The sequence below is a fragment of the Mesorhizobium sp. M7A.F.Ca.US.007.01.2.1 genome (genome assembly GCF_003998165.1).
Lineage (GTDB): Bacteria > Pseudomonadota > Alphaproteobacteria > Rhizobiales > Rhizobiaceae > Mesorhizobium > Mesorhizobium ciceri.
Window position 1 is genome coordinate 1 of sequence record NZ_RZQP01000004.1, and the last position, 81,915, is coordinate 81,915.

At 62.4% G+C, this 81,915-nt stretch carries 72 protein-coding genes; 36 read left to right on the forward strand and 36 right to left on the reverse strand.

Going from position 1 to position 81,915, the window contains the following annotated elements:
• The 6 genes from EN949_RS01205 to EN949_RS01230 form a co-directional block, all read right to left on the reverse strand.
• The coding region (locus EN949_RS01205) for a transporter substrate-binding domain-containing protein (RefSeq protein WP_127371617.1) at positions 1-399 on the reverse strand (399 nt) is incomplete at its 3' end.
• 71 nt (positions 400-470) lie between these two features.
• Positions 471-2,480: a DUF2817 domain-containing protein gene (locus EN949_RS37050; protein ID WP_127371618.1), complete on the reverse strand. Its 2,010-nt coding sequence runs from the start codon at positions 2,478-2,480 to the stop codon at positions 471-473.
• 22 nt (positions 2,481-2,502) lie between these two features.
• Entirely contained in the window at positions 2,503-4,029 is a 1,527-nt protein-coding gene (locus tag EN949_RS01215) for an FAD-binding oxidoreductase (RefSeq protein WP_127367296.1), read from the reverse strand.
• Positions 4,026-5,147, reverse strand: coding sequence for an aminotransferase class I/II-fold pyridoxal phosphate-dependent enzyme (locus EN949_RS01220; RefSeq protein ID WP_127367295.1), 1,122 nt, complete (start codon positions 5,145-5,147; stop codon positions 4,026-4,028). The genes EN949_RS01215 and EN949_RS01220 overlap by 4 nt, the downstream gene beginning before the upstream one ends.
• Before the next feature lie 42 nt (positions 5,148-5,189).
• A complete protein-coding gene (locus EN949_RS01225; protein WP_127371263.1) occupies positions 5,190-6,317 on the reverse strand; it encodes a 2Fe-2S iron-sulfur cluster-binding protein in 1,128 nt (375 codons plus the stop codon).
• Entirely contained in the window at positions 6,314-7,354 is a 1,041-nt protein-coding gene (locus EN949_RS01230) for an aromatic ring-hydroxylating dioxygenase subunit alpha (RefSeq protein WP_013530418.1), read from the reverse strand. The genes EN949_RS01225 and EN949_RS01230 overlap by 4 nt, the downstream gene beginning before the upstream one ends.
• Positions 7,355-7,494: 140 nt before the next feature.
• On the opposite strand from EN949_RS01230, the gene EN949_RS01235 reads away from it, so the two are divergent.
• The gene (locus tag EN949_RS01235; RefSeq protein WP_164747153.1) at positions 7,495-8,394 is read left to right on the forward strand and encodes a LysR substrate-binding domain-containing protein; all 900 of its coding nucleotides are present in this window, start codon (positions 7,495-7,497) and stop codon (positions 8,392-8,394) included.
• A gap of 397 nt (positions 8,395-8,791) precedes the next feature.
• Here the strand turns inward: EN949_RS01235 and EN949_RS01240 are convergent, their stop codons facing one another.
• Positions 8,792-10,189, reverse strand: coding sequence for a YcaO-like family protein (locus EN949_RS01240; RefSeq protein WP_127371106.1), 1,398 nt, complete (start codon positions 10,187-10,189; stop codon positions 8,792-8,794).
• 165 nt (positions 10,190-10,354) lie between these two features.
• Between EN949_RS01240 and EN949_RS01245 the strand changes: the two genes are divergently transcribed.
• Positions 10,355-12,265, forward strand: a complete 1,911-nt coding sequence (locus EN949_RS01245) for a hypothetical protein (protein WP_063168714.1) — start codon at positions 10,355-10,357, stop codon at positions 12,263-12,265.
• A 35-nt stretch (positions 12,266-12,300) separates the two neighbouring features.
• Here the strand turns inward: EN949_RS01245 and EN949_RS01250 are convergent, their stop codons facing one another.
• The 5 genes from EN949_RS01250 to EN949_RS01270 form a co-directional block, all read right to left on the reverse strand.
• Positions 12,301-12,702 carry a hypothetical protein gene (locus EN949_RS01250; RefSeq protein WP_013530422.1) on the reverse strand — a complete coding sequence of 134 codons (402 nt, stop codon included), beginning with the start codon at positions 12,700-12,702 and terminating at the stop codon, positions 12,301-12,303.
• A 54-nt stretch (positions 12,703-12,756) separates the two neighbouring features.
• A complete protein-coding gene (locus tag EN949_RS01255; RefSeq protein WP_063168713.1) occupies positions 12,757-14,424 on the reverse strand; it encodes a peroxidase family protein in 1,668 nt (555 codons plus the stop codon).
• Positions 14,425-14,560: 136 nt separating this feature from the next.
• On the reverse strand, positions 14,561-15,436 hold the full coding sequence (locus EN949_RS01260) for a DMT family transporter (RefSeq protein WP_164755109.1): 876 nt from the start codon (positions 15,434-15,436) through the stop codon (positions 14,561-14,563).
• 138 nt (positions 15,437-15,574) lie between these two features.
• Positions 15,575-16,273: a TIGR00730 family Rossman fold protein gene (locus EN949_RS01265; RefSeq protein ID WP_063172726.1), complete on the reverse strand. Its 699-nt coding sequence runs from the start codon at positions 16,271-16,273 to the stop codon at positions 15,575-15,577.
• A 38-nt stretch (positions 16,274-16,311) separates the two neighbouring features.
• On the reverse strand, positions 16,312-17,082 hold the full coding sequence (locus EN949_RS01270) for a hypothetical protein (protein WP_013530426.1): 771 nt from the start codon (positions 17,080-17,082) through the stop codon (positions 16,312-16,314).
• A gap of 824 nt (positions 17,083-17,906) precedes the next feature.
• Between EN949_RS01270 and EN949_RS01275 the strand changes: the two genes are divergently transcribed.
• A complete protein-coding gene (locus EN949_RS01275; protein ID WP_013530427.1) occupies positions 17,907-18,104 on the forward strand; it encodes a hypothetical protein in 198 nt (65 codons plus the stop codon).
• Positions 18,105-18,249: 145 nt separating this feature from the next.
• On the opposite strand, the gene EN949_RS01280 is transcribed toward EN949_RS01275, so the two are convergent.
• Positions 18,250-18,768, reverse strand: coding sequence for a ferritin-like domain-containing protein (locus EN949_RS01280; protein WP_013530428.1), 519 nt, complete (start codon positions 18,766-18,768; stop codon positions 18,250-18,252).
• Positions 18,769-19,210: 442 nt separating this feature from the next.
• Between EN949_RS01280 and EN949_RS01285 the strand changes: the two genes are divergently transcribed.
• Positions 19,211-20,773 carry a GMC family oxidoreductase N-terminal domain-containing protein gene (locus tag EN949_RS01285; protein ID WP_127365608.1) on the forward strand — a complete coding sequence of 521 codons (1,563 nt, stop codon included), beginning with the start codon at positions 19,211-19,213 and terminating at the stop codon, positions 20,771-20,773.
• Positions 20,774-20,838: 65 nt separating this feature from the next.
• On the opposite strand, the gene EN949_RS01290 is transcribed toward EN949_RS01285, so the two are convergent.
• From EN949_RS01290 to EN949_RS01325, 8 genes are all read right to left on the reverse strand, one after another.
• Positions 20,839-22,365 carry an aldehyde dehydrogenase family protein gene (locus tag EN949_RS01290; RefSeq protein ID WP_127365609.1) on the reverse strand — a complete coding sequence of 509 codons (1,527 nt, stop codon included), beginning with the start codon at positions 22,363-22,365 and terminating at the stop codon, positions 20,839-20,841.
• Positions 22,365-23,171, reverse strand: coding sequence for a creatininase family protein (locus EN949_RS01295; protein WP_127365610.1), 807 nt, complete (start codon positions 23,169-23,171; stop codon positions 22,365-22,367). Before EN949_RS01295 ends, EN949_RS01290 begins: the two co-directional genes overlap by 1 nt.
• Positions 23,168-24,142, reverse strand: a complete 975-nt coding sequence (locus EN949_RS01300; protein ID WP_127365611.1) for an ABC transporter permease — start codon at positions 24,140-24,142, stop codon at positions 23,168-23,170. The genes EN949_RS01295 and EN949_RS01300 overlap by 4 nt, the downstream gene beginning before the upstream one ends.
• A gap of 13 nt (positions 24,143-24,155) precedes the next feature.
• Positions 24,156-25,175, reverse strand: coding sequence for a Gfo/Idh/MocA family oxidoreductase (locus EN949_RS01305; RefSeq protein ID WP_127365612.1), 1,020 nt, complete (start codon positions 25,173-25,175; stop codon positions 24,156-24,158).
• Positions 25,176-25,185: 10 nt separating this feature from the next.
• Positions 25,186-27,729 (reverse strand): ATP-binding cassette domain-containing protein, encoded by a 2,544-nt coding sequence (locus EN949_RS01310; protein ID WP_063168708.1) that lies wholly within the window; start codon positions 27,727-27,729, stop codon positions 25,186-25,188.
• 116 nt (positions 27,730-27,845) lie between these two features.
• On the reverse strand, positions 27,846-28,865 hold the full coding sequence (locus EN949_RS01315; RefSeq protein WP_013530435.1) for a sugar ABC transporter substrate-binding protein: 1,020 nt from the start codon (positions 28,863-28,865) through the stop codon (positions 27,846-27,848).
• A 158-nt stretch (positions 28,866-29,023) separates the two neighbouring features.
• A complete protein-coding gene (locus tag EN949_RS01320) occupies positions 29,024-29,962 on the reverse strand; it encodes a threonine/serine dehydratase (protein WP_127371046.1) in 939 nt (312 codons plus the stop codon).
• On the reverse strand, positions 29,952-31,055 hold the full coding sequence (locus tag EN949_RS01325) for a succinylglutamate desuccinylase/aspartoacylase family protein (protein ID WP_244514328.1): 1,104 nt from the start codon (positions 31,053-31,055) through the stop codon (positions 29,952-29,954). Before EN949_RS01325 ends, EN949_RS01320 begins: the two co-directional genes overlap by 11 nt.
• A 95-nt stretch (positions 31,056-31,150) precedes the next feature.
• Between EN949_RS01325 and EN949_RS01330 the strand changes: the two genes are divergently transcribed.
• The 6 genes from EN949_RS01330 to EN949_RS01355 all read left to right on the forward strand — a co-directional run bounded on the left by EN949_RS01330 (position 31,151) and on the right by EN949_RS01355 (position 37,541).
• Positions 31,151-31,936, forward strand: coding sequence for an IclR family transcriptional regulator (locus EN949_RS01330; RefSeq protein WP_013530438.1), 786 nt, complete (start codon positions 31,151-31,153; stop codon positions 31,934-31,936).
• A gap of 130 nt (positions 31,937-32,066) precedes the next feature.
• Positions 32,067-32,816, forward strand: a complete 750-nt coding sequence (locus EN949_RS01335; protein ID WP_027160933.1) for a GntR family transcriptional regulator — start codon at positions 32,067-32,069, stop codon at positions 32,814-32,816.
• Positions 32,817-32,884: 68 nt separating this feature from the next.
• Positions 32,885-34,417 (forward strand): putative N-acetylmannosamine-6-phosphate 2-epimerase, encoded by a 1,533-nt coding sequence (locus EN949_RS01340; RefSeq protein WP_082826518.1) that lies wholly within the window; start codon positions 32,885-32,887, stop codon positions 34,415-34,417.
• Positions 34,418-34,499: 82 nt separating this feature from the next.
• The gene (locus tag EN949_RS01345; protein ID WP_244514326.1) at positions 34,500-35,795 is read left to right on the forward strand and encodes a sugar ABC transporter substrate-binding protein; all 1,296 of its coding nucleotides are present in this window, start codon (positions 34,500-34,502) and stop codon (positions 35,793-35,795) included.
• A gap of 55 nt (positions 35,796-35,850) precedes the next feature.
• Positions 35,851-36,717 carry a sugar ABC transporter permease gene (locus EN949_RS01350; RefSeq protein WP_013530442.1) on the forward strand — a complete coding sequence of 289 codons (867 nt, stop codon included), beginning with the start codon at positions 35,851-35,853 and terminating at the stop codon, positions 36,715-36,717.
• A 2-nt stretch (positions 36,718-36,719) separates the two neighbouring features.
• Complete coding sequence (locus tag EN949_RS01355; RefSeq protein ID WP_027160930.1) at positions 36,720-37,541, forward strand: carbohydrate ABC transporter permease; 822 nt, start codon at positions 36,720-36,722, stop codon at positions 37,539-37,541.
• On the opposite strand, the gene EN949_RS01360 is transcribed toward EN949_RS01355, so the two are convergent.
• Positions 37,538-37,849, reverse strand: coding sequence for a hypothetical protein (locus EN949_RS01360; protein WP_127224133.1), 312 nt, complete (start codon positions 37,847-37,849; stop codon positions 37,538-37,540). The two genes, EN949_RS01355 and EN949_RS01360, sit on opposite strands and share 4 nt — an antisense overlap.
• A 195-nt stretch (positions 37,850-38,044) precedes the next feature.
• On the opposite strand from EN949_RS01360, the gene EN949_RS01365 reads away from it, so the two are divergent.
• From EN949_RS01365 to EN949_RS01405, 9 genes are all read left to right on the forward strand, one after another.
• The gene (locus EN949_RS01365; protein ID WP_063168707.1) at positions 38,045-39,034 is read left to right on the forward strand and encodes an ABC transporter substrate-binding protein; all 990 of its coding nucleotides are present in this window, start codon (positions 38,045-38,047) and stop codon (positions 39,032-39,034) included.
• Between the two features lie 148 nt (positions 39,035-39,182).
• Entirely contained in the window at positions 39,183-40,049 is an 867-nt protein-coding gene (locus tag EN949_RS01370) for an ABC transporter permease (RefSeq protein ID WP_024503974.1), read from the forward strand.
• A gap of 13 nt (positions 40,050-40,062) precedes the next feature.
• Positions 40,063-40,866 (forward strand): ABC transporter ATP-binding protein, encoded by an 804-nt coding sequence (locus EN949_RS01375; RefSeq protein WP_013530446.1) that lies wholly within the window; start codon positions 40,063-40,065, stop codon positions 40,864-40,866.
• 95 nt (positions 40,867-40,961) lie between these two features.
• Positions 40,962-42,566, forward strand: coding sequence for a GMC family oxidoreductase N-terminal domain-containing protein (locus EN949_RS01380; protein WP_063168706.1), 1,605 nt, complete (start codon positions 40,962-40,964; stop codon positions 42,564-42,566).
• Positions 42,567-42,719: 153 nt separating this feature from the next.
• Positions 42,720-43,994 carry an NAD(P)/FAD-dependent oxidoreductase gene (locus tag EN949_RS01385; RefSeq protein ID WP_063168705.1) on the forward strand — a complete coding sequence of 425 codons (1,275 nt, stop codon included), beginning with the start codon at positions 42,720-42,722 and terminating at the stop codon, positions 43,992-43,994.
• Between the two features lie 56 nt (positions 43,995-44,050).
• Positions 44,051-44,467, forward strand: a complete 417-nt coding sequence (locus EN949_RS01390) for a RidA family protein (protein WP_063168704.1) — start codon at positions 44,051-44,053, stop codon at positions 44,465-44,467.
• Between the two features lie 5 nt (positions 44,468-44,472).
• Positions 44,473-45,147 (forward strand): DUF1028 domain-containing protein, encoded by a 675-nt coding sequence (locus EN949_RS01395; RefSeq protein WP_013530450.1) that lies wholly within the window; start codon positions 44,473-44,475, stop codon positions 45,145-45,147.
• 21 nt (positions 45,148-45,168) lie between these two features.
• Positions 45,169-46,659, forward strand: coding sequence for an aldehyde dehydrogenase (locus tag EN949_RS01400; protein WP_024503970.1), 1,491 nt, complete (start codon positions 45,169-45,171; stop codon positions 46,657-46,659).
• A gap of 151 nt (positions 46,660-46,810) precedes the next feature.
• Complete coding sequence (locus EN949_RS01405) at positions 46,811-47,767, forward strand: LysR family transcriptional regulator (RefSeq protein WP_063168703.1); 957 nt, start codon at positions 46,811-46,813, stop codon at positions 47,765-47,767.
• Positions 47,768-47,774: 7 nt separating this feature from the next.
• On the opposite strand, the gene argE is transcribed toward EN949_RS01405, so the two are convergent.
• Entirely contained in the window at positions 47,775-48,935 is a 1,161-nt protein-coding gene (argE, locus tag EN949_RS01410; RefSeq protein WP_063168702.1) for an acetylornithine deacetylase, read from the reverse strand.
• A 276-nt stretch (positions 48,936-49,211) separates the two neighbouring features.
• Here argE and EN949_RS01415 point away from each other — a divergent pair, with 276 nt between their 5' ends.
• Positions 49,212-51,281, forward strand: coding sequence for an NAD(P)-binding protein (locus EN949_RS01415; RefSeq protein WP_063168701.1), 2,070 nt, complete (start codon positions 49,212-49,214; stop codon positions 51,279-51,281).
• A gap of 120 nt (positions 51,282-51,401) precedes the next feature.
• Here the strand turns inward: EN949_RS01415 and EN949_RS01420 are convergent, their stop codons facing one another.
• On the reverse strand, positions 51,402-52,535 hold the full coding sequence (locus tag EN949_RS01420; protein ID WP_063168700.1) for a hypothetical protein: 1,134 nt from the start codon (positions 52,533-52,535) through the stop codon (positions 51,402-51,404).
• 148 nt (positions 52,536-52,683) lie between these two features.
• Positions 52,684-53,211, reverse strand: coding sequence for a hypothetical protein (locus EN949_RS01425; RefSeq protein ID WP_063168699.1), 528 nt, complete (start codon positions 53,209-53,211; stop codon positions 52,684-52,686).
• A 275-nt stretch (positions 53,212-53,486) separates the two neighbouring features.
• On the opposite strand from EN949_RS01425, the gene EN949_RS01430 reads away from it, so the two are divergent.
• From EN949_RS01430 to EN949_RS01470, 9 genes are all read left to right on the forward strand, one after another.
• Positions 53,487-54,089 carry an ANTAR domain-containing response regulator gene (locus tag EN949_RS01430; protein ID WP_013530455.1) on the forward strand — a complete coding sequence of 201 codons (603 nt, stop codon included), beginning with the start codon at positions 53,487-53,489 and terminating at the stop codon, positions 54,087-54,089.
• Positions 54,090-54,091: 2 nt separating this feature from the next.
• Positions 54,092-55,330, forward strand: a complete 1,239-nt coding sequence (locus EN949_RS01435) for a CmpA/NrtA family ABC transporter substrate-binding protein (RefSeq protein WP_064992545.1) — start codon at positions 54,092-54,094, stop codon at positions 55,328-55,330.
• A gap of 356 nt (positions 55,331-55,686) precedes the next feature.
• Entirely contained in the window at positions 55,687-57,003 is a 1,317-nt protein-coding gene (locus EN949_RS01440) for a CmpA/NrtA family ABC transporter substrate-binding protein (protein WP_013530457.1), read from the forward strand.
• Positions 57,004-57,039: 36 nt separating this feature from the next.
• Entirely contained in the window at positions 57,040-57,930 is an 891-nt protein-coding gene (ntrB, locus tag EN949_RS01445; protein WP_013530458.1) for a nitrate ABC transporter permease, read from the forward strand.
• An 11-nt stretch (positions 57,931-57,941) separates the two neighbouring features.
• Positions 57,942-58,739, forward strand: coding sequence for an ABC transporter ATP-binding protein (locus EN949_RS01450; protein ID WP_013530459.1), 798 nt, complete (start codon positions 57,942-57,944; stop codon positions 58,737-58,739).
• Between the two features lie 4 nt (positions 58,740-58,743).
• Entirely contained in the window at positions 58,744-61,194 is a 2,451-nt protein-coding gene (gene nirB, locus EN949_RS01455) for a nitrite reductase large subunit NirB (protein ID WP_024503965.1), read from the forward strand.
• Positions 61,195-61,199: 5 nt separating this feature from the next.
• Positions 61,200-61,529, forward strand: coding sequence for a nitrite reductase small subunit NirD (nirD, locus tag EN949_RS01460; RefSeq protein ID WP_063168698.1), 330 nt, complete (start codon positions 61,200-61,202; stop codon positions 61,527-61,529).
• Positions 61,530-61,533: 4 nt separating this feature from the next.
• Positions 61,534-64,395, forward strand: a complete 2,862-nt coding sequence (locus EN949_RS01465; RefSeq protein ID WP_063168697.1) for a nitrate reductase — start codon at positions 61,534-61,536, stop codon at positions 64,393-64,395.
• Positions 64,396-64,494: 99 nt separating this feature from the next.
• Complete coding sequence (locus EN949_RS01470) at positions 64,495-64,761, forward strand: BrnA antitoxin family protein (RefSeq protein ID WP_024503962.1); 267 nt, start codon at positions 64,495-64,497, stop codon at positions 64,759-64,761.
• A 17-nt stretch (positions 64,762-64,778) separates the two neighbouring features.
• Here EN949_RS01470 and EN949_RS01475 read toward each other — a convergent pair whose 3' ends face one another.
• From EN949_RS01475 to EN949_RS01515, 9 genes are all read right to left on the reverse strand, one after another.
• Positions 64,779-65,135, reverse strand: coding sequence for a cupin domain-containing protein (locus EN949_RS01475; RefSeq protein WP_013530464.1), 357 nt, complete (start codon positions 65,133-65,135; stop codon positions 64,779-64,781).
• 9 nt (positions 65,136-65,144) lie between these two features.
• A complete protein-coding gene (locus EN949_RS01480) occupies positions 65,145-66,527 on the reverse strand; it encodes an FAD-binding oxidoreductase (RefSeq protein WP_063168696.1) in 1,383 nt (460 codons plus the stop codon).
• Between the two features lie 28 nt (positions 66,528-66,555).
• Positions 66,556-67,665 (reverse strand): ABC transporter ATP-binding protein, encoded by a 1,110-nt coding sequence (locus EN949_RS01485; RefSeq protein ID WP_024503959.1) that lies wholly within the window; start codon positions 67,663-67,665, stop codon positions 66,556-66,558.
• Between the two features lies 1 nt (position 67,666).
• Positions 67,667-68,455 (reverse strand): ABC transporter permease, encoded by a 789-nt coding sequence (locus tag EN949_RS01490; RefSeq protein ID WP_027160917.1) that lies wholly within the window; start codon positions 68,453-68,455, stop codon positions 67,667-67,669.
• Positions 68,452-69,360: an ABC transporter permease gene (locus tag EN949_RS01495; protein WP_027160916.1), complete on the reverse strand. Its 909-nt coding sequence runs from the start codon at positions 69,358-69,360 to the stop codon at positions 68,452-68,454. The genes EN949_RS01490 and EN949_RS01495 overlap by 4 nt, the downstream gene beginning before the upstream one ends.
• A gap of 24 nt (positions 69,361-69,384) precedes the next feature.
• Positions 69,385-70,464, reverse strand: a complete 1,080-nt coding sequence (locus EN949_RS01500; protein WP_023809407.1) for an extracellular solute-binding protein — start codon at positions 70,462-70,464, stop codon at positions 69,385-69,387.
• Positions 70,465-70,467: 3 nt separating this feature from the next.
• Positions 70,468-71,160, reverse strand: a complete 693-nt coding sequence (locus EN949_RS01505) for an XRE family transcriptional regulator (protein WP_024503956.1) — start codon at positions 71,158-71,160, stop codon at positions 70,468-70,470.
• Positions 71,161-71,293: 133 nt separating this feature from the next.
• Positions 71,294-72,388 (reverse strand): ROK family transcriptional regulator, encoded by a 1,095-nt coding sequence (locus tag EN949_RS01510; RefSeq protein ID WP_013530471.1) that lies wholly within the window; start codon positions 72,386-72,388, stop codon positions 71,294-71,296.
• Between the two features lie 57 nt (positions 72,389-72,445).
• Entirely contained in the window at positions 72,446-73,096 is a 651-nt protein-coding gene (locus tag EN949_RS01515) for an SGNH/GDSL hydrolase family protein (protein WP_023809404.1), read from the reverse strand.
• A 320-nt stretch (positions 73,097-73,416) separates the two neighbouring features.
• Between EN949_RS01515 and EN949_RS01520 the strand changes: the two genes are divergently transcribed.
• From EN949_RS01520 to EN949_RS01540, 5 genes are all read left to right on the forward strand, one after another.
• Complete coding sequence (locus EN949_RS01520; RefSeq protein ID WP_013530473.1) at positions 73,417-74,496, forward strand: substrate-binding domain-containing protein; 1,080 nt, start codon at positions 73,417-73,419, stop codon at positions 74,494-74,496.
• Positions 74,497-74,577: 81 nt separating this feature from the next.
• On the forward strand, positions 74,578-76,089 hold the full coding sequence (locus EN949_RS01525) for a sugar ABC transporter ATP-binding protein (RefSeq protein ID WP_127365995.1): 1,512 nt from the start codon (positions 74,578-74,580) through the stop codon (positions 76,087-76,089).
• Between the two features lie 9 nt (positions 76,090-76,098).
• The gene (locus EN949_RS01530; RefSeq protein WP_013530475.1) at positions 76,099-77,061 is read left to right on the forward strand and encodes an ABC transporter permease; all 963 of its coding nucleotides are present in this window, start codon (positions 76,099-76,101) and stop codon (positions 77,059-77,061) included.
• 3 nt (positions 77,062-77,064) lie between these two features.
• Positions 77,065-78,018, forward strand: a complete 954-nt coding sequence (locus tag EN949_RS01535; RefSeq protein WP_013530476.1) for an ABC transporter permease — start codon at positions 77,065-77,067, stop codon at positions 78,016-78,018.
• Between the two features lie 90 nt (positions 78,019-78,108).
• Positions 78,109-78,792, forward strand: coding sequence for an SGNH/GDSL hydrolase family protein (locus tag EN949_RS01540; RefSeq protein ID WP_013530477.1), 684 nt, complete (start codon positions 78,109-78,111; stop codon positions 78,790-78,792).
• A 147-nt stretch (positions 78,793-78,939) separates the two neighbouring features.
• Here the strand turns inward: EN949_RS01540 and EN949_RS01545 are convergent, their stop codons facing one another.
• Together EN949_RS01545 and EN949_RS01550 are read right to left on the reverse strand one after the other, a co-directional pair.
• Complete coding sequence (locus EN949_RS01545) at positions 78,940-79,308, reverse strand: hypothetical protein (RefSeq protein ID WP_224620654.1); 369 nt, start codon at positions 79,306-79,308, stop codon at positions 78,940-78,942.
• A 105-nt stretch (positions 79,309-79,413) separates the two neighbouring features.
• Positions 79,414-80,517: a histidinol-phosphate transaminase gene (locus EN949_RS01550; RefSeq protein WP_127366971.1), complete on the reverse strand. Its 1,104-nt coding sequence runs from the start codon at positions 80,515-80,517 to the stop codon at positions 79,414-79,416.
• Positions 80,518-80,647: 130 nt separating this feature from the next.
• Here EN949_RS01550 and EN949_RS01555 point away from each other — a divergent pair, with 130 nt between their 5' ends.
• A complete protein-coding gene (locus EN949_RS01555; protein ID WP_127366972.1) occupies positions 80,648-81,421 on the forward strand; it encodes a glucose 1-dehydrogenase in 774 nt (257 codons plus the stop codon).
• A 207-nt stretch (positions 81,422-81,628) separates the two neighbouring features.
• Positions 81,629-81,915, forward strand: a 287-nt coding sequence (locus EN949_RS01565) for a histidinol dehydrogenase (protein WP_206534942.1), incomplete at its 3' end; no start/stop codon positions are given.

Here is an 81,915-nt window from a genome sequence, read left to right on the forward strand (position 1 = left end):
CTTCAGCAGCGTGTCGACGTCGGTGATCGCGGCCAGATCAGACCCCTTGGCCGCGACGAACATGTTGGCCAGTTCGGCATAGCCGACGCTGAAATTGATCTCCTTCTTGCGATCGGCGGTGATCGACATGCCCGAGATGATGACGTCGAAGCGCTTGGCCTTCAGCGCCGGGATCAACCCGTCGAACGCCTGCACGACAAAATGGCAGGTCACCGCGAGTTTGGTGCACAGCAACGCGCCAACATCGGCGTCGAAACCGGTGACGTTGCCACTGGCGTCGGACATGCTCCATGGCGGGTAGGCGCCTTCCGTTCCGATGGACAGCTCGCCTTCGGCCGCCAATGCGCTTCCCATGCTTCCCGCGAGACATGCGAGCAGCGTCAAGACTTTCAGTTTCATATCAGTTCCCCTTGTTGTTGGTCTTCATTGCCGTTGTCCGGTGCGAACCGGACGCTTCGAGAATGCTTCCCTCACAGTGTCCGAGCCAGGAATTGGCGCAGACGCTCCGAGCGCGGGTTGCCGAACAGCTCCGCGGGCGCACCCTCTTCCTCCACCTTTCCCTCGTGGAGAAACAGAACCTTGTGGGAGACCTCGCGCGCGAACTGCATCTCGTGCGTTACGAGGATCATGGTGTTGCCTTCCTCCGCCAGTTGACGGATCACGCGCAGCACCTCGCCGACCAACTCGGGATCGAGCGCCGATGTCGGTTCGTCGAAGAGGATGACTTTGGGACGCATCGCGAGCGTTCGGGCGATCGCGGCGCGTTGCTGCTGGCCGCCTGATAACTGGCCCGGATAATGAGCGTGCTTGTCGGCGAGCCCGACCTTCTTCAACAAGGCGTGCGCATGTTCGATGGCCTTCTCGCGGGGCTCCTTCAAGACGTGCCGGGGCGCTTCGATGATGTTCTCCGCCACCGTCATGTGCGGCCACAGATTGAAGTTCTGGAACACCATGCCGACGCGGGCGCGGATGCGTTCGACCTGCGCCATGTCGGCTGGCCCAAGACGGCCGCTCGACAGCGGCTTCATCTTGATCACCTCGCCATCGATGGCGACCTTGCCGCCATCCGGCTGCTCCAGAAGATTGATGCAACGCAGGAACGTGCTCTTGCCCGAGCCCGACGAGCCGATCATGGAAATGACCTCACCGGCATGGGCGGTGAGATTGACGCCCTTCAACACCAAAAGCGAGCCGAAGCTCTTGTGAAGCTCGTCGATCTGCACGGCCGGCGTGGTGATCGTTGCCTTGTCAGCGGGCGCCGGATCGGCCGCGACGGCAGGAAGGGTTGGCGGCGTCTGTTCGCTGCTGGTGTCCTGGGTTATCTCGACGGTTCGCAGGTCCGCCAGCGCACGATCGAAATAGCGCAGGCTGCTGGACAGGCAGGTGCGTTGCCAGTCTGGGTCATCCGGGATGAAGGCGCAACGCAGGGTGTCGCGGATCCGCTTGCCCAACGGCGAATCGAGCTTGCCGAACAGATGCAGCCAGTTGTCGGCCTGCACCGCTTCCATGACAGCCGGCCCATCCAACGTGCCGCATTCAACGACAAGCGGCAGCACGCGCGCGTTCGGCATTGCCTTGCGGACGGCATCGGAGACATAGCCGGTCGCCGTCGCCGCGATGCCGGTATCGGTCTTGGCGCCCTGGCCTGTCAGGACTGTCGCCAGCGCCGGCCCGAAGATGGATTTGCCCCAGGCAAGGCCGTCATGCTCGGAACTCGCCACAGAAAGCAGAGCCGGATAACCGTAAGGCCCGGCGCCGGTATGCAGGTCGAAGACGATGGCCTGGCGCGCCGCGCCGGCAAAGGTCTTCAGAATTTCGTTCAAGGTGCGGTTCGACCAGACCGGGCCGCCACCGCCGTAGAACATGCCGTCGGCGAACTCATACTGGCCGGCTTCGACGATCGCCGCCAGCCCGGCATGCCCAAGCCTTTTGCGCGCCACGGCGAGCTTCTCGTCGGCCGCTATGCGGTCCGGTCCCTCCCACTCGCGATACGCCATGGCGTCGTGCAGGCCGGCATAACCGTTGTTGACGGGAGCACTTGAAGACCAGTCGATGAAGTTGCGGTTGAGGTCGACATTGTCCTCGTTGACGCGCCGCGACCAAGCCGTACCCCAGGGATTGATGAGGTGGATGGCAAGGATGGCTGTGTCGCCGGGCAGGCGCCGCAGGTGCTTCTGGCCGAGCCAGGCGGTCTGGCAAGTCGAGCCGAACGGGCCCTCGACACCATGCGTACCGGAGATGAGCACGATCAGCTTGCGCGCATCGCGGCGGCCAAGCAGCGCCACATCCGTCGCCAGCGTCTCGCCATCCGGGCCGTTCAGCGGATGAACATATTCAGACAGTTCCGCGCCGGCCCGCTCGGCGGCTTCGCGAAATCTCCTGCGAAGGATGGCGAAATCACAGGCATAGGTTGGGGCTGGCTCATCATGGCGCACGGTCGATCCCACCGGATCGCTGGCAGCTGCGGTCAATCCGTTCATTCCCTGTCGTTCCACCGTGGGGCTATTCATCGTTGTGATCGCTCGTGTTCTGAGGTGGCAATCGGCGCTCATTGCCGGAAAGGAGCGGCCTGGAGGACCGGACAAACCAGGCGTCGGAGGGAAGCACCTTGTCGGGGTTCATGATCGACTGATCGTCCAGCGCTCGTTTCACCCGCTCCATCGCGGCGAGCTTCGTCGGGTCAATCGTCGCCAGCAACGAATGGATGCGCTTGGACCCAACACCGTGCTCGGCGGAAAAAGAACCGCCAATCTCCCGCAGTTGTTGGTACAGGACGCTCTCGGCAGCCTCCGCTACGTCAGGCGCCAGCGGACCCTGACGGTTGAGGATGATATGCAGGTTTCCATCGGCCAGGTGACCGAAGACATAGGGCGCCAGACCCGGTTCGATCGCTGCGAGCCGGGGCAGGATTCTGTCGAGATAGGCCGGAATTTCCGACAGAGGCACCGACACGTCGAAGGAAGGCGCTTGGGGATGGGCGCGATAGAGCACGCCGGTGTCTTCGCGCAACCGCCACAGGTCTTCCTCTTGCCGCCGCGAGCCGGCAATGATGCCGGTGGCTTCAGGATAGCGCTCCATCACTTCCGAATAGATACGCTCGAAATCTTCGCGCAGCGCCTCTTCGCGCGCGCCGCCAAGCGACAGCAGCAGGAACAGTGTCTGGTCGAGCGGCACGCTCGGTTCGGACCATTCATGCGCGGCTGCGGCCAGGCTGAAATACGAGGTCCACATCGCCTCCGCCGCGCGCAAAACTCCGGTATCCGATTCAAGCGCCAGATGAATGACTTGCAGCGCCGCTTCGACAGACGGCAGCCCGAAAAGCGCGGTGGCGGTGGCTCGGGGCGAAGGGTCGAGCTTGACGACCACGCGGGTCACGATGCCAAGCGTGCCCTCCGCACCGATGAAGAGATGCTTCAGATCGTAGCCGGCGGAATTCTTCACCACCCGCGTCAGATCGGAATAGACCGATCCGTCGGCCAGCACGGCCTCCAGGCCAAGGACGCGGTGGCGCATGACCCCGTTGCGAAAGGCCATCACGCCACCCGCATTCGTGGACACCATGCCGCCGATCGTCGCCGAACCGCGCGCGGCAAGATCGATACCGGGCTCCAGCCGGTGCTCAAATGCGGCAGACTGCAAAGCTTCGAGGGTAACACCGGCACCGACGACCGCCACGCGCTCGACCGGATCGAGCCGCTCGATCCGGTTCATGCGTGCCAGGGAAAGAACGATGTCGCCCGGCCGCGAGACACTTCCGCCGACCAGGCCGGTCCGCCCGCCCTGCGGCACGATCGGAATCTCATTTTGGCTGCAGATGCGCACCACCGCCGCGACCTCACCGGTCGATGAAGGCGCAACGACGATGCCGGCGGCGCAATCCGTCCCGTTCGAACCAAGGTCGATCGCCCGGGCATCATCACCGGTCCGCACATTCGAGGCGCCAACGACATGGCGGATCGCGTCGACAACCGACAACGGCACCGCTTGCTCGATCCAGTTCGTTTGCCTGGGAGACGCGTGGCCGCTCATCGCCCCGCCAATCCCTGAAGCGCCGTGATCAGCCGGTCGTTGTCGGCCGGCAAGCCGATGGTGGCGCGCAGATAGTGCTCGTAGCCGGTTTCGCGCCACGCCTTGACGATGATCCCCTGCTTCAGGAGACCGGCGGCAACGCTGGAGCTGTCGCCCTTGCAGTCGAAGAACAGGAAGTTTGTCTGCGACTGGGCAACCCGGAAACCAAGGCCCTTAAGTGCGGCGGCGGTGCGCACGCGCTCGGCTCTGACGCGGCCCGCCGACGCCTTCATCCAGCTTTCGTCGGCCAGTGCCGCAATAGCGGCGACCTGTGCTGCCGCATTGACGTTGAACGGCGTCTTGGCGGCCGCGATCACTCTTGCCAGTTCGAAGCCCGAACAAACGGCATAGCCAACGCGCAGCCCCGCCAGGCCATAAGCCTTCGAAAATGTGCGCAGCACGACATGGTCGATGCTGCTGTTGCGCAGGACCTCGATGCCGTCGGGCGCGCCGGGATCGGCGAATTCGAAATAGGCCTCGTCCAGGACAAGAAGCGTGCCGGGCCGCACGGCGCCGATCAGCCGTCGCAGGCCAGCGTGGTCGAGACCCGGCCCGACCGGATTCCACGGCGAGGATATGAAAACGATCCGTGGCCCAACGGCGATCGCCGCTTCGAGCGCGGCAAGATCGAACCCCATCTCGGGTATCATCGCAATCTTGACGACATCGGCACCGGCAGCCAGCGGCTCTATCTCATGCAGCCCGAAGCTCGGCACCGTGGTGACGACCGAGGCGCCCGGCACCAGGACGGCGCGCGAGATGGCGGCGATCATCTCCTCGGAACCATTGCCGGCAACGATCATGCCAGGATCGATCGCCAGTTTTTCGCCAAGCGCCGCCCGCAGCGCCGTGCAGGCCGGATCGGCATAGCGCCATGGCTCGAAGGATGAGGAGGCCAATGCGGCCATGACGGCGGGAGAACACCCATCCGGGTTCTCGTTGCTGGCCAGCCGGGCGACATCGTTGCGGCCACTCAGCGCCCGCGCCATCGAGATGTTCATGCCGGCATTGTAGGGCGGCAAGGCGGCGATATGCGGATTGAGCGGCAGGCTCGACGCTGGTTTGACCGACTGTTCCAAATCCCGACTTCCGTTTCCCCGCGCCCACGCGCGGCAATCTTGTCAAATATCGAGGACGACTGATCCGCGCGGCTTGGAGCAGCACAACAGCACTTCGCCGCTTCCAAGCTCGTCCAGCGGTTCCTCGAAATAGGCGATGTCGCCCGAGATCAGCCGCGACTTGCATGTGCCGCAGATGCCGGCCCGGCAGCTGAATTCCGGCAACAGACCTTGGTTCTCGGCGAAGTCGAGCAACGATACGGCCGAGCCATCCCAGACGGCCGTCAGGCCCGACTTCCGAAATTCCACGGTTGTCGCTTCCCCGGCCGGCTCGATCCTTGCCGGCTGCGCTGGAACCGCGGGAACTCGCACTGCATCGGGCTCAAGCACCGTCGCCGGGCCGAAGAATTCGTAGGCAATGCGATAGCTTGGCGCGCCAAGCTCGCGCAGCATGACGTAGATCGCCTGCATGAACGGCGGCGGGCCACAGAGGTAGAAATCATAGTCATCGATCGGCAGCAAATGCTGCAGCACGTCCCGCGAAATCATGCCTTCGCTATGGAAGCGCTGCTCGGCCTTGTCGCGCTCGGACGGGTGCCGGTAGCAGAAGTGTGCGGTCAGGCCGGGACGGGTCGAGACCAGGCCGGACACTTCATCGCGCAAGGCATGCACATCGCCGTTGTCGCAGGCGTGAATGAAGACGGCACGGCGGTCCGGCAACGAAGCCAACGCATGCAGCATCGACACCATCGGCGTCAGCCCGACGCCGCCGCTGAGCAGCACGACTGGACGGTTGCTGGCCTTGTCGAGCACGAAATCGCCGCGCGGCCCTTCCGCCTGAAGCACATCACCGACGTCGATACGGTCATGCAGGAAGCACGAGCTTATCCCATCGGGAAGCCCCGGCCCGGGTGCTGCCTCACGCTTCACGCTGATCCGATAGGAAGCGCTGTCTGGGGAACAGGAGATACTGTAGTTGCGCAGCACATATCCCCTTTCGCCGGCGGCCTCCCGCGCTACCGGAATCCGGAACACCAGGAACTGGCCCGGCTGGAAGTCGCGCCAGTCCTGTGGATCGACCGGCTCGATATGGAATGAAGTGATGAGGGCGCTTTCGCGCACCTTCGCGACCACTTTCAGGTCGCGAAATCCGCTTCTTGCGATGGTGTCGCGAGCGGTGAATGCATTCATTCGGCAGCTGCCAATTGCTGGCTCTCGCTGGCAATCAGCTTGGCCAGGTTCCGGCGAAAGCGCAGCGGTCCGACATCTATCTTCAGATCGAGATTGGGCGTGCGCTTGTTTGCCATGCCCTTGTGCACGGCATTGAGCACGGTGCGGTCCTCGTCGAAGGCGCCGCGCACAGAGGTGGCGAACTGGCGGGAAACCTCCAAATCGTCGGGGGCGAAATTGCGCATCTGGAACCAGTAATATTTCGTCTGGTTCTCATCGACCGGCGTCATGAAGTTGTAGCTGTCCATGAGGAACACGTCCTCGTGCAGCGGCTTGCCCTCGCCGCCCGTGCGGGCCGGCACGAAGATCGCCTTGATGATGGCGTTGGAGGGGTAGCGCACTTCGTAGTGCTGCTTGCGGTCGCAATTGCCTGAGAATTTGAGGAAAGGCGCATAGAAGGGCGCCGGCGCGGCATCGACCACCCAGCGCCACACGGTCACGCCGTCCGCGCCTACGGTGGTTTCGAGTGGCGCATCCTCCATCGCCTGAACGCCGCCGAAGGAGGACTGGTGGACCCAAGACACATGCGAGGGGTCGAGCAGGTTGTCGGTCATGTAGAGGTAGTTGCAATCGAGCGCCATGGACTCGCCGCGATTGACGCCCCATGCCGGATCGCCCCAGTGGTCGACCGCGAAAATCAGCGCGGGGTCGGCCTTTGCCGCTTCGCCCATCCATATCCACAGCAGCCCGTAACGTTCGGCGATCGGATAGGAACGAACGCATGCCACATGCGGTATCTTTTCAGCACCGGGCACGCGCGTACAGGTTCCGGTGCTGTCGAAGGTCAGCCCGTGATAGCCGCATTCGACAGTGTCGCCCTTGATGCGGCCCATGGACAGCGGCAGCTTGCGGTGGGGACAGGCATCCTCGAGCGCCGCCACCACGCCATCGGTCCGGCGGTAGAGGACAATATCCTCGCCAAGTATCCGGGTCGGCACCAGCCTGTCGGCGACCTCATGGTCCCATGCGGCAACGTACCAGCAGTTTCGAAGAAACATGGCGTCCTCCCGAGCTTGTGACGCCTAAACGAATATCTTGCGGGCCTGGGACGACATAGGGCTTGCATCTGCGTTCTATTTTAGAAAAACTAAATCAAGCTGCCCCCAGGATCGTTGCCCAGGTGAAGAAGACGCCCCCACTGCGTGCGATACAGGCCTTCGAGGCTTTCGGGAGGCGTGGCAGTGTGACGGCGGCCGCCAACGAACTCGGCGTCTCCGTCGGCGCGGTCAGCCAGCAGATCCGCAAGGCCGAAGACGCCCTGGAGGCGCGGCTTTTGGAACGGCGCGGCAGGAGTGTCGCCCTTACCGCGCTGGGCCGCGTTTACCACGCAGCGGTTGCCGTCGGCTTCGAACACATTCGCGACGCCCAGGATCTCATCGAACAGGCCCGGTCCGCGGACACTTTGACCATCTCCTGCCTGCCGTCGTTGGCCAGCAAATGGATCGGCCCGCAGCTCCTGGATTGGCAGGTCGACCACCCCGGCGCGACCGTGCGGCTGGTGGGCGCCGAGACGGAGCCAAGGCTGGGCGCCGAACAAGTTGACTTCCGTATTTCGTACGGCACGAAATATCGTGATTTCGAGCACTACACCGAACTGTTCACCGACTGGGTGGTGCCGGCCTGCTCGCCGACGCTGCTGGCGAAACATCCGGTCGGCAAGCCCGCCGATATTCTCGATCTGCCGCTTCTCAGCATCGAATGGGCCCGCGATCACCGCTCGCCGCCGACATGGGCGGAATGGGCCGCAAGCATCGGCGCGGTGCACCGCAGAACATCCGGCGAAGTGGCCTTTTCCCTGTCGAGCGCGGCGATCGATGCGGCGGCCAACGGAAGGGGCTTTGTGCTGGCGCAACTGTCGATGGCTGCCGACGATATCGCGTCGGGCAGGCTCGTCGCCCCGTTCGACAAGCGGATCAGGCTGCCGGAACCTTATTTTTTGGCTTGGGATCGGGCCATTCTTGAAAAGCCTTTTGGTCCTGAGCTGCGAGCCTGGATTGTTTCGATTTCCAAGCGACTGGGCGCAACCTTAGCAGGATAGTCGAACACCGATCTGGAGACATAAGTCTGCATCTGCCAAGTTCGCGCGCACCAGCGTCTTAAGAGATCCAGACATTGGTCGGCGGTGTGCGGTCCCACGGATTGCTTCAGTTTGCCCTAGATATCTCGACAAAAGTCTTTTTTCGCCCTTCTTGCACCGCTAGCCGTCGGGCGGCTTTGCGACCCAAAACAGCAGCGTTCGCGCCCTCAAGTCAACAGGGGTTCACTCAACTTCCCTGCTGTACGAGATCCCGGCGAACTCGGAGCCCCTGCTTGAGCAAATCCCGACGTACACGAAGTCCTGGCCCCGCCCACCATCGTAACGCCGGCTTCCTCATCAGCGTCCTGTAACCGGCGACGGGTCTCCAACGTGCCCGTGTCGTCATTGCCTGTAACAATTAGATCAAAAGTTTTCTGGCCTGCGAGAGGCGGCCTGCTGTTTTGCTCGAATCACTTGCGATGGAAGGTGCGGCGTTTCGGTGGCAGCCCCAGCGCGCTTTGAAATGGGATAATCCCTCGCAGATCGCCTTTGCAACGGGGATACCAATCTCGGATCGCGAAAGATCGGCGAACCAGACCTGCGAACCACAAACTTCGCCGATTTCATTCAGCAGGTCGGTGACGTTGCTTTCGCCAGCGCTTTCCAGGCCGTCGGCAGGCTTGCCGATGGCGAAACGAAAGTTGCGCACGTCAGCGAAACGCTTCCAGCGGGTCATCCGACAATCGTCATCGCTCATCGTTTTATTACGGGGCCGTTCTGCCCTTTCGGCATGGGCCTGCATTGCAGCTTCGGATTGTATCAATTCCAAAAACGCGGACCGGGCGGCAGCAACCATATCGAAGCTGCACCCGAAACCCACCGCCATATGCTCGCCACTGTCTTCGCAGCTGATCGCCGCCGTCACGATGGCCGTGCGGAAGGAAGAGATATCGAGAAGCCAGAGCCTGCGTCCCGTTTCTTGGCGATGCTGCTGGATGTGAGACGCCAAGCCTTGGTCATCAAGCCGCGCGATATCCAGCCGCTTTCTCAGGGAGCCTCGGTGCCACCATATCCCTGTGGCGTCTCGTTCGACGAGTTCAAGCAAGGCGCGGGTTCTTGCATCGGCCCGCGTTGTGCCAGCGGCGCAACCATTGGTGTCGACGTTCAAGCTGCAATCGCCATATGCGACGTCACCAAAGCGGCCATAGCAGAGAAACGCCGGACAAAGCGCGACCCTATCGTCATGGAAGCTGCGAACGGACGCCCATAGCTGGGGATTGTTCAGATGATCCGTTGAAGGGATACTGTCCCAGCCACGCCACACTCTGTTGAGCCGATCGCGATGTCGGATCTGTTCCAGCGAAAAGCCCAACACCTGAATCGCATCGATCCTCATTCCATCGCCTGGAGAGCCGATGCGTGCTGACGCCGTGACGTCTTCGGCTCTGCAGGCCCAGCTGGAAATCTCCGCGGCCTCTCCGAGGCAAGACAGCACGGCCGTGCCGGCATCAAAGCCTTTGCCACTTGCCGTGAATCGTTTCTCATTCCCTTCGAATGGAGCAATGTTGGACATAGCCAGGAATCCACCCGGAACATCGAACACTTCAACGCCAATGTCGTAGCGTGTCGCGAAGTGCAAAAGGGGCAGCCCATTCTCGGGCGCAGCGACAAGGGTCGCAGCCAGATTCTCCAAAACATCCAAATCATCTTCACTCGACTGGCGGTCCCAGGTCGGGTCGTCTTGGTTCACCGTCATCGGCCGGTCGTGATGCATCAGCAGAGCAAGCGTTGTCCAATGCGACCCGCGCAACAGCATGTTGGCTCTTTCAATATCTTGGCTTCTGCTGTTTACGTAGGGTAAGCGGTGGGCGCCCGTTGGCGACCGAGACGATAGCCGGCGGAGTTGACAATTTCCACAGACGGTCTGGCGATTAGGCTAATCGGCGGTTTCGAGCTTCGCAAGGGCTCGGAGACGTTCTCGTTGGGCAAGCGGAAGGCCTGCGCGATTCTCGCCTATCTGTTACTGAGCGGCAGGTCACGCGAGACGCGCGGGCGACTGGCGGCATTGCTTTGGAGCGAGCAGGACGAGGAGCATGCGCGCGGATCACTGCGCCAGTGCATAAAGGATCTCCGACGCCTGGCAAGCGAGACCAGGCTTAATTACCTCGCGGTCGACAAGCTCGTCCTGGGAATCGATCCGACTGCAATCCGTTCCGACATCGATGAGCTTGAACGTGCGCTCGACGACCGCAATTATGACGGTGCGCTGCTCCTGCTGGCCAAAGCCAGGGATGGACTTTGCGCCGGGTTGGACGATTGCGATCCTGTCTTCGACAACTGGCTGAGAATGCAGTCGACGATGATAACCGACAGGCTGGTGACACGGCTCGCAGCCTGGCTGGCGGCCGAGACAGACCCGAGACAGCGCAAATCCATCGCTGCGTGCATCCTGCAACTTGATCCGTTTTTCGACGATGCCGTGGTGGAGACCATTCGGAGGGTTTGTGAGGAAAGCGGTTATGCCCGCGCCCTAGCGTTCTTCGACCGCTACGCGGCCGAACTCAAAGCGGACATGGATCTGCGACCACCGGCAGAAATCCTCCACCTTCTAGAGGCGCTCAAGCCGGGCAACGACGGTGAAAAGCGGGCGGCTGACCCCGACCTTGCGCAAAGCGATCACGACAGCCGCATCCCAGGGAAGCCGACAATCGCCATCATCATTGCCAGGCGCGAAGCAGAGAACGAACACCTGCAATTTGCCTTGGCGACAGAGCTTCTGGCTTCGATTTCCCGATTTAGGCATTGGACAGCCGTGTCAACGGAGTTGCAAGCCGGTGAATTCTCACTGGATCAGATGCATCAGGCGGCAGGCGAACACGTGGATATCGGCGTCCTCATCCGTCTGATCGACACGGATGGACCAGCAGTGTTCCAAATTACCTGCTATGACTTCCTGCAAGAAGGAGAAGCCTTCGTTCTCACCGTTCCGTCGGATCCGTCTTCCTGGCGCTCGGCCTTCAATGAAGTTTGCGCACGCTTTTCCGCGCGCCTGCAGATTGCCTTGTCCAGTGCCAGGCTGCATCGCATATCGCAAGCTTCCCCGAACCATTTCTCGGCCTATGATTGCTGGCTGGACGGACAGCGGCTTTCGATCATGTGGCGAAAGGACACCGAAGAAGCTGCCATCGCCCGCTACGAGGAAGCCATCCGGCTTGATCCCGATCTGTCCTGCGCCTATTCCAGCCTCGCTGCGGTGCTCAACTCGCGTTGGATCGTCGTTCCGGGTGCATCGTCGATCGAGCAGGATCTAAAGCGCGCATTCGAACTGGCCAAGCGTTCGGTCCTGCTCGACCCATTCGACCACCGCAACCAGGTAAATCTGGCCTGGAGCCACCTTCTGGCGCGACGCTGGGAGCTGGCCGATTTTCACTTCAGCCTTGCACATGAGCAAAATGCCGGGAACCCCGCGACGTTGATCGCCTACGCGCTGGCCAGCTCCTTCATGGGTGATCATCAACGGGCATCGGAGCTTTCGAAGCGCAGTTTCGACCTCAATCCCATGCCCGACGCTCACTATCATGGCTACCAGGCGACCATTGCCTTTCTCGCCAATGATCTGGAGGGGTGCGTGGCCGCTGCGGTCAAGAGCGATCAACTGTTCGCCGACATCCACGGCTGGTCGGCGGCGGCACTTGCGTTGCTGAAACGCAACCGCGAGGCCGGGGATGAGTTCAGACGTTTTCTACGCAACCTAACGGCGGCGTGGCAAGGGCCGGGTAGGCTTGACCGCGCTGTCGCCGTGGAGTGGTTCAAGACCGCTTTTCCGATCCGGTTACCAGTCGATCAGGAGAAGCTGGCCCGTGGCATCGAATTGGCAGCCCAGTCGGGCTGACACGGCCGAACCGTTGCTCGCAATTGCGCCGGGTTTCACTTGCAGCGTGACATCACGTAGTCGCCGAGGCGCTTATGATATGCGCTCAAACGGTTTTTCTTTATTTGATCGGGCGGGCCGGCGTTCGGGTCGAGATTGTAGTGATCGGGAAATGTATAGTCCTCACCGGGTCCATCCGCCGGCGCAATGGTGGCGATCGTTTGCTCGACGTCGCCGGTGAAGGGAAAGGCGATGTTCACGATCAGGTCTTGGTCGAAGTATGGTTGGATGGTGATCTCCTCCCAGGTTTTGTCCCTGGGCGTCATGAACCCACGCAGCAGGTCCTTCATCGCCTCCTGATCTCCACTTCTGAAGATCGCTTGCTTGGCCGGATCCTTGATCAGGTCTCGGATGAATTCGCCAAGCGCCTCGAACTGCACATCTTTGAACTTCACCATGTCCACTTTCCCCGCTAAACCAGATTGAGCACTGTAGCGCTGCCGTTATCAGCGCTATTGAAAACCCTGACTGCCGAGCAGGCCGCCAAGCACTTCATCCGATACCTTCGCAGTATCATTGAGATCGAGCAGTCCTGCCAGCGTTTTTGGCTCTACGTCCGGAATGAGCCTGCGAGAGGTGATATCCGTATCGGCAGCCTTGAACAGTGCGGATGCGATCGTGGCGGCCACCACATAGGAGCCAACTGGGCCAAGATGGCTGCCGTCATTACCAAGAACGGACGCCTCCTGGATGATATAGTAGGAGAGAGGTGTTTGCCTCAGGAACTCCGGGTACCGTTGCAAAGCGGCCCGAAGTCGGCCGGCGTTGTAGACGTAACGTTTGGCGCAGGCGGCCGTGGGAAGCATGTCATTGCCCGTCAGGACCGGCACATCGATACTGTTGTCGCCCAGGGCGGTCTTCACCGCACCGGCCACGTCCTGCCCGGATGGCAAACCAAGGTCGTAACAGCGCCAGCAATCCATGAAGGCAACCGGCCGGACTGTGCCGTTCAATTCCGCACTCAGGCCGGCAATCGTCAGTTCTTTCGACAGGAATGGTCCTATGCGCCGGGCACTTTGAGCTTTCGACGGGGGGTCGGCTGAGGCAAACCGGTTCCAGTCGACAATCCAGTTCTCGGGTATTGGAATCTCCCCACCCGGGCGCAGGCTGGAAAAGGACAGCATTTTGCGCAGATTGGCTGGTTCTTCGACCGACCTGTCGTTCACGACATAGAACTGCCGGACCATGGCGTGGGCAAAGCGCGACGCACCGAAGGTGAATTCCAAAGGCAGCGCATTGAAAGTCTCAAGTGCCGAGACTCCGGCGCCAAGAAAATCGTCACTGGCGAAAAAATGGTCCCATATTTCCGGAGCCAGAACTTTTCTCAGATAGTCGTTGATGATCACAGTGCGGTAAACCGAGGTCAGATAGATCCTGGCACGCTTGTAAGCTTCTGCTGGGTCGGTGCCGATGCCAAGCAGCAGATCCACGATCCTGTTGTGGATGCCCATGAGTGTGCAGAGCAGTTGCGACAGGACAAGATTGTCGTCGTTTCGCGGATCCGCCACCAAGGGCCGATAAGGCGATCGCCGACCCTCGACACTGATAAACTTGCCCGAGAAGTCGATGCGCGGCAAATCACGGCCTTGCATGGTCTTACCGTCGACCGGAAGCATACTGCCTTTCATGCAAGGCAAGCCGATCGGAAAGCGGCAAGCCGACAGGTCCGCCCCATCCGCAACATCGTAGAGATGGGCGTCGACGATTGGCCCCCGCCCATAGAGCCCCGAAAGGTCAAGGCCTTGCGAGGACGCGTTCTTCAAATGATGGGTTTTGCCTGTCGGCTTGGGCAATCCGAATATTTGGCTGAAGACGATGTCATGGAACACGAATTGACCGAAATAGGTAAAGCCGGCTGGTGTAGGGCTGAGATCACTGCCTTCAAGTCCATCGGTCGGGCCGACCATTTCCGCCGTGATGTCCAGCAAGCCCGCCTTGGTGCGGTCGATGGCGCTCTCGTCTTCGGTTGCGTCAAACAAGGCGATCGGCATGTCCGCCAGGGACGGGAAGAGCCTGATGCCTCTCAAGGTCGGCTTGTCGTTGAGGCCGTCGTCTGAATTCTGGTTTGACCGGTTCGGTATGTTGGCGGCTTCGAAGGAGGACGTTTCGCCGTGGAGCATCGAAGTAGACCTCGTTTTCCAGAAGGATGAATGCGGCCAGGCGAGTAGCTTGGCATGAATCCGGGAGTAGAAACAGACTTGCCCGTCGGTGGTCTGAATGGCGCGGCCCCAGAGCAGAGCGACATTGCCGAGGCGATCATGACACTGACGGATCGAGCTTCGGGCCCGCCGAGACGGCGGTGAACAGCACACAGGACAGAATGACGCCCGCACCCAGAAGCCCGTCGGGCGAAAGCCGTTCACCAAGCAGAGCGGCAGCGGAAATGGCGGCGAACACACCCTCTCCGCTGCAAATCACCGCCGCATGGGACGAAGTGGTGTAGCGCTGTGCAGAAGTCTGCAGGCAAAAGCCGACAGCGGTCGAGAACACACCAAGCATGATGAGTTCTGGCCATGCTGCCATAATTGCCTGAAATGTCATTGTGCCCTGCAGGGCGAAAGGTAGCGTGGCAACGGCCGTGCCGATGAACTGTGCGGCCGCCGTCGCGAAGGGGTGGCCATGTGCCTGCACATGCCGCCCGAGTTCGACCGTCCATACTGCAAAACAGATTGCAGTCAGGACGGCGAAAGCGTCGCCGGCGGTTGCCGAACCATTGAAGCCGCCCGCCAGGAGAGCCGATCCCACGACCGTCAGAATTGCGACGAATAGGATCAGTGCACTTGGACGCTCCCTCATGATCAGCCACGCGGCGATCGGCGTGATAACAGTGGAAGCGCTGATAAGGAGGCTCGAGTTCGTCACCGTCGTGCTGACATAGGACAATTGCTGGACCACACAGCCGAGGGCAAAAAGCAGAACCACTCTCGCCACACTTGGAAACCAGCCGGTGTTGGTTTCGGGGTCGCGCTCCCGCACCGCGAATGGCAACGTCACCAGTCCGGCGATCACGCTGGTCAGGAAAACAACCGCCATGGGATCGAGGTGGGCCAGTATGGTCTTGTGGGACACATTGCCCACTCCCCAAATGAGCGCAGCAAGCATTAGCAAGGAATTTGCCTTGAATCTGGACATGATTGATCGCATCACCACAGCGGGCAATGGCTCCAACGGTTTGTGATCGGGTTTGAAAGCGATGATCGGGGCCGACGGACCCCGTCATCGTCGAGGTGGCTGGTGTTGCGCGGAAGAACGCGTCTTTTGGTTCGCGATCTATCCGGGGCCAGCACTCGATATATGTGATCTGCGCAAGACGGGGATGGTGGGCAGCAGGACGGGCTTTGGCGGTTCGTTCTGCTCGAAACTGACGCTGCGCTGAAGAAGCGGAAGGATGGCCTCCGGGGTTGCCGAAACCATTTGCGTGCATCGAGTTGACGAGTTCATGAAGCCAGCCTCGGACATGCTCTCGAAGACGCCGAGAAGTGGTGACCAGAAGCCTTTGAAATTCGCCAGGACCAGCGGCTTGCAGTGCCTTTCCAGCTTGCGAAGCGTCATGACCTCGGTCAGTTCCTCAACGGTTCCGATGCCGCCAGGCAAGGCTACAAATGCATCCGCGTAGTCAAACATGAGCTGTTTGCGGATACTCATGTCGGGAACTGAAATCGTCTGGCATCCCGATAATAGCATTCTCATCCGCTCGATCAGGAACTGCGGGGTGATCGCGATCACGGTTCCACCCCCTTCTGCTGCGGCAATAGCCACCTGGCCCATCAGGCCATCACAGCCACCGCCATAGACCAGGCGAATACCTGCTGCGGCTATCGTCTCGCCAAGGATGGTGGCGCAACGGGCGTGGTCGGGATCGTTGCCAAGCATGGCGCCGCCGAAAACGCAGATCGTGCCGATGCGTCGCTGCAAGGGATAGGAGCGGCCGATCTGTTCTGCGGAATTGTCGGATGATGATCCAAACATGGTGTCTCTCCAAATGAGGTTGGAATAGCGAAGCTTGATCAGCCGGCGGAATGATCGCGGGCTGCGCGAGGTTGGCTCGATCGGAACAGAAGCAGGTCAGCCCAGGACCAGAGCAGGTAACAAACGAGAAGGCTGGCGGGCGTAGACCAATGCTGTGGCTGTTCGACTTCGAATTTGAACAGCGATGCACAGAGTTCTGTCCCGGCGGCGATGAGGGCCGGCAGCCGGCTGAGAAGGACCATGACGCGAAACGGGTCGGGGCCGTATTCCGACAAGTTGAGGATCCGGACACCGGGTCGGTGGCAAGCACTGCCGAATTTTCCAACGGAATGAAGCAGGCCCGATGTCAACGCCAGCAACGGATGGCCAAGTTCAAACAGGGCCAGGCCAAGGCAACCGGCACCAACGCCGGACAGGAAATCACCCAGGCGGTTGAGATTTTCCCTAGGCTTGAGACGCCCGTTCCAGGCGCGATGGTAGATCTCGCCGCTGGCGAAGAAGATCGCCGTCGCCGAGGTCATTGCGATCGCAGCGAAATTGCCCGTCAAATAATGGCTGATGGCGGCCGGCGCGCCTGTCCAGAGGAGTTGGTTCAGATCGCCGGATACGAGAATCTGCGCCGTAATCCCCTGACAAAGACCAATGAGGTTGCCGACATTGTAGGCTCCCCCAGGGCCAGACATCCGTGCCGTTAACGCGCTGCGCCAAGCAAGGAGGCGCGGAGACCGAACCGTGAAGGATGAGGCTGTTTCGCGAGCTGAAATTTCGACTGGGGCTACACGCAGCGGCTTATTGATGTTGAGCGTCATGTCGGGTTCCTCCCTTATGACGCATGCTTTGCAGTGCTCCGCGTGATCTCAACGTGAATTGCGCTGGAATGGGTCCGTCCAGGCTAACAGGCAGATCGCATTGGCGGTTCCTGCAAGGTGACGGTTGATCTACTTCTCTCAATTGCCTCGGCCAGCCTTATCCCGCGGCGAGCTTCTGTGTCGGCGGGGCCTTGCAGCCCTGGCCGACGACATTGTCTAAGCGGATCGCCTGCCGAGCCTCCATTGACAGCCATCCGGATGCACGGGCCGCGAAGACCGGAAATCATCTCTCGACGATCATGCGAAGACACCGGGGAACGATGATCGTTATTTCACGCTGAATTACGCTGAGTTGCCCAACATCACAGCCGCAACGCCAGACTGACATCCGCAAAAGGCTGAGCGGTCGAACCTGAACCTCAACTGAATCCAAGGATGGAATTCGATCATGCTACGCAGCTTGACGAAAACATTCACCGCCATCTCGACAATCGCCGTTCTCATGGCACCTCTGATGACTCCCAATGCGGCCTACGCGAACAGCACCACCGTTCCGCGCAAATGCATAAACGGCGTGGCAAGGTGCGCATCTCGCTATCCAGCAAGCTTTCGAGACCACCCATTTCAATTCAGCGGGACAGTGCAACGCACCTTACTCCCGAGGTTGGCGCAACGCTCTCCGGGTCGGCATCCATCTCAAGCTCCTCGAACGCCCGGCTTGTCTGAGGGTCTTCACAAAATGTTACGTAAGGGAACGTTCGCGCCTGACTCTTCTTAGGCAATCGAGGCGGTTGTCGCCTCGTGCATTGTGAAGGAGAAGAAGAATGCCCAATCAAGGTGGTAGCCACGAACAGCATGTGAAGGCAGGCCAGCAGAGCCACAAGAATGCCGACAATAAAAACCGTCAGCAACAGCAGGCCGCTGGTGGTGGTCAACGGCAGCAGGGCGATGGATCCGGCATGCGTGGTGGAACCCACGAACAGCACGTGAAAGCTGGCGAACAAAGTCACAAAAACCGCTGATCGCGGGTGATTTCAGCAGACCCACCCCGAAGTATCGGGGTGGGTCTGATTGCATCTGAAAGAGGTGCTATCGACGACGCTGCGGTTAGGGTCGCGAAAGTCGCCCCGGCGACTTTGCCGGGGCGACTTCAGTCAGGACGCCCAGTCAGGCAGCTTGCTCCAGGGCGCGCTCATTGACACCGCCTTCGCCCAGCCCGGAAAGCGCTTCGTCCGTCGCGACCTCCTCTTTCAATGTCTCGTTGAGGAGCTTGACCACGTCGCTCTTGCCAAGCTGTTCAGCCCACGCGACCAACGTGCCGTAGCGCGCGATTTCATAATGTTCGACGGCCTGTGCCGCGCCGACCAGCCCAGCATCCAGGGCTGGGTCGCCCTTGTATTCGTCGAGAATTTCCGACCCTTCCTCAAGAATGCCGTCGATCGCCGGACAGGTTTTGCCGCGCGCCGGTTTGTCCATAAGTTCGAACACTTGCTCGAGCCGATCAACCTGGCCTTCGGTTTCCATGCGATGTTTTTCGAAGGCCGCAGCCACCTCCTCGGATTCGGCGCCCTTTGCCATCTTCGGCAAGGCCTTGAGTATCTTCTTTTCAGCGTAGTAGATGTCCTTCAGCCCATCGAGGAACAAAGCCTCCAGTCCCTTGGTCGTCGCTCTTTTTGCAGTCGCCATGATTTGTCTCCCTTGGATTGTCGTGAAAGCTCACCGGCGGTGTAGCCATGGACTAACTTTCCATGGAAGCAGTTGTTCCCTGGGGGCGACGTGGAAGGGCAGCGCGTCGAACACCGCTTTTATCGAGGGCCGATCGACATCAAAAGGCGATGGACGATGACGGTGTGAGAGCCGCCGGCAGGGGGGACGGAAAGCACCGGGGTTCGTCGCGCTGTATGGAGTAGATGGTGAAAAGAGATACTTCCGATGGGTTCATATACGAAATCATATTTACATATAAAACAAATCATGATGATCTTGCTGTCGTGCAACGGCGGCTAAGGTGGTCGGTTCCGGCGTCCGTCGCCGAGCCTGAATGCCAGCAGATGATCGTGCACAATGAAATCAAAGATGATGTCGCGGTCGAGTGAGCCGTGCATTGGTCGGATGTAGGGAGTGCGGCATGCCCTTTGATGTCATCGTTGTCGGAGCCGGCGCAGCCGGGGCTGTCCTTGCCGCCCGGCTCACCGAAGATGCGGCCACGAACGTGCTTTTGCTGGAAGCGGGGCCGGACTACCGGAGCGGCGAGCAACCTGCCGAGATGGCGAGTCCAAATCCCTTCAACCTGCTGCTTCCCGATCATTTTCAGCAACAATATATGTACCCCGACCTGATGGCTCGCCGCACCAAGCGGCAGGAGCATCGGGTCTACTGGCGCGGCAAGGGGCTTGGCGGTTCGACGGCCGTCAATGGGCAGATTGCCATTCGCGGCGTGCTCCATGCCTTCGACCGCTGGGAGGAAATCGGATGCAAGGGCTGGTCGGGAGCCGACGTGCTGCCCTTCTTCCGCCGGCTGGAGGATGACCCGATCGCGGCTAATTTTCACGGCAGCGATGGCCCGATTCCGATCTACCGCGCGCCTGTCGAAAGCTGGGGAAGCGTCGACAAGGCCATGCGCCAAAGCGCGATGGCCCTCGGCCATCCCTGGCATGACGATCTCAATGCTCCGGATGCCGAAGGGGCTTGCACCTATCCCATCAACAGTCGAGCCGGCAAGCGCGTGTCGGTCAATGACGGCTATCTGGAAGCTGCCCGCGACCGGCCGAACCTCACCATCATCGGGCAGGCGACAGTGGACAAGGTGCTTTTCGATGGCAAGAAAGCGATCGGCGTTTTGGCCATCGTGGCCGGTCAGGTTCGCAAATTCGAGGCGCCGCTGGTCATCGTCTCGGCCGGCGCCATCCACTCTCCAGTCATCCTGCAGCGCTCGGGCATCGGTCCGGCGGCTCTCTTGAATCGAAAGGACATCGAGGTGCTTGCCGACCTGCCGGTCGGCGAAGGTTTCTTCGACCATCCTTATTGCCGCATCGAACTGAAGCTGAAGCCGGAATTCAAGGCGACCGATGTCGACGCGCGGCATACCAACTGCTGTGTGCGGATGAGTTCCGGCGTGCCGGGTGCCGAGCGCGACGACATTCTCTACGTCGCCATGAACCATGGCGGTATCGGCGTGGAGTCCGACAGCGCCCAGTTCGGCGAGGCCATGGTCAATCTGATCCTGATGGAGGCCAAGAGCCGGGGCACCGTGCAGTTGCGTTCCGCCAATCCCTTCGACCAGCCGATCGTGGAAGAGAACATGCTGGACGATCCAATGGATATTCAGCGCATGCGTATCGCCTATCGCCACCTTGGCGAGATTGCCCGGCAGGCGCCGATCCAGGCGATCGCCGAGCGCGTCCTGCTGGGGGATTCCGATCTGCCTTTGTCATGGCTCGAAACGGCAAGCGACGAGGAGGTCGACAATTTCCTGCTGGCGCAGTCTTCCGATGCGCAGCATGGGATCGGCGGCTGTTGCATGGGGAGGCCCGGCGAGGCCGTGGTCGATCCGGAATGCCGGGTCTACGGTTTTGAAGGGCTGCGGGTTATCGATGCGTCGATCATGCCGCTCGATTGCCAGGCAAACACCAACCTGACCTCGATCATGATTGGCGAGAAAATGGCCGACAGCCTGCGCCGGTCCATCTGACAGCTTGCTGCCGAACGGCATACGGTCGCACGGGAGGCCCGCGCAAAAGGCGCGGGTCTTGAATGTCAGCGAGCGACGTCCACGGTAATCGTCTTCAGGTCGCACATTTCCATCAGCGTGTGCCGTCCCCCGGTGCGGCCGAGGCCGCTCTGCGTCCCAGCGGCGCCGCCGGCAGGAATATGCGGTTCCCAATAGCAGCTCATCTCATTGATGTTGACGATGCCGACCCTCAGGCTTTCAGCAAAGGCAAAGGCGTTCTTGATGGTGCTGGTGAAGACCGCGGCCGACAGGCCGTAAGGGCTGGACGCCGCAAGTTCCATCGCCTCCTCGTCGGTCTCGAAGGTCAGCACGGGTGCAACCGGCCCGAAGGATTCCTCGACGTTGAGCAGGCTTTCCCGGGTCAGTCCTGTGACGATCGACGGCTCGAAATAGAGATTGGTGGCAAAACCCGACGCCACATTGCCGCCGGTGACGATCTCGGCGCCACGAGCGCGGGCGTCCGCAATGTGGCTGAGCACCTTGTCGACGGCGACCGCATTGTTGATCGGCCCCATCGTCGTCGCGGGATCGAAAGGGTCGCCCATTTTCACCTTCGCGGCCGCTTTCACCAGACCTTCGATAAACCGGTCATGGATGGATTTATGCACCAGCACGCGTTCGGTGGCCGTGCAGATCTGCCCGGCATTGGCAAAGCAGCCGGCCCCCACCTGGGCGGCGGCCATGTCGATATCGGCATCGGCTAGCACGATGGTCGGGCCGTTGCCGCCCATTTCGAGCAGAAGCGGCTTGCCCGCGCCACGCCGGGCGATCGTCGCGCCGGTGGCGGAACTGCCGGTGAAGCCGATGGCATGGGTCCCCGGATGAACGACGGCCTCGTCGCCCACCTCCGCACCATCTCCCAGAACGAGATTGATGGCGCCGTCCGGCAAGCCCGCCTCGATGAAGCATTCGACAAGTGCCGTGGCAATCAGCGATGTCGTCGGCGCCGGCACCCAGACAACGGTGTTGCCCGTTGCGACGGCCGGTCCGAGATAGTAGAGGCAGGGCAGGGCGAGCGGGAAATTCCATGGCGTGATGATGGCAAAGATGCCCTTCGGCTGCAGGAAGCTGAAGGCGCGCTTGTTGGCATCGGCCAGGGGAAACGCCGCCGTCTCCAGCCACTTCATCTGCTCTGCCGCATTGCGGAAACCGAGAGCTGCCGCCGATGCTTCGGCCTTTGCCTCGCTGTGGAAGGGCTTACCCTGTTCCAGGCAGAGCAGGTGGGCAAGCTCTTCGGCGCGCCTGTCGATCGCGTCGGCGATGCGCATGCACAATTGAGCGCGTGCGAAGGTTCCCATCTTGCGCATGGTCCCGCGTGCGCCTTCGGCGGCTTTCACCGCGCGACCGACATCGGCGCGGGTGGAAAGGGAGAGATAGCCGAGATGCTCGCCCGTCGAAGGACTATCGATTTTCAGGAATTTGCCCGAGCTGCCGGCAATCCACTCGCCGCCGATGCGGTTGATGCCGATGCGGGCGGCTGCTTCCGGCTCCGAGACGATCGCCATGCCACGCAGGTTGGGGCCTTCGAGAGAAGATTTGAAATGGACTGTCATCATGCGTTCCTTTGGCCGAATTCGGATTGGATGTTCAAAATGGCGGCGCGGCTGCGTTCCACGGCTGCGATGAAAAGTCTGCTGCCGGCCTCCGCGCTTGCCTGCGATGGCGTGCCGATGACGCCGTTGTCGCGGATGGCTTCGAAACGGCGCCAGACGGTGACGGCCGGCGCGGCGTAAAGGTGAGGATCCGGCCAGGATGGCGGAGTGCCGCCTGGCGGGATGAGATCGCGGCGAACGCTGTCGCCAAGCACATGCATCATCAACGACGTTTCAAGCGCGCAAGCGTGACCGGTGCCTGTGGCGGCATCGGGCAGGGCCTGCGCCGCCACGTCGGCGATGAGATCGAAATACGAGAAACCCGCGGTGACGATGCCACGCTTGCCAAGGGTGGTGATCGCCACCTGGATGGCGGCGCGGTTTCCGCCATGGCCGTTCAGCATGACCGGCAGGAAGCCGTCTTCGGCAAGGCAGGTGCAGAGATCGACGAGAACGGCGATGAAGATCTGCGGGCTGAGGCTCATGGTGCCGGAGAAGGAGCGATGATGCTCGGACGAGCCATAGGCGACAGGTTCGGCGACACGGATGGAGGCCTGTCCTTCTGCCGCGGCGAGCGCAACCGCTTCCGCAAGCCAGCAATCGACGCCGAGCGGCAGATGCGGCCCATGTTGCTCGACAGCGCCGAGCGGCAGAATGGCGACGGGTTTATGCACGCCCGCTGTCGCGTGTTTTTCCGTATCAGGCGAGGTCATCAGCGCAAAGCTGCACCTGGGCGGGATCGGCAAGGCCGGAACTGGCTCGTTCATCGTGCTGCCTCGACAAGCCGCGCCTTGGCGTAGGTCATGCCGGAATCGGCCAGGAGAGCGACCATGATGATTGCCCCCTTGTAGAGTTCGAGGCTGGAAGGATCCGTGCCGAACACCCGAAGCGCCGTCGTCAGCAGACTGACGATCAGGGCGCCGACGACCGCTCCCCACACCGTTCCCCGTCCGCCGAAAATGCTGGTGCCGCCAAGCACGGCCGCGGCGATCGCGTCCAGGAGCAGCGAGGTCCCGCCGATATTGGGCGTCACGACAGGCACCCGGCTGATCATGATCACAGCCGTCAGGAAGACGAAGATACTGGAGGCGCAATAGACGAGAATCGTGTGTTTCGTCACCGGGATGCCGGCAAGTTCCGCGGCTCCGGCATCCGACCCGAGCGCATAGGTACGCAGCCCGAAACGGCTGTGCCGCATCAGGATCGCTGCTACAGCGACGATCAGGAGCGTTGCGAAGATGACGTTGGGAATGCCGAAGCTGCGCTCGATGCCGACGGCGCGAAGCGTCGGATCCTTCAGCATCAGGACGCCCTTGGAGGCAACTGCAAGCGTTGCGCCCTGCAGCGCGACCATTGTGGCCAGTGTCGTCACGAAGGGCGGTATCTTCAACAGTGCGATAACGGCGCCGTTCGCGAGGCCGATCACCACCATCACGGCAAAGCCGACGAGCAGGGCAAGCGGCAGGCCGGCGCCGCCGTCGATCAGGCTGGCGATAAAGACGGCACAGAAGGCGACGCCGACGCCGGCGGACAGGTCGATGCCTGCCGTCAGCAGAACGATCAGGGCGCCAAGCGCCAGTATGGCGATCGGAGTCGCCTGGGCGACGATGTTGACGAGGCTGGCGGTTGAAACGATGCGGGCGTCAATGAGTGCGAAGATCGCCAGCAGGATGACCAGCAGGATTAACGGCGAGAGGTCGAGAAAGCGCCTGCACCAGATGTTCTGTTGGCGGGTCATGAGGGTTCTCTCATCATATGTGCCAATCTTCGACCGGTTCGCGCAGGCCTGATTTGACGCTGCGCAGGATTGCATCATTGACGGCGACGGCGCGCAGGGCATCGCCGACCGGCATCACGAAAGGGGTTTCGTCGCGAACCGCCGAAATGAAATGGTGGACCTCCTCGAAGAGATCCCCGGTGATGCGGCCATGGACGGTCGGCCAGTGCAAGGCGTCGGGTTGCGACCACCGTCCATGCGACAGGATGCGTAGACCGTGGTCGCGCACGTCGAGATCGATCATGCCTTCGGTGCCGATGATTTCCGTGCGTGCCCAGATGCCGGTCGGAATGGTCGGTGGCAGCGTCCAGCCGAAGTAGAGCTGTCCGCTCATTCCGTTCGACAGCTCGACGGTGGAGAAGATCGCATCTTCGGATCGAACCCCGAGCGAAGGCATGAGCTTGGCGACCGGACGGGAGTAGACGGCGATGATGTCCGAACCCGAGATCCATTGCAGCGCATCCACGTCATGCACGCCGAGGTAGAAGCAGACGCTCGAATTTCCGTTCATGCGAAGACCGACTTCGCGATTGGTGAACCGGCCGCTGCTGCCGTGCATCGGCTCGCCGATCCGCCCGGATTTCACCGCTGCCGCGGCTTCGCAATAGCGCGGGTCGAACCGCAGGATGTGGCCGACCAACAGACGCGCGCCGTTTCTCTCCGCCGCTTTCGCAATCGCCTTGGCAGCGGAAAGATCATGAGCCATCGGTTTTTCGAGCAGCACCGGCTTGCCGGCATCGAGCAGAGTGCGGCAGACGTCTTCATGCAGCGTATCGGGTGCCGCCACTATGTAGGCGTCGGCGGCATTGGCAGTCAGCGCGGCGGCGGCATCGGTGAAATGCCGGACGCCGAAATCGGACGCGGCCTTGCTTCCCGAGGCAGCGTTCGGATCAACGAATGCCGATAGTTCCGCGACAGGGCTCTCGGCAACCACCTGCGCATGCAGGAGACCCATGTAGCCGGCACCGACGATGGCGATCTTCAATTTGCTCAAAGGGTCCTCCTTACAGGCATGGTGCAAGGTTGGATGCTGGCCGGGGTGCGCAGGCTGGTGGTGTGATCGTGCGATCACCGAAGGCCAGCGTCATCACATCTTCTTCCGTCGCCCCACGCGCCAGCGTGCCGACAGAGTGGCCTTCGCGCATGACGACGATGCGGTCGGCAACGCCGAGGACCTCGGGCAACTCGCTCGACACCATGAGGATCGCCGCGCCCTCGGCCTTCAATCTTGCGATCAGGTGATGGAGTTCGGACTTTGCGCCGACGTCGACGCCGCGTGTCGGCTCGTCGAGCAGGATGATCTTCGGCTTGGTGGCAAGCCATTTGCCGATGACGACCTTCTGCTGATTGCCGCCCGAGAGTTCGATGGCCATCTTGTCGGGCTGGGCCGGCCGCACGCCGAGTGAGCCGATGAGATCGCGCGCGAGAGCCAGGATGTGGCGAGGTCTCAGCAGGCCGAAGTGACTGTTGTCGCGAATCCAGGCGAGGGACAGGTTATCCCTGATCGACATCGTGCCGACAAAGCCTTCCAGATGCCGGTCTTCCGGTATGTAGACGATGCCGGCGCGATTGGCGGTCTTGGTGTCGCCGCTGGTCTGCTGCCCGCCGAAAATTCTGAGGGTGCCGCCATGCATGGGATCGAGGCCGGCAATCAGCCTGAGCACTTCGGAGCGGCCGCTGCCCATCAGGCCGGCGAGCGCGACGATTTCGCCCCTGCACACGCTGAGCGTCGCAGACTTCAAGAGCTTGCCATCGGAGATGTTGCTGATCTCGATCGCGGTCTCGCCGACTTGCGCTTTGAGATAGGGGAAGATGTCGCCGACATCGCGCCCGACCATCATGGAGACGATCTCGGCCTCGCTGGTCTGGCTGGTCTGGCGCTCGCCGATGAAGCGCCCGTCACGCAGAACGACGACGCGGTCGCACTGGCTGAAGATCTCTTCCATCTTGTGCGAGATGTAGAGGATGCCGGCGCCGCGAGCTCTCAGCCTGTCGATCAGGTCATAGAGCTGGTCGCGCTCGCGGTTGGAGAGCGCGCTGGTCGGCTCGTCCATGATGAAGAACCAGGCATCGGACAGAACGGCACGGGCGATTTCCACCATCTGCCGGTGCCCGACGGAAAGCGTTCGCAGTTCCGCGCCAATGTCGATATCGAGCGACAGCTCGTCCATGATGGCTTTCGCATCGCGCCGCATCCGGGCCCGGTCGAGAAATCCCAGGCGGGTGTGCGGTTCGCGGCCGATGAAGAGATTCTCCGCCACGGTCAGGTCCGGCGAAAGGCTGAAATGCTGATGGATGACGCTGATGCCCTTGGCGGCGCTGGGGGAGTGGAACTGGACGGCGTTGCCGTCGATGACGATCTCACCCTCGTCCGGGCGATGTAGACCGGAAATGCACTTCACCAGCGTCGATTTCCCGGCCCCGTTCTCGCCGGCAAGTCCCACCACCTCGCCGGCCGAGACGGCAAAGCTGACACCGTCGAGTGCCTTGACGCCCGGAAAAGACTTGCCAAGCCCGCGCAAGGCGATGCTGTGTTTGCCGACCGATGTTGCGGCGGTGTTGCGGGGCGACGGGGTGGACTTGCGGCCACCGGTCTTGAACAAGGCGGCGACACTCTCCGGCTGGCTGGTGAGAACGGCCACCAGAATGAGGCTCGCGGTGACGAAATAGATCAGGATCTGCGGCACCTGCAGGAACGACAGGCCGGTGTTGATGACGCCCAGCAGCAGCGCCCCGATCGCCGTTCCCCAGATCGAGCCCTGGCCGCCGGAGAGTTTCGTGCCGCCGATGATCGCGGCTGTGATGGCTGTAAATTCAAGGCCGGTGCCGGCAAGCGGCTGTGCCGAACCAAGGCGGCCGATGGTGAGGATCGCGCCGAGCCCGGCTGTCGCACCGGCAATCAGGTAGACGGAGATGCGCACGAGGTCGACGGGAACCAGAGAGGCCCGCGCCGCCCCCGCATTGCCGCCGATCGCATAGATCCAACGCCCGTATACCGTTCGATTGAGCACGAACCACCAGAGGCTCAGGCAGATGGCGGCGATGATGACGGAGACCGGCAGCAGGCCGATTGTCTCGCGTCCGGCGAAAAGCAGGACCGGATCGGCGACCGCGATGCTGGATGCGCCGGAGAGACTGAGCGCCAGGCCGCGCGCGAACGCCATGGTGGCGAGCGTTGCGATGAAAGGGGAGATGCCGGCAAAGCCGATCAGCGCTCCATTGAGCAGACCTATCGCGGCACCGCCACCGATCGCGGCGAGAAGGCTCAGGCTCGCCGAGCCGGTTGCCGTATAGGCAAGACCCGCGGCGATGCCGGAACAGGCGAGGTTGCTGCCGACGGAAATATCGATGCCGCGCGCGATGATCACGGCCGTCATGGCAAAGGAGATGAGGGCGATGACCGCACTCTGCTGCGCGATGCTGACAAGGTTGCCGGTCGACAGAAAGCGCGGATCGATCCAGCCGAAGACGGCGATGGCGACCAGCAGCACCGCGATGAGAACCGGTTCGTTGCGCCGTAGTAACGGAGAGGTCCAGGACTGGAACATGGGTCGGTCCTCTTATCGAGCATCATGCGCGGTCACCACGGAAGCGGCGACGGCGATCGTCAGGAAAAGGGGACGCCGGATGATACGTCATCCGGCGCTTGAGCCGCTTTAGGCTGTTACTTTGCCAGGGTCATGGCGGTCGCCGGAACCTTGGGACCGAGTTGCTCGGTATAGTTCTTGGCTTCCACCGCCTCCTTGTCGGTGTTGATGTATTCGAAGGTGAGGCCATCCGCCTTGAGCTTCGCCGCCGTCGCATCCGAGGTCACGAAATAGGTCGGCATGTAGAGATCCTGCGGCAGCTTTTCGCCGTTGGCCAGGCGAGCGGCAACGGCGATGTTCCAGTAGCCGACACGATAGGCGCCGGTCAGCACGTCCATCACCATCTTGCCGTCGTCGATCAGCGGCTTCATCTCGGCGTCGCCGTCATAGCCGCCGTAGAGCAGCTGGGTTCCCATCGAACTGGCAACGGAATCGGCTGCCAGGCAAAGGCTGTCGGAGATGCAGCCGATGGCCTTCAGGTCCGGATAGGTGGTGAGCCATGTCTGGGCGGCATTCGTTGCCTTGGCTGCGTCCCAGCCGGTCGGCTCGATGCCGACGACCTTGATGTCCGGAAACTCCTTTTTCAGGGTTTCGACAAAGCCTTTTTCGCGCGTGTCGGACACGAAGTTGCCACGCGAACCGACGAGCAGGGCGACTTCGCCCTTGCCGCCAAGCGACTTGCCGAGCGCGCGGGCAACCATCGACATGTTGTCGTAGTCCGGATAGAGCGTCGAATAGTTCGAGCCTGCCTCGACCTTGTTGCCCATGGTGATCACCGGAATGCCGGCGGCAGTGGCTTTCTGGATCACCGGAATGACCGCGTTCTTGTCGATCGGATCGATCAGGATCGCGCTGACGCCCTGATTGATGAAATTCTCGATGATGCTGACCTGTTTTTCCAGGCTACCCTCGGCGCTCTGCCAGGTGGATTTCACCCCATAGTCGGCGGCAGCCACGTCGCCGGCTTCCTTCATGCGGACAAAGAAGGAGTTCTGCAAGTCGATTGCCGCAAGTCCAAGAACCTTTTCCGCGGCAAGCGAGGGCGTTGCGATGGCGAGTGCAAGCAGAGCAATGGATGCTTTCAGGGAAATGCGCATGTTTCAGTTCTCCTCTTGTTGCGACAGGACGATTCTTCGCCTCTTTTTCATGTCCCGCACGACGACCGTCCCAGCGACAGGCATTCCGGCGGTATTCCGCGGCACTCGTGCCGTATCCATGTCGGGCCGCGTCTTGCGTGGACCGGCCTTTCTCGACCTCAGCCGTTCAGGCCTTCGACACCGGCGCCGCAGACAAGCCCGGCGATGCGGGCGCCGCGCGGTGGCTTGAAAGCTCCGCTCATCAACGCGGCCAGCGATGCCGCGCCGCTGAGGTCGGCGGCGATGCCGAATTCGAACCAGAGCAATTCAGCGGCTTTCTGCATGTCCGCATCCTCGACAAGGACGATGTCGTCGACGTGCTTGGCGACGATCTCGTAGATACTTTCGTCCGTGCGGCCGCAGGCCATGGTCGCCACCTTCGTCGTTATCTCGGGCAAGCGAACGACACGGCCGGCAGTCAGGGAGGCGTGAAGGGTCGGTGAACCGGTCGGCTCGACACCAACGATCCTGGCGTCGGGTTTGACGTGCTTCAGGACTTGGGACATGCCACTGATGAGGCCGCCTCCGCCGATCGCGACGATGTAGATGTCGGCATCGGGAATCTGGTCGACCATCTCCAGCGCCACGGTTCCCTGGCCGGACACGATCTGCGCATCGGCGAAGGGATGCATGTAGAAGGCGCCGCGCGCTTTTGCCTCGGCCAATGCAGCCTCATGCGCTTCATCCCAGACCTTGCCTTCGAAGCGAACGTCAGCGCCCCATTTGCGCAGCTTTTCCGCCTTCAGCGGGCTTGCATTGTTCGGCAGGTAGATGGTGGCGGGAGCGCCGGCCCGGGCAGCCACATAGGCGGTGGCCAGGCCGTGATTGCCGCCGGATGCGGCGACCAGTCCGTTTTCGATCCGGCCCGGCTCGAGCGTTTTCACCCGGTTCGTGGCGCCCCGGATCTTGAAGGAGCCGCTCACCTGGAGGCATTCGAGTTTCAAATAGACATCATTTTGGAGGTTCGCGCCCGTGGCATGGTCGAGCTTGACGACCGGGGTGCGCCGTATGAAGGGGGCAATGCGCCGGGCAGCCGCCATGATGTCTTCATGGCTCATCGGTCAGTGCCTCCGGATATTCGTTGGCCAGCACGAAACAGCAATTCCCCGGGCGCACGCGGCCGGGTTGACGCTTGGCGAAAACGATGCCGTCGATGGGGTGAAGGAGATCGATGGGCGCGCGCGACAGCGTGTGGAGGAAGTGAATGCGTCCGGCAAGGTCGCCTTTGCTGACGGCACTGCCGAGGGGGCTCAAGGGTTCGAAGACACCGTCCTCCTCGGAAAGCAGATAGCCTTCGCTTCCGGGCACCTTGAGCACGCGTGCGTTGGCGCCAGGGGCAATGTCAGGCGCGCCCTTCAGGACGCCTGCATGTTTCAGCACATTGCGGATGCCCCTGCGGCAGATGGCCAACGCATCCGGACTGACAAGGCCGCCGCCGGCCATCTCGCTGCCGATGACGATCAGCCCCTGGTGATTGGCGGACGCGGTCGAGGTCCGGGTTTCACCGAGATTGTCGACCATGACAACGGTCGGCGCCCCGAAGGCGAGCGTCGCCTTGATGTTCTTGCGATGCCCCTGCGCGGTCGGGGAGGGCTCGATGATCGCGCTCGGCAGGATCATCAGGGACGAACCGCCGGAGTGGAGATCCAGGAAATAGTCGGCCTTCGGAAACAGGATGTCATGCACATAGGCCGCTATCTGGCTTGTCAGCGTGCCGTTGAAATCGCCTGGAAAACTGCGGTTGAAATTCAACCCGTCGACCGGGGAGGTGCGGGTGCCGGCCTCGACGGCCCGAATGTTGATGGCCGGAATCGCGATGATGCGACCGGCTATATCCCGTGGATCGATCTCGCGCAGAAGCTCGCCGAGCGCGATCGGCCCCTCATATTCGTCGCCGTGGTTGCCACCCTCGATCAGGACCGTCGGACCGTCTCCGTTCTTGATGACGGCCAGCGGAACGCGGACCGTGCCCCAGGCATCGTCGTGCGGCGATTGGGGCACATGGAAGAAGCCGATCTGCTTGCCCTCGCGATCGAAATCGACCGACGTGTAAACACTGTTGTTCCGGGGCGTGATGGTCGCGCGGACAGTGTTTGCTGGTCTCTGGACGGTCATCGGCTCGGCCTCGAAATTCATTGTCCCCGTCATCATGTCAGTTTTATATATGGTGTCAAGTTTGGATATAAAACCAATGGCAATTCCGATTTCTTGTCTCTATCGTGCGTGGACCACCGGGGATTCTTCGAATGGCAGATGACGCAAAAGAGAGTGGCAAACCGACCTATTCGGCCCCGGCGCTGACGAAGGGTCTGGATGTCCTGGAGCTGCTGGCGGAGGCGCGAGCGCCCTTGACGATGAAGGAGATCGCGGAAGGCCTCGGTCGTTCGAAGAATGAGATTTTCCGGATGCTGATCGCGCTCCAGGAGCGTCAATATATCGAGCGCAACGCCGAGACCGACGCCTATTCGTTGACCGACAAGCTTTTCAAGCTGGGGCTGCACACGCCGAGCGCTCAGGATCTCATGTCCGCCGCAATGCCCGAGCTGACGCGGATTGCCGGGGACTCAAATCAGTCGCCGCACCTGGTCGTCTTCAATCATGGCTTGACTGTCGTGACCGCGGCCGTTCCCGGCGGCGAGGACATGGCGTTCACGCTGCGCCTCGGCTACGGCCGCCTGGCCACCGACGCGACCTCCGGCCATGTGATCCTTGCCTTCCAGCCGCCAAAGGTCGCGACGCGGATGATCGACGAATGTGCGGCACATTCGCCGGCGCCGCTGGATCGAGAGGCGCTGGAAAAGCAGCTTCGTACCATCCGCGCGGACGGTTACTGGATGCGCGAGAGCCGTGATTTCGTCGGCATCACCGATATCTGCTGTCCGGTCATCGGACCGGACGGCAGCGCCGTCGCCTCCATTATCGTCGCCTATATCAATCGCCATACGCGTGAAAGCCGCCATGCCTTTACTCTGGAGGTCCTGCGTGCTGCCTGCGATCGCATCTCCATGAAGCTGTCACCGCGGGTTCGCTGAGGGGCCGTGGTGCGCTGACGGCGCGGACGAGGCACCGCCCGCGGGACGTTTGCACCGGATTGATAATACCAGTATGGGTCCAGTCAGGAATGTTTTGATCCTGGGTGCTTCTCGCGCGGGAGGAAGAGCAATGACAACCGTGAACCTGATCGGGCTTGTCAGTCGGGAGATGGAAGCGACAGCCTCCGATGTGCCGCTTTACCGACGGTTGAAATCGGCGATCGAGGCAGCGATCCGTTCCAACGCTTTGAAGGCCGGCGCGGTTCTGCCGGGCGAGCGGGTTCTGGCGGAAGCCCTGTCGATCTCGCGTGTCACTGTGAGAAAAGCTCTGGCGTTGCTCGAAGAGGAAGGGCAGCTCAATCGCCGGCATGGTTCCAAAACCGAGATCGGGTCGCGGGTCGAAAAATCGCTTTCGACGCTGACGAGCTTTTCGGAGGACATTCTGGCGCGCGGCCTGAAGCCTGGATGCCTATGGCTTTCCAAACAGATAAGCCGTCCATCGCCAGCCGAAATGATGGCTTTGGGTATTGCCGCAAACACCAATGTAATCCGCATGCGCCGCGTGCGGACGGCCGATGGCGCGCCGATCGCCGTCGAGGTCTCGGCCGTGCCGGTTCGCTTCCTTCCTTCGCCCGAGATGGTTCAGGACTCCCTCTATGAAGCGCTAGATGCACGCGGCTTCCTGCCTCAGAGGGCAATCCAGCGCATGCGCTCGCGCGGCGCATCGCTGGAGGATGCAAGACACCTTCATTGCGAGATGGGCGCACCGCTGCTGATGACCGAGCGCCGCTGCTTTCTCGCCGACGGACAGATCGTGGAATACTGCGAGACACGCTACAAGGGAGACGTCTACGACTTCGTCTTCGAGCTGCAAAGATAATACCAGTTATGAACTGGTTGTAATCTGGTATTTTCCATTTATCGTGATGGCGACAGGGGAGTGCCGACGTGCAGCGGGAAGACATCGCCAACAGTCTCATCGTGTCCTGCCAGCCGGTTCCCGGCGGCCCGATGGACAGTGCGCAATTCGTGACGGGCTTTGCCAGGGCCGCTCTTGAAGCCGGAGCCAAGGCCCTGCGCATCGAATCCGTGCCCTATGTCGCGGCCGCCCGCCTGGCCGTCCGCGAGCCGATCATCGGTATCGTCAAGCGCGATCTGACCGACAGCCCCGTGCGCATCACGCCCTATCTGGCCGATGTCGAGGCGCTGGCCGAGGCGGGCGCCGATATCATCGCTTTCGATGCGACGGACCGTGTCCGTCCCGTTCCTGTCGAAGCGCTTGTGAAAGCCGTCAAGGCCAGGAACAAGCTGACCATGGCCGATTGCTCTTGCCTTGACGATGCGCGCCGGGCCCTTGCCGCGGGTGTCGATTTCGTCGGCACGACGCTTTCCGGCTATGTCGGCGGGCCGGAGCCGGAGGATCCGGACATTGCCCTCATCGCTCAAATGCGAACCCTGAGCCCCTACGTCATCGCCGAAGGGCGTATCCGGTCGCCGGAGCAGGCGGCCGCCGCCGCGCGCGCCGGCGCCTGTGCCGTGGTTGTCGGATCGGCGATCACCCGTACCGAGCACGTCACCTCGTGGTTCCACCAGGCGATTTCCGGGGCCTATGCGGCAAGGGGCACGCAAACCGTGCTTGGCCCAACCGTGCTGGGCATCGACATCGGGGGAACCAAGACCATGGCCGCGCTGGTCAGCGGCGGCAAGGTGGTCGAGGACATGATCGTGCCTACCGCGCGAGAGGCTGGACCCGACGCCTGGCTGGCATCCCTTGCGCAAAGCACGTCGGCCTGGTCAAGCCGCTTCAGTCGTATCGGTATTGCGGTGACGGGGCTGGTGCACGATGGACGCTGGTCGGCGTTGAATCCGGCGACGCTTGGCATTCCCGACGGCTACCCGCTGGTCGAAAGGGCATCCGCTGTTTTCGGCAAGCCCGTCTGTGCGTTCAACGATGCCCAGGCAGCCGCCTGGGGCGAATACAAATTCGGCGCCGGGCAAGGTCGCGACATCGTCTTTCTGACCATCTCGACCGGAATTGGCGGCGGCATCGTTTGCAACGGCCGATTGCTGTCCGGTCTTGCCGGTCACTTCGGTCTGATCCGTGGTTTGTCTGAAGACCAGGCCCCGCTCGAAGACAGCACCTCCGGCCGCTGGATCGCTTCGCAGGCCCTCAAGGCCGGCTTCAAGGCCGATGCCGCCGATGTGTTCGGGCTTGCGCTGAAGGGCGAGGCCTGGGCCGACGCCATCGTCTCGCGGAGCGCCTCGCGGGTCGCGACGCTGTGCCGGGACATTCAGATGATGTTCGATCCGAAATCGATCGTCATCGGCGGCAGCATCGGTCTTGCCGATGGCTATCTCGACCGGGTGCGCGCGCATCTGGGCGAGGTTCCACCGCGCCTTTCCTCCAATCTCGTTGCGGCGAAGCTCGCGGGCCACGCCGGCGTCATCGGTGTTGCCGATCTTGCCGAATGGGCAAAGTAGCGGCGCCGCCGGTCATGCCATGCAAAAATCATCAAAAAAGAAGGGAACGATCATGAAATTGAGCAGGACGTCTTTTGCGCTTATGGCCACCCTCCTCGCGGGGACAGCTTTGCCGACCTTTGCCAACGCAACCGTGACCGTGCTCGGCTGGCCTGGCGGGTCCGAGGAAACCGCACTGCGGGCAACCGTGGAAACCTATAACAAGCAGGCAAGCGATGCCGACAAGGTGGAGCTGCTGTTCTTCAACCGCGAAGGCTTTTACGACAAGCTGCAGGCCGACATGGCGGCCGGATCCAACGCCTTCGACGTGAATCTCGTCGCCACCTACTCGCTCGGTCGCTACGCGCCCTATATGGAGCCGGTCGATCTTGGCGCGGATGCGGCCAAGGTTTTCGGCGAATCCGTTCTCAAGACGATGCAGTTCGACGGCAAGCAATACGGCGTGCCGACCGACCTTTCGCTGCACTTCATGTACTACCGCAAGGATCTCGTCGACGCCTTGAGCAGGGATGACGCCGCCAAGAAGACCTATGGTGAAATCGCCCAGAAATATCTCGGCAAGCCGCTGCAGCCGAAGGACCCGGACAGCTGGACCTGGGACGACTGGGCGGCCACCGCCCTCTATTTCACCAAGCAGGTGAACCCCGACAGCCCGGTGCGCTACGGCACGGTCCTGCAGATGAAGAACCTGCTGTTCAACATGATGGTCTTCCAGTCCCTGCCGCGCTCCTACGGCGGCGACTGGATGGACAAGAACGGCAATGTCACGGTGGATTCCGATGCCTACAAGACCGGCCTCGAGCTCTACAAGAAACTCTATGATGCCGGGTCATCGCCCAAGGATTCGCTGAGCTACGAATATGCGGAAACCAACGCGGCCTTCGCATCCGGTCAGGCCGCGACGGCACTGCAGTGGAATGCCGCGGCGGCGGATCTGACCAGCACCGAAAAATCTCCGGCGGTCGCCGAGGTGACCGGGATCGTCGCGCCGCCGGCAGGTCCCGACGGACGCGCCGATCATATCCACGGCCTTGGTTTGGGCCTCAACAAGAACGCCAAGAACAAGGAAGGCGCCGTCAAGTTCCTGAAGTGGCTCGCCACCGAGGATGCGGCCTTGCTCTATGCGCGCAGCGGCGGTTCGCCGGCATTGTCTCCCGATGTCGTCGCCAAGGTTGCGAAGGAACGTCCCGATCTCGTCAAGCTCGGCGAATTCGCCAGCAAGTACGGCTATGTCATGACCGGTGCGACGTCCGCGAGTGCGCTCCCGGTCTATGAGCTGCAGGCAAAGGAGTTTACCGGCTACTGGTCCGGCCAGCAGAGCCTCGAGGATGCGCTCGCCCACACCAAGGCGGGCATGCAGGACCTTCTCAAGAAATGAACCATTTGCCGGACGCCGGGTCGAGCTCGGCGTCCGGCGCGTTTGGCGGATCGACATGGCCCTTGTGACACGTGCCGAAGGCAGGATGTATCTGACGCCGCTGGTCGGCTTCCTGCTGCTGTTCCTCGGCTTTCCGGCGATCGTCAATCTGATTTATTCCATTTCGGCCGTCACATTCGAGACGCTGCGCAGTCCGGTGTTGAGCGGTTTCAGCAACTATGTCGCGGTGTTGAACGACCGCGAATTCTGGAGCTCGGCCTGGTTCTCTCTGCGCTTCGGTATTCTTACCGCATCAGCGGAATGTCTGATCGGTCTTTTCCTTGCCATCTTCCTGGCACCGCTTCTGAGCAAGCGACCAGTCCTGATGGCGCCGTTGATGCTGCCGCTGATGGTCGCGCCGGCCATGGTCGGTCTCATGTACCGGCTGGTGCTGCATGAATTTGCGGGCCCCGTCCCCTACTATCTCTTCGAATGGTTCGGTGACAGCCCGGCCTTCCTCGACATCAACAATGCCTTCCGCACCCTTGTCGTCGTGGAGACGCTGCAATGGACGCCTTTCGCCTTCCTGCTCTTCTACATGGCCTATTCGGCCATACCGCTCGACGTGCGCGAAGCCTCCTCGCTCGATGGCGCATCACCGTTTGAGATCGTCCGGTGGATCGACCTGCCATTGATGAAGCCGACGCTGGTCATCGCGTTTTTCATCCGTTTCATCGACGGTTTCCGGGTGTTCGACAATGTCTATGCATTGACCGGCAGTGGTGCAGGAGGTTCAACGACGTCCTTGTCGATCTACATCTACCAAGCCTTCTTCAAGGAAGGGGCTATTGGCAAGGCGGTCGCCGCCTCGGTTGTCCTGTTCATGGCGTCGTTCATCGTTCTCCACTGCCTTAACCGGCTTGCCGGCCGCAGGAAGCGTTGACGATGGCCGGGGCACTGCGCTGGATCGTTTTTGCCATCGCCGTGCTGGCGATGAATTTCCCCATTATCGTGACGCTGATCACATCGCTCAAAAGCCAGCGCGAGCTTTCGACGAACCCCGGTTTGTGGATCAGCCAGCCGACGCTCGACAACTATCTGGAGGTCCTGACGCAGACCAGCCGCTTCAACATCTATGCCTATCTGCTGAACAGCACCGTGGCGGCGCTGATCGGAACCGGCCTTGCGATCGTGCTCGCGTTCCCGGCTGCCTATGCGATCGCGCGCAGCGAGGCGGGAAAGCGCTTGGTCCTGCCGATCGTCATCAATCTTCGCGCCGTGCCGCTGATCATCTTCGCGATCCCGCTTTACATGATGTACCAGTGGCTGGGCCTGCTCGATACGCGGATCGGGCTCGGGCTCATCCTGACCATCGTCAACGCGCCGCTTGCACTCGTCATCCTGGTAAACGCGATTTCAGATGTACCAGTCGAACTCGACGAGGCGGCGAAAGTCGATGGCGCAAGTTCCTTGCAGGTGATGATGATGATCGTCCGGCCCGTCATCCGACCGGCGCTCGTCACAACCTTCATCTTCGGCTTCATCACCGCCTGGAACGAATTCCTCTTCGGCCTCATGCTGACAACCAGTCGTGCCGTGCCGATGACGGTCGGCGCATCCTTCTTCTTCGCCGCGAGCGGCGGTGGCGTAAAATGGGGAACCGCTTCCGCCGTCATGATGCTGGGCGCCTTGCCGCCGGCATTGCTGGGTCTTGTGATGTATCGGCAGATATCGGGATCCATGACCGCTGGGGCGGTCAAGGGCTAAAGCAAGAAGAAGTTCGTCTTTCCGACAAATTGGACAACCCAATCCGACAGCGCCAGCGCGCTTGTCAGGCCAGGTGGCTCGATTCCGAAAAGACGGATCAGCCGTCCGGACGGATCTGCCAGAATGGCGAAATCGCCGAACTGCAACCCGTTCGTTTTAGGCCGCAGCCCGCGATGGCTCGGCTCCAGTTCCCCGTCTCTCAGCCCCGGCCAATAAATGGCGCGTAAAATGGTGTGGCCCCGGGCCGGCCGAGGAAAGAAGAAATGGTGCAGCTTGCTGAGGGCGAAATCGCGATGGCGCAGACGCAACGCAGTCTGGTTAGGTCCAGCCTAAGCCGAACTACTGAAAATCATAATTTGTGCAGCGCACCCAACGTGCTTTGCTCCGCCATCGGCTGAAAGAAAACAAGAAAAGAACGTCAGGCGACAGGCTTCGGCGATGCCTCCGGAGCGGGTTTCGTTCGGGCCGGGATAACGCTCGACTTCAGAAAACAGGGGAACGTGATGACGACAATAATCTCGAAGTTTCGCCGGGCCGCGCTGGTGGCCGGCATTGCGCTCAGCGCCATATCGGTGAGCCTCCACGCCGAAGCTGGCAGCTTGAAACTGGGCATGACGACCTGGGTGGGGTACGGACCGCTCTTCCTTGCCCGTGACATGGGCTACTTCAAGGAAGGTGGGCTCGATGTCTCGCTTGAAATCATCGAGGAAGCATCGCTGTATATGGCGGCTGTTGCCGCCGGCGAGCTCGACGGCAGCGCATCGACCGTCGACGAGATCATGAAGTATCGTTCGAAGGATGTTTGCTTCAAGTCGGTCTATGCGCTGGATGACAGCCATGGCGGCGATGGCGTGCTCGCGCCCAGCGGGGTCAAGAGCATCGCCGACCTCAAAGGCATGGACGTAGCGCTGAACGAGGGTTCAGTGTCGCAGTTCTGGTTCAATATCCTGCTCAAGCAGGCCGGTCTCACCCAGGCCGATGTGAAGATCACCAACATGACGGCAGACGATGCCGCTGCCGCCTTCATGGCCGACCGCATTCCCGTTGCCGTCACCTGGGAACCGCATCTGACGCTGGCCAAGAAGGAAAACAAGGGACAGGTGCTGATCGACTCCTCCAGGACACCCGGCTTGATCGTCGATGTGGTGGCGCTCAACTGCGACTACATCACGAAGAACCCCGGAGATGTCGAGGCGCTGGTGAAGGGCCTCTACAAGGCCAACGAGTTCATCAAGGAGAATCCTGAGAAGGCGTATGAGGTGATGGCCAAAGGCGTCGGCGGCTGGCTGAAGGATCCGAAGGACTTCGCTTCCTCGGCCGCTGGCGTGAACTTCTACGGTAAGCAGCGCAATGCCGAATTCTTCGCCGGTGGCGAGACTGGCGAAGCCGGCAAGCTGATCAAGCTGGGCGGCGATATCTGGGGCGGCTTCGGCAAGCTCAAAATGGACGTCAAGTATGACGACCTCGTCGATACGTCCTTCCTTGGGAAGTAGCTTGGCCTTGGAAAGTAGCTTGGCCTTGGAAGTAGCTTGGCCTTGCAAAGTAGCTTGGCCTGCGAAGTAATTTGACCTTGCAAAGTGATTTGGCTGAACCGGAGGCGGACCTCGCGCCTCCGGTCCAAGCGGCCCAAAAGGGTATCCCGTGACACTAGCACCGAACACGAGCTCTCTGGTCAGCAATGGCGTGACCGCGAGAGTTGAAGAAGGTCAGGCCGGTCGATCCGTCCTGAAAGTCATCGCCACACCGTTTCGGGCTGTGCCGCGCTCTCTCTCCATTACGCTCGGCTTCATGGTCTGGATCGCCGTCATCGGCGGCTGGTTCGCGCTGACCTATTCCGGAGCGGTCAAGGAAATGTTCCTGCCTCGCCCCGAATCCGTGTTGTCCACCACCATCAGCATGGCGCTTGACGGGTCGTTGTGGGAGCATGTTTTCGCCAGCGTCCAGGTGGTGTTGATCGGCTTCGTCCTTTCGAGCATCGTTGCGGTGCCGCTTGGATTGACGATGGGCACCTATCGCATCGTCCAGGCCGTTCTCGAACCGTTGGTCAATTTCATACGCTATCTGCCGGTGACGTCCTTCGTGCCGCTTTTCATCCTGTGGATCGGCATCGGCATCGAGCAGCGCGTTGCCGTCATCGTCTTCGGCGTCTTCTTCCAGCAGCTCGTCATGATCGCCGACAGCGCTCGCAGCGTCCAGCGCGACCTTGTCAACGCAGCCTATACGCTCGGCACGAAACGAGGCGACACGGTCTTCCACATCGTCTTTCCGGCCACGCTTCCGAGCGTGCTGGATGTGCTGCGCGTCACCATGGGCTGGGCCTGGACCTATCTCGTCGTGGCCGAACTCGTCGCCGCCCGCAGCGGACTTGGCTACATCTCGCTCAAAGCCATGCGCGGCTTTCAGGTCGACGTGATCTTCATGGCCATCGCCATGATCGGCATCCTTGGTCTTTGCACCGACCAATTGTTCCGGGGCATCCGCCGCCTCGTCGCTCCCTGGGCCAATTGAGGAACACGCACACATGGACGCCCTGAATCTTACGACGAAACCAAAGAGTTCCGACATAGGCATCGACAATGTGGTCCTGCGCTACGGCAAGGGTGACAATGCGGTGCTGGCGCTGGATGGCATTTCCTTTCACGTCGTGCCCAACGAATTCTGTGTGATCGTCGGCCCATCCGGCTGCGGCAAGTCGAGCCTGCTTTATCTCGTCGCCGGTCTTGAGGAGCGGACCGGCGGCATGATCGTAGTCGGCGGCAAGCCTGTTACCGAGCCGGGCCCGGATCGCGGCATGGTGTTTCAGGCATATACGCTGTTTCCCTGGCTTACGGTGGCGCAGAACGTCGAATATGGCCCGAAGCGGAAGGGCATTGCGCCGGCCGAGCGCAGGGTCATTGTCGAGCATTTTCTCCACGAGGTCGGTCTGGCAAAGTTCGCCAACCATTACCCGTCTCAGCTGTCGGGCGGCATGAAGCAGCGCGTTGCGATTGCGCGCGCGCTCGCCAATGATCCGGACGTGCTGCTGATGGATGAGCCTTTTGGAGCGCTCGACAGCCAAACCCGTCACAGCATGCAGAAGCTTTTGCTGAGGATCTGGGATCATTCCAAGAAGACGGTCCTGTTCGTTACCCATGACATCGACGAAGCGATCCTGCTGGCGGACAGGGTGCTCGTCATGTCCGGCCGGCCCGGTCAGATCAAGAAGGAAATCCGCGTAGGCCTCCCGCGTCCACGCAGCATGGATCTGGTCATGGAGCCGAACTTCATCGCCATGAAGCGGGAGATCCTCGAGCTCCTGAAGAACGACGAAGACGACGAGCACTAATGCATGTCGCTCAAAAGTGACCTCGGTTTTGGGCAGACGACATGCATGAAACAGACATCGGCAGTCTTCGGTGTGGATGATGAAACGGGCAAGGCATGAGCATCGAGGCGGCGGAATTTGACTATATCGTCATTGGCGCGGGCTCGGCCGGCTGTGTCTTGGCAAACAGGCTGAGCGCAGACCCGGCAGTTCGTGTCTGCCTGATCGAGGCGGGCGGCAGCGACGACCGCACCAGGGTGCGCGTGCCGGCCGGCATTCTCTCGCTCTACGGCAATCCGAACTTCGACTACGGCTACAAGGGCGTGCCGCAGCCGCTGCTCAACAACCGCCGCATACCGGTCAACCGGGGCAAGGTTCTTGGCGGGTCGAGTTCGATCAACTCGATGGTCTATATTCGTGGCGCCGCGCAGGACTACGATGAATGGGCAGCGCTTGGCTGTGCCGGGTGGTCCTATGCCGATGTCCTGCCCGTCTTCAAGAAATTGGAGCGGAACTGCCTGTTGCAGAGCCCCGCCTATCACGGATTCGACGGCGAATTGCTGGTCGACAATCCGCGCGATCCCAACGTGGTATCCAGCCTGTGGGTTGAGGCGGGCAGAGGCGTAGGCCTGCCCGAGAACCGCGACTTCAATGCCGGTGGCCAACTCGGCCTCGGCATCTACAACGTCACCCAGAACAGAGGCGAGCGCTTCTCGGCCTACAGCGCCTTTGTCCGGCCGATTCTCGGCCGCTCGAATCTACGGATATTGTCAGGCGTCGAGGTTCTTGATCTGGCGATTGAACGCGAGCGCGTCACCGGCGTCAACGTGATCAGGGAAGGCGCAACCCAACGGTTGGGGTGCCGAGCGGAGGTCGTCCTCAGCGCGGGTGCGATCGGATCGCCGCGCATTCTGCTTGCTTCCGGCGTCGGCCCGGCCGGGGAGCTGAAAGCAGCGGGGATTGAACCGGTCGCGAACCTGCCAGGCGTCGGTAAGAACTTGCGCGACCATGTCGATGGCATGATCACGGTGCGATCGAACAGCCGCAAGACGCTCGGCCTTTCACTTGCCAATCTTCCGGCGATGCTGGCGGCGCCGTTCCAGTATTTCGCCCGGCGCAAAGGCATGCTGACGACCAACTATGTCGAAGCCGGCGGCTTTGCCAGGACGAAGTATGCCGGGAGCATACCCGACATTCAGTTCCACTTCGTGCCGGGCTATCGCAGCCATCGCGGTCGGCTCGTCGAATATGGCCACGGCTATGCCGTGCACACCTGTGTGTTGAGACCCGGGAGCGTCGGCGAAATCACGCTTCAACGCGACGGCACCCGCCGCAATATGCTCATAGACCATCGCTTCTTCAGTGACGAACAGGATGCCCTGACCCTCGTCGAGGGCATAAAGGTCGCGCGTTCGATCCTGGCTTCGCCGGTTTTCGGCGGCATCCGCGGACCGGAAATCCTGCCTGGGCCCAACGTGAACACCGATGACGAGATTCTCGCCTATCTGCGTGCCGAGGCTCTTACCGTCTATCATCCGGTTGGCACGGCCAGGATGGGCAACGACGCCATGGCGGTGGTTGATCCCGCCGGTCTCAAGGTGCGCGGTTTCGACAATCTGCGCGTCGCTGATGCCTCCGTCATGCCGACATTGATCGGTGGCAACACCAATGCGCCATCCATGATGATTGGCGAAAAGGCGGCTATGGCAATACTGGCGTAGCCGTCTGCGCGCGGCCAATTCAGCATTTAGGAACAAGCTAACCACTGCCACATGAAATCGTAATTTTCGCTGCCCGGTCCCTCCAGTAAACCAACGATCAGACCTCCGCCGCATGCGCAGAAACTCTCGGGGAGAGCCAGAAAGGGCCGCTGAATGCCAGTCGAAACAGTAGACACGCTTGTTGTTGGCGGCGGCCAGGCGGGGCTGGCGATGAGCGAGCATCTGAGCAAGTGCGGCGTGCCCCATCTCGTGCTGGAGCGGGACCGCATCGCCGAACGCTGGCGTAGCGAGAGATGGGACTCGCTGGTTGCCAATGGTCCCGCCTGGCATGACCGTTTTCCCGGCATGGAATTTCCCAATGCCGGTCCGGATGCCTTTATCGGCAAGGAGAAGGTCGCCGACTATTTTGTCGCTTACGCCGACATGATCGCTGCCCCCATCCGCTGCGGCGTGGAGGTCAGGAAAGTGGAAAGGCTTGTCGGCCGTCCCGGCTTCCGGATCGAAACCTCGGATGGCGTGATCGAAGCCAGGAGCGTGGTTGCCGCCACCGGCGCTTTCCAGCATCCGGTCATCCCGGCCGTCGTTCCCGGGGACGCCGGACCTATGCAGATACATTCCAGCGCCTATCGCAATCCCGGCCAACTGCCCGCAGGCGCGGTGCTGGTGGTCGGCTCCGGGTCTTCGGGGGTGCAGATCGCCGACGAACTCCAGCGTGCGGGACGGCGGGTTTATCTCTCGGTCGGGCCGCACGATCGGCCGCCGCGGGCCTATCGCGAACGTGACTTCTGCTGGTGGCTGGGGGTTTTGGGCAAGTGGGACGCGCAGGCGCCTGCGCCCGGCACCGAACATGTCACCATCGCGGTCAGCGGCGCGCGTGGCGGCCAGACGATCGACTTCCGGCGCCTTGCCGCGCAAGGGATGACGCTGGTTGGCCGGACCGAATCCTACAGGCACGGTGTGATGATTTTCGCACCCGATCTGGCCAAGAATATCGCGCGCGGCGATGCGAATTACATGTCGGTTCTGGACGAGGCAGATGCCTATGTCGCCCGCAACGGCCTCGACCTTCCCCCAGAGCCCGAGGCCCGCAAGATCGGCCCGGACCCGCGATGCATGACCGATCCCATTCTCGAGCTGAACCTGTCGGAAGCCGGGATAGGTTCGATCATCTGGGCGACGGGATTCACCGTCGACTACAACTGGCTGAAGGTCGATGTGTTCGACGAAAGGGGCAAGCCGAAGCACCAGCGCGGTGTGTCGACCGAGCCCGGCATCTATTTCCTCGGACTGCCTTGGCAATCGCGCAGGGGGTCGAGCTTCATCTGGGGCGTCTGGCACGACGCGCAGCATGTGGCCGACCATATTTCCACGCAGCGCAAATACCTAGCCTACCATGCGTCCGCGAAGCGCGAGACCAAGGTGGCATAGACACGGCACCTCAAACGGGATGCCCCGACCTCGAGCCTGATCCGACGGAGACCAAGATGGCGCATACAAGAATTCGAAAGTTCAACACCAAGGACACTTATCCCGAGCAGAAGCTCGACAATGATCTGTGCCAGGCGGTCGTTACGCGGGGCGGCAGGACCGTCTATCTGCGCGGCCAATGTCCGCAGGACCTCGACACGGCCAAGAACATCGACAGCCATGATCCGGTCGAGCAGACACACAAGGTCATGCAGAACATCCGCCAGCTGATCGAGGAGTGCGGCGGCACCATGGAGCACCTGGTCAAGGTGGTGGTCTACATCACCGATGTGCGCCATCGTGAGGCGGTCTACCGTACCATGGGCGCGTATATCAGAGGCGTGCATCCCGTCTCGACCGGCCTTGTCGTGCAGGCCCTGGCGCGGCCGGACTGGCTGGTCGAGATCGACGGCACCGCCGTCATTCCGGACTGATTGCGATGACCTTTTCCATTGTCGCGCGGTGCGGCCGCACCGGCATGTTCGGGGTCGCGGTGTCCTCCTCGTCGCCTGCTGTTGCGGCGCGCTGCGCCTATGCGCAGGCGGGCGCCGGGGCCATTGCCAGCCAGAACGTCACCGATCCTACGCTTGGACTGCGCGGTCTCGAATTGCTGGCGCGCGGCGCGTCCGCGGCGGAGGCGATTGCCATATTGAAGCGCACCGGTGCCTATCCCGAATACCGGCAGGTGCTGGCTGTCGACGCCGCTGGAGCGACCGCGATCCATTCGGGTCCCAAAGCTCTTGGCATCTGGGCGGAGGCGCGAGCTGACAATGTCGCCTGCGGCGGCAACATGCTGGCCCATGATGGCGTGCCGCAAGCGATGGTCGAGGCCTTCCTGGCGTCGGAGGGGCATCTCGGCGACCGCCTCATCGCGACTATGCGCGCGGCGCTGACAGCCGGCGGCGAGGCTGGCCCTGTCCATTCCGCCGGCATGAAGCTGGTGCGTGAGGTGGCGTGGCCGGTCGCCGACCTGCGCTGCGACTGGACCGACGATTGTCCTATCGAGCAACTGGCGGCGCTGTGGCAACTCTACAAGCCACAGCTCGATGCCTATGTGACCCGCGCGATCAACCCATCCGATGCGCCGAGCTACGGCGTGCCGGGCGACGAATAGTCAAGACAGGGGTCACCTGCGATGAGTGAACTCAGCCACAAGGACTGGATCGGCAAGGCGTCCGCGATCCGTTTTCGTGACAAGGCGTTCATCGACGGCAAGACGGTCGCGGCGCGTTCGGGCCGGACCTTTGCCAGCGTCAATCCGGCAACGGGCGAGGTGCTGGCCGAAGTGGCGTCCTGCGGCGAGGAAGACATCGATCTGGCGGTTGCCGCCGCTAGGCGCAGCTTCAACGCCGGCGTCTGGTCGCGCACCAGCCCGGCGCACCGCAAGGAGGTGTTGCTGCGGCTGGCGCAGCTGCTGCGCGACAACCTGCATGAACTGGCCCTGCTTGAATCGCTGGACATGGGCAAACTGGTCAGGGATGCGGCCTCGGTCGACGTCCCCGGTTCGGCGGCGATCTTCCAATGGTATGGCGAGGCCATCGACAAGATCTATGGCGAGGTGGCGCCGACCGGCGAAGGCGATCTGGTGCTGGTGCGGCGCGAGCCGCTTGGCGTGGTCGGCGCGGTGGTGCCGTGGAACTTCCCGCTCGACATGGCGACCTGGAAGTGCGCGCCGGCGCTGGCGGCGGGCAATTCGGTGGTGCTGAAACCCGCCGAGCAGTCGCCTCTGTCGGCCCTGCTCCTGGCGGAGCTGGCGATGGAGGCGGGCCTGCCTGCCGGCGTGCTCAATGTTGTGCCCGGCCTTGGCGAAACCGCCGGCCAGGCGCTTGGCCGCCATATGGATGTGGATTGCCTCGCCTTCACCGGTTCGACCGCGGTGGGCAAGATGTTCCTGCAGTACTCCGGGCAGTCGAACATGAAGCAGGTCTGGCTGGAGACCGGCGGCAAGAGCCCCAACCTCGTCTTTGCCGACTGCGGGGATCTCGATGTGGTGGCCGATATGGCGGCCTTCGGCATCTTCTTCAACCAGGGCGAGGTCTGTTCCGCCAATTCACGCCTGCTCGTCCAGCGCGGCATCAAGGATGCCTTGGTGGAGAAACTGGTGCAGCGTGCGGCGGCCACGCAGCCCGGCGATCCGCTCGATCCGATTTCGAAAATGGGCGCGATGGTCGATAGTCGCCACGCCGCCAATGTCATGCGCTTCGTCGAGGCCGGTAAAAAGACCGCGCGCCTGGTCGCGGGCGGCGACATGGTCACGGTCAATGGGCGCGGCAGCTTTGTCCAGCCCACCATTTTCGACGATGTCACGCCTGCCGATCCGATTGCCCGCGACGAGATCTTCGGGCCGGTGCTTTCGGTCATTGCCTTCGATGACGAGGCCGACGCGATCCGCATCGCTAATGACAGCCCCTACGGGCTCGCCGCATCGCTGTGGACCGACAGCCTGTCGCGCGCGCACCGCATCGCCGGGCGGCTGCAGGCCGGCACAGTTTCCGTCAACAAGGTCGACGCTCTGAGCCCGATGACGCCGTTCGGTGGTTTCAAGCAATCCGGCTTCGGCCGCGACCTGTCGCTGCATGCGCTCGACAAGTACACCGCGCTCAAAACGACATGGATCAAATATTGATGGGCGCCTAGAGCGCATCGCGATCGAACGGATTCAAGTGATGCGCTTTAGGCCTTTGCTCCATGCATGTCGTTTGCGCAAAACCGGGGCCACTTTTGCGCGACATGCATTAGGCTTGATCGAAGCCCTCAAACCGGCAACATAGCCAGCCATGCCGCTACGCTTCACGCTCAGACAGCTGGAATATTTCGTTGCCGTGGGCGAAGCCGGCTCCATCGCCAAGGCGGCCGAGCAGGTCAATGTGTCGCCGCCATCGATTTCGGCCTCGATCGCGCAGTTGGAAACCGAGTTCGGCGTCCAGCTTTTTGTCCGCAAGCATTCGCACGGCCTCTCGCTCACCGCCGGTGGCCGCATCTTCCTCAAGGAAGCCGCCCGGCTGCTCAATGATGCCGATGCCTTGCATGACGTCGCCGGCGATTTTGCCGAGAAGGTGCGCGGCCCGCTGGCGGTGGGATGCCTGCTGACCTTTGCGCAGATCGTGCTGCCGGCGCTGCGCATGCGGTTCGAGCGTGCTTATCCCGATGTGCGCGTGCGCCAGTTCGAGCGCAATCAGGGGCAATTGCTTGAGATGCTGCAGCGCGGTGAAATCGACCTTGCCCTGACCTACGATCTCGAACTGTCGCAGGATATGACCTTCGAGCCGCTGATGTTGGTGCCGGCCTATGTCATGCTGCCGGCGGGCCATCGTTTCGCGGCCAAGGCGTCGATCACGACGGAGGAACTGGCCGACGAGCCGATGGTGCTGCTCGACCTGCCGTACAGCCGCGAATATTTCCTGTCGGCATTCCACCAGCGAGGGATCCGGCCCAACATTGCCGAGCGCACCGGCGACATTGCGGTCATGCGCTCCATGGTGGCCAACGGCTTCGGCTACGGCATCGCCAACATGCGGCCGCTCAACACGCTGGCGCCGGACGGCAAGCCGCTCGTCTTCGTGCCGTTGGACGGTGACCTGCGGCCGCTGACCATGGGCGTCGCCTTGCCCAATTCCGAACATCGTACGCAATCCGCCCAGGCGTTCATCGACCACTGCCGGCATTTTGTCGTCGAGCAAGGTGTGTTCGGCGCCGAGCGGGCCGTCGGCCAGGCAGCGCTTCCGCAGAAGTAGCGCCCGCTTACGCCAGTTGCTGGTCGGCAAGCCGCTTCAGCAATTTTTCCAGCATGTTGTCGCAGCGGCGCATCTGCTCGACGCTGACGAATTCGTCCGGCTTGTGCCCTTGCGCCATCGACCCCGGTCCGCACACGACCGTCGGCGTGCCGAGATCGCGGCTGAACAGGCCGCCTTCCGTGCCGAAGGCCATCTTGATGGTATTGTTGGCGCCGGTCAGCGATTTGACGAAGGCGACGGCTTGCGAACTGGCTGGCGTGTCCAGGCCGGGATAGGTGTTGGTGATGTCGATGTCGATTGCTGCCTCGGGCGCGATGGTCGAGGCTTCGGAAGCAATATGAGCAGCCTCCTTGCGCAGGCGGTCGAGAATCTCGTGCGGGTCGTCGGCTGCGACATTGCGGATCTCGAAGTCGACCTGGCAAAGGTTCGGCACGATGTTCAGCGCCACGCCTGCGTTGATCTTGCCGACATGGACGGTCGTGTATGAGATGTCGTAGTCGCCGTCGCGGGCGCCATCGCGCACCAGCCGGTCCTGTTCGCGGCGCAAGGCGGCGACGAAGTCGCAGCCGAGATGGATGGCGTTGAGCGCCAGCGGGGCCAGCGCCGAATGGCCTTCGCGCCCCTTGCAAAGCGCGCGTGCGGCAAGCTTGCCCTTGTGCCCCGTCGCCACCTGCATATCGGTCGGCTCGCCGACAATGCATAGCAGCGGCCGATGCGGGGCCGCTTGCAGCATGTCGACCAGGCTGCGCACACCGATGCAGCCGATCTCCTCGTCGTAGGAGAGTGCCAGGTGCAGAGGCGTCTTCAGCGTCATTTTCGCGGCCTTGAGGCACGCGGCGAGCGCGCAGGCCACAAAACCCTTCATGTCGGCCGCGCCGCGTCCGTAAAGCTTGCCGTCACGGTTCGTCATCTCGAAGGGCGGCAGCGTCCAGGCCTGGCCGTCGACGGGAACGACGTCGGTGTGACCGGACAGCATGATGCCGGAAGCATCAGTCGGTCCGATGGTGGCAAAGAGGTTGGCCTTGTGGCCGTCCTCGCTGTGGATGATCTGGCTGGCAGTGCCGTGTGCGTCTAGCAGGTCCGCCACGTAGTTGACGAGGGCGAGGTTCGAGTCGCGGCTCACCGTCGGGAATGCGAGCAGCTTTTCGAGGATCTGGATGCTGTCCATGCGTCTTGTGTCTCATTGGCCGTCGGTACTTCTAGCATCGCGTGGCCGGGGCCTTGAAGTCGCATTTGGCTCAGTCGGGATTCAGCGGATGCTAATCCGGATGTGTGCGATTAGGCGCGGCCTAACCGGCACAGAAGAAATCTGTTGTTTTCCGGCGCTTGCCGCAACTTATGAATGGTCTCACGGCATCAACCCACTGGGCTGGCCGGCTTGCGTCACGCCTCGAAACCATGATCGGGCGTGCTGCAGGGCGACGCTGGCAGGAAGGCACGTTCCATGCGCGATCCGCGTTATGATATTCTGTTTGAGCCCGTGAAGATCGGTCCGGTGACCGCCAAGAACCGCTTCTATCAGGTGCCGCATTGCAATGGCGGCGGCTATCGCGACCCTTCGGCCGCGGCCGAGATGCGCCGCACCAAGTCGGAAGGCGGCTGGGGCGTCATCTTCACCGAGCAAACCGAGATGCACCACACATCGGAGATCACGCCCTTCATCGAGCTCAGGCTGTGGGACGATGCCGATATTCCGGCGCTGGCGAAGATGGCCAAGGCAATGCACCAGCATGGCGCGCTGGCCGGCATCCAGCTGGCCTACTCAGGCATCAACGGGCCGAACCTCTACACCAAGGAAGTGCCGCGCGGGCCGTCGGCCCTGCCGATCCGCACCTTCACCAACGATCCGGTGCAGGCGCGCGCCATGGACAAGCAGGATATTCGCGACCTGCGCCGCTGGCATCGCAATGCCTTCAAACGGGCGAGGCTCGCGGGCTTCGATTTGGTGTGCCTCTACGGCGCGCATGGCTTCGGCATCATCCAGCACTTCCTGTCCACGGCCACCAACCAGCGCAGCGACGAATATGGCGGCTCGCTGGAGAACCGCTCGCGGCTGATGCGTGAGCTGATCGAAGAGGGCAGGGACGCTATCGGCGACACGTGCGGCCTGACGCTGCGGCTGTCGCTGGACGAGATGATCGGTGAGCTCGGCTTCGCCAATTCCGAAGTGCGCGACATGATCGAGATGCATGCCGATCTGCCCGACCTCTGGGACCTGGCGCATGGCGCCTGGGAGGACTGCTCCGGGCCGTCGCGGTTCAAGGAGGAGGGCGCGCAGGAGAGCCTGGTGTCCGGCATCAAGAAACTGACCTCGAAGCCGGTCGTAGGCGTCGGTCGCTTCACCTCGCCGGATGTGATGGTGAAGATGATCAAGTCCGGCACGCTGGATTTCATCGGCTGCGCGCGCCCATCGATTGCCGATCCCTTCCTGCCGAAGAAGGTGGAGGAGGGGCGCATCGAGGACATTCGCGAATGCATCGGCTGCAACATCTGCATCACCGGCGACATGACCATGTCGATCTCGCGCTGCACGCAGAACCCGACCTTCATGGAGGAATGGCGCAAGGGCTGGCATCCCGAACGCATGCAGGCCAAGGGCGATAGCGACAGCGTGCTGATCGTCGGCGCCGGCCCGGCCGGGCTGGAGGCGGCGCGTGCGCTCGGCCTGCGCGGCTATCAGGTGGCCATCGCCGAGGCCGGCACCGAACTTGGCGGCCGCGTGGCGCGCGAGTGCCGCTTGCCTGGTCTCTCGGCATGGGGACGCGTGCGCGACTACCGCCAGTACCAGATCAGCCAGATGTCCAATGTCGACGTCTATTTCGAAAGCCGATTGTCGGCGCAGGAGATACTGGACTTCGGCTTTCAGAACATTGCGCTTGCCACCGGCTCGACATGGCGCCGAGACGGCGTGGCGCGCGCGCATGTCGTGCCGATGCCGATCGACCCGGCCATGCCGGTCTACACGCCGGACGATCTGATGGCCGGCACTGTGCCGACCGGCAGTGTCGTGCTGTTCGACGACGACCACTACTACATGGGTGGCGTTCTGGCCGAGCTGATGGCGCGCCAGGGCGCGAAGGTGACGCTGGTGACGCCGTCGGCCTATGTATCCGACTGGACCCGCAACACGCTGGAGCAGGGCGCCGTCCATCGCCGGCTGGCCGAACTCGGCGTCGAGATCGTGCTGAACCGGACTGTGACGCGCATCGTGCCGGGCGGTGTTGCCACGGCGTGCGCCTATACGGGCAGCCAATTTGACATCGCCGCGGACGCCGTGGTGCTGGTCACGTCACGCCACCAGGACGATAGTGTCTGGCAGGAATTGAAGGCGCGGCGGGACGAATGGGCCGACAGCGGAATCCGCTCGATCAAAATCATCGGCGACGCCGAGGCGCCGGGTCCGATCGCCTGGGCAACCTATGCCGGTCACCGCTTCGCGCGCGAGCTGGATGAAGCCGATATCGGCGACGCACTGCCCTTCCGCCGCGAGGTCACGGCGTTGGCCGCGGAATAGGGCGCCTGCGGTTCGCTGCAGGCGACAGGGTCATCGCGTGAAGGGCGGATTTCAGCGCCGCTGCAGTGCTCGACCAGCAGGTTCTTTTAAAGTGCATAGCTGCGGGAATGGCTGTTGTCGCTACTCATCGTCGTCTTCGGTTTCCGGCTTAGGAGCCATGGCCTTAATGAAGGCATCTTCTACAGTGCGCGGAACTCTTCGACGGTCGGACATTTCAGATATTGCCTGTGCGATTGCTCCAACAGACGCCTTTCCGTCGATGCTTACGGTAGCTGTCAGATCTACAAATGTCGCAATTGCGTTTCGATAAAGCGCCGAGACCAAAAACCCAACGGGCTGACCGGAAGGTAAAACCAAGTGCTCCCGTCCAACTGGCTCGCCATGGAGAAAATTGTTTCTCGCTTGGTAAGCGAGAGCATACAGATAGCTGGGAAATGCTTTTCTTACGACGCTCTTTTTGCTCAACCGCACATCATGGACTTTTTCGCGAACTGCTTCACGCTCCCATTCACCGCGTTCAATCAATGCAAATACTTTCGCGCGGTTGGCTTCACCGCCAGGGCCAGGGTGCACGAGTATCTCAAATGCGCTTATCCAAAGCGACAGGGATCGGCCCCAGTCATATATCGTGGCGCCCGCGCTTTGCGGCATTTGCATTGCGGCATTAGCAGCGTTCAGAGAGCGAAATAGCGCAAGTTGTTCCCAGTGTGGCGTTCCGCCGGAAAATCTCTTCCTCCACCAGTCTAGCAAAACTTTTAGTAACGCTTCATCAATGTCCCAATCGCGAATCTGGACGACCGAAAGTCCTGGCGAGGAAAGCCCCCTAAATCCTTTGATCTGATGAAGTGCGCTTACGGCCGGAGTGTTCGCGATGAGGTGCTCGCCATTCCGATCGACCATCCAAGGATAAAGATCGAAAGAGTCAGAGTACATCGGTCGGGAATAATTGCGATGAGTTATGGCCGCAGCGCGTGCAAATGGGATGATGGACGCGGCAACGGCATCTCGAAAACCCGAGACAGCTTCGCTGTTGAGAAACTCGGCGGGCGTATCAGATCTCGCAACGAGCGCTGCGGGCGTAATCCTCACTCCGTGGCTGTTTGTAAACCTTCGGAAGAATGCTTTTAGATTTGGCTGCAGGGCAAAATTATCGGACAGGCGCGCGTCATCGCTGCCGATCATGGAGAATTGTTCTCCCTCAATCGGGTCTGTGACGACGATGTTCGGAAGCGCAGCGAGAATATTCCAACTCATCAAAGAAGCTCATTTCCCGGCATGATTATTTAGCGGTCGGCGCGACGCACATAAGCCTCGGCCGATCTAGGATATCGGTAGTGCGACTCTTTTCATGATCGGCTGATTGGCATCCAACGAAGCCGCAGACAATTGGATTCCGAATGATCTAGCGTTGCGCCGCTGCTCCCCGTCGATTTCTCTCCAACTCAACTCGACCAAAATTGGCGATAACGCTCTCACCCTCTTTATAGACTTTCAGCGCGAGATCTGAAGCATTGCTCAGCGTGTTGAGCGGCACACGTTTGATCGCTCGGCTTTTACGATCAGTAGCCTTCAATAATTTCGCAACGCTATTGGTCGCTAGAACATGTTCTCCACCGCTGTCGATAACCATACTGTGGGCGGCGAGGTTCCGAGCCCGGTTTACTTTTTCAACGCCGTCTGCGTAACGCAGGACTGGCTTCTTCCATTCGTCGTTGGATATCTGCGTGACAAATGCCTTCAGGATTTCAACTTTTCGGGCCGGGTCCAGGGCAGCGACAACCGCGAGTGTCAGCGCCTTCCCGCCAAGAGATAGAGCTGCCACCAAGACGGCATTTAACTGATTGTCTAAGAGTGAAGCCATGAGTACGATTCGGCCCACGACTTCACAGATCTCTTTTTCAGCTTCAGTCTCAGATTTCTTGTCGATCATTTTTCGTCCTCAGATCTGGTGCCGTTGCCGCCGTTGTAATCTCAACGCGATCAGCGCCATAGGCTGCTTGATCTCTGCCTTGGTTCCAGTTGCTGTTCCGGTCGTCTCAAACCGATTGACGTAGTGAATGCGTTAGCCGCAGTCGGTCCTACTGCCGCCAAAATCACAGCTATCCATTTCCAGCGTCCACCTCTATAGGCCTGCCAAGGCGTAGCGAGCACCGCTCTCTCTCGATACCGCATTGCACAATTCCCTCGCTTAGTCACAATGCAGGCATGGTTCGAACCGCACTCGCCGTCCTGGTGATCGATGAAAACCGCATCCGCGCCGCGATCATCGAGGCGGGTTTGCGCGAGGCCGGCCATGAGCGGGTCACCGTCATCCATGATGTGACCGGCATTGCGCGGCGGATCGCCGAGATCGAGCCCGATGTCATCGTCATCGATCTCGAAAACCCGAATCGCGACATGCTGGAAAACATGTTCCAGCTGTCGCGTGCCGTAAAACGGCCGATCGCCATGTTCGTCGACCGCTCCGACCAGGCCTCGATCGAGGCGGCGGTCGATGCCGGCGTTTCGGCCTATGTCGTCGACGGTCTGCGGCAAGAGCGCGTCAAGCCGATCCTCGACATGGCGGTCAGCCGCTTCAACGCCTTTTCGCGCATGGCACGCGAACTGGAAGAGGTTCGCGGCGAGCTCGAGAGCCGCAAGGTGATCGACCGTGCCAAGGGCATCCTGATGAAATCGCGCGGCCTCTCCGAAGAGGCGGCCTACACGCTGCTGCGCAAGACGGCGATGAACCAGAACCGCAAGATCGGCGACATCGCCCAAAGCCTGGTGACTGCCGCGGGGCTGCTGGGACCGGCGGAGGACGAATGAGCATGACTGCCGAGCACCAGATCACCGCCGGCTTCATGCCGCTTTTCGACAGCGCCGTGCTGGTCGCGGCCGGCGAGCTTGGCTTCGCCGCGCAAGAAGGCATCGATCTGAAGCTGCACCGCGAGACATCCTGGGCCAACATCCGCGACCGCATCGCCATCGGCCACTTCCATCTCGCGCATATGCTGGGACCGATGCCGCTCGCCTGCAATCTCGGGCTGACGCCGCTGGCCTCGGAAACCATCGTGCCGTTCTCGCTCGGCCTCGGCGGCAATTGCGTCACCATCTCCAATGCCGTTTGGGCCGGTATGGCGGCACACGGCGCCGAGGCCGACCTAGACCCGGCGCGCGCCGGTGCCGCACTTGGCGCGCTCATTCGCGAGCGCGCTGCGGCCGGTGGCGATCCGCTGCGCTTTGCCGTGGTGCATCCGCATTCCGGGCACAATTACGAATTGCGCTACTGGCTCGCCGCCTGCGGCATCGATCCGAGCCAAGAGATTGAGATCGTCATCGTGCCGCCGCCCTTCATGGCCGATGCGCTGGCCGCCGGCCGCATCGACGGCTACTGCGTCGGCGAACCCTGGAACAGCGCTGCGGTGGCCGCCGGCACCGGCCACATCGTCACCGTCAAGGCGCGGATATGGCGCAACAGCCCGGAGAAGGTGATCGGCGTGCGCAAGGCTTGGGCAGATGAAAACCCCGAGGCCTTGGCGGCGCTGCTGCGCGCGCTGCATCACTCGGCGCGCTGGTGCCAGGATCCGGCCAACCATGGCGAACTGGCCGGGGTGATGGCGCAGGCCGGCTTCCTCGGCCTGCCGCCGACCGTGCAGATGCCGATCCTGACCGGCCATCTCCAACTGGGCGGCGGTGCGGAGCGGACCATCGACGACTTCTTCCTCCCCTTCGACAAGGCGGCGAACTTTCCGTGGAAGAGCCATGCGCTGTGGTTCTACACGCAGATGGTGCGCTGGGGGCACGTGGCGCACACGCCTGAAAGCCTTGCCATCGCCCGCGATTGCTACCGTCCCGACCTCTACCGTTCGGCGCTGAAGCCGCTCGGCGTCGCGCTTCCCGGCGCCAATTCGAAAGTCGAGGGTGCGCTCCAAATTGCCACCGCGGTCGGCGCGACAGGCGCCGGCCTTGTGCTCGGTCCTGACGGTTTCTTCGACGGTCAGATCTTCGATCCTGACGAGATCGATGCGTACATTACCGGCCAGAAATCTGCCGAGATTCAGGCCTGATCATTTCCGCGCCATCCTTGTGCATTGCACAAAAATTGTGCGCGCGATTGCCCTAATGAACAATCTTTGGCCTTCCGGCCATAGGGTTCAGTGCGCCGGCGATCAGCGCAGGCTGCGGATTTCATTGGCCTTTTTCACCTCTCTCAAAACTGGCACGGTTCCTGCTTTGAAATAGACAGGCCCTTTGCGGGTCACGGAACAGGCGTCCAATGGCGGGCGCCACAGGCAAAGCTGCCGCTCAGGTTCATGCGCGCTCCCGGTCACCCGGACGCGAAGACCTGGCTGGCGGCTTTTTTGTTTTGATCAACACGCAATCGACGACGCGGATCTCAAGCCGCGCCCAACCGGAGACGACGATGACGAAACGGATCAGGACTGGAACGACCCTCAAGGACATGACGCGCCGCGATTTTCTGGTCAGCAGCGCGATGACGGCCGGCCTGTTCGTGGCGGCCCGCAAGCTCTTCCCTTCCGGCGCCTATGCCGCGACCGCCACTCCGGAGGTCACCGGCGCCAAGCTCGGCTTCATTGCCCTCACCGATGCGGCCCCGCTGATGATCGCCAAGGAGAAGGGGCTGTTCGCCAAGTTCGGCATGCCCGATGTCGAGGTGCTCAAGCAGGCCTCCTGGGGTGCGACACGCGACAATCTGATGCTCGGCGGCGCGGCCAACGGCATCGACGGCGCTCATATCCTGACACCGCTGCCTTACCTCATGCACACCGGCAAGGTGACGCAGAACAACCAGCCGATGCCGATGGCGATCGTGGCTCGGCTCAACTACGACTGCCAGGGCATTTCGGTCGCCCAGGAATATGCCGGCACCGGTGTCGGCCTCGACGCCTCGAAGCTGAAAGACGCCTTCGCTGCCAAGAAGGCGACCGGCAAGGAAATCAAGGCCGCCATGACCTTCCCGGGCGGTACGCATGATCTGTGGCTGCGCTATTGGCTGGCCGCCGGCGGCATCGATCCCGACAAGGACGTCTCGACCATCGTCGTGCCGCCGCCGCAGATGGTGGCCAACATGAAGGTCGGCAATATGGACGTGTTCTGCGTCGGCGAGCCGTGGAACGAGCAACTCGTCCACCAGGGCGTGGGCTTCACCGCCGCCACGACAGGCGAATTGTGGAAGGGCCATCCCGAAAAGGCGCTCGGCCTGCGCGCCGAATTCATCGAGAAATATCCGAACGCCACCAAGGCGATCCTGATGGCCGTCATGGAAGCCCAGCAATGGTGCGAGGCCACCGAGAACAAGGACGAGATGGCCGCTATCATCGGCAAGCGGCAATGGATGAACGTGCCCGTCGCCGACATCATCGGCCGCCTCAAGGGCGACATCAACTATGGCAATGGCCGCGTCGCCAACGGCACCGATCTCTCCATGAAGTTCTGGAAGGGCGGCGTCTCTTATCCGTTCAAGAGCCATGATGCGTGGTTCCTTGCCGAGAACATCCGCTGGGGCAAGTTCGCGCCGACCACCGACATCAACGCGCTGGTCGACCAGGTCAACCGCGAGGATCTGTGGCGCGAGGCGGCCAAGGATCTCGGCGTCGCGGCAGCCGACGTTCCGGCGTCGTCGTCGCGCGGCGTCGAGACCTTTTTCGACGGCAAGATTTTCGATCCGGCCAACCCGTCCGCCTATCTCGACAGCCTGAAGATCAAGGCATCGGCGTAGCCTGATCTACCTGCCCCCAAGGAGTTTTCCCCAGACATGTCGATCCAGACTATCGAGGACACCAAGGTGAAGGCCTTTCCCGCCAAGCCGGCGGAGGTCATCGCCTTCACTGCCAAGGCACGGCGCCGCTTCGAGCCGCTCGCCATCGCCGGCAAACTGGCGAGCGCGCTGGTGCCGCCCATCATCGTCATCGCGCTGATGCTGGTCGTCTGGCAGATCGCCTGTTCGTCGCCGACATCGAGCCTGCCGCCGCCGACCCAGGTGTGGAACGAGGCCTACGACCTGATAGCGCATCCGTTCTTCGACAATGGCCCGCAGGATATAGGTCTGGCCTGGCGCGTGCTGATCTCGCTGCAGCGCGTCGCCGTCGGCTTCGGCCTGGCGGCGGTCGTCGGCGTCGCGCTCGGTGCGCTGGTCGGCCAGTCGATCTGGGCGATGCGCGGCCTCGACCCGGTGTTCCAGATCCTGCGCACGGTGCCGCCGCTGGCCTGGCTGCCGCTGTCGCTGGCGGCGTTCCGTGATTCCAGCCCGTCGGCGATCTTCGTCATCTTCATCACCTCGATCTGGCCAATCATCATCAACACCGCGGTCGGCGTGCGCAACATTCCCGAGGACTACCGCAACGTCTCGCGCATCCTGCGGCTCAACCAGTTCGAATTCTTCGTCAAGATCATGGTGCCGGCCGCCGCGCCTTACATCTTCACCGGCTTGAGGATCGGCATCGGCCTGTCCTGGCTCGCCATCGTCGCCGCTGAAATGCTGACTGGCGGCGTCGGCATCGGCTTCTTCATCTGGGATGCGTGGAACTCGTCGCGGCTGCCCGACATCATCGTCGCGCTCGCCTATATCGGCGTCACCGGCTTCTGCCTCGACCGGCTGGTCGCGGCGGTCGGCGCCTTCGTCACCCGCGGCACAACGGCAAAGTGAGGAGAGGGGCGATGACGGCCTATCTGAAGCTCGACCATATCGACAAATCCTTCACGCGTGGTGCCCAGGTCAGCGAGGTGTTGAAGGACATCAGGCTGACCATCGACAAGGGCGAATTCGTCTCCATCATCGGCCATTCCGGCTGCGGCAAGTCGACCCTGCTCAATCTGATCGCCGGGCTGACCAAGGTGTCGGCCGGCGCCGTGCTGCTCGAGGACAAGGAGGTCGACAGCCCTGGACCGGAACGCGCCGTGGTGTTCCAGAACCACTCGCTGCTGCCGTGGCTGACCGTCTACGAAAACATCAACCTGGCGGTGTCGAAGGTCTTCGGCCGTTCGAAGAGCAAAGTCGAGCGGCATGACTGGATCATGCGCAATCTCGACCTCGTGCAGATGGCGCATGCCAAGGACAAGCGCCCGGCGGAAATCTCCGGGGGCATGAAGCAGCGCGTCGGCATCGCCCGGGCGCTGGCGATGGAGCCGAAGATCCTGCTGCTCGACGAGCCGTTCGGCGCGCTCGATGCGCTGACGCGGGCCCATCTGCAGGACGCGGTGATGGACATCCATTCCAGGCTCGGCTCGACGACGATCATGATCACCCATGACGTCGACGAGGCGGTGCTGCTCTCCGACCGCATCGTCATGATGACCAACGGTCCGGCGGCGACCATCGGCGAAGTGCTTGCCGTGCCGCTGGCGCGGCCGCGCCGGCGCGTCGAACTCTCTTCCGACCGGACCTTCCTGCGCTGCCGCGAGGCGGTTCTGAAGTTCCTCTACGAACGCCACCGCTTCGTCGAAGCCGCGGAGTAGCACCATGAGCGAAAGACTTGTCATCATCGGCAATGGCATGGCCCCCGGGCGCATGCTGGAGCACCTGCTGGAACAGGCTCCGGGCCGCTACACCGTCACCATCTTCAACGCCGAGCCGCGCGTCAATTACGACCGCATCATGCTGTCGCCGGTGCTGTCGGGCGAGAAGGCCTATGAGGAGATCATCATCCATGGCGACGGCTGGTACATCGCCAACAACATCACCCTCTACAAGGGCCACAAGATCGTTGCCATCGACCGGACGGCGAAGACCGTCACCTCGGATCACGGCGTCACCGAGCCCTACGACAAGCTCGTCATCGCCACCGGCTCGGTACCGTTCATCATTCCGGTTCCGGGCCATGACCTGCCGGGCGTGCTGACCTATCGCGATCTCGACGACGTGCAGGCGATGATGCTCGCTGCCCAGTCGCGGGCCAAGGCGGTGGTCATCGGCGGCGGCCTGCTGGGTCTGGAGGCGGCGGCGGGCCTCAACGCGCAAGGCATGGACGTCACCGTGCTGCATGTCATGCCGACCTTGATGGAGCGCCAGCTCGATCCGGCCGCCGGCTATCTCTTGCAGCGTGCGGTGGAGCAGCGCGGCATCAAGGTCATCACCAAGGCCAACACACAGGCTATCACCGGCAACGGCAAGGTCGGACAGGTGGAACTTGCTGACGGCACCATTATCCCAGCAACGCTTGTGGTGATGGCCGTCGGCATCAGGCCGAATTCGGCGCTGGCCAAACAGGCCGGCATCGCCGTTAACAGGGGCATCGTCGTCGATGCCGGCATGCGCAGCAACGATCCCGACATCTACGCGCTCGGCGAATGTGCCGAGGTCAACGGCCAGGTCTATGGCCTCGTCGCGCCGCTCTACGAGATGGCGCGCGTCACAGCCAGCCAGCTTGCCGGCAACGAAGCGGCGGCCTTCGTCCATATGGACACGCCGACCAAGCTCAAGGTCACCGGCATCGACCTGTTCTCGCTCGGCGACTTCGCCGAGGGCGAGGACCGCCAGGAGATCGTGCTGCGCGATGCGGCGGCCGGCGTCTACAAGCGGCTTGTGCTGAAGGACGACCGCATCATCGGCACCGTGCTCTATGGCGAGACGGCGGACGGCGCCTGGTTCAACGATCTCAAGAAAAAGCAGACCGACATATCGGAGATGCGCGATACGCTCATCTTCGGCCAGTCCTACCAGGGGGGTGCCCCGCTGGACCCTATGGCGGCCGTTGCAGCCTTGCCGGATGATGCGGAGATCTGCGGCTGCAACGGCGTTTGCAAGGGGAAGATCACCGGCGCGATCACGGCCAAGGGCCTGACCTCGCTCGACGACGTGCGCGCCCACACCAAGGCGTCGGCCTCCTGCGGCTCCTGCACCGGGCTGGTCGAGAAGCTGATGGTGCTGACCATCGGCGACAAATACAATCCAGCGGCGGTGCAGCCGATGTGCGGCTGCACGACGCTCGGTCATGACGAGGTCCGCCGGCTGATCATCGCCAAGCGCCTGAAGACCATTCCCGCCGTCATGCAGGAACTGGAATGGACGACCTCCTGCGGCTGCGCCAAATGCCGGCCGGCGCTCAATTACTATCTCGTCTGCGACTGGCCGGACGACTACGCCGACGACTACCAGTCGCGCTTCATCAACGAGCGCGTCCACGCCAACATCCAGAAGGATGGCACCTATTCGGTGGTGCCGCGCATGTGGGGCGGGGTGACCAATGCCGCTGAACTGCGCGCCATCGCCGACGTTGTCGACAAGTTTGAAATCCCGATGGTCAAGGTCACCGGCGGCCAGCGCATCGACATGCTCGGCATCCGCAAGGAAGACCTGCCGGCGGTGTGGGCCGATCTCGGCCAGGCCGGCTTCGTCTCCGGCCACGCCTATGCCAAGGGGTTGCGCACGGTGAAGACCTGCGTCGGCTCGGACTGGTGCCGCTTCGGCACGCAGGATTCGACGGGCCTCGGCATCCGCATCGAAAAATTCATGTGGGGCTCGTGGACGCCGGCCAAGGTCAAGATGGCGGTGTCGGGTTGCCCCAGGAATTGCGCCGAGGCGACCTGCAAGGATGTCGGCGTGATCTGCGTCGACTCCGGTTACGAGATCCATTTTGCCGGCGCGGCCGGCCTCGACATCAAGGGCACCGAAGTACTCGGCCTGGTCAGAACCGAGGACGAGGCGCTGGAGCATATCGTGGCGCTGACGCAGATGTACCGCGAGCAGGGCCGCTACCTCGAGCGCATCTACAAATGGGCCAAGCGCATCGGCATCCCCGAGATCAAGCGCCAGATCATGGACGATGGCGACAAGCGCAAGGCCTATTACGAGCGCTTCGTCTTCAGCCAGAAATTCGCCCAGGTCGACCCGTGGTCGGAACGCGTTTCCGGCAAGGACAAGCACGAATTCCGGCCAATGGCTTCGGTCGGTTTTGCGCAGGCGGCGGAGTGAGCGTCATGAACTGGATATCGATAGGCTCTCTCTCCGACATCCCTCGCCGCGGCGCGCGCTGCGTCGCCACGCCGGAAGGAAAAATCGCGGTCTTCCGCACCCAGGACGATCAGGTCTACGCCATCGACGACCATTGCCCGCACAGAGGCGGACCGCTCAGCCAGGGCATCGTGCACGGCGCGGCGGTGACCTGTCCCTTGCACAATTGGGTGATTTCGCTGGAAACGGGCAAGGCGCTCGGCGCCGACGAGGGCGCGGTGCGCACCATTCCGGTGCGGATCGAAGGCGAGCATCTGTTCATTGCGCTGGAAGCGCTGGTCAGCCGCGCGGCCTGACCCCATGGAGATCGATGAAGCGCGCGAGGTGAGGACCACCTGCCCCTATTGCGGGGTGGGCTGCGGCGTGCTGGCGAAGGTCGCCGCGGACGGGCAAGTGTCCGTGCGCGGCGACCCCGACCACCCGGCCAATTTCGGCCGGCTCTGCTCCAAGGGCTCGGCACTGGCCGAGACCATCGATCTCGACGGCAGGCTGCTTCATCCAGAGATCCACGGCCGCCGCGCCGGCTGGGACGAGGCGCTCGACCTCGTCGCCTCGACCTTCTCGCAAACCATTGCCGAGCACGGGCCCGATGCGGTCGCCTTCTATGTCTCCGGCCAGTTGCTGACCGAGGACTACTACGTCGCCAACAAGCTGATGAAGGGCTTTGTCGGCTCCGCCAATATCGACACCAATTCGCGCCTGTGCATGGCCTCTTCGGTCGCCGGCCACCGCCGCGCTTTCGGCTCCGACACCGTGCCCGGAACCTATGACGATCTGGAGCTTGCCGACCTGATCGTGCTGGTCGGCTCCAATCTCGCCTGGTGCCATCCGGTGCTCTACCAGCGCATCGCGGCTGCCCGGGAAAAGCGGCCGGAGATGAAGATCGTGCTGGTCGACCCGCGTCGCACCATGACCGCTGACATTGCCGATATGCATCTGGCGATCGCGCCGGATGGCGACATCGCTTTGTTCACCGGGCTGCTCGCCTACCTCGGCCAGCACAATGCGCTCGACCGCACCTATATCACGACGCACACGACGGGCTTCGGGCAAGCGCTTTTCGCCGCCTCCGCGCTGGACCTGGCTGGCGTCGCCGCTGCCACGGGCCTGAGCGAGGACGAGCTTGACCGGTTCTACAGCCTGTTCGCGGCGACCTCCAAGACCGTGACCGTCTACAGCCAAGGGGTGAACCAGTCGTCTTCGGGCACCGACAAGGTCAATGCCATCATCAACTGCCATTTGGCCACCGGCCGCATCGGCAAGCCAGGGGCAGGGCCGTTTTCGGTGACCGGCCAGCCCAACGCCATGGGCGGGCGCGAGGTCGGCGGCATGGCCAACATGCTGGCTGCCCATATGGAGATCGAAAACCCCGATCATCGCGACCGCGTGCAGCGCTTCTGGAACGCGCCGGCCGTTGCCGGAAAGCCCGGCCTGAAGGCAGTCGAGATGTTCAAGGCGGTTGCCGACGGGCACATCAAAGCGCTGTGGATCATGGCCACCAACCCGGTCGATTCGATGCCGGACGCCGATGCCGTCGAAGCGGCGATCAAGGCGTGCCCGTTCGTGGTGGTGTCGGACGTGCTGGCCCGGACCGATACCGTCCGCCACGCCCATGTCCGGCTGCCCGCCGCCGCCTGGGGCGAGAAGGATGGCACCGTCACCAATTCCGAACGCCGTGTGTCGCGCCAGCGCGCTTTTTTGCGCGTGCCCGGAGATGCGCTGCCTGACTGGCGGATTATTGCCGAGTTGGGCAAACGGATGGGGTTTGGTGAGGCGTTTTCCTACGCGTCGCCGGCGGAGGTGTTTGCCGAGCATGCCGCGCTGTCGGGTTTCGAGAATGATGGTGCGCGGGATTTCGACATCGGGGCTTATGCCGGGGTTGATGCGGAGGGATATGAGGCGCTTGAGCCGTTCCAATGGCCAGCGCCGAGCCAAGGCGCCCCCCTCTGGCCTGCCGGCCATCTCCCCCTCAAGGGGGGAGATCGGCTGTCATGGCCGTCTTCGCCAATTCACAACGTCGCAAAGCGAAAGCAGTCGGCAAAGCTGCCAATCTCCCCCCTTGAGGGGGAGATGGCCGGCAGGCGAGAGGGGGGCGCTCAAGCTGGAGGTTGGCCAGAAGGGGTCGGCACGACTGGGCTCCAGGCTCGCTTCTTCGCCAACGGCAACTTCTTCACACCCGACCGCAAGGCGCGCTTCATCGCCATCCGTCCCACCACGGAAATCCGCACCAGCCCCGATTATCCGCTGATCCTCAACACCGGCCGCATCCGCGACCATTGGCACACCATGACGCGGACGGGGAAAAGCCCGCGGCTTTCGCAGCACATCGCCGAGCCCTTCGTCGAAATCCACCCGGCGGATGCGCAGCGCTTCGGCATCGGTGACGCCGACATAGCGCGCGTTTCCAGCCCGCGCGGTGATGTGCTGGTGCGCGCGCTGGTGACGGCGCGCCAGCGCCAGGGCAGCCTGTTTGCGCCGATGCACTGGACCGATCAGTTCTCGGCAAAGGGCCGGCTCGACACGCTGACCGCGCCGCTGACCGATCCCATTTCCGGTCAGCCGGCGCTGAAACATGTCGCCGTCCGCATCGAGAAATTCGCGGCAAAGGCCTTTGGCTTTGCGGTGGCTCGGCAGCGGCCGGAGCCTAATACTGCGCCCTACTGGGCCGTGGCCAAGTGCAAGGGCGGCTGGCGGGTCGAGCTTGCCTTTGCCGATGACGACATCGACTGGGCAGGCTTTGCCGGGTCGCTGTTCGGTACGTCATTGGGTGCCGAAATATCAGCTTATCACGACCGCGACGTCGGCCAGCACCGCATCGCCGCCTTCGACGACGACCAACTGTCAGGCGCCTTGTTCGTCGCGCCCGGCCCGGTCGCCGTGTCGCGCGGCTGGGCGGCGGAACAACTGAGCGCCGATCATGTTGATCGGCGCAGCAGGCTGGCGATCGTGGCCGGGCGGCCGGGCGGGATCGACGTCGATCGCGGCGCCATCGTCTGCTCCTGCTTCGGCGTTGGCGCCAACCAGATCACGGAAGCGGTACGCCGCGGCTGCGGCAGCGTCGCGGCAATCGGCGCGGCCCTGAATGCCGGCACGAATTGCGGCTCCTGCCGCGCCGAGATCAGGGTCATCATCGACGCACAGAGCCTCCAGGCAGCCGAGTGATCGTCCTGACCAAAGGGGCCTGCGCGACGGTGCTGGTTGGGCTATGGTGGCTCAGGCGTGCTACGTCGCGCACGAATCATCCTCAGTCAGGGTCATCCAATGGCAAATCCCCCGCGCCGACCGACAAATCCGATGGCGGCCGCCGAGGCGGCTTTCAAGCCGGTGAAGAAGCCGGCTGCCCCGGTCCGAGAGCCCACGGCCGCTCCAGGCGTCAGGGAGCTTGTTTCGATCCGAATCGACCGCGCCGTGCTGGACCATTTCCAGGAGGATGGACCCGGCTGGCAGGACCGCATCAACGACGCCTTGCGGCGTGTGATAGAAGGCAAGCCGATCGTTACCGGGGGTGATCGTTCAGACGACGAGTAGCGGCTGTTCCAGCCGGCTCACGCTTCGAAGTGCAGGATGTAGAGCTTCCGCGTCTTCTCGTGGATCGTCCATTCGCCTTTCCAGCCTTTCGGCAGCACCAGCATTTCGCCCGGACCAACGTCCTCGCTGCGGCCATCGGGACCATGCAGCGAGACCCGGCCTGACACGATGTGGCAGGTTTCGGAATTGGTCTCGCGCGAGGCCGTGAAGCGGCCCGGCGTGCACTCCCAGACGCCGACTTCCAGTGCGCCATCCGGCGAGGTCCACAGCGTCGTCGAGGCTTCGAACTGATCGCCGCTGATCGAGGTCGGCTTGGGCTCAGGCTCGCCGAGGTCGATGGAGGCGAGGTGGGCGAAGGTCTGGAAGTCGGTCATGGCAGTCTCTCAATGTCCTGTGATGCGGTCGGCGATTGCGGCCAGTTTCGACGTGTGCTGGAGGCCGGCTTCCTCGCGCTCGTCGGCGACGCGATAGAGCTGATACATCGAGTGGACGCCGAGCCAGCGCATCGGCTCTGGCTCCCATTTGCTGACCTTTCGGTTGACCCAGGGCAGGCGGGTCAATTCGGTGTCGCGGCGCAGGATGAGATCGCGCAGCGTTCGGCCTGAAAGGTTGGAACTCGAGACGCCGAGCCCGACATAGCCGCCGGCCCAGCCGATGCCGGTTTCAAGATCGAGCCCTGCCGTCGTGCACCAGTCGCGCGGCACGCCCAGCACGCCGCACCAGGCGTGGTCGATGCGAAGCCTGGCTGTCTGCGGCAGCAGCCGGGTGAGGATCGCGTGCAGGCTTTCGATCGTGGCCTGCTGCGTTTGGCCGCGCACATCCGTTTGCGAGCCGTAACGATAGGGTACGCCGCGTCCGCCCATGGTGATGCGGCCTTCCCTGGTGCGCTGCGCATAGCAATAGGCGTGCGCGGAGTCGCCCAGAAGCTCATGGCCCTCCCAGCCGATCTCGTCCCACAGTGATTGCGGCAGCGGCTCGGTGATGATCTGTGCGCTGTTGAGCGGCAGCCAGAGCCGTTCATTGCCTGGTATGCCGGCCGTGAACCCTTCCGTGGCACGGATGATGATCGGCGCGCGCACGGTGCCGCGGTTCGTCGTGACCTTGCCCTTCTCGATGCCGGTCACGGTGGTCTGCTCGTAGATCGGCACACCGAGCCGCTCGACGGCTTCGGACAGGCCGCGCACCAGCTTGGCCGGCTGCACACGCGCGGTGCCGTGGTGGATATAACCGCCAAGCACATTCCTGATGTTGATGCGGGCCTTGGCCTCTGCCTGGCCGATCAGGCTGACACGCTCGCTCGGCACGCTCCAGCCGATCGCATCGGCATAGGCGGCGTTGATCCGTTCGAGCTGCGGCGGGTTGGTCGCCACCGTCAGATTGTCGACGCGGCGGATGTCGGCATCGATGCCTTCGGCTTCGGTCACCTTGATCACTTCGTCGACCGTGCCATGCATGGCCGTTTCCATGTCGATGACAGCGCCGCGCGTCGAGGTCTGCAGATATTTCTCGCGCGACCAGCTGAAGCCGCCGGACAGCCAGCCGCCATTGCGGCCCGACGCGCCGAAGCCGGCGAACTCCCGCTCGACGATGGCGATGCGGATCGATGGATCGGCCTTCTTCAGGTAATAAGCCGTCCACAGGCCGGTGTAGCCGGCGCCGACGATGCAGACATCGGCTTCGAGATCGCCCGGAAGCGGCGCGCGATAGGGCGGCAGGCCGATGTCGGCATACCAGAACGAGACGTTGCCGTTGACTTTGGCGTCCATGTCTAAAAATCCTGCGGGGAAAGAGCGATCAGGTCATCGTCATGTCGGCGCGGTCGTCGTCGGCAAGAAGTTTTGCATCGACGACCGACCAGCGCAGATCGACCGTGTCACCAATCGAGAACGGTGTGGCTTCCAGCGACGCGCGTACGATGGCGACCGAGCCGTCGCGCAACGTCACCTGGTATTTCGAGCCGGAGCCCAGATAGATCGCCTCGCTGACTTGACCGGTGAGGCTGTTCTGCCCGGCGGCGGGAGGCGTGTTGGTGCCGGCAAGCGAAAGCTTCTCCGGCCGCAGCAGGACCACCGGTTTGCTGCCGCTGGCGAGCTTGCCGTTGGCCACGATCTTCTGGCCGGCGATCGTCAGGCTGGTTTCGTTTCCGGACGTCAGGGCGGTGCCACGCAAACTGGTCGATTCGCCGATGAACTTGGCCACGAACAGGGTCGTCGGCTCGTCGTAGAGCTGGCGGCCGGTTCCGACCTGTTCGATGCGGCCCTGATTGAAGACGGCGATGCGGTCGGACAGGACCAGCGCTTCTTCTTGGTCGTGCGTCACATAGACGAAGGTGGTGCCGAGTTCGCGGTGGATGCGCTTGATCTCCAGCTGCAGCCATTCGCGCAGTTTCTTGTCGAGCGCGCCGAGCGGTTCGTCCATCAACAGCAGCGGCGGATCGAAGACGATGGCGCGCGCCAGCGCCACGCGCTGCTGCTGGCCGCCGGAAAGTTCGGAGGGATAGCGATGCGCGAAGTCGGCCATCTTGACCATGTCCAGCGCGCGCACGACGAGACGGTCGCGCGCCTGCTTGTCCATGCCGCGCAAGGTGAGGGGATAGGCGACGTTCTTGCCGACCGTCATATGCGGAAACAGCGCGTAGTGCTGGAAGACAACGCCGATGTTGCGCTTGTGCGCCGGCAGGGCGACGATGCTTTTGCCGCCAACGGCGAGGTCGCCGGAGGTGAGGTCGGTGAAGCCCGCCACGACGTTGAGCGTCGTGGTCTTGCCCGAGCCGCTGGGGCCGAGCAGCGTCATGAACTCGCCCGGCTCGATATGCAGGCTGACATCGTCGAGTGCGGTGAAATTGCCGTAGCGCTTGGTTGCGCCCTTGATGTCGATGGCCGCGCCGCGTTTCCTCGCAGTCATCTCAACTCCTCGTCGATTTCGAGCTGATGATCAGCCCGGCGCTGATGATCAGCGTCGTGGCAATGAAGATGATGGTTCCGACGGCCGTCACCGTCGGATCGGCGTCGCGGGTGATGCTGGTGAAGATCTGCACCGGCAAGGTCTTCAGGTAGGGACTGGTGATGAACAGCGCGACGATGATCTCATCGAAGGAGGTGACGAAGGCAAACAAAAGCCCGGACAGGATGCCGGGCGCGATCAGCGGCAAGGTCACGGTGCGGAACGTGGTGAAGCGGTTGGCGCCGAGGCTTGCCGCCGCCGTCTCCAGCCGCGCGTCGAAGACTTCGAGGCTTGCCGACACGGCGATGATGACGAAGGGGATCGCCAGCATCGTATGTGCGATGACGAAGCCGGTGGTGGTGCCGACGAGCTGGTAGTCGAGATAGACGGCGTAGATGCCGATGGCCAGCACCACGCCGGGCACGATCATCGGCGTGATCAGGATGGCGCGCAGCAGGCCGGCGCCGGAATGTTTCATGCGGCTGAGGCCGAGCGACGCCAGCGTGCCGATCAGCGTGGCGGCGACGGCGACGAGGCCCGCGACCCTCAGCGAATTGAAGAAGCTCGACAGCCAATCGGGGTTGGTGAAGAAATTCTCGTACCATTGCCAGGAGAAACCGGACGGCGGGAAAGCGAGCGACTTCTTCTCGTTGAATGACATCGGGATGATGACCAGCGTCGGCATCACCAGCCAGACGGCGACCAGCAGGCAGAACAGACCGAGCAGAAGGCGGGATGGTGCCAGTCTCATGATCTGGACGCCTGCTTGTGGCGCTGGCGCATCAGCGGGGCGGCGAGCGCCAGAAGCACGAAGGTCGCGACCAGCAGCACGACGCCCATGGCGCCGCCGCGGCCCCAGTTGAGCAGGCTGAGCACCTGGCTCTGCACCAGCGTCGACAGCATGGTGCTGCGCGGGCCGCCGAGCAGGGCAGGCGTGATGTAGAAGCCGAGCGACAGGATGAAGACGATGATGGCGCCGGCGAAAACGCCGGGCAGCGACAGCGGCAGATAGATTTGCAGGAAGGCGCGTGCCGGGCGCGCACCAAGGCTGCGCGCCGCCTGCACGAGGCGCAGATCGATGCCGCGCATGACCGAATAGAGCGGCAGGATCATGAACGGCAGCAGCACCTGCGCCATGCCGATGACGACGCCGGTCTGCGTGCGGATCAGCTTCACGCCGTCAAAGCCGAGCAGCCTGATGACCGAATTGATGATGCCGGAATCCTGCAGCAGGATGACCCAGGCCAGGGTGCGCACCACGCCGCTGACCCAGAACGGCACCAAAACGCACAGGATGAGGACCAGCCGCAGGCGCGGTCCGACCGCCGTCATGAGATAGGCATAGGGGTAGGCGGCGATGACGCAAACGATGGTGACCCAGGCTGCGATGGAAAAGGTGCGCCACAGGACGGTGACGTTCACCGGGGTGGAAAAGAACCAGACATAGTTCTGCAAGCCCCAAGATGGGTCCGAGAAGCTGCGCAGCGTGACGGTCAGCAAGGGATAGCCCATCGCGGCGATGAGCAAAGCCAAGGCGGGCATCGCCAGCAGCGAAGGATAGGCAGCAAGGCGCGGGCGCCGCTGCGGCGCCCGCACGGCACCTGGCGGCCGAGGATGATCACCCCCGGCCGTCGGCGTATGCGATGTCTGGCTCACGCCGTCACCTTAGCGGTAGCCGGCTCAGTTGCCGGCCATCAGCGCTGTCCACTTGTCGGACGCGGCGGCGAAGTTGGCGACCCAGAACTTGATGTTCTGCTGATAGCCGAGCTTGGCGTGGTCCGGCGTGTTGGTCAGAAAGGCGGCGACGGATGCGTCGACCTTCGGCTGTGCCTCGTTGTTGATCGGCGAGTAGGAGGTCTGCTCGGTCAGAATCTCCTGCGACTTCTTGCCGAGATAGGCGTTGATCAGCGCGTAGGAAGCGTCGGTATCCTTGGCGCCGACCGGGATGGTCAGCTGGTCCATGACGACCAGCCAGTCCTTCCACACCGGCGTGTAGGCAGCGCCGTTCTTGACCGCCGTCATGGCGCGGCCGGTCCACATGATGATCATGTCGGCCTCGCCGGATTCGGCGAGCTGCTGGGATTCTGCGCCGGTCTTCCAGAAGATGGTGTCGGGACCGATCGCCTTGATCTTGGCGATGCCCTTGTCGATGTCGGCCGGCGTCATGGCGTCGACCTTGCCGCCGTCTGCCAGGATGGCCTGTTCGATCAGGCCGCCGAGCGGGCTGCCGCTGCCGTCGATGGCGCGGGTGCCGGGAAATTTCGCGGTGTCGAAGAAGTCCTTCCAGTCCTTCGGCGGATTGTCCTTGTACGTGTCGTTCTTGTACATCAGGACCATGCCGTAGTTCATCGCCGGCACGCTGCACTCGCCGACCTGTCCGGGCGGGATGTGCGAGATGTCGAGCTTGGTCAAATCCAGCTTCTGGAACAGTTTTCCGCAATGCACGAAGGGCGGAAAATCGTCCGTATCGACGACATCCCAGGTCACATTGCCTGATTCGACCTGCGCCTGAAGCTTGGCGATTTCGGTCGGCCCATCGTTCAAAAGCTTGACGCCGCTCTTGTCGACGAATTCCTTGAGGGCGGCGACCTGGCCGTCCTGGTAGATGCCGCCATAGGAGACGAAGGTCAGCGTCTTTCCCTTCAGCGAGCCGTCCACCACGGTCCCGGCCGGCGGCGCGTTCTGCGCGTGAGCGGCGGCCGCAAGCAAGGCCAGTGCGGCGGCGCCGACGAACCCGGCCAATCTTGATCTGCTTCCCATTTTCTAACCCTCCGATGGCTCGCTGTTTGATTTTGGTAGGCCGGGCGCGAGCGTTTTCCGGGCTACATATTGGTCGAGGTCGACGGCGCCGCTGGTCGGCGGCGCAATGATCCACAGCACTTCGGCCACCGTATCGCCGACATTGATCGTCCGGTGGGGCGTCGAGGTCGAATATTCGATGCTATCGCCCTCTTCGAGGGTGAAGCTCTCCTCGCCGAGCGTCAGTTGCACGCGTCCGCGCAGCACGAGGAACATCTCGCTCGCGTTGCCGTGCGTGTAGGGCACGTCGCCGGTCGAGCCGCCGACGGCGAACTCGCCGCAATAGACTTCCATCTCGCGGATCGGCCGGCGCGACAGCAGCGTCTTGCGGTAGCCTTCGCTGGTCGGCAGCGCCGGCCGCTCGCTGCGTGTCAGCACCGCGTGCGGCGACACTTCGCATTCGTCGAAAAGATCGGCGAGGCTGATGCCGAGTGCATTGGCAATCAGCATCAGCGTGCTGGTGTTGGCGCCGGAAAGGCCGCGCTCGAGCTGGCTCAGGAAACTGGCGGTGGTGCCGATCATGTCGCCGAGCTGGCGCAGCGTCAGGCGCCGCGTCGTGCGATAGGCCTTGATCCGATCGCCCAATACCGTCGAGCGGCGCGCTTCGGCGCTGGTCGCGGCATTGTCGTTGAGTGCGTGATCCGCAGCGATTTTCATGGCGATCTCAGGGTTCACTTAACATGCTATTAAGTGGGGCGTCCTGGCAAGCGGATTCGCCTGGTCACCTGAAAATCATCGATGGACCTGCAGAGGGGCATGATCGGCCGACCGGCAACCCGGTTCAGCTCGATCACTGGATCATGAAGCGCGAACTGAATGGCAGGCTTGCCGCGCCGACGGCCTTCGGGCTGATGGTGACGCGCGCCGGCAGCGCTTCGATGCCGGGGAATTCCCGGCCGATGTCGTCGCACAAGGCCTCGGCAATCTTTTGCGGCGCATAACTGGACAGGACGACCGTCCTGAACTCGACAAACTGGGTCAGCGCGGAGATCGACGCTTTCAAGCGGTCGGAACACTCGCCCAGCCATGCGCTGTAGGCCTCGCCCAGATCGGGCCACTCAGGGCTGCTGCTCCAGATGATTTCGGACGGGCGCCCGCGCATGGCCAGTTCGCTCTCCAGGCGCATCAGGCCGTGATCGAAGCTGGCGCTGGAGTTTCCCTTGTAGATCTGGTGGTTGAGGATGAGCCTGCTCTGCAGCCGTGCTCCGAGATAGAAGAACAGATAATCGTTGAGCGGCTTTGCGACGCCGAACATGCTCTCGCCGCCGGCCGCAGCGGTGATGTCGTTCTGCACGAAAACCGGCAGCTTGATCTGTTCCTCGATTTCAGCCTGCAAGGCTTTGAGCGAGGTGCTCGATCCGTTGCGGGTTGCAGCCATCGTGTCGACATCGTCGGGAACCGCCAGGCCGATGCCGGCAACCCGGCTGCGCGCCTCGACCGGCAGGCTGGTCATGGCTTGCCCGATCGCGCCGAACAGATCGCTGCTTTGCGGGAAGGGATTGGCTTCATCCGCCGGCAACTGCGTGTGGAAGCGCACCGTGCCGATAAAGTCGATAAGCGCGATGTCGATCCTGCGCCGGCTGAAGCCGACGCCAACTGCATAGGCGCCCTCCGGGTTGAGTGAAAGCGGGATCGTCGGCGGCCCGACGCGGCCGCGCTGCGCCTCGCCCTGCGAGACCAGGCCCTCCTGCTCGAGCGAGCGAACGATGACCGAAGCCGTCTGCGCCGACAGGCCGGTCTTCTCGCCGATTTCCATCCGCGAAATGCCTTCGTTCTGAAGCAGCAGGGACAGCACCAACCGCTCGTTGTAGCTGCGGACGCTCAATGCATTCAGCCCGCTCGCACGATCGGCGATGCGCAAGGGATTGGGTGGTGCGAATCTCATGTCAGGCAAAGGTCGCCCCGTCGGTAAGAGGGCGTTGCCTGGCGGCGGTATGGTTGCTCATGTCGAGCGGCTCCAGCCGATGGCATCGACCGCGCGGGCGAGCGCGGTGCCCAGCAATCTGTGCGCCTCGGCATCGATGTGAAAGCCGTCCGCCTCGCTGCACGACACCACCGAGCCGGCATCGAAAAAGTGCAGTTCGAGCGAGTCCGCCAGGACTTCGAATTCGAGGGCGAGCAGGCGCGATTTCTCGGGTGCGCCGGCGAAGATGGACTTCCATTCCTTGACGTCGTCCTGCATCGGCGGCGGCGCCACGATCATGATCTCGGGCGTCGAGCCGCCCGGACCTGGCGCCAGCTCCTTGATGTCGTAGACGAGGCAGCCGATGCCCATCGCCACTTCCGACGGCGGCTTGTTGAAGCGGATCTTGAGATCGTTGGTGCCGAGCATGATGATGACGAGGTCGAGCGTCGCATGGCTCTGCAGGCAAGGACGAAGATAGGTTCGGCCGTTCTTGTGGGCGCCCTCGATCGGGTCGTCGTGGACGGTGGTGCGGCCGCTCAACCCCTCCTCGATGACATACCAGTCAGGGCCCAGCTGAGAACGCAATATGCCCGGCCAGCGTTCACCCGGACCATAGCGCTCGAGCGGCCCCCTGCCGGGGATCTGGCCGTGCGTGTTGGAGTCGCCGTAGCACAAGACTGATCGCATGTTTTTCCCGCCGGGACAGACTGCGCGCCGAAGCCGGCGAGCGCCATTCATGATGGATAGTGGAGCGGTGAAAGGCAAGCAAGGGAATAGTCATTCAACCTGACTAACTATTGACAGGGCGAATCCGCTGTGCTTCTAAAGTGCCCGGAGGAGTTCTCGACCGTCATCATCGTCCAGCAGAAGTTGGGCTTCGACACGCATGTGTTCGGGGGCGGGAGAATTGCGCGCATCGGTCGGTTTGTGACGGGGGCATGCATTGGGAGAGCGTCTCGTGGCCATACGAATTTGTAGGCCGGAGCAACCACAAGGAGGAGTGTTCAATGTTAGGATTGCTGAAAACCGTCGGCCTGGGGATGCTCGTTGCGTCCACGCTTGCCGTGACGTCCTTGGCGCATGCGCAAGACGTCAAGCTGATGGACGGCGTGGCGCCGCGCCCCGACGACACGCGCATGACCGCCGCCGGTGCGTTCAAGAAGGACCCGCCCTGGGTCATCGGCATGAGCGACTTCGGTGTCAACGCAAACACCTGGACGGTGCAGGTGGCGCATGAGGCGGAGAACGCCGCGGCCAAGGACAAGCGCATCTCGAAATTCATCCTGCTCGATGCCGGCTTCGACCAGAAGAAGCAGGTGGCCGATATCGAGGACCTGATCGCACAGCATGTCGACGCCATCATCGTTCAACCGGTGACCAGCACGTCGGCCAATGCCAGCATCGCCAAGGCGGTCGCCGCCGGCATCCCGGTCATCCTTCACACAGGGCGTATCGATTCCGACGCCTACACCACCGAAATCCAGGGCGGCGCCGAGCACTTCGGCAAGGTGATGGGCGACTGGCTGGTGAAGACCGTCGGTGACAATGGCAAGATCTGGGTCCTGCGTGGCCTGGCCGGCCATCCGGAAGACACCAACCGCTACAACGGCCTCCTGGAATCGCTCAAGGGCACGCATGTGCAGATCATTGCCGAGGAGCATGGCGACTGGCAGTACGACAAGGCCAAGAAGCTGTGCGAGACGCTCTATCTGAACAATCCGCAGGTCGACGGCATCTGGTCGTCCGGTGCCGACATGACGCGCGCCTGCGTCGATGTCTTCAAGCAGTTCGGCACACCCATTCCGCCGATTTCGGGCGAGGGCAACAATGGCTATTTCGGCCAGTGGATTACGGATGGGTTCAAGTCGATCTCTCCGGAATACAGTCCCGCCCAGGGCGCTGCCGGCGTGCGCGCCGCCGTTGCCCTTCTGGAAGGCAAGCAGCTCTACAAGCGCTATGTCTACAATCCCGACGGATGGGACCAGGACAAGGCCAAGAAATACTATCGCGACGACCTGACCGCCAATGTCTGGTGGCCAAGCGAACTGCCGGAAGACAAGCTCAAGGAATACTACGGCAAGAAGTGACGGCGCCGTGGCTGGCGGGGAGTGGACAAACATTCCCCGCAGGCCGTTCCATGTGTTGAATCCGGTTCGTTCGAGGGTTTCGTGACCAATCTTGTCGAGATGTCCCACATTTCGAAGGCATTCGGAGGGAGCAAGGCGCTCCACTCCGTTTCCCTCGACCTCAAGGCGGGCAGCGTCCATGCCCTGATGGGCGAGAACGGTGCCGGCAAATCGACGTTGATGAAGATTCTGGCGGGCGTGCATCAGCCCGATTCCGGCAAGATCTTCATGAGCGGCGAGAAGCTCGATCTGAAGTCGCCGCGCGCCGCGCTCGATGCCGGCATTTCGACCGTTTTCCAGGAGCATTCGCTGCTGCCCAATCTGTCGATCGCCGAGAACATGTTCCTCGGCCGGGAGCCGACGACCCGGTTTGGCTCGATCGACTATCCCGCGATGAAAAGCCAGACCGCCAGGGCGCTTGGCGAACTCGGCCTCACGCTCGACCCGTCGCAACTCGTTTCCAACCTGACGATCGCCGAGCGGCAATTCGTCGAGATCGCGCATTGCATCCAGGCCGACGCCAGCGTGCTCATCCTCGATGAGCCGACGGCGGCGCTCAACGCGGCCGATGTCGATGTGCTCAACCGCAACATCCGCCGGCTGCGCGACAAGGGAAAAGCCATCGTCTACATCTCGCATCGCATGGAGGAGATCTTCGAGTTGTGCGACACGGTGACGGTGCTGAAGGATGGCGCACTGGTCGGCACCAAGACGGTGTCCGAGATCACCACCGACGAACTCATCGCCATGATGGTCGGACGCGAACTCCAGGACCTTTTTCCCGATCGTACGGGCGATGTAGGCGATGAGATACTGCGCGTCGAAAACCTCAAGATCACCGAGACATCGCAGCCGCTCTCGCTGACTTTGCACAAGGGCGAGATCGTCGCCCTGGCCGGGCTGGAAGGGCAGGGCCAGCAGCGCTTCCTGCGATCGCTGATTGGCCGCTACCATCCCTTCGCCGGGACGATTTCCATCAACGGCAAGGCGCTGAAGATGCCGCTCCCGGCGTCGGCGGGCGTTCGGTATTTGCAGCAGCTGAAGGTCGGCTTCGTTCCCGAGGACCGCAAGGAAGAGGGGCTCTTCCTCGCTTTGCCGATCGCCCACAACATCGCCATCGGATTGCATTCGAGGCGCCCGGAACTTGCGCCGGCGCGGCCATATCGAAACGTCATCGCCCGCATGATGGAGGTCATGAACATAAAGGCGGCGGGCCTGTCGGCTGCGGTCGGTTCGCTGTCGGGCGGCAACCAGCAAAAGGTTCTGCTCGGCCGCTACCTTGCCGCCGATCTCGATCTTCTGCTGGTCGAAGAGCCGACGCGCGGCGTCGACATCGGCGCCAAGTCCGAGATCTACCATCTTCTGCGGGACTTCACCGCGAAGGGCGGCGCGGTGCTGGTGCTGTCGCGCGAGACGATCGAGCTGATCGGGCTCTGCGACCGCATCTACGTCGTCCATCACGACACGATCGTGGCCGAAATGCCGGCAGCGCAGGCGAGCGAACACAAGATTCTCGACGCGGCCCTCATGGGCGGCTCCACGCGCCAGCATTAGGGGCCTGCCATGGTTCGTTCGGTTTTCAACATCCTGAATGGCCGGAACACGCGGCAGGGCCTGTGGGGCCTGCCGCTGCTGGTCGCCTTGCTCATTTCGCTGTGGCTGACCGTCGAGACGACGCAGTTCGCCACGGCAGAAAACCTCTTCAACCTGGTTGCCCAGGCGATGCCGCTGATCATCGCGGCGATCGGACAGCTCGTCGTCGTGCTCATCGGCGGGCTCGACCTGTCGGTCGGCTCGGTCATCAGCTTCACCACCGCGGTGCTGGCGCTCGACCAGCCAGCGATTGTGTTGATCCCGGCGGTCTTCGTGCTGGCGGCAGTCATCGGGCTGATCAACGGTCTGGCGATCACCCGTTTCAACGTCCATCCGATCATCGCGACGCTGTCGACGCAGTACATCGTGCTCGGCATCACGCGCATCCTGCGGCCCGTCTCCGGCGGCACGGTGCCGGAGATCGTCATCGATGCCGTCTCGGGCAGTTTCCTCGGCATTCCCTATCCGGTTTTCTGGGGCATCGTCGTGATCCTGGCAGCGTGGAAACTGCTCTACGGATCCCGGTATGGGCTGCATCTGTTTGCGATCGGCGGCGGCATCGCGTCCGGCGCCGAGAGTGCTGCCCGCAATTTCGGCGTCTCCGACCGCCGCAACATCATCCTCGCCTATGTGATCTGTTCCTGTTTCGCAGCCGTTGCCGGTGTCTTCCTGGCCGGGCGCATCGTGTCGGGCGATCCGAATGTCGGGCTGCTTTTCGAACTCGATACCGTCACCGCCGTGGCGCTTGGAGGCACCCAGCTTTCCGGTGGCATAGGCAGCCTGCACGGCACCGTGATCGGCGCGCTGGTCATGGCGCTGCTGGCCAATGGCATGAACCTCGCCAACGTCTCGCCGTTTGTCCAGACCGCGATCAAGGGCGGCATCCTGCTGGCGGTGGTCGGGCTGCAATCCCGCAAGAAGATGGGGCTCTGAAAGATGGCTGCCGTTCTCGCAAATCCGATCGCCCGGCGCCTGCTGCGCATACCGCCGTCCTATTTTGTCTTCCTCGTGCTGCTGGCCACGCTGTGGGTCGCACGGCCGAACATGCTCAACCTCAACATCATGGGTATCTTCGTCAGGCAGATCGTCCCGCTCGGCATCCTGGTTCTGGGGCAGCTCGTCGTCATGCGGGTGAAGTCGATCGACCTTTCCGGCGGCGGCATCATCCTGCTCATCAACTATTTCATTTCGTCAGGCACTTTCCCCGGCGCGTCGATGCCTTTCTTCGTCGTGCTGGCGCTCGGTACCGGCCTCGTCATCGGCCTGTTCAACGGCTTCATGATAGGGAGCCGGCGGGTGTCGGCGGTCATCGTCACGCTGGCGGTCAGCATCATCCTGGTCGGGCTGGTGCAGTTCCTGTCGAGCGGCAATCCGCCCGGCGATGTGCCGAAGCTGTTCAACGACCTCTACAACACGAAATTCCTGTCGGTTCCGACGCCGGTGCTGTTCTGGGTCCTGCTGACCGCTTTGGTGTGGCTGCTGCTGTCGCGGACCGTCTTTGGCCGCTACGTCGCCTCGGTCGGGGAGAATGCCGAAGCCGCGCATTTTTCCGGCGTGCCGGTCCAGCGCACGGTGATCCTTGCGCACACGCTCGCCGGCCTGATCGCGGCGATCGCGGCCCTGGTACAGACCGGTTCGATCGCCGTCGGCAGCGTCCGTGTCGGCCTCGACCTGCCGATCCTGGCGGTCGCGGCAACGATCCTCGGCGGCGTCGTCTTCGGTCGCGGCGACGGTGGCGTCTGGGGACCTTTCTTCGGGGCGTTGTGCTTTGCTCTGCTGTTCGTGGTGATGACCGTGCTCGGCATCGACGAGCCCGGCAAGCTTATCGCGCAGGGCGTCATCATCCTGGGTGCCGCGATCTTCTACGGAGTGCGGGTGCGAAACCCCTGACCTGAGACGGCGAAAAGCAAGCCGACCGGCGTTCGCCGGGACCGACAAATCCACGCGTTCAGACAATTGCAAACAGATGGAGAAACATGGATGTCACCGCCAAAAAACATCATGTGCTACGGCGACTCGCTGACCTGGGGCTGGGTTCCGGTCAAGGAGGGGTCGCCGACCTACCGCTACCCCTATGACCAGCGCTGGACCGGTGTGATGGCGGCGGCGCTGGGAGGGGGCTACCACATCATCGAGGAAGGCCTGAGCGCGCGCACGACCTGTCTCGACGACCCCAACGATCCGCGCCTGAACGGGGCGAACTACCTGCCCTCGGCCATCGCCAGCCATCTGCCGCTGGACCTGGTCATCGTCATGCTCGGCACCAACGACACCAAGTCCTATTTCCGCCGGACGCCTTATGAGATCGCCAATGGAATGGCGAAACTGGTCGGGCAAATCCTGACCAGTGCCGGCGGCATCGGCACCCCTTATCCGGCCCCCAAGGCGCTGGTCATTGCGCCGCCGCCGCTGACCCCGATGCCCGATCCATGGTTCGAGGGCATGTTCGGCGGCGGGCACGAAAAATCCAGGGACCTGGCCAGGCAGTACAAGGCGATGGCGGATTTCATGAAGATCGATTTCCTCAATGCCGGCGATTACCTCACCACGGACGGTGTCGACGGAATTCATTTCACCGCCGCAAACAACGCCGATCTGGGACGCGCCGTCGCCGACAAGGTCAAGTCGATCCTCGAGCCGGGCCAGGTCAGCACCGCCGCTTGAAGCCGCCACGCCCGTCGGCTTGCGGCACACAGGCTCACGGCGCAGGTGTGTCGCAGGTTCCTCCGGCGATGCACATCGATGCGGGGCCGAACGATGCGTTTGGCCCCGCATTGATATGGCGCCCGGCGCCGGCAGATGTGCGTCGATCTAGGGGCTTGGCCTCGGAACATCATCGGCCGATGCTTTGGTTTGACGATCGAAGACGACCGCCAGGCCGTTCTTGACGGCAAGTGAGGCGACCATGTCGTCGAGCTCGCGATCGGGAATGGCGGGTTTGAGGACCTGCCGGATGGCCCGATAGGCCTGCTCGGTCGACACATAGTCATAGCGCTTTTTACGCGCTTCCACATATTGCTCGATGAGAATGCCCAATCGGCGGGCGGCTATGTCATCTGGCTGCTGCAAGGGAGCCTCCTCAAGCGTCGATCGTTTGCAGACCCCTCGGATGTAAAAACCCACGCTGCGAAAGTTAAGGCCTGCGGCTGGTCCGAAGCCAAATAAATACGCTGTGGTCATCGACGATCCGCACGGCAGCCAAGCCAAGCGTCGGTCAAGGCCTTGGGCGAAATAGGGCGGCAGCGATCGGCTCCCAAGCGCGGAGCGATCCGCCCAGACCTGTATTCACAACAGCGCCGACAGAGCGGCCATGAAGTGGTCGTTTTCCGAAGTCGAGCCGATGCTGACACGCACATAGGTGTCAAAGCCCTGCTGCTTCCACGGTTTGACGATGACCCCTTGCCGCAGCAGGCCTTCGACGAAGACGGAGGCATCTTGCCGGCAGTTGAAGAACAGGAAATTGCCTCTGGAGGCGGCGACGTCGAGGCCCTTGCTCGCCAGGAAAGTCTCGACGCGTTTTCTCTCCGCCCTGGCCAGAGCTACGACCCTGGCGAGGTGTTCGTCATCGGCCAGCGCCGCGAATGCTGCGGCCTGGGCCATGCCGTTGGCGTTGAAAGGCGTGCGGACGCGTTCGAGCAGCGCGCGCAGCTCCGGGTCGCCGACGATGCCGAAGCCGATCCGCAATCCGGCCAGGCCGAACGCCTTGGAAAAGGTCCGAAGCACGATCCAGGGCCGGTCGAGCTTTCCCAGATAGGGCAGGGATGACGCATAGTCGTCGCCCTTGGCATATTCGGCATAGGCTTCGTCGATGACGATCAGCGTCACGTCGCTCGTCGCATCCAGAACCCTCGACAGATCGCCGCCGGAGAGCCAGCTGCCGACCGGGTTCATCGGGTTCGAGAACAGCAGCATGCGCGGCCGTTCGCGCACCGCCTCGACCAGCGCATCGACATTGATGGTCAGATCGTCGTTGACGACAACGCGCTTGACGGTAGCGCCCATCAACGTCGTGTAGTCCTCATGCAGCGGAAACGACGGATAGAGCGTGACGACGGCGTCGCCCGGCCGCAACACGGCGCGGCTGATGACGGAGAGAAGATCTTCGGAACCGTTGCCGAGGATAATCTGGTCCTCGGCGACGGCATATTTGTCGCCGATCGCCTGGCGCAGCTTGCGCCCGGCAGGGTCCGGATAGAGGCGGAACATCTCGGAGCCGGCATGCATCGTCGCGGCGAGGGTCGGGCTGGGCCCGAGCGGGTTTTCGTTCGAGCCCAGTTTGGCGATTCTGGCCGGTGCGTATCGTTTCCGCACCTCGTCAATGGTCAGTCCGGAATTGTAGGGCGACAGGCGGTTGACTTCGGTGCGGACCATATCCGAGGCTTTCGACACGGGCTGGCTCCTCTGCGGTGGATTTCGTCATCCGTACCGCAGCTGAAATGCTTTGTATATGCTTGTATATGTAAGCTGACCTGATAGTCTCTACGCCGAAGCGGAAACCGACACCGACCAGGAGGATCACATGCGCAACGCTTCTCTCTTCGATCTCTCCGGCAGGAAGGCGCTTGTCACCGGCGCCAGCCGTGGCATCGGGCGCAGCATCGCCGAAGCGCTGAGCGCTGCCGGCGCCGACGTCGCGGTCACGGCGCGCAGCCTGGCCGCGCTGGAGCACACGACGGTCGCCATCCGCGCGGCCGGTGGGGTGGCGCATGCCGTCGCTCTCGACGTCACCGATGTCGGCCGCTGCCGCGCAGCCACCAACGAGGCTGCCAGCCTGCTTGGTGGTCTCGACATTCTCATCAACAATGCCGGGATGGAGGAGGTGCGGCCCTCGCTCGATGTCGACGAGGCGCTGTGGGACAGGATCGTCGACACGAATCTGAAGGGAGCGTTCTTCTGCGCCCAGGCCGCCGCGCGGCAGATGCGCGACGCCGGCCGTCCCGGCACCATCATCAACCTGTGCTCGCTGACGTCGGAAGTCGGAATCCCAACCGCGGTGCCGTATGGCTCGTCGAAGTCCGGCCTGCTCGGCATGACGCGGGCGCTTGCGGCCGAGTGGGCGGAGCTTGGCATCAGGGTCAACGCCATCGCGCCGGGCTATTTCAGGACGGCGATGACGGACGTTTTTTACAACAACGAGGCATGGCAGCACTCCATGCTGGCCAAGATCCCGCAGCGGCGTTTCGGTGATCTCTCCGATCTGCATGGCATCGCCGTGTTCCTCGCTTCGGATGCGGCGGCCTACATAACCGGCCAGTCCATTCCGGTCGATGGCGGCTTTCTCGCCTCGATCTGATGAGGCAGGTTTGTCTCGGTAGTTTCGACGGGAAGGATGATGGAAAAATCGCTGGCGACCGTCACATAGACATGTATATACTTTTGCCCGAGTGAAGCCTCTCGACGGCTTTGATCCTTGTTCAGGGTCGACCTGTCGGCCCGCAGCATATGGCCGGCCTGCGCCAGCCGTCATTGCGTTCCAAGAGTTCCAGGAGAACGAGCAGCCATGTCCGACATCAGCTTCCACGATTTGTCATCCATCGATGCCGACCAGCGCGCCAGTCTGCTGAAGCGCGCCGAGGCCGATCTGACGGTCTTCGTCGAGAAGGTCCGGCCGATCATCCAGGCCGTCAAGGACGAAGGCGACGCCGCCTTGATCCGCTTCGCCAGGGAACTCGACAAGGCCAATGTCGCCGAGGGCGAGCTGCAGGTGTCGGAAGCCGAGTTCGACGCGGCGTTCGACAAGGTGGAAAAGGACGTCGTCGAGAGCATCCAGTTCGGCATCGACAACAT

Bases quoted from the DNA above. Each gene is read 5' to 3' on its own strand.
- EN949_RS37050 (WP_127371618.1), bottom strand. From the start codon at position 2,480: ATGAACGGATTGACCGCAGCTGCCAGCGATCCGGTGGGATCGACCGTG.
- EN949_RS01215 (WP_127367296.1), bottom strand. From the start codon at position 4,029: ATGAGCGGCCACGCGTCTCCCAGGCAAACGAACTGGATCGAGCAAGCG.
- EN949_RS01225 (WP_127371263.1), bottom strand. From the start codon at position 6,317: ATGAATGCATTCACCGCTCGCGACACCATCGCAAGAAGCGGATTTCGC.
- EN949_RS01230 (WP_013530418.1), bottom strand. From the start codon at position 7,354: ATGTTTCTTCGAAACTGCTGGTACGTTGCCGCATGGGACCATGAGGTC.
- EN949_RS01240 (WP_127371106.1), bottom strand. From the start codon at position 10,189: ATGCTGTTGCGCGGGTCGCATTGGACAACGCTTGCTCTGCTGATGCAT.
- EN949_RS01250 (WP_013530422.1), bottom strand. From the start codon at position 12,702: ATGGTGAAGTTCAAAGATGTGCAGTTCGAGGCGCTTGGCGAATTCATC.
- EN949_RS01255 (WP_063168713.1), bottom strand. From the start codon at position 14,424: ATGCTCCACGGCGAAACGTCCTCCTTCGAAGCCGCCAACATACCGAAC.
- EN949_RS01260 (WP_164755109.1), bottom strand. From the start codon at position 15,436: ATGTCCAGATTCAAGGCAAATTCCTTGCTAATGCTTGCTGCGCTCATT.
- EN949_RS01265 (WP_063172726.1), bottom strand. From the start codon at position 16,273: ATGTTTGGATCATCATCCGACAATTCCGCAGAACAGATCGGCCGCTCC.
- EN949_RS01270 (WP_013530426.1), bottom strand. From the start codon at position 17,082: ATGACGCTCAACATCAATAAGCCGCTGCGTGTAGCCCCAGTCGAAATT.
- EN949_RS01275 (WP_013530427.1), top strand. From the start codon at position 17,907: ATGCCCAATCAAGGTGGTAGCCACGAACAGCATGTGAAGGCAGGCCAG.
- EN949_RS01280 (WP_013530428.1), bottom strand. From the start codon at position 18,768: ATGGCGACTGCAAAAAGAGCGACGACCAAGGGACTGGAGGCTTTGTTC.
- EN949_RS01285 (WP_127365608.1), top strand. From the start codon at position 19,211: ATGCCCTTTGATGTCATCGTTGTCGGAGCCGGCGCAGCCGGGGCTGTC.
- EN949_RS01290 (WP_127365609.1), bottom strand. From the start codon at position 22,365: ATGACAGTCCATTTCAAATCTTCTCTCGAAGGCCCCAACCTGCGTGGC.
- EN949_RS01295 (WP_127365610.1), bottom strand. From the start codon at position 23,171: ATGAACGAGCCAGTTCCGGCCTTGCCGATCCCGCCCAGGTGCAGCTTT.
- EN949_RS01300 (WP_127365611.1), bottom strand. From the start codon at position 24,142: ATGACCCGCCAACAGAACATCTGGTGCAGGCGCTTTCTCGACCTCTCG.
- EN949_RS01310 (WP_063168708.1), bottom strand. From the start codon at position 27,729: ATGTTCCAGTCCTGGACCTCTCCGTTACTACGGCGCAACGAACCGGTT.
- EN949_RS01315 (WP_013530435.1), bottom strand. From the start codon at position 28,865: ATGCGCATTTCCCTGAAAGCATCCATTGCTCTGCTTGCACTCGCCATC.
- EN949_RS01320 (WP_127371046.1), bottom strand. From the start codon at position 29,962: ATGAGCCATGAAGACATCATGGCGGCTGCCCGGCGCATTGCCCCCTTC.
- EN949_RS01325 (WP_244514328.1), bottom strand. From the start codon at position 31,055: ATGATGACGGGGACAATGAATTTCGAGGCCGAGCCGATGACCGTCCAG.
- EN949_RS01330 (WP_013530438.1), top strand. From the start codon at position 31,151: ATGGCAGATGACGCAAAAGAGAGTGGCAAACCGACCTATTCGGCCCCG.
- EN949_RS01335 (WP_027160933.1), top strand. From the start codon at position 32,067: ATGACAACCGTGAACCTGATCGGGCTTGTCAGTCGGGAGATGGAAGCG.
- EN949_RS01345 (WP_244514326.1), top strand. From the start codon at position 34,500: ATGGCCACCCTCCTCGCGGGGACAGCTTTGCCGACCTTTGCCAACGCA.
- EN949_RS01350 (WP_013530442.1), top strand. From the start codon at position 35,851: ATGGCCCTTGTGACACGTGCCGAAGGCAGGATGTATCTGACGCCGCTG.
- EN949_RS01355 (WP_027160930.1), top strand. From the start codon at position 36,720: ATGGCCGGGGCACTGCGCTGGATCGTTTTTGCCATCGCCGTGCTGGCG.
- EN949_RS01365 (WP_063168707.1), top strand. From the start codon at position 38,045: ATGACGACAATAATCTCGAAGTTTCGCCGGGCCGCGCTGGTGGCCGGC.
- EN949_RS01375 (WP_013530446.1), top strand. From the start codon at position 40,063: ATGGACGCCCTGAATCTTACGACGAAACCAAAGAGTTCCGACATAGGC.
- EN949_RS01380 (WP_063168706.1), top strand. From the start codon at position 40,962: ATGAGCATCGAGGCGGCGGAATTTGACTATATCGTCATTGGCGCGGGC.
- EN949_RS01385 (WP_063168705.1), top strand. From the start codon at position 42,720: ATGCCAGTCGAAACAGTAGACACGCTTGTTGTTGGCGGCGGCCAGGCG.
- EN949_RS01390 (WP_063168704.1), top strand. From the start codon at position 44,051: ATGGCGCATACAAGAATTCGAAAGTTCAACACCAAGGACACTTATCCC.
- EN949_RS01395 (WP_013530450.1), top strand. From the start codon at position 44,473: ATGACCTTTTCCATTGTCGCGCGGTGCGGCCGCACCGGCATGTTCGGG.
- EN949_RS01400 (WP_024503970.1), top strand. From the start codon at position 45,169: ATGAGTGAACTCAGCCACAAGGACTGGATCGGCAAGGCGTCCGCGATC.
- EN949_RS01405 (WP_063168703.1), top strand. From the start codon at position 46,811: ATGCCGCTACGCTTCACGCTCAGACAGCTGGAATATTTCGTTGCCGTG.
- argE (WP_063168702.1), bottom strand. From the start codon at position 48,935: ATGGACAGCATCCAGATCCTCGAAAAGCTGCTCGCATTCCCGACGGTG.
- EN949_RS01415 (WP_063168701.1), top strand. From the start codon at position 49,212: ATGCGCGATCCGCGTTATGATATTCTGTTTGAGCCCGTGAAGATCGGT.
- EN949_RS01420 (WP_063168700.1), bottom strand. From the start codon at position 52,535: ATGAGTTGGAATATTCTCGCTGCGCTTCCGAACATCGTCGTCACAGAC.
- EN949_RS01425 (WP_063168699.1), bottom strand. From the start codon at position 53,211: ATGATCGACAAGAAATCTGAGACTGAAGCTGAAAAAGAGATCTGTGAA.
- EN949_RS01430 (WP_013530455.1), top strand. From the start codon at position 53,487: ATGGTTCGAACCGCACTCGCCGTCCTGGTGATCGATGAAAACCGCATC.
- EN949_RS01435 (WP_064992545.1), top strand. From the start codon at position 54,092: ATGACTGCCGAGCACCAGATCACCGCCGGCTTCATGCCGCTTTTCGAC.
- EN949_RS01440 (WP_013530457.1), top strand. From the start codon at position 55,687: ATGACGAAACGGATCAGGACTGGAACGACCCTCAAGGACATGACGCGC.
- ntrB (WP_013530458.1), top strand. From the start codon at position 57,040: ATGTCGATCCAGACTATCGAGGACACCAAGGTGAAGGCCTTTCCCGCC.
- EN949_RS01450 (WP_013530459.1), top strand. From the start codon at position 57,942: ATGACGGCCTATCTGAAGCTCGACCATATCGACAAATCCTTCACGCGT.
- nirB (WP_024503965.1), top strand. From the start codon at position 58,744: ATGAGCGAAAGACTTGTCATCATCGGCAATGGCATGGCCCCCGGGCGC.
- nirD (WP_063168698.1), top strand. From the start codon at position 61,200: ATGAACTGGATATCGATAGGCTCTCTCTCCGACATCCCTCGCCGCGGC.
- EN949_RS01465 (WP_063168697.1), top strand. From the start codon at position 61,534: ATGGAGATCGATGAAGCGCGCGAGGTGAGGACCACCTGCCCCTATTGC.
- EN949_RS01470 (WP_024503962.1), top strand. From the start codon at position 64,495: ATGGCAAATCCCCCGCGCCGACCGACAAATCCGATGGCGGCCGCCGAG.
- EN949_RS01475 (WP_013530464.1), bottom strand. From the start codon at position 65,135: ATGACCGACTTCCAGACCTTCGCCCACCTCGCCTCCATCGACCTCGGC.
- EN949_RS01480 (WP_063168696.1), bottom strand. From the start codon at position 66,527: ATGGACGCCAAAGTCAACGGCAACGTCTCGTTCTGGTATGCCGACATC.
- EN949_RS01485 (WP_024503959.1), bottom strand. From the start codon at position 67,665: ATGACTGCGAGGAAACGCGGCGCGGCCATCGACATCAAGGGCGCAACC.
- EN949_RS01490 (WP_027160917.1), bottom strand. From the start codon at position 68,455: ATGAGACTGGCACCATCCCGCCTTCTGCTCGGTCTGTTCTGCCTGCTG.
- EN949_RS01500 (WP_023809407.1), bottom strand. From the start codon at position 70,464: ATGGGAAGCAGATCAAGATTGGCCGGGTTCGTCGGCGCCGCCGCACTG.
- EN949_RS01505 (WP_024503956.1), bottom strand. From the start codon at position 71,160: ATGAAAATCGCTGCGGATCACGCACTCAACGACAATGCCGCGACCAGC.
- EN949_RS01510 (WP_013530471.1), bottom strand. From the start codon at position 72,388: ATGAGATTCGCACCACCCAATCCCTTGCGCATCGCCGATCGTGCGAGC.
- EN949_RS01515 (WP_023809404.1), bottom strand. From the start codon at position 73,096: ATGCGATCAGTCTTGTGCTACGGCGACTCCAACACGCACGGCCAGATC.
- EN949_RS01520 (WP_013530473.1), top strand. From the start codon at position 73,417: ATGTTAGGATTGCTGAAAACCGTCGGCCTGGGGATGCTCGTTGCGTCC.
- EN949_RS01530 (WP_013530475.1), top strand. From the start codon at position 76,099: ATGGTTCGTTCGGTTTTCAACATCCTGAATGGCCGGAACACGCGGCAG.
- EN949_RS01535 (WP_013530476.1), top strand. From the start codon at position 77,065: ATGGCTGCCGTTCTCGCAAATCCGATCGCCCGGCGCCTGCTGCGCATA.
- EN949_RS01540 (WP_013530477.1), top strand. From the start codon at position 78,109: ATGTCACCGCCAAAAAACATCATGTGCTACGGCGACTCGCTGACCTGG.
- EN949_RS01545 (WP_224620654.1), bottom strand. From the start codon at position 79,308: ATGACCACAGCGTATTTATTTGGCTTCGGACCAGCCGCAGGCCTTAAC.
- EN949_RS01555 (WP_127366972.1), top strand. From the start codon at position 80,648: ATGCGCAACGCTTCTCTCTTCGATCTCTCCGGCAGGAAGGCGCTTGTC.